The sequence below is a fragment of the Azonexus caeni genome (assembly GCF_048146105.1).
GTDB classification, from domain to species: domain Bacteria; phylum Pseudomonadota; class Gammaproteobacteria; order Burkholderiales; family Rhodocyclaceae; genus Azonexus; species Azonexus aromaticus_B.
The window spans coordinates 53,244-168,586 of sequence record NZ_JBKJAD010000001.1 but is presented as its reverse complement, the minus strand read 5'-3'; the positions used below and the strand labels follow the sequence as shown (position 1 = coordinate 168,586).

Below are 115,343 nucleotides of genomic sequence, written 5' to 3'. Positions count from 1 at the left end.
GGCGTCGGGATGGAAGTCGTCGAGGCGGCCAAAGCGCAGGGTGCCGGCCGGCGCGGCGCGGTCGTCGCTGGCAGTCAGCGTCAGGGTCGGGGCGAAGGCGGCCAGCGTCGCCGCCAGGTTGTCGATGTCCACCATCTGCGGCAAGCGCTGCGCCAGCGGCTGACGCCGGGCCGCTGCACCGGCCAGGTCGGCCAGCACCAGGATGCGGAACGACGGTCGGGGACGTGCCCCCGGCTTCGTTTTGCCGAAACGGAATTCGAATTCCAGTGTGCCACTCACCTTGTTCTCCCGAGGGTTTTGCCAAGGTCGTTACTGTACCCGAGCTTGCCCCGGATATGCTCGCGGAATCGACGGGCTGGCGTCGTCGTCTCAGGGATCGTTGCGCTGGTCGTAGATTTCCTGGATATGGAATTCGAGGTCGGTCAGGGCGCCGTTCTCGTCGGCGTAGATTTCGCGGATGCGCAGGATGTCGGGCAGGGCCTGGCGGAAGGCCTGCATCAACTGCGGGTCGAAGTGGTTGCCGGTCTGCTGTTCCATCAGGCGCAGCGCCTCGTCGAGCGGGAAGGCGGGTTTGTAGGGACGGACCGAGACCAGCGCGTCGAAGACGTCGGCGATGGCGACGATACGCCCTGCGAGCGGGATGTCGGTGCCACGCAAACCGAGCGGGTAGCCGCTGCCGTCCCACTTCTCGTGATGGCTGAGGGCGATGACGCGGGCGGTTTCGAGCAGTTCGTTGTCGTGCTTGCCGATGATCTCGGCGCCCATCACCGGATGCTGGTGCATGATCTTCCATTCCTCGGCGTCGAGCTTGCCGGGCTTCAACAGGATGGCGTCGGGGATGCCGATCTTGCCGATGTCGTGCATCGGCGCCGTCTGGAAGATGATGCCGGCGGCTTCCGCGCCGAGGCCGTGGGCTTCGCCGATCAGGCGGGCGTAGTGGCTCATGCGCAGGACGTGGTTGCCGGTCTCGTTGTCCTTGAATTCGGCGGCGCGGCCGAGGCGGCGGATGATCTGCTGGCGCGTGGTGAGCAGTTCCTGGGTGCGCTGGCGGACCATCCGTTCGAGTTCGCGCGCCTGGTCGTAGAGGGCGAGGTGGGTACGGACGCGCGCCTTGACGATCGGCGGGCTGATCGGCTTGGTGATGTAGTCGACGGCGCCGAGTGCCAGGCCGCGCTCCTCGTCCTCGATGCTGCTCATCGCGGTGACGAAGATCACCGGGATGCGCCGGCGGTCCGGGTTGGCCTTGAGGCGGCGGCAGATTTCCAGGCCGGAGAGGCCGGGCATCATGATGTCGAGCAGGATCAGATCGGGCGGTTCGTCGGAGTAGATGATCTTCAGCGCCTTCTCGCCACTGGTGGCGACCCGCAGCCGATAGTCCGCGGCCAGGACGTTGCGCAGCACGTCAATGTTTTCCGGCGTGTCATCGACGACGAGGATGCTTTGCTTGGGCAGCAGGGGAACCATGGTGGCTGGACTCACTGGCGAAGGGTATCGGCGATCCGGTCGAGGATGTCGATGGCGGTTTCGAAATCGTAGGTGGCGATGGCGCGGGCCAGCGGATCGAAAGCACTGGCGTCGAGGCGCTGCCGCAAGGCGTCTTCGATGTCCTCGAAGACGCGCACGGCGGCGGCATCGTCGTCGGCCAGCAATTGCCGTAGCTGGCTCAGGCTTTCCACTGGCAGCGGCATCTGCCGGCTGACCGGGGCGGCGGCTTCGGCAGCGCCGCCGGTCGCGGCAAGGACCGCGGCCAGCGCGTCGAGCAGGCGGACGACCAGGCTGTCGATGCGGTTGCCGTCTTCCGGCGTCTGGCGCAGGCAATGTTCGAGTTCGGCGGCGAGGCTGACCAGGTGGCTGGCGCCGATGTTGCCGGCAAGGCCGCGCAGGGTATGGACGTGGAGGATCGCCTGGGCATCGTCGTGCTCGGCGCGGGCAGTGTGCAGGCGTTCCGGGAAATCGGCCTGGTCTTCGCCGAAGCGCTTGAGCAGGCGCTGGTAGAGTTGGCGGTTGCCGCCCAGGCGGGCGATGGCCGTTTCCTCGTCAAGTTCGCCGGCAGCGCTCGCTGCGGCGGCGCCGGCGGAGACGATCGGCTGCGCCGGCAGGCCGTTCAGCCAGTGGGCGAGGGTGGCCTGGAGATGGGCGACGTCGATCGGCTTGGCGACGTGGTCGTCCATGCCGGCGGCCAGACAGCGCTCGCGGTCGGGGGCGAGCGCGTTGGCGGTCATGGCGATCACCGGCAGGTCCTCGCGCCCGAGATCCTCGCGGATGCGCCGGGTGGCCTCGTAGCCGTCCATGACCGGCATCTGGCAGTCCATCAGGACCAGGTCGAAAGCGCCGTCGCGCACGCGCTCGACGGCGATCGCGCCGTTTTCGGCGGTACTGACGACCAGTCCGAAGTTGCGCAGCATCTCCTCGGCCAGTTCCCGATTGACTTCGTTGTCCTCGACCAGCAGCACATGACGCCCGCTCGGAATGGTGCTGGCTGCGACGTTGGTCGGCGCTTCGGGGACGCTGGGCGCGCGGTGCAGGGCGAGCATGATGCTGTCGAACAGCGACGACGGCGTCACCGGTTTGCCGAGGATGGCGCTGACACTGTACGGTTCGAGCAGTTCGTGCAATTCGTCCTGGTCGAAGGCGGTGATCATCACCACCGCCGGCGCCTGTGCACCTGGGAAGTCGCGGCGCACGGCGGCGAGCAGTTCGGCGCCGTCCATGCCCGGCATCTTCCAGTCGAGCAGCAGCAACTGGTAGGGCTGGCCGGCATTGTTTGCGCTCTGCAGTTCGACCAGGGCGTCGTTGCCGCTGCCGACGGCGCGGCTTTCGATGCCGAGCCCGGCCAGCATGTGGGCGAAGATCTCGCGGGCGCCGGGGCTGTCGTCGACGACCAGGGTCCGCAGGTGTTCGGGCAGCCCCAGGCGGCGCGGCGTTTCCGCTTCGCGGCTGGCGAGCTCGAAGGGTAGTTCGAAGACGAAGCTGCTGCCGACGCCGGGCTCGCTGCTGGCGCCGATGCGGCCGCCGAGCTGGTCGACGATGCGTTTGCAGATCGACAGGCCGAGGCCGGTGCCGCCGTACTTGCGAGTGGTCGAGCTGTCGGCCTGGGTGAAGGCGGTGAACAGGCTGGCCAGTTGTTCCGGCGTCATGCCGATGCCGGTGTCGCGCACTTCGAAGCGGATGCGCGCCTTGTCGGCGTCGGCTTCGAGCAGGCGGACCTCGACCCGGACCTCGCCTTTTTCGGTGAACTTGATGGCGTTGCCGACCAGGTTGAGCAGCACCTGGCCGAGGCGCAGCGGGTCGCCGAGCAGACGGTCGGGAACGTCGGGAGCGAGGTCGAAGAGCAGTTCCAGCCCGCGCTCGCGGGCGCGCAGCGCGCTCAGGTCGCCGAGGTGCTGCAGCGTCGCGTCGAGGCTGAACGGCGTGCGCTCGAAGCGCATCATGCCGGCCTCGATCTTCGACAGGTCGAGGATGTCATTGATGATGCCGAGCAGGCCCTTGGCGGCGGCGTCGACCTTGTTCAGGTAGTTGCGCTGGCGGACGTCGAGAGGCGTCTGCAGCGCCAGGTGGGTCATGCCGATGATGGCGTTCATCGGGGTGCGGATTTCGTGGCTCATGTTGGCCAGGAAATCGGCCTTGGCGGCGGCTGCGGATTCGGCGGCGGCGCGCGCTTTCTCCGCCTCGCGCTCGGCATCCTTCTGGGCGGTGATGTCGACGATGACGCCGATCAGCCCGCCCGGTGCTCCGTCCGGCGAGCGGAAGCCGCTCACCGCGTAGAGCGTGTCGCGCAGGCTGCCGTCGGCGCGGCGCATGGTGACGACGCGGCTGTGGCGGCTGCATTCGGCGATCACCCGTTCATCCTCTTCCTGGTAGGCGCGGCGCTCGTCTTCCGGCAGGTAGTCGAGGTCAAGGACGCGCTTGCCGATGAAATGGCCGCGGTCGATGCCGAAGAACTCCTCGTAGGCGCGGTTGCAGCCGAGGAAGCGGGTGTGTTCACCCTTGTAGAAGATCGGATTGGGAATGGTGTCAAGGAGGGCGCGCAGGAAGGCGAACTGGCGGATCAGCTCGCGCTCGATCTCGCGGCGGTCGGAAATGTCGAGAACGGTGAGCAGCAGCGAGGTGAGCTTGCCCTGATCGTCGCGCATGGCGCTGACCTGGACGTCGCCCCAGCGACGGTTGCCGTCGGCGTCGATGAACTCCAGTTCGTTGCGCAGGTTCGCCTCGCCATCGGCGACCCGCCTGAGCATCTGCTGCATGCGTTCGTTGTCGGCTTCTGCCAGGCAGAGGCCGTGTTCCTGGCGCAGGCTGTCTTCGCTGCGGGCGATAAAGCTGGCGAAGGCGCGGTTGATCTCTTTCGGCTGGCCGTCGGGTTCCAGGTTGACGATGCCGACCGCTGCGTTGTCGAAGACGGCGCGGAAGAAGGCTTCGCGCTGGCGCAGGGCTTCCTGGCTCTGGCGCAGGGCGCCGGTACGCATGGCCACCGTATGCTCGAGGTCGGCGTTGATGTCCTGCATGGCCTGGCGGCCGCCCTGCAGTTGCTGGCGCATGTTTTCCAGGGCGCCGGCGAGTTCCTGCACCTCCTGCCAGGGCGCGGTGGCGATCACCGGCGTGTCGAGGTCGAGGCGGCCAATGCGGTGGCTTTCCTCGGTCAGTTCGGCGAGCGGTTCGCCGAACTGGCGGGCCATGCGGACGGCGACGGCGACGCCCAGGCCGAGCGCGGCGAGCAGGATGGCGGCAAGCACCAGCAGGTCGTTGCCGGAAACCGGCACGAAATCGCGGTGCGGCGCGAGCAGCGCCAGCCAGATCCCGGTGCGACCGGCGTCAAGTTGGCGGAACAGGCTGTACCAGCGGCCGTCGGGACGGTCGACGCGGTCGATGCCGGTCGCCGGCATGGGGTTGTCCAGCCACTGGCGGCGAGCCTGGGCAAGTTCGCCGAGTTCGAGTTCCTCGGCACTCTTCAGCATCGCCTGCTGGCCCGCTTCCGGGCTGGCGAAACGCGGCAGGCCGGGCGGCGCCAGCAGGCGGCCGTCGTCGAGCAGCAGGCTGGCCTGGCCGTCGCGACCGATGGTCTTGCCGGTGGTCGCCTGGGCGATGTCGCGCAGGCGGACGTCGTGGGCGATCACGTGGTAGCTGCCGTCGCGTCCGCGCCAGCGCATCGCCGCGGTCAGCCCGGGCGCCTTGTTGGTGAAGAAGATGTAGGGCTGCGTCCAGTGGATCTGCCGGTTGTCGGTGAGCGCCATGGCGCCCTTGAACCAGGGGCGCTGGCGCGGGTCGTAGTCGCTTTCGCGGACGCTGACGCCGGTGATGCGGCGCTCGGCGTCCCAGGTGATCCAGTAGCTGACCCGGCCCCATTCGGCCGGGAAGCTGATGCGGTTGGTCCAGCCGCCATCCTTGTCGAGCAGCAGGAAGAACTCGCGTCCCGATTCGTGGGCGTAGATCACCGAGTTGATTTCGGTGTTGTTGGCCAGCACCGGGAAGAAGAATTCGTTGAAGCGCAGCAGGTCGCCGTGGTCGAAACTACCGTTGGCGCCCCAGGCATGGCTGTTGCGCAGGGCAATCTCGACTGAATCAAGGAGGCGGGTGTAGCGCGCTTCCAGCTGCTCGGCGGCGAGGTGCAGTTGTGAGTTGGCCAGCCGGTCGATGGTCGGTTCGCCGATCAGGCGGACGATGCCGACGGTGAAGGCGGCCAGGGCAAGCAGGATGAGCAGCCCGGTGCGTAGCACCAGGCTGTGGGCGAAGCCCGATTTTCGTAAAGAAATCTCGCCCACGGCGTTTTCCCCCGACCTGCTTTTGTTCGATGGCTGGTGCCCGGCCGTTCTGCTTGCGGCAGCTCCCCGCCAGCATAGCCAAGCGGGTCGGGGCGATCAAGGCACAACGCGGATATTTGCGCGGTCGCCGAGATATTCGAGGCGACGGTCGAGGGCGGCGGTGACGGAGATGCGGCCATCGGCGGCGACGCGCAGGACGAGCGGCGTGCCCATCTGGTCGGCCATCGCCCGCCAGTGCTCCGGGCCGGCGATGAAGATCGGCTTCGATGCGGCATCCGACAGCGTGCCGGCTTTCGGCCCGGCCGGGATGAGGACGGTGACCGCCTGCGTGTGGTCGACCGGGGTGGCGGTGCGCGGGTCGATCAGGTGCGAGTAGCGGCGGCCGTCGAGTTCGAAATAGCGCTGGTAGTCGCCGGAAGTGCCGATCGCCTCGCCGTCGTCGAGCTGCACGGTGGCCAGCGGGCCGGGCTGGCGCGGGTGCTGGATGCCGACCCGCCACTTGCGGCCTTCCTTGCTGCCGAGCGCCATGACGTTGCCGCCGATGTTGATCAGCGCGTTGTTGATCCCCTGGCTGCGCAGGATGGCGGCGGCGCGGTCGAGCGCGACGCCCTTCAGGTAGCCGCCGAAATCCAGTGCCAGGGCGCGCTTGCGGCTGGAAACCGTGGTCCCGTCGATGACCAGGTCGGCGATCGATGGCTTTTCCTTGAGCCAGTCGGCGAGCGCCTGCGGCTCGGGCAGGCGGGCGACGAATTCGTCGGCGTGGAAGCCCCAGAGCTTGATCAAGGCGCCGATGCCGGGGTCGAACAGGTGGTCGCCCTGCGCCGAGAGCGCCTGCGCCTCGCCCATGAAAGCGGCCATTTCCGGCGTCACCGTGGCCTTCCGGCCGGCGGCGATGGCTTCGTTCACGGCGGTCAGTTCCGACGGCTGCCAGGCGTGGTAGGTCCGGTGCATGCGGTCGAATTCGCGCAGCACGGCGGCGATCGCCTGGCGGCCGAGATCCGGGTTTTCGCCGACGACGACGACCTCGACCCGGGTCCCGAAGACGTAGGCCTGCTGCTCCTGCAGCGGGGCCTTGCCGCAGGCGGCGACGAGGGTGGCGACAAGGAGGATCAGGAGACGGCGCATGCGTGTTCGATTGCGGTGATGGTCGCACCGGCGGCGTCGAAGCCGCTCTGCTGGCGGATTTCGACCATGCCGGTGGGGCTGGTGACGTTGATCCCGGTGAGCCGCTCGCCGATCAGGTCGAGACCGACCAGCAGCAGGCCGCGCTTGAGCAGCAGCGGGCCGAGGGCTTCGGCGATGTGGCGTTCGCCGGGGGTGAGTTCCTGGACGACGCCGGTGCCGCCGGCGCTCAGGTTGCCGCGCGTCTCGCCGGCTTTGGGAATGCGCGCCAGGCACCAGGGCACCGCCTTGCCGGCGATGAGCAGGATGCGCTTGTCGCCCTGGGCGATGGCTTGCAGGTACTGCTGCGCCATCACGGTATGGCGGCCGTTGCCGGTCAGCGTCTCGAGGATGACGTTGCGGTTGGGGTCGTTGCGGTGCAGGCGGAAGATGCGGCTGCCGCTGTTGCTGTCGAGCGGCTTGACGATCACGTCGCGCTGTTCGTCGATGAATTGCTGCAGGCGGCCGAGGTCGCGGCTGACCTTGGTGGACGGGATGAACTGCGGGAATTCGAGGATCGCCAGCTTGGCAAGATGCTCGCGCAGTGCCCGCGGCCGGTTGAAGACGCGCACGCCGTCGGCTTCGGCGCGTTCGAGCAGGCTGCAGGCGGCGAGGTATTCGCCATCGACCGGTGGGTCCTTGCGCATCAGCACGGCGTCGAAGGCCTTCAGCGGCAGCCATTCGCGCTGCGTCTCGCGGTACCAGTCATGGTCGTCGGGACGCAGATGGAGGTGGATCGCCTCGCCGAAGCTGCCGCCCGGATGGTCGGCCTCCGGCTTGCGCCAGCCGAGCGTCGGCGCCTCGATGGCGAAGACGTCGTGACCATGGCTCTGCGCCGCCCGCATCAGCGCCACCGAGGAGTCCTTCCAGGCCTTCAGGCGATCCAGCGGATCGATGATGAAGGCCAGTCGCAGCGGCCTTTCGCTGCCGCCAAGCAGATGCCGTTCGAAGTGCAGCTGCTGGGTCATCGGCGTCAGGCCGGGAGGTCGACCGGCGGTGCCGTCCGTTCGAGTTCGACGGCAGCGGCGAGACAGGCCAGGCGGGCGACGACGCCGTAGGCGTAGAAGCGGTTGGGCGGCGAGTCGGGGTTGCCGCAGCGGTAGTCGGGCAGGTTGCAGCCGGTTTCGAAGGCCAGCGGCTCGAAATGCATGCCCGGCGCGTTGAGGTTCTCGTCCTTGCCGCGACCGGTGTGCACGCGGTAGAAGCCGCCGACGACATAGCGGTCGATCATGTAGACGACCGGCTCGGCGACCGCGTCCTTGACCGTCTCGAAGGAATGCACGCCTTCCTGGATCAGCACCTCGGACACTTCCAGGCCTTCCTTGACCACGCTCATCTTGTTGCGCTGCTTGCGGTTGAGGGCGATCAGCTCGTCGGCGTCGCGCACCGTCATGACGCCCATGCCGTAGGTACCGGCGTCGGCCTTGACGACCACGTAGGGGGTCTCGGCGATGCCGTATTCGCGGTACTTCTCGCGCACCAGGTCGAGCACTGCGCTGACGTTGGCGACCAGGCATTCCTCGCCCTGACGCTCGTGGAAGTTGATCGAGCGGCAGACCGAGAAGGCCGGGTTGATGCGCCAGGGGTCGATGCCGATGGCGCTGGCGAAATCGTTGGCGACCTGGTCGTAGGCGGCGAAATGGTTGGACTTGCGGCGCACCGCCCAGCCGGCGTGCAGCGGCGGCAGCACGTACTGCTCGTCGAGGTCGCTGAGGATCTCGGGAATGCCGGCCGAGAGGTCGTTGTTGAGCAGGATCGCGCAGGGCTCGAAGCCGGCGACGCCGATCCGGTTGCCGTCGCGGCGCAGCGGTTCGAGCAGCAGTTGCTGACCGTTGGTCAAGTCGACCGGGGTCGGTCCGGCGAGGTCGGGGATCAGCGAGCCGATCCGTACTTCCAGCCCGGTCTGCTTGAGGACGGCGGCGATCTGGGCGACGTTCTGCAGGTAGAACTGGTTGCGCGTGTGGTTTTCCGGGATCAGCAGCAGGCGCTTGGCTTCCGGACAGAACTTCTCGATCGCGCTCATCGCCGCCTGCACGCAGAGCGGCAGGAAGGCCGGGTTGAGGTTGTTGAAGCCGCCCGGGAACAGGTTGGTATCGACCGGCGCCAGCTTGAAGCCGGAGTTGCGCAGGTCGACCGACGAATAGAAGGGCGGCGTCGATTCCTGCCACTGGGCGCGCAGCCACTGTTCGATCTGCGGACTGGCTTCGAGGAAGCGGTGTTCCAGTTCTAGCAGCGGGCCGCTCAGGGCCGTGGTGAGATGGGGGACCATGGGCTGTCTCCTGGGTTCTGGCGCATTATTGTCGGCCGCGATGTTACACCGCGGTGCACAAAATGGGGCCGGCGGCCGCGGCCAGCCGCGCAAAAAGGGTAAAATCCCGCCTTTATTGAAATACTTGCCGGATCGGAACCGTCGTGCTCGTCGCTGCCAACATCACCATGCAATTCGGGGCCAAGCCCCTCTTTGAAAACGTCAACGTCAAGTTCGGCGAAGGCTATCGCTACGGCCTGATCGGCGCCAACGGCGCCGGCAAGTCGACCTTCATGAAGATCCTGTGCGGGGCGCTGGAACCGTCGGCCGGCAACGTCTCCAAGGACGTCAACGAGCGCATGGCCTACCTGCGTCAGGACCAGTTCGCCTACGAAGAGATGCGCGTCCTCGACGTGGTCATGATGGGCCACGAGGAGTTGTGGAGCGCGATCCAGGAACGCGACGCGATCTACGCCAACCCGGAGGCGACCGAGGACGACTACATGCGCGCCGCCGAGCTGGAAGGCAAGGTCGGCGAATACGACGGCTACACCGCCGAATCGCGCGCCGGCGAGCTGTTGCTCGGCGTCGGCATTCCGACCAGCCAGCACAACGGCCCGATGAGCGAAGTTGCCCCCGGCTGGAAGCTGCGCGTGCTGCTCTGCCAGGCGCTGTTTGCCAACCCGGACATCCTGCTGCTCGACGAGCCGACCAACAACCTCGACATCAACACCATCCGCTGGCTGGAGGACGTGCTCAACAACCGCGATTCGACGATGATCATCATCTCGCACGATCGCCACTTCCTGAACCAAGTTTGCACCCACATGGCCGACCTCGATTACGGCAAGATCACCACCTACGCCGGCAACTACGACGACTTCATGGAAGCCGCGCAGCAGGCGCGCGAGCGCCAGTCGAGCGCCAATGCCAAGGCCAAGGAACGGATCGCCGAACTGCAGACCTTCGTCCGCCGTTTCTCGGCCAACGCCTCCAAGGCCAAGCAGGCGACCAGCCGTCTGAAACTGATCGACAAGCTGAAGCCGGAAGACGTCAAGCCGTCGTCGCGCCAGTACCCGTGGATTCGCTTCGACTACGACGAGAAGCAGAAGCTGCACCGCCAGGCGGTCGAAATCGAGAACCTGACGTTTGCCTATGAAGGCAGCGCGCGCAAGATCGTCGACAACCTGACGCTGACCATCAACGGTGGCGAGAAGATTGCCGTGATCGGCGAGAACGGCGTCGGCAAGACAACCTTCCTCAAGCTGCTGATGGGCGAACTGCAGCCGCAGTACGGCACGCTGAAATGGGCGGAAAAGGCCAAACTCGGCTACTACGCGCAGGACCACAGCGCCGAATTCGCCGGCGGCCAGAGCCTGACCGACTGGATCGTCGGCTATGCCCGCGCCTCGATCGACGAAGGCGGCGACCTGGAAACCCTGGTCCGCGGCACCCTCGGCCGCCTGCTCTTCTCCGGCGACGAACAGAAGAAAGCCGTCAACGTCATCTCCGGCGGTGAACAGGGCCGCATGCTGTTCGGCCGCTTGATGCTGCAGAAGCCGAACGTGCTGGTGCTCGACGAACCGACCAACCACCTCGACATGGAGTCGATCGAGGCGCTCAACAGCGGCCTGGAAAAGTTCAACGGCACCCTGGTCTTCGTCTCGCACGACCGTGAATTCGTCTCCTCGCTCGCCACCCGCGTGCTGGAAGTCAAGGGCGACGGCCGGATCGTCGATTACCTCGGCGGCTACGAGGATTACCTAGCTTCGCTCGGCCTTGAATAAGCTGGCCGGCTAGGTGGCGGGGAAGGGCTGGAAAGCTTCCAGGTCCAATCCCTTTTCGCCCAGCCAGCTATGTGCCGGTTGCGGTCGGCCGAACAGGTAACCCTGCAGCAGGCGGCAGCCCATCTGGCGTAGCAGTTCTTTCTGCTCGGGGGTTTCAACGCCTTCGGTGACGACGCTCAGTTCCAGATCGGCTGCCATCGACACGATCGCGCGAACGATCTTCTGGTCCGACGAGCTGTCGATCAGGTTGCGGATGAAGGACTGGTCGATCTTGATGATGTTCACCATGAAGCTGGAGAGGTAGCTCATCGACGAATAGCCGGTGCCGAAATCGTCGATGGCGATACGCAGTCCGAGCGCCCGCAGGCGTCCCAGCACCTGGGCGACGTTGCCGCTGTCGCCGAGTAGCATGTCTTCGGTGACTTCCAGGATCAGCCGTTCGGCCGGCATGCCTTCCTCGGCCAGGATGGCGGCAACGCGTTCGGGAAAGTCCTCGGCATTGATGTCGCTGACCGAGACGTTAACCCCTAGGTAGGGACGGGAAGCCGCTTCCAGATAGGGCATGAAGGCCCGGCTGGCGGCACGCAGCATGCCCAGCGTCAGGTCGCGGATGCAGCCGGTTTCGATGGCGGCGCGAATGAATTCGGGCGGCGGCACCCAGCCCAGCTCGGGGTGCTGCCAGCGCGCCAGGGCCTCGAAGCCGGCGATGCTGCCATTACCGTTTTCGACGATGGGCTGGAAGAAGACCTGGATCTCGCCGTTGGCGACCGCATTCGGCAGCCAGGCCTCAAGGCGGAACTGGCGCAGCGCACGTTCGTGGATGTCGCGGTCGAAGCGTACCACTTGGTTGCCGCGCTCGCGCTTGGCTTCGTGCATCGCCGTGTCCGCCTCGCGCAACAGGCGGTCGCGGTCGATTTCGCCGGGGGCGCCCAGGGTCACGCCGAAGGCCGCCGATACCGAAAGGCGGTGCCCGGCAACGTGAAACGGCTCGCTCAGGATACGCTGGCATTGGGCGCACAGGGTTTCCAGTTGCTGCGCATCGGTGAGTCGGCGCAGGATGACGAAAGCGTCGCCGCTGAAGCGGATGAGCTGGGTCTGACCATCCTGGATGCCGGCCAGGCGCTCGGCGACGCAGGAGACGACCTCGTCGCCGAAGGAGTGCCCGTAAGTGTCGTTGATCAACTGGAAGCGGTTGATGTCCGCCATGACCAGGGCGACGCTGCGCCCGGCCCCCCATTTCCCGTGCAGGAGCTGTTCGTTGAGCCAGGCACGGTTGGGCAGACCGGTCAGGTCGTCGTGGGTGGCCTGGTAGTGCAGGGCGGCATGGCGCGAGGCGAGAATGCGGCCACGGATCAGCACGCCGGCGAGCACCAGGAGCAGCGCGCCGACGATGGCGGTGAAGCCGAGCAGGGCGCTGCGGTATTCCGGGTCGAAGATCGATGGTGGCCGGTGGCGCAGTTGGCTGCCCGGTGGCAGCTCGCTTTCGGTAATACCGAAACGCTGCAGTTCGCGGTAGTCGAAAATCAGGGCTTGCGGCGTTTCATAGACGATCGGGATGTCTTCCGGGCGTTCGCCGGCGAGCACGCGCTGCGCCATCCGTGCCAGCAGGCGACCGTTCTCCAGGCCGCTGTTCATGTAGCCGCCCAGGGCGCCGCGCCCGACGGTGGCGTCGAGGTCGGAATAGACCGGGCGGCTGGTCCGCGAATGGACATGGGCGACCAGGTCCTCGGGGCCCAAGGGGCGTCCGCCGGCAATCTGGGGTTGGGGCCCAAGGGCGAACAACAAGCTATCAGCACCGAGCAGCGGCAGGCGTCCGTCGGCTACGGCCAGATTCTGTGTTATCCAGTGCTCGACGTTGATTTCCGTGCCCAGATTCGCCAGTGCCTCGGCGATATGTTTTCGCATGCCAGCACCGGATTCGTCGGCGGCAGTCAGGAATACCAGCCGTTTGACTTCGGGGTGCAGGCGCTGGGCCAGTTGCAGGGTGCGTGTGAGATCGAAACGTTCGGCGACGCCGGTGACGCCGGCGCGTTCGCCGATGAGTTGGCGCGGGTCGTTGTTGATGCCGGCAAAGACGATAGGTACGCCGGCAAACATCGCGTGCCCGACGGCGAATTCCAGCGCGTTGTCATCGACGGCGACCAGCAGATCGAAGCGCCGCCCGGCATATTTTTCCTTCAGGTAAGCGGCAAATCGTTGGCGTGCTGCCGGGTCCGGATGGCGCTTGGTATCCATCCATTCGATGTACAGCACCGGGCGACCGGCCGCGACGCCACCCCACTCCTCGAAACCGTCGAGGATGCGGTCTTCCCAGGTGTAGCCATGGTGGTAGGAGAGGAGGACGAGAACCCGGGGCGATTCCTGGGCCGCAACCAGCCCGGCAAGCAGCGCGAACTGCAACAGGCAGGCCTTCAGCCAGCGCCGCCAGGCAGCGGATTTTTCTTTTCCCGTCATCTCTCGCTCCCGGTCTCCTTTGTGTCTGACGCCCCAAGTGGGCCAGGCCCCTGCTTGTGATCGCATCTCCGGCTAGCGCGATATGGCGGCTGCAGACTTTTCATCAACGATACCCGCTCGCCCCGTGTTTCGCCATCGGGACGTTGTTGGGGATGCCTTGATGATTCAGTTCGCAGCCTGCTTGCCGGCCTCCAGGCAGCGCAGCAGGAGCAGGTAGAGCTGCTCGGGGTCGACTGGTTTGCCGAGGTGCTCGTTCATGCCGGCGTCCAGGCAGCGCTGGCGGTCTTCGCTGAAGGCGTTGGCGGTCATCGCGAGGATCGGTGTGTTCCGGTTGGGGCCGCCGGCGCGGATCGCCCGGGTGGCGTCGAGGCCGTTCAGTAGCGGCATCTGCATGTCCATCAGGATCAGGTCGTATTGTTGTTCGCCGGCCATGCTGACCGCCATTTCGCCGTTTTCCGCGAGGTCGACGACGAGGGCGACCTGTTCGAGCAGTTCCCGGGTGACTTCCTGATTGATCGGTTCGTCCTCGGCGAGCAGGATGCGGGCACCGGCATGCTGCTGGCGCAGGCGGATTTCGTGGTCGTCGGCCGTGGCTGGCAGTGCTGGCGGTTCATGCGCCGTCCGCCCGAGGCGGAGGGTGAACCAGAAGGTGCTGCCGACGCCGGGCTGGCTGTCGACGCCGATGTCGCCGCCCATCATGGCGACCAGCCGCTTGCAGATGGCGAGGCCGAGACCGGTGCCGCCGTATTTGCGGGTAGTCGAACTGTCGGCCTGTTCGAAGGCGTTGAACAGGCGCCGCTGGTCTTCGGGGGCGATGCCGATGCCGGAGTCGCGGATGGTAAAGCGGAGCAGGGCGTCGTCGGCGCTTTCGGCGACGATGTCGACGGCAAGGTCAATGGAGCCGCGTTCAGTGAATTTGACCGCGTTGCCGACCAGGTTGATGAGGACCTGGCCGAGGCGCAGCGCGTCGCCGACGAAGGTCTGCCCGCCGTTGGCGGGCAGCGGCCGGATTTCGAGACGGAGGCCCTTGTCCGCGGCCTTGTTGGCGAGCAGTGCGGCGACGTTGTCGAGTACCGGCGCCAGCTTGAATTCGACCCGGTCGAGGGTCAGCCGGTCGGCTTCGATCTTGGACAGGTCGAGGATTTCGTTGAGGATCAGCAGCAGCCGGCTGGCGGCTTCCATGGCGCGGTCGAGCTGGTGTTGCAGCTTGGGCTCGCTGACCCGGGCGCGGACCAACGAAACCATGCCCATGATGCCGTGCATCGGGGTGCGCAGTTCGTGGCTCATGTTGGCGAGGAAGGCCGATTTGGCCTTGTTTGCCGAGTCGGCGGCTTCCTTGGCGAGGAGCAGGGTCTGGTTGGCGATCTCGAGGTCGACGTTGAGCGCCTGGATGCGCGCTTCCGATTTCATCCGCTCGGCAACCTCGGCCTGCAGGCGTTCGTTGCCGCTGCGCAGTTCGGCGGCCTGGCGTTCGAGGTGTTCGGTGTGGCGCTGCAACTGACGGGCCATGTCGGCGAGCGCCGAGGACAGCGTGCGGACTTCGCGGATCGGCGTTTCCGGCGCTATTACCGTCTGCCAGTCGCCGGCGGCCATGCGCGAGGCCTTGCGGGCGAGGCGGGCGAGCGGGCGGGAAACCCAGTCGGTGGCGAGCAGCCCGACGACGATGCCGAAGACGCCGATGACCAGGGCGAGGTAGGCGAGGTTGCGCAGCATGCCGGCGGTCAGCACGTCGAAACGCGATTGCGGCAGGATCACGCCGATGCTCAGGGCGGGGCCGTTTTCCAGGGCGATGGTGTGCCATTCGAGCAGATGGCGGGCGCCTTCGTCGGCGAAGAAGCGCGAACCCTCGGCGCCACCGTCGGGCTGCATCAGCGCACCGGCTGCCTGCAACAGGGGGTCGCCACTTTCGGCGAGGCGGAAGCGCTGGCCCGAGTCGAGGATGGCAGCCGGCGTCGAGCTGGCGAGCAAGCGGTTTTCGCTATCGGCGAGGAAGGCAATGCCACCGCTTTCGTCGGTCAATTCACGAAGCAGGGTGGAGAGCTGGGAGAGTGCGACATCGGCGCTGGTGACGCCGATGAAGCGGCCGGCTGGATCGTAGAGCGGTGCCGACATGCCGATGCCCATGGTGTCGTAGGCACCCTGCTGGTCGTTGATGGTGTAGCGGTAGGGTGGGTACCAGGCCATGCGCCCCGAATCGCGGGCGGCGATGTACCAGGGACGGGTGCGGGCGTCGAATTCGTCGTTGCCGTAGCCGACCAGCGAGGTGCGGCGGGCGGCGTCGTCTACGCGATAAATCTGCATGACGCGTTGTTCGGCAAGACGCGCATAAAGCAGGCGCAGGCCCTTGTCGTTGCCGAGCGGTGGCCGGCTGCCGGCGTAGTATTCGCCATCCGGCATGCCGGCGGAGATGAAGGTGAGCAGGGGTTGTTGCCGGATCTGCAGGAGGAAGTCCTGCATCATCCGTGGCCTGTCGTTGGTGTCGAGGAGCCCGGCGCGGGCTCGCTCGACGTTGAAGGCGACGACCCGTCGGGGGACATCGAAGAAGTTGCTGACGCGGTTGTGGGCGCGCTGACTCAGACTTCCCGCAGCGGTCCGGGTGAACTGGTCGGCGGCGTCGCCGGCATTGCGGTAGGCGATCCAGCCGCTGATGCCGATGATCGGCAGGAGGACCAGGAAGAGGGCGCCGAGCAGGAAGCCGCGCAGGCCGATCTGGCGCTTTCCCGGCAGCCGGATGGCGATTCCGGTCAGATTGCCGGCGCCGGCACCGGCGCGGACGGCAAGGAGCAGCGTGAGCAGGGCAATGATGCCGCGTATCGTCCAGTTGCGCAGCGGGCTGGCCTCGTTTGTCGGCACCGCGGCGAGTCGCCACTGGCCGCCTGGCAGGTCGAGGTCGATCGCCACATGTGGCTGCTTGAACAGTGCCGGATCGCCAAAGAAGGGGGCGCCTTGGGCGCCGCTGCCGTCGCGGCCGCGGATGGCGAGGGAGAAGCTCGGCGTGGCGCCGAGCAGGCCGGCATCGGCAAGGACGCCCTCGAAATCGATGGCGCAGGAGACGATGCCCTGGAATACCTGCGCCTTGCCGTCGCCCGCAGCGAAATAGACGGGGGTGCGGCCGACCAGCCCGAGGCGCTGGTTCTGGACCAGTTTGACCGGCCCGGTGAGAACCGTATCGCGGGTCGCCATCGCCCGCTCGACGCCGGTCATGACGTACGGCCGGTTGGCGTAGTTCATGCCGAAAACGGCTTCGTTGCCGGCAAAGGGATGGACGAAGACGACTTCCATCTGGCGCGACAGCGTGATGTTGATCAAGCGTGGGTGGCTGGCAACCAGCCTTTCGGCGAGCGGCCGCAGGCGGGCTTCGTCGATGCTGTAGTCGGCGGGCAGCGCGGCGGCGAAGTCGTAATTGACCTGCAGCATCTGCTTGAGCGTTTTTTCCAGGCGCGACGCGGCGCCCTGCAGGCGCAGTTCGGTGGCGCGCATGGCCGTCCGTTCGCCCTGGCGCTGGTTGAGGTGCTCGATGGCGCCAGCCAGCAGCCAGCCGCCGAGGAGGATGGGCAGTACCCGTAGCCAGGTGGCGCTGTTCAGGGAACGCAGGGAGGGCATGCTTGCTTGCCGCACAGGGATGATTTCATGCGGCCATGTTCCGGGATTCGTCCCCGGCAAGCAACTGGAAGCGGCGGCAGAATGTTCAGGTGCGCTGTCGTGATGACTGCCAGCGCTTTTCCAGTTCCATGCCGAGGAAGATGAAGAGGCCGATCGCCAGCGGGGCGAGCCAGTGGCGCAAGGCGAGCGGTGTGGTGGCGAAGGCGGCGTTCATGAACGGCAGGTAGACGAAAGCCAGTTGCAGCAGCAACAGCACGCCAACCGCCAGCCAGGCAGCGCGATTGGTGAACAGCAGGTCGCGGCGCAGGCTGCAGGTGGTCAGGAAGCGGGCGTTGAACAGGTAGAAGGCCTGGGCGACGACCAGCGTATTGACCGCTACCGTGCGCGCCAGATCGAGCGGCATGCCAAGCGCCAGTTCGCTCTCGAACATGGCGATGGTGGCGCCGCCGATCAGCAGCGAGACCAGGACCAGTCGCCACAGAAAGGCGGCATTGAGGATCGGCGTTCCCGGGCGCCGCGGCGGGCGCCGCATGATGCCCGGTTCGGCCGGTTCGAAGGCGAGCGCCAGCGCCAGTGTGATGGCGATGATCATGTTTACCCACAGGATCTGCACCGGGGTCAGCGGCAGGGTGAGGCCGAAGACTACCGTCGCCAGCATCACGAAACCCTGGCCGCCGTTGGTCGGCAGGATGAACAGGATGGCCTTTTTGAGATTGTCGTAGATGGTGCGGCCTTCCTCGACGGCGCGCTCGATCGACGAGAAGTTGTCGTCGGCGAGGACGATGTCGGCGGCTTCCTTGGTTGCTTCGGTGCCCTTGATGCCCATCGCCACGCCGACGTCGGCGCGCTTCAGCGCCGGCGCGTCGTTGACGCCGTCGCCGGTCATCGCGACGACCTCGCCGTTGGCCTGTAGCGCGGTGACGATGCGCAGCTTGTGTTCGGGGCTGGTGCGGGCAAAGATGTCGCAGTCGCCGACGATGCGCCGCAGTTGTTCGTCATCGGCGGCTTCCAGCTCGGTGCCGCTGACCACCTTGAGCGATTGCGCGCTGCCGATGCCCATTTCGATGCCGATGGCGCGGGCGGTGCCGGCGTGGTCGCCGGTGATCATCTTGACCCGGATGCCGGCGGCGTGACAGGAGGCGATCGCCTGCACGGCTTCCGGGCGCGGCGGGTCGATGATGCCGATCAGGCCGAGGAAGACCATTCCGTGATCGAGGTCGTTTTCGCTCAGGCGGACGTGCGCGTCATCGACGCGGCGGGCGGCGGCGGCGAGCACGCGCAGGCCTTCCTGGCTGAGGCGGTCGATCTCGCGTTCCCACCAGGCCCGGTCGAGCGGCACCGGCTGGCCGTCGGCGCCGAGCTCTTCGCGGCAGCGGTCGAGCAGGCGGTCGGGGGCGCCCTTGAGCAGGATGCGGCGCAGGCCGGTCGGCGTGCTGGCGAGCGTGGCCATGAACTTGTTGGCCGACTCGAAGGGGATTGTCGCGTGCCGGGTATGTTGGCCCGACGAGAATCCCGCCTTGTGCGCCAGGGTGCGTAGTGCGCCTTCGGTCGGTTCGCCGGTGACGCACCATTGACCGGCGTTTTCCGCGACATGGGTATCGTTGGCGACGGCGATGACCTCGATCAACGCGTGCAGATGGGCGTGTTCGGCCAGTTCGACAAACTGCCCGTCGAGCGTGATGTCGCCCTGCGGCGCATAGCCGCTGCCGCTGACCAGGTAGTTGCCGGCGCGGGTGATGACATGGCGGGCGGTCATCTCGTTCTTGGTCAGGGTGCCGGTCTTGTCCGAGCAGATGACGGTGACCGAACCCAGCGTTTCGACGGCGGTCAGCCGGCGGGTGATCGCCTGGCGTTGCGCCATGCGCTGCACGCCGAGCGCCAGCGTGATGGTGAGGATGGCCGGTAGCCCTTCGGGAATGGCGGCGACGGCGAAGCCGATGGCGGCGAGCAGGACTTCGCCGAGCGGGAGGCCGTGGAGACCGATGCCGACCACCAGCATCAACGCGGCAAGGCCGACGATGAGCACCGACAGCTGCCTGCCGAACTGCGCCATCTGCCGGGTCAGCGGTGTCTGCAGGGTTTCCACTTCGGCGATCAGGCGGTTGATGCGACCGATTTCAGTGCTGGCGCCGGTGGCGATGACGATACCGAGTGCCCGGCCGGCGGCGACCAGGGTACCGGAATAGGCCATGCAGGCGCGGTCGCCGATGCCGGCGTCGGCGGCGACCGGGTCAATGCGCTTGTCACTGGGCACCGATTCGCCGGTCAGTGCCGATTCCTCGATGCGCAGGTTGGTCGCTTCCAGCAGGCGGAGGTCGGTCGGGACGCGGTCGCCGGAGCGCAGGCGGACGATGTCGCCGGGTACCAGTTCGGCGGCGTCGATCTGCCGCCATTTCCCCTGGCGCCGGACCTGGGCGCTCGCCGACAACATCTTGCGGATGCCGGCCAGCGCCGCCTCGGCCTTGCCTTCCTGGAGGAAGCCGATGATCGCGTTGATGACGACGACGCCGAGAATGACCCCGGTGTCGATCCAGTGGTGGAGCATGGCGGTGATTACCGCGGCGCCGATCAGGATGAGGATCAGGATGTCCTGGAAGTGCTTGGCAAAGCGCCTGAGGAGGCTGTCGCGGGGTGGTGCGGGCAGGCGGTTGGGGCCATGCGTGGCGAGCCGGCGGGCTGCCTCGTCGTCGTCCAGGCCGGCGCGCGTGGCCCGCAAACCGCTCAGTACCTGGGCGGCGCTCAGGGCATGGAAGTCGGTGGGGGCGGGCGGCGGCACTGGCCTTCCTGTGGCGCCGGCCTACTGGCGGGGGCCGTCGGCGGCCAGGGTGCGGATGATCTGTACGCAGTCGATGTCGGACTGCTGGTAAGCCGATTTGATGTAATCGATGTAGGCCTGGTCTTCGGCGGCGAGCGCGGTGGCGTAGATGAAACGCAGGCAGAGTTGCTCCGGCGCCGGTTCCTCGATGCGGATGGTCAGGCTGCCGCCGGGGTGTTGTTCGCCGGGCTCGATCTCGAAATGCACCCATTCTTCGACCGCCATGGTGACGCGGTCGCAGATGCGGGCGGCGCCGAAATCGAGTTCGCGGCGCAGGAAGGCGTCGTCGCGCTGGAGCAGGGTGCAGGACTCGAGGCCGGGCAGGAAGGGCAGCGGATGGTAAACCCGCTGCAATAGCCCTTCCCAGACCTGGCGGCGGTTCAGCGGAACGATCAGCGGATTGCCGGGATCGTTGATGACGATCAGGTGTTCGAAGTTCATGCCCAGATGGTAGCATCGTCACATGCAACTTGAACGTATCCTGCAAAAGCACGGCTTTGGAACGCGCAAGGCCTGCCGGGCAATGATCCGCGACGAGCGGGTGGCAATTGCCGGCAATCTCCTGGCCGATCCCTTCGCCGATATCCCCACCGCCGGACTGGTGTTCACGGTCGACGATGTCGACTGGCCGTTCTGCGAGTTCGCCAGCGTCCTGCTGCACAAGCCGGCCGGCTACGAGTGCTCGCGCAAGCCGCAGCACCATCCTTCGGTCCTTGAACTGCTGCCCTTGCCGCTGCGCGAGCGCGGCGTCCAGCCGATCGGCCGCCTCGACGAGGACACCACCGGCCTGCTGTTGCTCACCGACGACGGCCAGTTGAACCATCAGCTATCGTCGGGCAAACGCAAGGTGCCCAAGGTTTATCTGGCGACGGTGAAACATCCTCTCGATGCCGGGCAGATCGGGCAACTGCTTGCCGGTGTGCTGCTCCATGACGAGCCGCAACCGGTGGCCGCGGCCGCCGCCGAAATCGTTGATGAACTGCACTTGCGCCTGACGGTGACCGAAGGCAAGTATCACCAGGTCAAGCGCATGGTCGCCGCCGTCGGCAACCGGGTCGAGGCCTTGCACCGCGAGGCGCTGGCCGAGCTGATCCTGCCGCCAGACCTGGCACCCGGACAGTGGCGCTGGCTGACGGCAGAGGATTACCAAAACCTGGGAGTCGCACGATGACCCTGACCGAGATGCGCTACATCGTTGCCTTGGCTCGCGAACGCCATTTCGGCCGGGCCGCCGAGGCCTGTCATGTCAGTCAGCCGACGCTGTCGGTGGCGCTGAAGAAGGTCGAGGGGCAGATCGGCGCCGCGCTGTTCGAGCGTACCGCGACCGATGTCCGCATCACCACGCTGGGCGAGCGCATCGTCGAGCAGGCGACGCGCGTGCTCGCCGAGGCGGTCAAGCTGGAAGAAATCGCCGAGGCTACCGGCGACCCGATGAGTGGCCAGTTGCGCGTCGGCATCATCTACACCATCGCCCCCTATCTGCTGCCGCAACTGATCCCGGCACTCAGCCGGCAGGCGCCGAACATGCCGCTGTTCCTCAAGGAGGACTTCACCGCCAACCTGATTCCGGCGCTGAAATCCGGCGAGCTCGACGTCATCATCATTGCTCTGCCGTTCGCCGAGCCGGGGCTGGTGGCGCAGGCGGTATACGAGGAGCCGTTCCGCGTCGTCGTCCCGGCCAACCATCCCTGGGCCGGGTACGAAGCCATCGACGCCGATGAACTCGACGGTCAGAATCTGCTGCTCCTCGGCCAGGGCAACTGTTTCCGCGATCAGGTCCTGGAATCCTGCCCGCGCCTCAATGGCCAGGATGCGCTTGCCCATTCGCTCGAAGGCAGTTCGCTGGAGACCATCCGCTACATGGTGGCGAGCGGCGCCGGTGTCGCCGTGATGCCAAGTTCGGCCGCCGATCCGCTGCTCGACAAGGAGCCGTTGGTACGCGTCCTGCCCTTCGTCGGCACGCCGCCGTCGCGCACCGTCGGTCTGGTCTGGCGGGTGACCTACCCGCGCTCGCAGGCGATCGACGCGATGCGGGCGGCGGTCCTTTCCTGCCAGTTGCCCGGCGCCACCGCCAGACGCTGAGGTTTCACATGAAACCGCGCCGACTTCTCCTGGCCTTCCTTTTTTGTCTTGCCGGGAGTCAGTCGGCAAGTGCCGCCCCGGAGCGGGTCAGGGTGGTCAGCGACGAGAATTTTCCGCCTTACATCTTCCTCGGTGCCGATGGCACGCCTGAAGGTTACCTGGTCGATCTCTGGAAACTCTGGGAGAAGCAGACCGGCATCCGCGTCGAGTTGACGGCGACAGCCTGGGCCGAGGCGCAAGCGATGATCAGCCGTGGCGAGGCCGATGTCATCGAGGCGATCTACCGGACGCCGGGGCGCGAGGGCAGCTATGAATTTTCCCAGCCTTATTCGACCCAGCACATCTACATCTTCGCCGATCGTTCGATCAGCGGCATCAGCGGACCGAACACGCTGAAGGGCTTCCAGATCGGTGTCGAGCAAGGCGACGCTTGCATCGAGATGCTGGAACGCCAGGGAATCACCAGCCTGCAGCGCTATCGCGACTATTCGCAGATGATCCAGGCGGCGATCGATCAGGAGGTCAAGCTGTTCTGCCTCGACGAGATTCCAGCTAATTTCTATCTCTACCGGATGCACGCGCAGGAGCGTTTCCAGAAGACTTTCCAGTTGTATAGCGGGCAGATGCACCGCGCAGTGCGCAAGGGCGAGGGCGAACTGCTGGCGGTGGTCGAGGCCGGCATGGCGGCAATCAATCCGGCCGATGTCGAGGCTCTGCGCGAGAAATGGATGGGCCAGCCGCTGCGCTTGGCGCCCTACGCGCGTTATTTCACCCTGGCGATCGTTGGTCTGCTGCTGCTCGGCGGTTTGCTGTTGCTCTGGGTCCGCACCCTGCGCCGGCAGGTGCGGCAACGCACTACCGAACTGGACCTGCGGCGCGCCCAACTGGCAACGCTGGTCGATACGATTCCCGATCTGGTCTGGTTGAAGGACGCCAAAGGCGTCTATCTCGCGTGCAACCGGCGCTTCGAAAAGCTGTACGGACATCTCGAATCGGCGATCGTCGATCGTACCGACTACGACTTCGTCGATCGCGAGACTGCCGACTTTTTCCGGGCCCGGGATGAGGCGGCGATTGCCGCCGGTGGCCCGGTGAGCAACGAGGAATGGCTCACTTTCGCCGATGGCGGCGAGCGCCTGCTGTTCGAAACCATCAAGACGCCGATGCTCGACAGCGACGGCCAGCTTATTGGGGTGCTCGGCGTTGCCCGCGAGATCACCGCTCGCCGGCGGGCGGAGGACGCGTTGCGGGCGAGCGAGGAAAAGCTGCGCATTGCCCAGTCGAGCGCTGCGCTCGGCATCTGGGAGGTCAATCTGGCGGTTGGCGTGACCTACTGGTCGCCGGAGGTCGAAGCGATGTACGGCATCGCCATCGGCAGTTTCGATGGCCGTCAGGCAAGCTGGCTGGCGCGCGTGCACCCCGACGATCGTTCCGCGGTGCTGCAGGCGGTGGGGGAGTACATGCAGCGCAACGAGGCATTCGATCTTGCCTTCCGCATCGTCCGGCCGGATGGCGAGGTGCGCTGGATCGCCTCGCGTGGGCAGGTGCATCGTTCCGCGCAGGGGGCGGCGGAGCGCATCATCGGCGTCAATTTCGACATCACCGAGAAGAAACGGACCGAAGAGGAACTGCAACACTATCGGGACCAGCTCGAGGAACTGGTCGACGAGCGGACCCGCCAGCTGGCGCAGGCCCGTGACGCGGCCGAGGCGGCAAATCGCGCGAAAAGCGCTTTCCTGGCCAACATGAGTCACGAAATCCGGACGCCGATGAATGCCATCATCGGCATGTCGCATGTGCTTCGCCAGAGGCTCGATTCCCCGGAACTGCTCGACAAGCTTTCCCGCATTACCTCTTCGGCCGATCACTTGCTCGGCATCATCAACGACCTGCTCGATTTCTCGAAGATCGAGGCCGGTCGCCTGCAGCTTGAGGCCAAGCCCTTGCATCCCCTGCAGGTGCTCGACAGCGTCGTGTCGATGATCACCGAGCAGGCGCAGGTCAAGGGGCTGGAAGTGAACTACCGTTGCGCCGACTTCCCGGAAACCCTGCGTGGCGATGCCGGGCGTCTGATCCAGGCGCTACTCAACCTGGCTGGCAACGCTGTCAAGTTCACCCGCGAGGGCGAGGTCGAATTGCTGGTCGAGCGCGTGGCGGAAGACGTCGATGGCGTCCTGGTTCGGTTTTCGGTCCGCGATACCGGGATCGGCATTCCGCCGGAAGTGATCGAAAAGCTGTTCTCGCCTTTCCAGCAGGCCGACGATTCCACGGCCCGGCGTTACGGTGGCACCGGCCTCGGGCTGGCGATCACCCGGCGGCTGGCCCGGCTGATGGGGGGCGACGCCGGCGTCGACAGTGTACCGGGGGCGGGGAGTCGCTTCTGGTTCACCGCCCATCTGCAACGGGAAGGGCAGAACGGGGGCCATTACCTGCCGGAAAGGGTGCCTGGCGAGCACCCCGAGCGGCTGTTGCAGGAGGCTTTCGCCGCTTCGCGTATCCTGCTGGTCGAGGATGACCCGATCAACCAGGAGGTGGCGGCGGAGTTGCTCGAAAACGTCGGGCTGATCGTCGAACTGGCGGCCGATGGGCAGGTGGCCGTGGACAAGGTCAGCCAGGCGGCGCATCCGTTCGCCTTGATCCTGATGGACCTGCAGATGCCCAGGCTGGGCGGGCTGGAGGCGATGGCGAAACTGCGCGAGTTGCCGGGCTTTGCGACGCCGGTGATCGCCATGACGGCGAACGCCTTCGCCGAGGATCAGGCGCGCTGTCGCGCTGCCGGCATGGTCGATTTCATCGCCAAGCCGGTCGATCCCATTCTGCTCTACGAAACCCTGCTCGAATGGCTGCGCCGCGGGCGCCAGGCCGGCTGATCAGCCGGCGGCCTTCTTCTTCGCAGGTGCCTTGGCCGACGGAGCCTTCTTCTCGAACTCGAAACCGACCTTGCCTTCGTTGACCGCCAGATAGGCCGAGAACTTGCGCTTCGTCCGGTTGGAGACGAATTCCTTCAACAGGTCGGTCTTGCCGGTTTCCAGCATCTTCTTCATCTGCACCGGTTCGACCGGTTGCTGCAGGATGATCTTGCCGGATCGGAAATCGCAGGTCTTGTCAGGGCCGACCGATTTCTCGCAGACATAGCTGCTGCCGTGATCGAACACGTTGGCGGCGCACTTCGGGCATTTCCCCAGGCTTTCCTGGCCCGAAAAATCGACTGGCTCGGCGCTGGCTTCGTCGGCCTTGTCCTGGCCGAAATCGAACTCCGGCAGGTGTTCGGCGTTGAGCTTGATCGCTGCCGCGAAGCTGCGGCCCATCTTGTTGCGGAAACCGGTCAGCGGGCCGACCTGGCCTTCGGTGAGCAGGGTTTCGACTTCGGCCAGTTCGTACTGACGGCCGGCGACGATCTTCCACAGCGAATAGTCGCAGCCGCTGCACTGGAATTTCTTGTAAGTCTCGCGGATGACGCCGCCGCATTTCGGGCAGGGCGCCTTCAGAACGCCAAAGTCGCCGGGGATGGTGTCGCTGTCGTAAGACTTGGCACGCTCGACGATGTGACGGGTCATTTCGGCGATCTCGCGCATGAACTCGTCGCGCGTGAATTCACCCTTTTCGATGCGGCCGAGCTTCCATTCCCAGTCGCCGGTGAGTTCCGGCTGGGTCAGTTCCTCGACACCGAGACCGTTCAACAGCGTCATCAGGTTGAAGGCCTTGGCGGTCGGGATCAGTTCGCGGCCTTCGCGCAGCATGTACTGTTCGCCGATCAGGTTCTCGATGATCTGGGCGCGCGTCGCCGGCGTGCCGAGGCCGCGGCCGGCCATTGCCGCCTTCAGTTCCTCGTCGTCGACCATCTTGCCGGCACCTTCCATGGCCGACAGCAGGGTGGCTTCCGAATAGCGCGGCGGCGGCTTGGTGGCGCTGGCCTTGACCGTGACTTCCTCGGTCTTGACCTTTTCGTCCTTGTCGACCGCGACCAGGTTGCCTTCGTCACCAGTCTGGCCTTCCTTGCCATGGACGGCGAGCCAGCCCGGGTTGACCAGGACCTTGCCCTCGGTCTTGAACGGGTGGCCTTCGACCCGGGTGATGCGGGTGGTGACCAGGTATTCGGCGGCCGGGAAGAACACTGACAGGAAGCGGCGGACGACGAAGTCGTAGAGCTTCTGCTCGGCTTCGTTGAGGTTTTTCGGCGCCTGCGGCGTGGGGATGATGGCGAAGTGATCGCTCACCTTCGCGTTGTTGAAGATGCGCTTGTTCGGCAGCACCCAGTTGCGTGCAAGGATCTGGTGCGCGAACGGCGCGTAACGGGCGAGCAGCACTTCATCGTGACCCTTGCCGGCGCCTTCGCCGGTGAGCACGCGCATCGTTTCCTTGACCGTGGCCAGGTAGTCCTCGGGCAGGCAGCGCGAGTCGGTCCGCGGGTAGGTCAGGACCTTGTGCTTTTCGTAGAGCGCCTGGGCCAGGCCGAGCGTGGTCTTGGCCGAGAAGCCGAAACGGCTGTTGGCCTCGCGCTGCAGGCTGGTCAGGTCGAACAGCAGCGGCGACAGGCGGGTTTCCGGCTTGGCTTCCTCGCTGACGACGCCGGGCTTGCCCGAGGTCGCCGCCTTGATCGCTTCGGCGCGGGCGACTTCCCAGAGTCGGTCGGCACGGGCGTGCTCGTCGTCCTGCTTGCCCTTGAAACCCTCGTCGAACCACTTGCCGGTGTAGCCGCCAGCCTTGGCGGCGAATTCGGCCTCGACTTCCCAGTAATCGCGCGGCACGAAGTCGCGGATCTTGCGCTCGCGCTCGACGACGATCGCCAGCGTCGGCGTCTGCACGCGGCCGACCGTGGTCAGGTGGAAGCCGCCGGTCTTCGAGTTGAAGGCGGTCATCGCCCGGGTGCCGTTGATGCCGACCAGCCAGTCGGATTCGGAACGGCAGACGGCGGCGTCGGCCAGGCCCTGCATTTCGCTGCCCGGGCGGAGCCGGGCAAAGCCATCGCGGATCGCCTGCGGCGTCATCGACTGCAGCCACAGCCGCTGCACCGGCTTGCCGGCCTTGGCGTGCTGGACGATGTAATTGAAGATCAGCTCGCCTTCGCGCCCCGCGTCACAGGCGTTGATCAGACCGGTCACATCCTTGCGCTTGATCAGCTTGTTGAGCACGCGCAGGCGCGGTGCGCTCTTCTCGATCGGGTTCAGCGCGAAATGCGGCGGGATCACCGGCAGGTGGGCGAAGGACCACTTGCCGCGCTTGACCTCGAATTCTTCCGGACAGGCCAGTTCGAGCAAATGGCCGACGGCCGACGAGACGACGTATTCGTCGTTTTCGAAGTATTCGTCGTGCTTGGTGAAACCACCGAGCGCCTTGGCGATGTCGCTGGCGACGGAGGGTTTCTCGGCGATGATCAGTTTTTTGCTCATGGGGTCTGCCTGTCAGGTGCCGGGCATGATAAGTGGGCGCCGGACGGATTGGCAAGGGCGGTTACGATTCAGCGCCGGATCAGTCAATACGCTGGTAACGGTTACCCGGCAGGATGCCGATGCGCCCCGCCAGCTCCAGCGTCAGCAGTTCGCCGTGCAGAACGTCGGCAGGCATGCCGCTGCGCTCGACCAGTTCATCGAAGTTGCAGGGGTCGTGGCCGATCACGGCCAGCAATGCCGGTTCGCGTTCGTCGGTGGGTGGCGTTGCGCTTTGGCCTGGCGGGTTACCAAGTTCCTCGAGAATGTCATTTGCCGTCTCGACCAGTTTGGCGCCTTCGCGGATCAGGCGATGGCAGCCGCGTGACTGCGGCGCATGGATGGAGCCGGGGATGGCGAAGACTTCACGTCCCTGTTCGCCGGCCTGGCGGGCGGTGATCAGGGAACCGCTCTCGACGGCGGCTTCGACGACCAGGACGCCGAGCGAGAGGCCGGCGATGATGCGGTTGCGGCGCGGGAAGTTGGCAGCGATTGGTGGGGTTCCGAGCGGGAACTCGGAAACGATTGCGCCGCGTTCGACGATGCTCAGCGCCAGGTCACGGTTGCGTGCCGGGTAGACCCGGTCGGCACCGGTGCCGATGACGGCGATGGTGGCGCCTCCGGCGGTCAGTGCGCCGTGGTGCGCGGCGGTGTCGATGCCCAGCGCCAGGCCGCTGACGATGCTCAGTCCTCTTTCGGCCAGCGCGGCGGAAAACTGCCTTGCGTTGCGCAGTCCCTGGGGCGTTGCGTTACGGCTGCCGACGATGCCCAGGGCCGGGCGCTGGAGTAGCGAGGGATCGCCGCGCACGAAGAGCAGCGTTGGCGGGTCGGCAATGTTGAGTAGCTGGCCGGGATAGGCAGGGTCGGCCAGAGTCAGGATGTGTTGATTCGGCTGTCCGGCCCAGTCGAGGTGGCGTTCGATGGCGTCGCCAAGCGGGAAATCCAGAAGCAGTTCGAGCTTGCTGCCGATGACGCTGCGCAGCTTGCTCGGGCTGGCGGCGAAAACGGCCTCGGGTAAACCGAAAGCAGCGAGAAGCTTGCGTTGCGTCTCGCTGCCGATGCCAGGAATCAGGGCTAGCCGCAACCAGGCGGTCAGTCCCTGAGTGTCGATCACGGATTGCGGGCTGCGTCGCCGACGATTACCGACTTCGAGGATTCGATGACCAGTGCGTAGGCGACATGATCGAAGGTGCGGAAAACGAAGGCCAGACCGTAACGTTCTTCCGGAATCGTGGTTTCCTCCCGCTTGATATCGGCGTCCAGGTGCAAGGCAGTGCGTTTGCGATACAGAGCCACGACATGACCGTGCTCGATACCGTCGGCTTCACCGCGGTTGATCGTGACCACCGAGCCGGCACCGCCTTCGTTGATGGCACCATAGATCGACATGATCTGGGCGCGCACTTCGACTTCCGGCGGATGTGGCACGTAGGCGACGATATTCTGCTCGGGGGCCGGCTTCAGCCAGTCGCCGCGGGTGACCTCTTCCTTGGCCATGGTGATGCGCACCGTTGCCGGCTCACCCGGACGAGTCAGGCGGGCGTTGCCGAGGAAGAAGGCTTCGTGGGCGACGACCTTGCCGGTTTCCGGATCGGTCAGCGGCTTGCCCGGGCGGAAGACATGCCATTTTTCGATGCTGGCATCCGGGATGCCACTGACGTAGGCGGTGTCGCCATTGCCGAGGACGACGCGGTCTTCTTCGGTGGCGACGATGCGGGCAGCGGCCTTTTCGTCCTCTTCCGAGATGATCAGCGGTTGCGAGATGAAGGGCTCGATGGCGTTTGCCGGGATGCTGGAAATGTTGCCGCTGGCTGCGCTTTCATAAACCTTGGGCTGAAGCCGGCCGGAAAGCGGTTTGCCCAGGCGCAGACGGGGATTGCCATCGGAGAGGTCGAGCCAGACAACGTCGCCGGGATAAATCAGGTGCGGATTCTTGATCTGGTCCTTGTTGAGACGCCAGATTTCCGGCCAGCGCCAGGGTTTTTTCAGGAATTTCCCGGAAATGGCCCACAATGTGTCGCCTTTGACTACGACATGGCGGTCCGGCGGGTTGGCAACCAGTTCCAGCGGCTCGGCGGCCGTTGCACAGATAGCTGTCACAGCCAGGATCAGCGCGGATATAATGCGAAGCATGGGTAATCCCTCACGTACCGGTGGAACGCACTGCAGATTCGTTGGTCCAAATAGCCTCTGCAAGTCACGTTCATATCTCGAGAATTGCTTTAGATTCTGCATGTAATCCTCTAAGCAAGCAAGCATTTTCACCCTGTTTTCCATGGCACTATTACCCATTTTGCGTTTTCCCGATTCCCGCTTGCGTAAAGTCGCGGCACCGGTCACGAAAATTGACGATCGCATTCGCCGACTTGCTGCCGACATGGCGGAGACCATGTATGAGGCACCGGGCATCGGCCTTGCTGCGACGCAGGTCGATGTGCACAAGCGGCTGGTGGTGATCGACGTTTCCGAAGACAAGAGCCAGCTACGCGTATTCGTCAATCCCGAGGTCGAGAGCGCGGAAGGTCTTGCGCTGGGCGAGGAGGGCTGTCTTTCGGTTCCCGGAATTTACGACAAGGTCGAACGGGCCGAGCGGGTGCGTGTCCGCTACCTGGACCTTGACGGCAACGCCCAGGTGCTGACCGCGGAAGGACTGCTCGCGGTGTGCATCCAGCACGAGATCGATCATCTCGACGGCAAGGTTTTTGTCGATCATCTTTCCCAACTCAAGCAGACGCGGATCAAGAGCAAGCTTGCCAAACAGGCGCGTGTCACCGCATGAAGCTGATTTTCGCGGGAACGCCGGAGTTCGCGGCACAGGCGCTGCAGGCAATCGTTGGCGCCGGGCACGAGGTGGTGCTGGTCCTGACCCAGCCCGACCGGCCTGCCGGACGCGGCATGGCCTTGCAGCCGTCGGCGGTGAAGCGGGTGGCGCTGGCGCATGGCATCGAGGTTTTCCAGCCTGCGACGCTGAAGGATGCTGACGCTCAGGCACGGCTGGCGGCGTGCGGAGCGGAGGCGATGGTCGTCGCGGCCTACGGGCTGATTCTGCCGCAGGCGGTGCTCGACCTGCCGCGCCGCGGCTGCCTCAACATCCATGCCTCGCTGCTGCCACGCTGGCGCGGCGCGGCGCCGATCCAGCGCGCCTTGCTGGCGGGCGATGCGCAGACCGGCGTCTGCATCATGCAGATGGAGGCCGGCCTGGATACCGGCCCGGTCCTGCTGCGTGAAGCCTTGCCGATCGCCGGCGATGACACGACGGCAAGCCTGCACGACAAGCTGGCCGACTGTGGCGCCCGGCTGATCGTCGAGGCGCTGGCCCGGCTGCCCCTGCCGGCGATGCCGCAGCCGGCAGAAGGCGTCACCTACGCGCACAAGATCGAAAAGGCGGAGGCCGCGATCGACTGGACGAAGCCGGCGGTCGAACTGGATCGCCACCTGCGCGCCTTCAATCCCTTCCCCGGGGCCCAGGCCCAGCTCGCCGGGCAGACCGTCAAGCTGTGGGCGGCCAGCCCTTGCGCCGGCAGCGGCCGTCCCGGCGAAATCCTGGCGATCGATCGCCAGACCCTGGTCGTCGCCTGTGGCGAGGGCGCATTGGCGATCCGGGAGCTGCAGAAGGCCGGCGGCAAGCGTCTGCCGGTACAGCAATTCCTGGCCGGCAATGCGCTGCGCGTGGGCGACTTGTTCACTGCTGCCGCCTGAATTCCCGCGGCGTTTCATGTGAAACCCGCTGGCGGCAGATGGTGTCGAGCAGGCCGCCAAGTCGCCAGCCGGCTTCGCTGATCCGTCGGTCGGCAATCTCTCGGGCCCGCGCCTGATAGGTGGCATCGATCAGCTGTGCCACGCTGCCAGCGTTTTCCGGGTAGAGCGAAGGTAGCAGGGCGCGGCTTTCGCGTAACCAAAGCGCCTCGTTGCCCTGTCGCGGCGGCGACTGCCCGGCGAGCAGGGCACCGGCTTTTTGCCGCAGGCGTTTGCCGCGCAGTCCCGACTTGCCCGGCAGGTCATCCCACCAGGTGTGCAGGCTGACGAAGGGCCGGCGCACGTCAGCAGGGTCTTCCACCAGCAAGCTGTTGCCGCCGTGGTCTACGGGGTAGCCGGCATGGAAGGGTTGGTGCAGGTCGGCCACCAGATGCGCCAGCCAGGGCAGGGCCCAGGCGATTCTTGCAATGTCAGGCGTCGTTCTCACGGTTTCGGTCAGGGCGACGATCTGGCGATCGAGTTGTCCGCGGCCACGTTTGCCCAGGTGATCGAAATCGACGTAATGCCAGTCGCTGTGCCGCTGTATGTCGGGAAAGCCCGGTAGCGGGGAGGTGGCCGCCTCCTCGGCAAAGCGTGGATCGTGGCGGATGCTGTCGGGCCAGGTGCTGGCCTCGGCAAAGATCAGCGCGCTGTCGTCGGCGCCGGCCTTTTCCCGCCAGCGGCCGTGGTCGGGGTGGTGACGCAGCGCTGCGTCGACGCAGGCGCGGGTTTCCGGCGCCATCCCTTGCCAGGCGATGATGGCGCTCAGACGGTGGCCGGCGGCGTTCCAGGCGAGCACATCGGTGCTGGCGAGGACGGTGAGCAGGAAGATTAACAAAGGACGCATGCCGGAATTATGCCCCGTGCGATAATCCGGGCCATGTCACGTTTGCCTTCCAATTCACTGGCCTACGCCTTGCGCCAGGCGGCTCGCATCGATGCGGCGGTTTTTGCCGGCCAGAGCCTGGCCGACAATCTGCTCGCGCGGGTCGAGGCGGTGGCGCGCCCGGCGGTGCAGGACCTGGTTTATGGCAGCCTGCGCGCTTACGGTCGGGGCGACTTCTTCCTCGCCCGCCTGCTTGAGCGTCCGCTGGCGGTGGACGAAGTGCGGGCCTTGCTGCTGGTTGCCCTGTACCGGCTCGAAACCCGGCCGGAGGCGGTGCATACCGTCGTCGATCAGGCGGTTTCGGCTGCCGGCGAAATCGCCCATGGCAAGTTCCGCGCCCTGGTCAATGGCGTGTTGCGCAGCTTTCTGCGTCAGCGGACGGCGCTGGAAGCGGCCTTGCAAGCCGATCCGGTGGCCCCGAACCAGCACCCGGCGTGGTGGTTGCAGGAACTGCAGGCGGCCTGGCCGGAACAATGGTCGGCCATTGTCGCGGCCGGCAACCAGGCGCCGCCGATGGCGCTGCGGGTCAATCGCCGGCGTTGCAGCCGTGCCGACTACCAAGCGCAACTGGCGGCGGCGGGAATTGCCGCCAGTCCGCTCGGCGACGATGGACTGACGCTGGCACAGCCCGTGCCGGTTGATCGCCTACCCGGCTTCTTTGATGGCCTGGTGTCGGTCCAGGATCCTGGTGCGCAGCGTGCCGCCGAACTGCTGGCGCCGGCGCCGGGCAGCCGGGTGCTCGATGCCTGTGCCGCACCCGGCGGCAAGACGGCGCACCTGCTGGAGCGGGCCGATCTCGACCTGCTGGCGCTTGATCTCAAACCCGCCCGCTGTCGCCGCATCGAGGATGGTCTCGGTCGTCTGTACCTGGCGGCGAAGGTGGTCGCGGCCGATTGCACGCAGCTAGATCAATGGTGGGACGGCCTTCCCTTCGATGCCGTGCTGGCCGACGTGCCCTGTACCGCCAGCGGCGTCGTGCGGCGTAATCCGGACGCCAAATGGCTGCGGCGTCCGGAGGACATCGCCAGCTTTGCCCTGACCCAGTCGCGCATCCTCGATGCCCTGTGGCAGGTGCTCAGGCCGGGCGGTAAACTGCTCTATGCGACCTGCTCGGTCTTCCCCCGGGAAAACCAGCGGCAGATCAGGGGTTTCCTCGCTCGCCAGCCGGCAGCGGGGATCATTCACGAAGAACAGATACTTCCCGATGCGGAGCGCGATGGCTTTTTCTACTGCCTGCTCGAAAAGCGTTCTTGAACGTTGCCGTGCCTGGCTGCTACTGCTGATTTTCCTGCCGGTGTTCGGCTGGGCGGCGGATATCGAGGTGCGCGACCAGCGCCTGACTGCGGGCGACGACGCCTACGTGCTGGCGGCCGATTTCCGTTTCGAGCTCAGCCCTCGCCTGGAAGAAGCGGTCAATCGTGGCGTCGTGCTTTATTTCGTCGCCGAGTTCGAACTTGCCCGCGAGCGCTGGTACTGGTTCGACCAGAAGCTGGTCAGCAAGCAACTGACCTACCGTCTCTCCTATCACGCGCTGACCCGGCAATATCGCTTGAGCACCGGTGGCTTGCACCAGTCCTTCGCAACCCTGGGCGAGGCCCTGGTCATGCTGCGTCGTTTGCGCAACTGGCAGGTGATCGAGCGCAACGACCCGGTGGCAGTTCCCGGCAGCACCTACCAGGCGGCCTTGCGCCTGCGGCTGGACATTGCCCAGTTACCGCGTCCCTTCCAGATCAGCGCGCTCGGCAGCAAGGACTGGAATCTCGAGTCGGACTGGAAAATCTGGTCGGCGACCCTGCCGCCCCCGCCTACCCCTGCTCCCGTGCCGGAGGATAAGTGAAGCGACTCCTCGCTGCCGCCGGGGCGCTGGCTGCCGCCATCGGCGGCATTCTCTGGTTCCTGCTGCTGATGGCGACGGAAGCCGACACCGTCGTCTTCTCGCGCAACTACCCGCTGCTGGTCGGGCTCAACGTCGTCCTGGCGCTGGCCATGCTGGCACTGGTCGGCTGGCAGCTGAGCACCTTGTGGCGCGATTATCGGGCGCAGGTCTTCGGTGCCCGTCTCAAGCTGCGTCTGATGCTGATGTTCGGCGTCATCGCGGTGTTGCCGGGGGCGCTGGTGTATGGCGTTTCGGTGCAGTTCGTGACGCGCTCGATCGAAAGCTGGTTCGACGTGCGGGTCGAAAAGGCGCTGGAGTCCGGCCTGCAACTGGGGCGCTCCTCGCTCGATTCGCTGCTCGAGAACCTCTCCCAGCGGGCGCGCGACATGGCCGACGAATTGTCGGTAGTGCCGGAAACCGCCCAGCGTTCGGCACTGTTCCGTCTGCGCGAGGAGCGCGGCGTCCATACGGCGGCGCTTTTTTCCCTCAGCGGCCAGTTGTTGTCCAGCGCCACCGGCGACCTCGGCAACCAGCTACCCAATGCGCCGAGCCAGGCCCAGTTGCGCCAGGCTCGTGCGGCGCAGGGCCTGAGCGGGGTCGAAGGCGAGAACGAACGGATGTTCATGCGCGTGCTGGTGCCGGTGACTTCGCTCGAGCTTTTCGCCGAACCGCGCATCCTGCAAGTGACCCAACGGGTGCCGGCCACGCTGGCGCTCGATGCGGAAGCGGTCCAGGATGTCTACCGTGACTATCAGGAACTGCAACTGGCGCGTCAGGGCCTGACCGGGATTTATGCGCTGACGCTGACGTTGACCGTGCTCGTCGCACTGTTCAGCGCTTTCGCGCTGGCCTTCTGGATGGCTCGCCGGTTGGTGGCGCCGATGTACATCCTGGCCGAGGGTACACAGGCCGTGGCGCAAGGAGATTTCTCGCAGCGCCAGGCGATCTACAGCGGCGACGAACTCGGCGTGCTGACCCAGTCCTTCAACCGGATGACCCGCCAACTGGCCGACGTCCGGCGCGAGAACGACCGCCACCGGGCCTACCTGGAATCGATCCTGGCCAACCTCTCGGCCGGGGTGCTTGTTTTCGACCGTGACTTCCTGTTGCGTACGGTCAATGGCGGCGCGAGCAGCATCCTTGATGACGATTTTGCCGGCCTGATCGGCCTGGCACCGGCGGACTGGCCGCGCCAGCAGGTTCTCGCCGCCTTCATCGACCAGCATTTTGCCGGCACCGACGAACCGGAGTGGCGGGCGCAACTGGAAATCGAGCGGCCGAACAGTGCGCCGCAGGTGCTTTTGCTGCGCGCCTCGCGCCTGCCGGAAAGCAGTGGTGGCGGTGACGTCGTCGTCTTCGACGACGTCACCAACCTGATCGCCGCCCAGCGCACCGCCGCCTGGGGCGAAGTGGCGCGGCGTCTGGCGCACGAGATCAAGAACCCGCTGACGCCGATCCAGCTTTCCGCCGAGCGCCTGCAGTTCAAGCTGGCCGAGCGCCTGAGCAACGGCGATGCCGAGATGCTTTCGCGCGGTACGCAGACGATCATCGCCCAGGTGCAGGCGATGAAGCGGATGGTCGACGATTTCCGCGATTACGCCCGCAAGCCGGTGCTGGAAGTCGCGCCACTCGACCTCAACGGCCTGCTGCGCGAAGTGCTCGGGCTGTATGAAAGCTCGTCGGTGCATTTCGACAGCCGCCTGGGTGAGGGTTTGCCGCAGGTATGCGGCGACGCGACCCAGCTACGGCAGATCATCCACAATCTGTTGCGCAACGCCGAGGATGCCCTCGAAGGACGCGCCGACGGGCGGGTCGAGATCGTCACCGAAGTGGCCGGGCGTTGCGTCCGCCTGCGCATCACCGATAACGGTCCGGGTTTCCCGGTCGAGTTGCTGCCGCGCATCTTTGAACCGTATGTGACGACCAAGGCCCGGGGTACCGGGCTCGGTCTGCCCATCGTCAGGAAGATCGTCGATGAGCATCAGGGTAGTATAGAAATCAGCAATGCGCCGGCCGGCGGTGCGCGGATCGACATCCGCCTGCCGCTGGTGCGGGACAAGGAGGCCAAGCATGGCAATCATTCTGGTCGTTGATGACGAAGTCGGCATCCGCGAACTGCTTTCAGAAATCCTGATCGACGAGGGCTACGACGTGCGCCTTGCCGAGAACGCCACGGCGGCGCGCCGCGTGCGTAGCGAGCTACGCCCGGACCTGGTGCTGCTCGACATCTGGATGCCGGATACCGACGGCATTTCGCTGCTCAAGGAGTGGCATGCCGGCGGGCACCTCAACATGCCGGTGGTGATGATGTCCGGTCACGGGACGATCGATACCGCGGTCGAGGCGACGCGCTTCGGTGCCTTCGACTTCCTGGAAAAGCCGATTGCCCTGCAGAAACTGCTCGGCAGCGTGCAGAAGGCGCTCAAGCACGACGCGCCGCCGACGCGCCCGCCGCTGACGCTGGAAGCTTTTTCCCGCCTGCCCTTCGTCAAGGAATTCCGCCGCCGGCTGGAGCAGGCGGCGGCCAAGGCCTCGGTGGTGCTGATCAAGGGCGCCACCGCCGGCATGGCGGAGATCGCCGCGCGTACGCTGCTGGCGCCACGCGCGCCCTGGCTCGACCTGTCGACGACGAGCAGTGCGCTGAGCCAGGAAGTGCTGGAAAAGACCAGCGGCGGCATCCTTTTCGTTCCCGATCTTGCCGCGTTGGGCAAGATGCAGCAGATGAACCTGGCCTTTGCCGTCGACCGCGCCGACAAGCTCAACCTGCAACTGATCGCCGCCAGTACCACGCCGCTTTCCGTGCTTGCCGAGCATGGCTGGGACAGCAAGCTGATCGCCCGCCTCGGCGAGATCTGGGTGGCCTTGCCGGCGCTCGCTGGTCATGTCGACGATCTGCCGGAAATCGCCAGCCTGCTGCTCGGCAATTTCGTCGAGCGTGGTGAAGTACCGCATCGGCGTTTCTCGACGGCGGCGCTCAACGCCTTGCGCACGTTGCCCTGGAAACGCCATGCCGATGCCAGCTGGAACGTTCTCTACGGGTTGGTGCGCAATCTGGCGCTGACCGCGCTCGACGACGAGATCGACGCTGACGACGTGGCCCGGGTGATGCCCGAGCAGGAGGAGGAGAGCGGCGCCGCGCTTTCCTTCCTGCCGCTCTTCGAGCAGCCGCTGCGCGAGGCGCGCGATGCCTTCGAGAAACTCTACTTCGAACATCACCTGCGCCAGGAAGGCGGCAACATGACCCGGCTGGCGGAGCGTTCCGGGCTCGAACGCACCCACCTCTACCGCAAGCTGAAGCAGCTCGACATCCGGCTCGGCAAACGCAACGACGAATGAGGATGGGGGAGGGGGCATGAAGATCGTCATTCTCGGCGCCGGCCAGGTCGGCGCCAGCGTTGCCGAAGGCCTGGTCTCGGAAGAGAACGATATCACCATCGTCGACCAGGACCCGCAGCGTCTCGCCCAGTTGCAGGACCGCCTCGACCTGCGCACCGTCGTCGGTGACGCAGCGACACCGTCGGTGCTGCGCAGTGCCGGGGCCGAGGACGCCGACATGGTGATCGCCGTGACCCAGAGCGACCAGTCCAACCTGGTCGCCTGCAAGCTGGCGCATTCCGTCTTCAACATCCCGACCCGTATCGCCCGCCTGCGTTCGCGCGACTTTCTCGAAGACGAGGTGCTGCTCTCGGACGACAACTTCGCAGTCGATTTCGCGCTCTGCCCGGAACAGGTGATCACCGACTACATTCGTCGCCTGATCGAATTTCCGCGCGCCCTGCAGGTGCTCAACTTTGCCCGCGGCCGGGTCTGTCTGGTCGGCGTCCGCGCCTACGACGGCGGGCTGATCGTCGGCAAGCCGATCAAGGCCATGCGCGACCTGCTGCCGCCGGAAATCGATGCCCGCATCGCCGCCATCTTCCGCGACAACCAGCCGGTTTTCCCTGAGGGCGACACCATCGTCAAGAGTGGCGACGAGGTCTTCCTGCTCGCTGCCACCGAGAACATCCATCCGGTCCTCAACCAGCTGCGGCGCGAAGTCAGCCGGGTCGAGCGGATCATGATCGCCGGTGGCGGCAACATCGGCCTGCGCCTGGCCAAGTCGCTGGAAGGGCATTACGAGGTCAAGCTGATCGAAGGCCGGCGGCCGCGCGCCGAACTGCTCGCCAACGAACTCAACGACACGCTGGTGCTGTGCGGCGACGCCACCGACGAGGAATTGCTGGAGCAGGAAAACATCGGCGAGATGGACCTCTTCCTCGCCATGACCAACGACGACGAAGACAACATCATGGCCGGCAGCCTGGCCAAGCGCCTTGGCTGCAAGCGCGTCGTCGCCCTGATCAACCGCCGTGCCTACGCCGAGATGATCGAGGGCGGACCGATCGACATCGGCATCTCGCCGGCCCAGGTCTCGATCGGCACGCTGCTCGCTTACGTCCGCCAGGGCGACGTCGCCGAAGTTCATTCGCTGCGTCGTGGCGCCGCCGAAGCGCTGGAGATCGTTGCCCACGGCGACCGCAATACCTCCAAGGTGGTCGGCCGCCGCATCGATGAAGTCGAGTGGCCACGCGGCGTCACCGTTGCCGCCATGGTGCGCAATTTCGAAGAACCGATGGTTGTCGGCCAGACCGACGACTGGACGGCGATCACCCGCTACGGCGAGGTGGTGATCGCCCACCACGACACGGTGATCGAGCCGGACGACCATGTGATCATATTCTGCACGCGCAAGAAGCTGGTGAAGAAGGTCGAGAAGCTGTTCCAGGTCGGTTTCCATTTCCTGTGAGCCCGCAGGTCATGACCCGTTTCGCTTCCGTTCATCGCGCCCTCGGCATGATCCTGATGCTGTTCGGTCTGGCCCTGCTGGCGCCGCTGGTCGTTTCGCACAGCGCCGACGATGGCGCGCAGCGCGCCTACGATCTGGTCTTCCTGCTCACCGAGTTGTGCGGCACCTTCCTCTGGTACCGCTACCGCCACAGCTCCCGCGATCTCAGCGTGCGCGACGGCTTCCTGCTGGTGGTCCTGGTGTGGACGGTGTTGCCGGCGTTTTCCGCGCTGCCGTTCATGATCCAGCTCGGCATGAGCCACACCGACGCCTACTTCGAAGCGGTTTCGGCGCTGACCGCGAGCGGCGGCACCGTGATGTCCGGGCTCGACAGCCTGCCGCATTCGATCAACCTCTGGCGTCACCTGATGCAGTGGCTGGGCGGCATGGGGCTGATCGTCCTGGTCGTCGCCATCCTGCCGATGCTCGGCATCGGCGGCCGGCAGATGCTCGCCGCCGAGATCCCGGGGCCGATGAAGGACAACCGCCTGACGCCGCGCGTCACCCAGACGGCGAAAGGCCTGTGGCTGATCTATGTGGCGATGACGATCGCCTGCATCCTCGCCTATGCCTGGGCCGGCATGAGCTGGTTCGATGCCTTCTGCCACGCCTTCTCGACCGTCTCGCTCGGTGGTTTCTCCACCCATGATGCCAGTCTGGGCTATTTCGCGTCGCCGACCATCGAATGGATCTGCCTCGCTTTCATGTTTTTCTCCGGGGTCAATTACGCCACGCATTTCCTGGCGCTGACCGGGCGCTCGCTGTTCGTTTACGGTCGCGATCCGGAGGCCGGCTGGTTTGTCGGCATCCTGTTCGCCAGCGGTTTCGTCCTCGCCAATTACCTGTGGAAGGAGGGCAGCATCGCCGACATGGACGAAGCCTTCCGGCTCGCCCTGTTCAACGTCGTTTCGGTGGCGACCACCACCGGCTATTCGACCATCGATTACGGCCAGTGGCCGATGTTCGCCGGCCTCTGGATGCTGTTCCTGTGCAGTTTCTCGACCAGCGCCGGATCGACCGGCGGCGGCATCAAGATGATGCGCGCCCTGCTGCTCTACAAGCAGGTCTATCGCGAACTGGTCCGCGCCATGCACCCGGCGGCGGTCTACAACGTCCGCCTCGGCGGCGCCACCGCGCCACAATCGGTGCTGTTCGCAGTACTGGCGTTTGCTTTCGTCTACATGGTCAGCATCGTCTCGATGACGCTGATCCTGGCTTTCACCGGCCTCGACATCGTCACCGCGTTCAGCGCCGTCGTCGCCAGCATCAACAACACCGGCCCCGGGCTGGGCCTCGTCGGACCGCATTCGAACTTTTCAGTCCTTGGCGATTTCCAGACCTGGGTGTGTACGTTTGCGATGCTGTTGGGACGGCTGGAGATCTTTACCTTACTGGTGGTTTTGACGCCGGCGTTCTGGAGGAAGTAGAGAGGCTGGGTTTCAGCGCCTGGCTTGCGGGCGTGTTAGGTCGTTTAACCACTGGGTTCCGCCGTTGACCGGCGGGCGTACTTTCTTCTTGTTTCGCCAAGCAGAAAGTAGCCAAAGAAGAAGGCGACCCTAGGTCGGCGCCTCGCTGCGCGGGGTACCCTGCGCTACTCGGCCCTGGCGGGGGCTGCGCAACTCGCCGCTACGCGGCTCAGACAGTGCTCGCCCTTTATCCGCCAGGCCCTGCGTTGCTCGGCGCCTCCCAAGGGGCCCGGCAAACCGATCGCTGCTGAAATAGCTGTGTTTTAAACCTTGGCCGTACAGCAGAGACGTTTTTTGGGGTCCCCATGTGGAGCGCCGAGCAACGGAGAAGGGCCGGGGGAAGTCGGCGAGCACTGTCTGAGGCCCGCAGGGCCGAGTTGCGCAGCCGCCCGGCCCTTCGAGTAGCGCAGGGGAGTCGGCGTAGCCGACCGCGTAACCTGGGGTCGCCTTTTCTTTGGCTGGCCGGTCAACGGCGGAACCCAGCGGGTAACAATACCCAACCACGCCTGCCAGTCAGTCGCGGCACCCCGCACAGCCGGAATCAAAAGCATCAAATCCCTCCCGTGCCGTGACCTTCCCCCCGGAAACCGGGATAATTCCCCCTTTCCAGATTTCAGGCGGAGTACACCGTGAGCCGACCCAAGAACGACACCTTCCTGCGCGCCCTGCTGAAGGAGCCCACCGAATACACGCCGCTCTGGCTGATGCGTCAGGCCGGTCGTTATCTCCCCGAGTACTGCGAGACGCGCAAGCGCGCCGGTAATTTCCTGAATCTGTGCAAGACGCCGTCGCTGGCCTGCGAGGTGACGTTGCAGCCGCTCGCCCGCTACGACCTCGATGCGGCCATCCTGTTTTCCGACATCCTCACCGTGCCCGATGCGATGGGTCTCGGCCTTTATTTCGCCGAGGGCGAGGGGCCGAAGTTCGAGCGGCCGTTGCGCGAAGAATGGGCGATCAACGATCTGAGCGCGCCCGATCCCTACGATCACCTCGGCTACGTGATGGACGCGGTAGCGGAAATCCGTCGCGCGCTCGACAACTCGGTGCCGCTGATCGGCTTCTCCGGCAGTCCGTACACGCTCGCCTGCTACATGGTCGAAGGGCAGGGCTCGTCGGACTTCCGTCACATCAAGGGGATGATGTACAGCCGGCCGGACCTGCTGCACAAGATCCTGGCGGTGACTGCCGACGCGGTGACCCAGTACCTGAACGCACAGATCGATTGCGGCGCTCAGGCGGTGATGATCTTCGACACCTGGGGCGGTTCGCTGTCGGCGGCGGCTTACCAGGAGTTTTCGCTGGCCTACATGCAGCGCATCGTTGCCGGCCTGAAGAAGGAAAAGGACGGCCAGCGCATTCCGAGCATCGTGTTCACCAAGAACGGCGGCCTGTGGCTGGAGAAGATCGCTGCCATCGGCTGCGATGCGGTCGGTCTCGACTGGACGATCGATATCGGCGAAGCCCGTCGCCGCGTCGGCGACCAGGTGACGCTGCAAGGCAACATCGACCCCAACGTGTTGTTCGGCACGCCGGAAACGATCGCCGCCGAGACGAAGAAGGTGCTCGACAGCTTCGGTCCGGGCAATACCGGTCACGTTTTCAACCTCGGCCACGGCATCTCGCAGTACACGCCGCCCGAGAACGTCTCGGTGCTGGTCGAGACGGTCCATGCGCACAGCCGTACGCTGCGTAAGTGAGGACTCATCTCCCCGGGGCGGCTTGACTTATGCACAGAATTCCGCTCCCCGGGGAGCGGTTGCCCGGGAAATTGGCTTGACATCCCGGAAATAACGCAAGTTATTGAAAAATAAGGATTTGCTATTTTGCACAATATTTCGGCAAGATAACAAAAGCCTTACAAATCGCTGACTTAGCATTTATTTACGCCAGCCATCCACAAAGTTATCCACAGCTTTTGTGGACAAGCTTCCGCCAGGGTTCTCCACCGAGTCTGCTGCATGCCCGTTCTGCGCGTTGCCCTCGATCTGCCGCTGCACCGCCTGTTCGAATACCGGGCCGAGCAGGCGTCGGTGGCCGATATCGGTCGCCGGGTGCGGGTGCCCTTCGGGCGTGGCGAGAAGATCGGCATCGTCGTCGCCGTCGTCGAGCAGGGGGAGTGGCCGCTAGAGCAGCTAAAGGCGGCGACGGCGATCCTCGACGACCTGCCGCCCTTGCCGGACGATTTCTTCGCCCTCTGCGAGTTCGCCAGCAATTATTACCAGGCGCCCTTCGGCGAAGTGCTGATGCAAGCGCTGCCGGTCGGCCTCAAGCGCCTGGCGGCGCCGCAGCGGCGGGCCGGGAGGGCGGTCAAGGCGGTGGCGCCGCTGGCACCGCCGGCATTGACTGCCGAGCAGGCGACGGCGATCAACGCAGTGGCGATCGCTGGCGGCTTTTCCGCCCACCTGCTGTTCGGCGTCACTGGCAGCGGCAAGACCGAGGTCTATCTGCGCCTGATCGAACGTACGCTGGCGCTCGGCGAGCAGGTGCTGCTGCTGGTGCCGGAAATCAACCTGACACCGCAGCTCGAGGCGCGGGTGCGCAGTCGTTTTCCCGAGCACAACGTGGTCGCGCTGCACAGCGAGCTGGCCGAAGCGGCGCGCGAGCGCAACTGGCGCGCTGCCTTCAGCGGCGCCGCGGCGATCGTTCTCGGCACCCGCCTCGCGGTATTCACGCCGCTGCCGCGCCTCGGCCTGATCCTGATCGACGAGGAGCACGATCCCTCGTTCAAGCAGCAGGACGGCATGCGCTATTCGGCGCGCGACCTGGCGGTGGTGCGCGCCCGCCAGCAGGCGGTGCCGATCCTCCTCGGTTCGGCGACGCCGTCGCTGGAAACCTGGGCCAACGCGCAAGGCAGCCGTTATGCGCTGCTGACCCTGCGCGAGCGCGCCAATCCGCAGGCCCGGCTGCCGGCGGTGCGGCTGGTCGATACGCGCCGCATGGTGCTGCGCGAAGGCGTCAGTGAGGCGCTGGTCAGCGCCATCCGGCAGCGTCTGGAGCGCGGCGAACAGAGCCTGGTCTTCCTCAACCGGCGCGGCTACGCGCCGGTGCTGGCGTGCCCGGCCTGCGGTTGGGTGTCGCGCTGCCACCGCTGCGCCGCCAACCTGGTCCTGCATCTGGCCGACCGCCGCCTGCGCTGTCACCACTGCGGCCTGGAAGAGCGCGTTCCACGCGCCTGCCCAACCTGCGGCAACCAGGACATTCACCCCTTCGGTCGCGGCACGCAGCGGGTCGAGGAATGGCTGCAGGGCGAGTTTCCGGACGCCCGCATCCTGCGCGTCGACCGCGATTCGGTGAAGAGCCGCAAGCAGTGGGAAGCGATGCTCGACCGCATCCATGGCGGCGAGGCCGACATCCTGGTCGGCACGCAGATGCTGGCCAAAGGGCACGATTTTCCGAAGCTGACGCTGGTCGGCGTGCTCGGCGCCGACTCGGCGCTCTACGCCGCCGACTGGCGCGCGCCGGAGCGCCTGTTCGCGCAGTTGATGCAGGTTGCCGGGCGGGCCGGGCGCGCTGAACTGGAAGGCGAGGTGCTGATCCAGACCCAGTATCCCGAACATCCCTTGTTTGCCGCGCTGGTCGCCCAGGACTACCCGGGTTTCGCCGCTGGCCAGCTCAAGGAAAGGGAACAGGCGGGTTTCCCGCCCTACGCCTTCCAGGCGGTGCTGCGTGCCGAGGCGCCGGCAATGGCCGACGCGATGGCTTTCCTGGCGCAGGCGGTGGTGCTGCCGCCGGTCGCCGAGCACGAGCAGGTCATGCTTTACGATCCGGTGCCGATGCGCATGGCCCGCCTGGCTAACCTGGAGCGCGCCCAGTTGCTGGTCGAAGCCGGTTCGCGTCCGGCGCTGCAGGCCTTCCTGCCGCGCTGGCGGGCGGCGATCGAGCAGCTGAAACAGCCGGCGCGCCTGCGCTGGCATCTCGAAGTCGATCCGCTGGAACTCTGAGGGTCGTTCAGCCGCAGCGCCGCGGCAGCCACTTGCGCAACAGGCGGTAGAGCAGTTCGGGGTCGATCGGCTTGCTCGCGAAATCGTTCATGCCGGCCTCGAAACAATGTGCCTTGTCCTCGGCGAAGGCGTTCGCCGTCATCGCCACGATCGGCAGTTTTTCCCGGCCGGGCAGGCGGCGGATGCGGCGGGTTGCCTCGAGGCCGTCCATGCGCGGCATCTGCATGTCCATCAGGACTAGCTGGTATTCGTTGGCGGCAACCATGGCGACGGCCTCTTCGCCGTCTTCGGCGGAGTCGGCGCTGAGGCCGGTTTCGGCCAGCAGTTCGAGGGCGATCTCGCGGTTGACCGGCTCGTCCTCAACGAGCAGGACGCGGCAGTTCAGGCAATGCTGCCGGATGTCTTCTTCTGGCTCGGCAGGCGCTTCGTGGGGCGCTGCGCCGAGATCGGGCGCCTTGCGCAGGCGGGCGGTGAACCAGAAGCTGCTGCCCCTGGCGGGGGCGCTGTCCAGGCCCACCGCGCCGCCCATCGCTTCGGCGATCTTGGCGGTGATCGCCAGGCCCAGGCCGGTGCCGCCGAAGCGCCGAGTGGTCGATGTGTCGGCCTGCTCGAAGGCGGAGAACAGCCGGCTCTGGGCTTCGACCGGAATGCCGATGCCGGTGTCGCTGACCGCGAAGCGCAGCAACACGCGGCTCTCGGTCTGGTCGATGACGTCGGCGCGCAGAGCGATGCTGCCCCGTTCAGTGAATTTGATCGCGTTGCTGGCGTAATTGAGCAGGCACTGCTGCAGCCGGGTCGGGTCGCCAAGCAGGCGTTCCGGCAGCGGGGTGCGTTCGATGGTGAAGGCCAGATTTTTGCTCTCTGCCTTTTCCAGCAGCATCGAGCGGACGTTTTCGAGCAGGCTGACCGGATTGAAAGCGATTTCCTCGAGCATCAACTTGCCGGCCTCGATCTTCGACAGGTCGAGCACCGTGTTGATGGTTTCCAGCAGATGCCGGCTCGCGGCGTCAAGCTTGTCGAGCCGTTCGAGCTGTTCCGGCGGCAGGCCGCCACGGCGCATCAGGTGGGCCATGCCGCCGATGGCGTTGAGCGGGGTACGGATTTCGTGGCTCATGTTGGCGAGGAAGGCGCTTTTCGCCTGGTTGGCCTGTTCGGCGGCGGCCTTGGCCTCGCCCAGCTCGCGGGTGCGCCGGGCAACCAGCTCTTCGAGGTGATGACGATGCTTGTCCAGTTCGGCGGCCAGGCGCTTCTTTTCGGTGATGTCTTCCTGCACCGCTACGTAATGGCTGACCTTTCCGTCGGGTTCGCGTAGCGGGGTGATGATCGCCGCCTGGATGAATTCGCTGCCGTCCCGGCGCCGGTTGTGGAACTCGCCCGCCCAGGTTTCGCCGTAGGCCAGCGCCCGCCGCAGGCTGGCGTAGGTTTCCAGGGCGGTCTTGCCGGAGTGCAGCAGGCGCGGGTTTTCGCCCAAGACTTCGTCGCGGCGGAAGCCGGTGGTGCGGACAAAAGCCGCGTTCACGTACTCGATGCGCGAGTTGGTGTCGGTGATCAGGATGCTGGCCGGACTCTGCTCGACCGCCAGCGAGAACATGCGCAGGCCTTCCTCGGCCTGGCGGCGCTCGGCGATTTCCTGGTCGAGCATGGCGTGGTGGTTCTGCAGTTCGCGGCGCATCCGCTCGAAACTTTCGATCAGCCGGCCGAGGTCGTCGTCGCCGCCCGGCGGCAGCGCCGTGTCGTAATTGCGCCGGGCAAGTTCCGAGGCGGCCTGCGACAGGTGGCGCAGTGGCCGGTGCACGACCCGTTCGACCAGGATCCACAGGAGCAGCACGTTGCCGGCCAGGACACCGAGCAGGATCAGGCTCATCGACCGGTGTTCGCGACGCTGCAGGTTCATCTGCGGCGCCAGATCGTAAAGGGCCTCGATGCGGGCCAGATTGCGACCGGCGAAGTCCAGCGGCAGCGAGATGCGGCGCAGGTCGGGGCTGTTGCCGAGCCGGGTTTCCTCGGACTCGATCAGCAGCGGGTAGAGTTGTCGTCCGTCGGCATCGATCAGGGTGATCGCCACCCATTCCGGGTTTTTCTCGAGCAAGCGGTCGAGATTCTCGTTGATGATGTCGAGCTGCTGTCCCATGATCAGCGGCAACAGGCTTTCGCCGACGCTGTCGAGATGGCGCTGCGCCGATTGCAGTTGCGCCTGCTCGATGTTGGCCAGGCTGCGCTGCAGCCAGAAGCGGTCCATCAGCAGGGCAACCAGCAGCGCCGCCAGCAGCAGCGGCAGGAGCAGCTTCCAGCGCAGCGAGAGCCTGCCGATCACGGTTGTTCCAGGTAGTTTTCCAGCTTCAGCGACTTCAGTACGTCGTAGTCGCCGATCTGTGCCGCCACCGGCGACAGCATCGGTACCTTTTCAAGCAGGGCACGCCCTTCCGCGGTGCTGGCCAGTTCGATGAAGGCCTGGCGCAGCTTTTCCCTGACCTCGACCGGCACCCGCCGGTGCGCGGCAAGCGGATGCGAGGGGACGGCCGCGGTCCGGTGCAGTACGCGCAGGGCGCCCTGAATCCGCGGGTCCTGTTCGCCCAGCGTCTTCTGCACCGAGCCGCCGGCGTCGGCGAAGCCGTTGATCACATGCAGGAAGACCGAACTGTGCGTCTTGGCGACGATGACCTTGGTCCTGACGCCGAATTGCCGGTCGAGTTCGGCGCGCAGCAGGAGGCTGGCGCCAAGCGCGGTCATCGACGGCACGGCCAGCGTCTTGCCCTGCAATTCGCTGACCTTCTGCAGCGGGCTGTCCTTGCGTACGACCAGGATGCCGTGGATCGGCCTGGCATCGCGCACCAGCGGAATGTAGCCGGGCGTCTCGGCGACCACCGGCATCATGTAGGGGTTGAGGTAGATGAAGTCGTACTGACCTTTCTGCACGTCGCTTTCGTAATCGCTGACCGACAGCGAGGTGACCAGATGCAGGTGCAGGCCGGTGCGTCTTTCCAACTGGTCGACGATGGGTTGCCAGATGCTGAACAACATGCGCCGCTCGAACTGCGGCACGACCGAGAAGCTATAGCTTTCCTTGGCGGAGGCGGGAAGGGTGGTGCCGAGCAGCACGCAGGCTGCCAGGAAAAATTGCCGGACGATCCGGCGGCTGAGGGACTTCATGGCTGCTGCCTTGTGGTGTTACCGGTTTACTGCCGATTCTCCGTCTCTCGGCGAGGGCTGTCCATCGGACTTTGGGCGCTGCCCGGCACGTCCCTTGCAGGTGTGGTGACCCGAACACAGCCCGGAGGGTGATCATGAAAATCGAAACATCCGCCGTCAACCTGACGGCAAGCCATGAAGCCAGTTACGATCGTCGGCTCGAAGTCGCCTCCCAGAGCGGCTTCCGGCAGATATTCGAAAGCATGGCGGGGACTGGCGACGAAAGCGCCGCGGAACTCAGGGAGCGGGTCCAGCGCATGCTCGACGCGCTGGTCGGGGCGATCATTGCGGCAATGGATGGCCGGCAATGCCGGCAGGACGATGCCGCCTGGGAGCCCTTGCCGGCCCAGGCGGAAGAAAACCGGAACGGCCGCGAATTCGCCTGGCAGAGCACGATCAGCGAGCGCATCGAGGAAAGCGAGAGCACCCGCGTCTGCGCCAGCGGCAAGGTCAATACCTGCGACGGCCGCGAGCTGGCCTTCGACCTCTCGCTCGACATGTCGCGTCATTACGAGAAAACCAGCGTGCTCTCGGAAAGCGGCAGCGTCCGCCTGCGCGACCCGCTGGTGTTGAGCTTTCCCGGCCAGGCCTGCGAGTTGTCGGAAAAACGTTTCAGTTTCGACATCGACTGCGACGGCAAGGTCGAATGCCTGCCCGAACTGGGTGGCGGTAGCTGCTTCCTGGTCTTCGACCGCAACGGCAACGGCCGAGCCGACGACGGCAGCGAGCTGTTCGGCGCCAGCAGCGGCGACGGCTTCGCCGACCTGGCGGCCTACGACCTCGACGGCAACGGCTGGATCGACGAGGGCGATGCCGCGTTCGACAAGCTCGCCCTGTGGTCGGGTGAGCGTTTCGAATCGCTCACCACGGCTGGTGTCGGCGCCTTGTATAGCGGGGCGGTAGAGGCGCCGTTCTCGCTCAAGTCGCCGGACAACGCCCTGCTCGGGCAGATCCGCGCGGCCGGCGTTTACCTGATGGAAAGCGGCCGGGCGGGGATCATGCAGCAGGTCGATCTGGCGACCTCAGCGCCGCCGGCCGAGCCAGAGGAAACTCCCCAGCGACAGGGCCTGCAGGCCTAGCAGGCCGAAGAAGGCGGCGCGGTAGGCGCTGAGGGCAGGCATGCCGCCCGCCTGCAGCGCGTCGACCAGGCCGCCGATGCCCCACTGCAGGCCGAAGGCGCCGGCGAAGACGAGCAGGTTCAGCGCCGTGTTGGCGCGTCCCGAAAGCCGGGTCGGGAAGGCCTGGGCGACCAGCGAGTAGGCGATATTGGAGAGCGAGAAGCAGGCCCCGAGCAGCGGCCAGAGCAAGCCGCCGCCCGCTTGCGGAAAACTGCAGATCAGCGCGAAGGCGGCGAAGGCGGCGAGCATCGCGGCGCGGAACAGGCTGGCCAGCGGCAAGCCGCGGCGCACCAGGGTGCTGGCGAAGAAACCCATGAACAGGAAGCCGCCGAGCATCGCCAGGCTCATCCAGGTCAGCCGGTCGGCGACGGCGCCGGCGGCGAGTCCTTCGGTGACGTTCATCCAGCGCGACGCCCACAGACCTTGCACCGCCATGAAGCCGCCGGTGAAAAAGAAGCCCATTGGTGCGTAGCGCCAGAAATGCCGGCTGGCGAAGATTTCCCGGACTCCGGCCAGTTGCTCGGCGAAGCCGCTGCCGCCGCCTTCCGCCGGGCGATCCGGAACGCTGCGCCAGATCAGGGCGGCGACCGCCAGCGTCAGCGCGGCGAGGGCGAGAACGATTTCGCGCCAGCCGGTGAAACCGAGCGCCAGTTCGAGCGGTTTGCTCGCCGCCAGCGCGCCCATGCCGCCGGACGCCATGATCCAGCCGGTCAGCGAAGCCTGGCGCTCGGGCGGGAACCATTGCGTGAAGGCCTTGAACGAAGCCATCAGGCAGGCCGAGACACCGAGGCCGATCAGCGCCCGGCCGAGGGTCAGCCCGCCCAGGCCGTCGGCGCTGGCGAACAGCGCGGCGCCAGCGGCGGCGGCGACGAGCAGCACGGCTTCGACACGGCGCGGCCCGAAACGGTCGAGGAGCATGCCGAGCGGCAACTGGGCGGCGCCGAAGGCGAAGAAGTAGGTGCTGGTGAGCAGGCCGAGCGCGTTGTCGGGCAAGGCCAGTTCGCCGGCGATCACCGGGCCGAGCACGGCGTTCACCGTGCGGTAGAGGTAGGACAGGAAGTAGCCGGCGGCAAAGGGCAGGAAGAGGCGCCGCATCAGGTTTTGCGGGGAGGCTTGATTCATGGCTGTTGCGGTTTCACATGAAACCCGGTGGGGGCTGGGGCCGGCCGATCGGGATTGCGCCGCAGCCAGTCGGCGCGTTGCACGATTTTCTGCCGCCAGTGGTTGGCGATGCCCGGCGTCGCCGCCAGGCGGTCGAGTTCGGCGAGTGGCGGGCGATGGCTCTGCCAGAGCAGCATCGCTTCGGCCAGCGTCATCGCCGCGGCGGCCTCTTCGAGCAACAGCGGCTCGCCGGGGGCGACCGTTCCCGGCGTCAGGACCCGCCAGTACCAACCGGTCAGCCGCTGTTCGGCAATGAATTGCGCCATGCCGTCGCAGGCGAAGCGTTCATCGATCTTCCAGCAGGGACTGCGCGGCTGGCAGACCTGCAGGCGGGCGCTGCCCAGGCGCCAGATGTCGCCGACGCGTACGCCGCTTTCATCGAGGTCCGCTGTCGACAGGTTCTCGCCGAGGCTGCCGGGGACCAGTTGATCGGCGATCTCGGGAAAACGCGCGGCGAGTCGCGCGTAGTGCGCCGCCGGGTAGAGATGGACGGCCTTCTCCGGGCCGCCGTGTACGCGCAGGTCGGCCTGCTGGTCAGTGGTGAAGCCATTGATGCCGAGTTCGAGCGGGGCGCTGGCCGGCTGCTTGTAGATGCCGGTCGGGCGGCCGGATTCGGGCAGCGGCCGGATGCCGCCGACGAAGAGGGAGATCTGTGCCATGGATTGCGCTGTCAGTCCCACAGCCAGGCCGCACCGCGCACGCCGGACGAGTCGCCATGGACGGCCGGCAGGAAGCGGGTCCGGCAAGCGTCGGAAAAGACGTGTGGCAGGCAGGCTTCGGGCAGGTGTTGGGGGAGTTGCCGGATGTTGGAGAGGCCGCCGCCGAGGACGACGACGTCCGGGTCGAGCAGGTTGATGACGCCGGCCAGGGCGCGACCAAGGCGGGCGAGGTGGCGCGCCAGCGTCGCCGCGCAGGCGGTGTCGCCAGCGGCGGCACGCTCGGCGATCTCCAGCGCGCTCAGGTCGTTGCCGGTGGCTCGCCGGTGGTCGGCGGCCATGCCGGGGCCGGACAGCCAGGTTTCGACGCAGCCCTGACGGCCGCAATAGCAGGGCTGGGCGGGCAGGGGGTCGGCCGCCGCTGGCGGCAGCGGGTTGTGCTCCCACTCGCCGGCGATCGCATTGGCGCCGACCAGCACCTTGCCGTCGATGACGATGCCGCCGCCGACGCCGGTGCCGAGGATGACGCCAAAGACGCAACGGGCGCCGCGACCGGCGCCGTCGACCGCTTCCGAGAGGGCGAAGCAGTTGGCGTCGTTGGCCAGGCGGACTTCCCGCTGCAGCAGCGTCCGCAGGTCGGCGCGCAGCGGCTGGCCGTTGAGGCAGGTCGAATTGGCGTTCTTGATCCGCCCGTCGAGCAGCGATTCGGCGCCGGGAATGCCGATGCCGACGCTGCCGAGTTCGCCGGTTTCGTTCTCGGCGCTGGCGACCAGGCCGGCGATCGCCTGCAGGGTTGCCCGGTAGTCGCCCTGCGGCGTCGCGATGCGGCGACGCAGGCGCTCGCTGCCATCGCTGGCGAGGGCGACGATTTCGATCTTGCTGCCGCCGAGGTCGATCCCCAGCCGCATCAGACGCGCACGGCGACGCCCTTGACGTTGCCCCAGGTGGTGGTCAGCGTGCGCAGCACGCTGGCGCCGGATTCGAGCAGCAGCAGGAAGAGGTCGCGCTCGGAATAGAGGCAGACTTCGTCGCGGACGTCGTACTTGCGCGCCATCGCCGGCGAAAGCTTGCCCCAGCGTTCGTAGATCGACTGTTCGTGGCCGGCGTAGCCTTCGCCCAGTTCGGAATGCAGGCCGATAATGGAAAGGTAGAGCTTGCCGCCGATCTTCAGTTGCTGCATCAGTTGCTGGATCAACTGCTTGCCGCGGGCGTAGGGCAGTTTGCACAGGCCGTGGCGGAAAACGATGATGTCGTAGGGCGCGGCCGGGTCTTGCGCTGGCGGCGAGGGCAGCTCGGTGGCGGCGAAGCGGATGTGGTCCGGATAGCCGGCGGCAAGGACGCGGCCTTCGATTTCCTGCTTGCGCTCGGCCCGGTCGGCCAGGGTGACCCGCGCGCCGAGCGCGGCGAAGCGGCTTGCCAGTTTGGCGCCACCGGCCGGCAGGACGAGTACCGAGACCGCGTTGTCGAAGCGCTGACGCTTGACACACTCTTCCAGCGCCAACTGCTGGATCGGGTCGTTCTCCTCCGCCCAGGGACTGGGTTGGATATTCTTCTGCATGATCTCTCTCCCCCTTTCCGGGCATTGTGCATGAGGCGCCCGATCCCTGACAACTCGCGACTCTCCAGAGGCGAGCCGGGGTTGGCGACGCTTCGTGGGCGGCGTGGCGATCCCGGTATCGGAAATCCGATGGCGTACTTTCCCGAAATATCGGGTTTCCGTTGGCGCTGAACCCCGGTCTTCGATCCGTTTTCATAGAAATCAATGGTTTGCCGATTGTCGGCGTAGCGACGGCGGCTGGCACGTGGCTTGCGATGTATTCTCCGCCGAAGCCCGTTCGCGGCTTCCTCACTTTCAGGAGAAGACATGAAACGTATCGCCCTCGCCGCCGCCCTGGCCACCGTGTTTTCCGCTGCCGCCGTGACGCCGGCGCTTGCCCAGGAAGCCTCGACGCTGAAGAAGATCAAGGACACGGGCAGCATCACGCTCGGTCATCGCGAATCCTCGATCCCGTTTTCTTACTACGACGACAAGCAGCAAGTCATCGGCTACTCACATGAACTGATGCTCAAGGTGGTCGACGCGGTGAAAGCCGATTTGAAGCTGGCCAAGCTCGACACCAAGCTGATGCCGGTCACTTCCGCCAACCGCATCACGCTGCTCCAGAACGGCACCGTCGATATCGAATGCGGCTCGACCACCAACAACCTGGAGCGCCAGAAGCAGGTCGGTTTCTCGACCACTATCTTCGTCATCGGCACCAAGCTGCTGACCAAGAAGACCTCGGGCATCAACGACTTCGCCGACCTCGCCGGCAAGAACGTCGTCACCACCGCCGGCACGACGTCCGAGCGCTTGATCCGCAAGATGAACGAAGAGAAGAAGTTGGGCATGAACGTGATTTCGGCCAAGGATCACGGCGAAAGCTTCCTGACCCTGGAAACCGGCCGTGCCGTCGCCTTCATGATGGACGACGCGCTGCTCTACGGCGAAATGGCCAAGGCCAAGCGGCCGGGTGACTGGGTCGTGGTCGGCACGGCGCAGTCGAAGGAAGCCTACGGCTGCATGCTGCGCAAGGATGACGCCGAGTTCAAGAAGGTGGTCGATGCGGCGCTGACCAAGGCGATGACTTCCGGCGACGCCGAGAAGATCTACAACAAGTGGTTCATGAACCCGATCCCGCCCAAGGGGCTGAACCTCAACATGCCGCTGTCGGCTGAAATGAAGGCCTTGTACAAGGCGCCGAACGACAAAGCCTTCGAATAATTTCCCGAGAAATCCGCCGTGATCGAGGCACTCCCGGAACGGGGTGCCAGGCCCGGCTCATCCCCAAAAAAAGAGGAGTTCATCATGTTCAAGCGTATTTTCACCCGTTGCGCCGTCTTCGCGATCGGCTGTGCCGCCTCGCTGGCGGTCATGGCCGCCCAGCCCAACGTCGTCATCCTCGCCACCGGCGGCACCATCGCCGGTGCCGGCGCCGAAGCCACCAACAGTGCCACCTACCAGGCGGCGAAAGTGCCGGTCGACAAGCTGATCGCAGGCGTCCCGGAACTCGCCAAGGTTGCCGCCGTGCGCGGCGAGCAGGTGTTCCAGATCGCTTCCGAAAGCTTCACCAACGACCACCTGCTGACCCTCGGCAAGCGCGTCTCGGCGCTGGCCAAGCAGGCCGACGTCGACGGCATCGTCATCACCCACGGCACCGACACGCTGGAAGAGACCGCCTACTTCCTCAACCTCGTCGTCCATACCGACAAGCCGATCGTCATCGTCGGTTCGATGCGCCCGGGTACCGCAATGTCGGCCGACGGCATGCTCAACCTGTACAACGCCGTTGCCGCCGCTGCCGCCAAGGATGCTCGCGGCAAGGGCGTGCTCGTGGCGATGAACGACGAACTGAACAGCGGCCGCGACGTGTCCAAGATGATCAACATCCAGACCAGCGCCTTCAAGAGCCCCTGGGGTCCGCTCGGCATGATCGTCGAAGGCAGGAACTACTGGTTCCGCCTGCCGGCGAAGCGCCATACCGTGAACTCCGAGTTCGACATCGACAAGATCGACAGTCTGCCGCTGGTCGGCATCGCCTACGGTCACGGCAACGTCGCCGATACCGCCTACAAGGCGCTCGCCGCCAGCGGTGCCAAGGCGATCATCCATGCCGGTACCGGCAACGGCTCGGTGGCCAAGAACGTCGTTCCGGCGCTGCGCGAACTGCGCGGCCAGGGCGTCCAGGTCATCCGTTCGTCGCATGTCAATGCCGGCGGCTTCGTGCTGCGCAACGCCGAACAGCCGGACGACCAGTACGACTGGGTCGTCGCTCACGACCTCAACCCGCAGAAGGCCCGCATCCTGGCCAGCGTCGCTCTGACCAAGACCAGCGACAGCAAGGAACTGCAGCGCATCTTCTGGGAATACTGATCCCGTCCGCCGGGCGCGCGGGGTGCGCCCGGTTTCCCTGTTTCGACGAGGAAAAGTCATGAACTACCAATGGAACTGGCACGTCTTCCTGCAGCCGACGGCGGCGGGCGACGACATTTACCTGGGCTGGATGCTGTCCGGCCTGCAGATGACCCTGATGCTCTCGCTGAGCGCCTGGCTCATCGCCCTCCTGCTCGGCGCCGTCATGGGTGTCCTGCGCACGGTGCCGAACAAGGCGCTGAGCGGCCTGGCCACCGCCTACGTCGAGCTGTTCCGCAACATCCCGCTGCTCGTGCAACTGTTCATCTGGTACTTCGTGCTGCCGGAACTGTTGCCGACCAGCATCGGTGACGCCTACAAGCAGTCGCACCCGGTGTTCCAGCAATTCCTGGCGGCGATGGTCTGCCTCGGGCTGTTCACCAGCGCGCGGGTGGCCGAGCAAGTGCGTTCCGGCATCAACGCGCTGCCGCGCGGCCAGAGGAACGCGGGCCTGGCGCTCGGACTCACCCTCGGCCAGACCTACCGCTTCGTCATGTTGCCGATGGCCTTCCGGCTGATCGTGCCGCCGCTGACCTCGGAATTCCTCAACATCTTCAAGAACTCCGCCGTCTGCTCGACCATCGGTCTCCTCGAACTCGCCGCGCAAGGCCGTCAATTGGTCGATTACACGGCGCAGCCCTACGAATCCTTCATTGCCGTCACCGTCGCTTATGTCGCGATCAACATCATCGTCATGACGCTGATGAAGAAGCTCGAAGACAAGGTCCGCGTGCCGGGCTACATGGGAGGCAAGTAACATGGTCTACGAATTCGACTGGTCGTCGATCCCCGGGGCGCTGCCCTTCCTCTGGGACGGCATGAAGATCTCGCTGGAAATCACGCTGACGGCGATCGTCGTCGGCATCGTCTGGGGCACGCTGCTGGCGATGATGCGGCTGTCGTCGGTGAAGCCCTTGTCGCTGTTCGCCGCCGGCTACGTGAACCTGTTCCGCGCCGTGCCGCTGGTCATGGTCCTGCTCTGGTTCTTCCTGATCGTCCCCAAGTTCATCGAGCAGCTGTTCAACCTGCCGCCGGGCGCCGACCTGCGCCTGACCTCGGCGATGATCGGCTTCGCGCTGTTCGAGTCGGCCTACTACTCGGAGATCATCCGCGCCGGCATCCAGTCGGTGCCGAAGGGCCAGATGGCGGCCTGTCAGGCGCTGGGCATGACCTACGGCCAGGCGATGCGCCTGGTGATCCTGCCGCAGGCCTTCCGCAACATGATTCCGCTGCTGCTGACCCAGGCCATCATCCTGTTCCAGGACACCTCGCTGGTTTACGTGTCCGCGCTGGCCGACTTCTTCGGCGCCGCCTACAAGGTCGGTGACCGCGACGGCCGCCTGGTCGAACTGCTGCTGTTCGCCGGTCTCGTCTATTTCGTCCTCTGCTTTGCCGCGTCGATGCTGGTCAAGCACCTGCAGAAAAAATACCACCCGGCCTGAGGCCGTGCTCCAAGGAGATAGTCATGATCCAGATTTCCCATGTCAGCAAGAGCTACGGTTCGTTCGACGTGCTCAAGGACTGCAGCACCACCGTGAACAAGGGCGAGGTGATCGTCGTCTGCGGCCCGTCGGGTTCCGGCAAATCGACGCTGATCAAGTGTGTCAATGGCCTCGAACCCTTCCAGTCGGGCGAGATCATCGTCAACGGCACCTCGGTCGGCGACCCGAAGACCAACCTGTCGAAGCTGCGCGCCCACGTCGGGATGGTGTTCCAGAACTTCGAGCTGTTCCCGCACATGAGCATCACCCAGAACCTGGCGATCGCCCAGGTCAAGGTGCTCGGCCGCGCGCAGGACGAGGCCATCGACAAGGGTCTCAAGCTGCTCGACCGGGTCGGCCTGAAGGCACACGCCCACAAGTTCCCCGGCCAGTTGTCCGGTGGCCAGCAGCAGCGGGTGGCGATCGCCCGGGCGCTGGCGATGGACCCGATCTGCATGCTGTTCGACGAGCCGACCTCGGCGCTCGACCCGGAAATGGTCAATGAAGTGCTCGACGTGATGACCGAGCTGGCCAGGGAAGGCATGACCATGATGTGCGTGACGCACGAAATGGGCTTCGCCCGCCGCGTCGCCAACCGCGTCATCTTCATGGACCACGGCCAGATCGTCGAAGACGACGAGAAGGAAGCCTTCTTCGCCAATCCGCGTTCGGAACGGGCGCAACAGTTCCTGGCCAAGATCCTGCACCACTGATTACCTGCCTGACACACCAAAAACGGAGACAGACATGAGCAGCACAGCACATCTCGGCGAGCGCGCGAGCGGACTTTCCTTCCTCAATCCGGCGGCGCCCGAGCCCTGGGCCAGCTTCCTCGAGCAGATCGACCGTGTCGCCCCGCACATGGGCGGCCTGGCCAAGTGGGTGGAAACCCTGAAGCACCCGAAGCGCATCATGATCGTCGATGTGCCGATCCACCGCGACGACGGCACCGTGGCCCACTACGAGGGCTATCGTGTCCAGCACAACCTGTCGCGGGGGCCGGGCAAAGGCGGCGTGCGCTTCCACCCGGCGGTGACGCTCAACGAAGTGATGGCGCTGTCGGGCTGGATGACGATCAAGAACGCCGCCCTCAACCTGCCCTACGGCGGCGCCAAGGGCGGCATCCGGCTCGATCCGCGGGCGCATTCGCGTGACGAGCTGGAGCGCATCACCCGCCGTTACACCTCGGAAATCGGTGTCGTCATCGGCCCGGGCAAGGACATTCCGGCGCCCGATGTCGGCACTAACGAGCAGACCATGGCCTGGATGATGGACACCTACTCGATGAACGTCGGTTCGACGTCCACTGGCGTGGTCACCGGCAAGCCGATTTCGCTCGGTGGCTCGCTCGGCCGTCACGAGGCGACCGGGCGCGGTGTCTTCATCGCTGCCCGCGAAGCCGGCCGGCGCAGCAATGTCCCGATCGCGGGCGCGCGCGTCGTCGTTCAGGGCTTCGGCAACGTCGGCGGCATTGCCGCCCGCATGTTCCATGAGGCCGGCGCCAGGGTCGTCGCCCTGCAGGATCACTCGGCGACCGTTGCCAACGAAGCCGGCATCGACATCCCCGCCGCGCTGGCGCATGCGGCGGCCAACGGCGGATTGCAGGGCTTTGCTGGCGCCGCGCCGGTTTCTGGCGACGATTTCTGGCTGATTCCCTCCGACTACCTGGTGCCGGCGGCGCTCGAAGGGCAGATCCTGCCCGAACGGGCACAGACGATCAAAACCCGCATCGTCGTCGAAGGCGCCAACGGTCCGACCACCCCGGCCGCCGACGACATCCTGCGTGAGCGCGGCATTCTGGTCGTGCCCGACGTGCTGGCCAATGCCGGCGGCGTCACCGTCTCGTACTTCGAATGGGTGCAGGATTTCTCCAGCTTCTTCTGGAGCGAGGATGAAATCAACCAGCGCCTGGAACGCATCATGATCGGCGCCTTCGAGGCGATCTGGACGCTGGCTGCCGAGCGCAAGGTCTCGCTGCGCACGGCTACCTTCATCATCGCCTGCCAGCGGGTCCTGGCGGCGCGCGAGCAACGCGGCCTTTACCCCTGAGCGCAGGGGAGTTTGCCATGAAAGCCTTGTTCCGTCTGGGGATCGGCCCGCAACTGGCGATGGCGTTTACCGTCATCGTCGGGCTGTTCGTCATTGTTGCCAGCTGGACGACCTTCAGTCTGGGGCGTGTCGATGCGGCGGCCGAGCGCATCGCCTCCGTGTCGCTGACCAAGGACAGCCAGATTGCCGAGTTGGGCTATGCCTATGCCGGTATGCGTGAAAGCGTGCGCAACAACATCATTTTCACCGATGCCGAGGTGATGAAGGCGGAAGCCGCACGCTACGAGCGCGAGAAGGCGCGCTTCTTCGCCGCCCTCGGGGCGCTGGAGAAGATTGCGGTCGACCATGCCGTCGTCGGTGAAGCTGCGTTGCTGCAACGGGTCAGGCAACAGGCGACGGCGGCCATCGATATCCAGGACAAGGCGATGGCCGAGGCCATGCAGTTCCTGTCGACGGTGGCCATGGGCATCCTGCAGCAGGAAGCCGAGCCGCGCATGCAGGTGCTCGAAGCCAGCATCGCCGAAGCGCGCCAGCTGGTGCAGGCGCAAAGCCGCGAACGGGCCGGCGACATCGTGGCCGAGTCGGCAAACACCCGTCGGCTGACGCTGATTCTGGTGGTCGTTGCCGTCCTGATCGCCGCCGTTCTCGGTTATCTGCTGACCGGGGGCGTGCGTCGTCCGCTGGAAACGACGGCTCGCCTGATGGAAAGCATTGCTGCCGGCGACCTGACGCAGCGCATCGAGCCGAACGGCTTTGCCGAAATCCGCCGTGTCCAGGCGGCGGCGATGAAGACCACCCAGTCGCTGGCGGGGATACTTGGCGCCATCCGCCTGGAAGCCGGGCAACTCAAGCATGCCGTCACTGCGCTTTCCGGTTCGGCCGACGAAATGCGCGGCGGTTCGGAAGCGCAGGCAGCGGCCAGCGCCGCCATGGCCGAAACGCTGCAGACCATGTCGGTCTGCATCACGCACATCGCCAACCTCGGTCAGGAGGCCCAGGATCTGTCCGGCAAGGCCGGGCAGCAGGCAGCCGGTGGTTGCCAGACGATCCAGACCATGGTCGACGAGATTCGTCAGATTGCCGGGCTGGTCACCGATTCGGCAGCGACGGCAACGACGCTGGGGCAGGAGTCGGAGCGCATCTCGGCGATCACCTCGGTGATTCACGATCTGGCTGACCAGACCAACCTGCTGGCGCTGAATGCCGCGATCGAGGCGGCGCGGGCCGGCGACAGCGGTCGGGGCTTTGCCGTGGTCGCCGACGAGGTGCGCAAGCTGGCCGAAAAGACGACCGCTTCGGCCAGCCAGATCGCCGCCATGGTCAGCGCCATCCAGAACGGCGCCCGCTCGATGGCCGAGCACATGCAGCGCTCGGTCAGCCGCGTCGACGAAGGTCTGCGCATGGCCTGCGCGGCCGGCGAATCGATGAGCGCCATCGAAAGCAGCAACCGCCACGTCGCCCGGGTCATCGACGACGTCTCGGCCAGCCTGCGCCAGCAATCGTCCGGCGGCGAGGAGATTGCTGCCCGAGTCGAGCACATCGTCCAGATGATCCATGAAAACAATCGGGCCACCGCCAGCATGGCGACTACGGCGCGACAACTGGACAATCTGGCGGGCAGTCTCGAATCCGGCATCGCCCGTTTCCGGACGGCCTGAAAATGAGCATCGACGAGCACCTGCTCAGACTGCTGGTCAGTTTCTTTCTGGGCGGTTTGATCAGTCTGGCAACGATCACCAATCCCTTGTCGAAGATTCCGCTCTTTCTTTCCCTGGCGGCCGGCCGAGCGGCGCCGGAGGCTACGCTGGAAGCCCGGCGCGCGTGCTTCTACGGCTTCCTGCTGCTGGCCGGTGGATTGTTCGCCGGCGTGATGATCCTCGAAGCCTTCGGCATTTCCTTCGGTGCCCTGCGCATCGCCGGTGGCCTGACCGTGTCCATCATCGGCTACCGCATGCTGTTCGGCACCAGCGATACGACGCTGACCGGTAGCGGCGGCAGCTTTGCCTTTTTCCCGCTGGCGATGCCGGGTATCGCCGGGCCGGGGGCACTGGCGACGGTGATCGGCATTTCCTCGGAGATCGCCGAACTGGATGGCGGCATCAGCCGTTTGCTGGCCTATTCGGCGACGGTGGCGAGCATCGCCGCCACCTGCCTGCTGATCTGGCTGGTCCTGCGCTCGGCACGCTGGGTTTCCCGGCGCCTGGGCAGCGAGGGCATCAACGTCGTCGCCCGCCTGAACGGCTTTCTGCTCGTCTGCATCGGCGTCCAGTTCGTCGGTTCCGGCATCCGTAGTTTTGTCGCCGGCACCTGAGCCGGCGATGCATCACCCACAAGCATAAATGGAGACCACATGAGCACACGACTCGAACACGACCTTCTCGGCGACGCCGAGGTGCCGGCCGGCGCCTACTGGGGCGTGCATACCCTGCGGGCGATCGAGAACTACCCGATCACCGGCAAGACCATCGGCAGCTACGGCGAGCTGGTGCGCGCCCTGGCGCTGACCAAGCAGGCGGCGGCGATGGCCAATGCCGAACTCGGCCAGCTCGACCGCACGCGCGCCGACGCGATCATCGCCGCCTGCCAGGAAATCGCCGGCGGCAAACTGCACGGCGAGTTCGTCGTCGACGTCATCCAGGGCGGCGCCGGCACCTCGACCAACATGAACGCCAACGAGGTGATCGCCAACCGGGCGCTGGAAATCCTCGGCCACCGGAAGGGCGACTACGCCCACCTGCACCCGCTCAACCACGTCAACATGTCGCAGAGCACCAACGACGTCTATCCGACGGCGCTGCGCGTCGCCGCCTGCTTCGCCATCCGCGGCTTGCTGTCGGCGATGGCCGGCCTGCGCGAGGCTTTCGCCGCCAAGGCCGAGGAGTTCAAGGACGTGCTGAAGATCGGCCGCACCCAGTTGCAGGATGCGGTGCCGATGACGCTCGGCCAGGAGTTCTCGACCTACGCGGTGATGTTGCAGGAAGACGAGTTGCGCCTGGGCGAGGCGATCGCCCTGATCCGCGAGATCAACCTCGGCGCGACGGCGATCGGTACCGGCATCAACACCGACATGCGCTATTCCAGGCTGGCCATCGACCACCTGTCGCAGCTCTCCGGTTTCGCGCTGGAAGCGGCGCCCAATCTGATCGAGGCGACCCAGGACTGCGGCGCCTTCGTCCAGCTATCCGGCGTTCTCAAGCGCGTCGCCGCCAAGCTCTCGAAGACCTGCAACGACCTGCGCCTGCTCTCTTCCGGGCCGCAGGCCGGGCTCAACGAGATCCGCCTGCCGCCGCGCGCCGCCGGTTCGTCGATCATGCCGGGCAAGGTCAATCCGGTGATCCCGGAAGTGGTCAACCAGATTGCCTTCGAAGTGATCGGCAACGACGTCACCATCACCATGGCGGCGGAGGGCGGCCAACTGCAGTTGAACGCTTTCGAACCGATCATCGCCCACAGCCTGTTCAAGAGCATCGAACACCTGGCCGCCGGCTGCCGCACGCTGACCGCCCATTGCGTGCGCGGCATCACCGCCAACCGCGAGCTGCTGGCCGAGCGAGTACGCACTTCGGCCGGTCTGGCCACCGCGCTGAACCCGCACATCGGCTACGAGAACGCCACCCGGGTCGCCCAGGAGGCGCTGCGCAGCGGCCGCGGCGTCGCCGAGCTGGTCGAGGAGATGGGTCTGATGGACCGCGCACAACTGGCCGCCGTCCTGGCGCCCGAAGTGCTGACCGCGCCGCGCCGGCCGGGCTGAGGTCGATGCCGGCAACCGGATGTGCTACTGCCCGTCACGCCGCCCGCCGCGGCGGGCGGGTGTTCAGCCGTACAATGCCCATTCCCTGAGCCCGTCCCGTCATGCCGGATTCCGCCGCCCAACTGCCCACGCCCTTGCCCCGCCCGCACCGTCTGCTCGGACTGGCGGCGCTGCTGGTCGCCTTCCTGGCGCTGGCCCTGTTTTCCTACCGGCTTTCCGAGCATTACGGGATTGCCGAAATGCGCGAGGCGGCCTCGCACCAGCTCGACATCCTCGGCGCCGCGATCGACAGCGAGGTCACCCGCCACGCCTCGATTCCCAGCGCCGTCGAACTCAACGCCGACATCGTCGCCCTGCTGCGCGGCCCGAGCGAGGGGCAGGATATCCTGCAGGCCGAGGCCAACAGCTTCCTGCAGAAGCTCAACGATCATCTCGGCGGGCCGGCGATCTTCGTCCTCGACACCAGCGGTACCGTCGTCGCCTCCAGCGACTGGATCTTCTCCGACAACCTGCTCGGCTCGGACCTCTCCTACATGCCCTTCTTCCGCGATGCGGTGCGCGGTACGCCGGCTCGCCACTACGCGGTTGACCACATCCGGCACGAGCCGGGCTACTACTTCGCGCTGCCGATCCGCGACGAAGCGCAGGAATGGAAGGTGATCGGCGTCGCTGTCGTCAAATCCGGCATCCGCGAGGTCGAGCGGCGCTGGCTGGCGCAGGAGGCGCCGGCGCTGATCGTCGACCGCAACGACGTCGTGCTGCTCGCTTCGCCGCCGGAATGGCGCTACGCGACCTTGCGCCCGCAGGCGCGCGACGCCCTTGATCGTCTCGGCCGGCAGCAGTTCGCCGGCCAGCCGCTGGGAGAAATCAGCCTCGACATTGATCTTGACGGCGCCGACGAAGGGCGCATCGTCCGCCTGCCCAAGCACCTGCCCAAGCACCTGCGCGACGACGTCGCGCCGGCGCAGGGCGCGCGCCCCTACCTGGCGATGTCGCGCCACCTCTCCGGCACCGCCTGGCGCATCGTCGTCTTTTCCGACCTGCGGCCGGTCGGCGTCCAGGCGGCGACGCATGCCGCGCTCAGCGTCGCTGCCCTCGGCTGCCTGCTGCTCGGCGTCCTGTACACCCGCCAGCGCCGCCGCCTGGCGCGCGGCCGCGAGGAGGCGCGGGCGATGCTCGAACGCGCCAACCAGGAACTCGAACGCAAGGTCGAGGAGCGCACCGCCGACCTGTCGGAGGCGGTCGCCGGGTTGCAGCGCGAAGTGCAGGAGCGCCAGCGCGCCGAGCAGACGCTGCGCGCCGCTCAGGATGAACTGGTGCAGGCGGCCAAGCTGGCCGTCCTCGGCCAGATGGCGACCGGCGTCACCCATGAACTGAGCCAGCCGCTTGGCGCCATCCGCACCCTGTCGGCCAACGCCGCCGAATTCATGCGCCGCGGCGACCAGGCGACGGCCGAGCGCAACCTCGCCATCGTCGAGCAGTTGACCGAGCAGATGGGCAACATCATCGGGCCGCTCAAAACCTTTGCCCGCAAGTCGCCGGCGGTGTCGAGCGCGGTCGACGTGGCGCAGGCGGTGGACAGCGCGTTGTTCCTCTTCGAGTCGCGGCTGAAGAAGGAGAACGTCAGCGTCACGCGCGGCATCGAAGCCGGTCGCAGCATCGCCTGGTGCGACCGCAACCGCCTGCAGCAGGTGCTGGTCAACCTGATCGGCAACGCCCTCGACGCGATGCGCGAAGAGCCGGTGCGCCGCTTGAGCTTCAGCGTCGATGTCGCCAGCTCGGGCATGCTGGCGCTGGCCGTCAGCGACAGCGGCTACGGTTTTTCGGAAGAGGCGCTGGCCCACCTGTTCGAACCCTTCTTCACGACCAAGCAACCGGGCGAAGGCCTTGGCCTGGGGCTGACCATTTCGCGCGATATACTGCGCGACTTCGGCGGCGACCTGATGGCCGGCCCGGCGCCGGGCGGTGGCGCCCGCTTCGTCGTCATGCTGCCGCCGCTGCCGTCGCTCAACCGGGGAACGCCATGAAGACGACCTTGTCCGTCCTGCTCGTCGAAGACGATCCGCATGTCCGCCTGGGCTGCGAACAGGCCATGCAACTGGCCGGCATCCCGGTGCTTGCCGCCGCCTCCGCCGAAGCGGCGGAAATGTACCTGAGCGCCGAGTTCCCCGGCATCATCGTCACCGACATGCGGCTGCCCGGCGCCAGCGGCATGGACCTGCTGCGCAAGGTGCGCGGCCTCGACCCCGACCTGCCGGTGATCATCATCACCGGCCACGGCGACGTCACGCTGGCGGTTGAGGCGATGCGCAACGGCGCCTACGATTTCATGCAGAAGCCGTTCTCGACCGACGATCTGGTCGATGTCGTGCGCCGCGCGCTGGAAAAGCGGGCGCTGGTGCTGGAAGTCGAAGCGCTGCGCCGCCGCCTCGACCAGCGCGACGACCTTGAAGCCCGGCTGATCGGCCGCTCGCCGCAGATGCAGAAGGTGCGCCGGCTGATCCTCGACGTTGCCGACGCCGGCGTCGACGTGCTGATCTACGGCGAAACCGGCACCGGCAAGGAAATGGTCGCCCGCTGCCTGCACGACCTGTCGCGTGCCGGCCAGGAGAACTACGTCGCGCTCAACTGCGGCGGCATGGCCGACAACCTGCTCGACAGCGAGCTCTTCGGCCACGAGCCGGGCGCCTTCACCGGCGCCCAGAAGCGGCGCATCGGCAAGATCGAATACGCCAGCGGCGGCACGCTCTTCCTCGACGAGGTCGAGAGCATGCCGATGAGCATGCAGATCAAGCTGCTGCGCGTGCTGCAGGAGCGCGTCATCGAGCGTCTCGGTTCGAACCAGCAACTGCCGGTCAATTGCCGCGTCGTCGCGGCGAGCAAGGAAGACCTCAAAGTCTGGTCGGAGCAGGGAAAGTTCCGCGCCGACCTCTACTACCGGCTCAACGTCGTGCGCATCGAACTGCCGCCGCTGCGCGAGCGGCGCGAGGACATCCCGGCGCTCTACGACGCCTTCCTGCTGCAGGCCGCCAAACGCTACAACCGGCCACCGCCGCCGCTCACCACCGACACCCTGCACCGGCTGATGGCGCAGGACTGGCCGGGCAACATCCGCGAACTGAAGAACGCCGCCGAATGCCACGTCCTCGGCATCGGTGCCGCCGCGGGCAGTGGCGCACCGGCCGCCGCACCGTCGTTGACCGAGGCGGTGGAGAACTACGAGCGCCTGCTCATCGCCGACGAATTCACGCGCCAGGGCGGCAACATCCAGCGCACCGCCGACGCGCTGAAGACGGCGCGCACCACATTGCACGACAAGCTGAAGAAGTACGGTCTGCTATAGTGCTTCTCCCTCCAGACGACACGGACGAATGCGATGATCGTGACCTTCGAATCGAGCGAAACCGGCGAAGTGCTGATGTACGCAGAAACGGCGAAGACCCTGCTGGACATCGTCGGCAAGGCGACCACCGCGCGCGGCGTGTTCACGCCGCCGGAAATGCTGCCGGCGGCGGCGAAGCTGCAGGCGGCGGTGGCCGAGGCGCGGCGTCAGGCCGCCGCTTTGCCGGAAGAGGAAGACGAGGAAGACAAGAGCAAGCCTTTGCCGGTCAGCCTGCCGCAACGCGCCTGGCCGCTGATCGACATGCTTGAGCGCACCGCCAAGGCCGGGCCGCAGGCCCACATCATGTGGACGGCGGCGGCCGATTTCTGAGCCTCAGAACAGCTCGATATCGTCGTTCTTGTCCTTCATCTCGGCCATGAAGCGTTCGATCGCTTCCTGGACCGGGACGCCGTTCATCACCGCGTCGAACATGGCGACTTCCTCGCGCGTCGAGTACTTGCCCTTGATCCGGTTCTGCAGCGCCACCCATTCGCCCGGGTTGTAGAGACGGGCCGGTTCGCCGACCAGGTCGCTCAGTTCGCCCAGGCTGAGGCCGACGTGGGCGAGGCGCTGGACCAGCTTGTCGTAGAACTGGAAGGCGATGATCGCCTGATGCATCATGCCGGACACGTTGCTGGCGGCAGCCAGCAGCTCGTTGCGAGTTTCACCGGGCTGCCCGGTTTCCGGCAGGCCTTCGACCTTGCCGGCAATTTCCTGCATGCAGCCGGCCATCGCCGTGAATGAGCGGGTCAGCACGTCGACCGAGGCATTGCTGTCCTTCATCGCGTGCTCGATCTGCACCGCGGCAAGTTCGAGCATGAGGACGGTTTCGCGGACCTGGCTCCAGTTCAGGTCGGGATTGTGGGCGGAGGTACCGCGCGGCGGGAGGGTCTTCTCGGTCATTGTTCTTTCCTGTCGGCCTGGCGCCGACTATAGCGCAATTCAGTCAGCCCGTTCCAGCACCACGTAGTGCTTGCGCACGGCTTCGAGGACGGTGAAGCTGCCGGTGAATCCGGCCGGAATGACGCCCGCCTCGCCGGGACCGAATTCGGCGCTGTTGCCGTCGTTGTCGGCGATCCGGATACGCCCTTCGATGATGCAGAAGAACTCGTCCTTGTTCTCGCCGAAGGCGATGCGCCAGGCGCCCGGTTCGCAGGCCCAGACGCCGGCGGTCAGGTCGCCCCGCGGCGCCGCGAAATGCTCGTGCGTGGTGCGCAGCGGGTTGCCTTCGAGCAAGCGCTCGGGGCGTGGCCGGTCGTATTCCGGGGCGGGCGACTGGCGGGAGAAGACGGTCAGTTGGGGCATGGCGATGCGGGTTGGGGGCGGGGTGGGCATTTTAAGCCTAGGGTGTCGTCGCGGGCTGGGCCGGCGGGCGATTTGCCGCGATAATCGGCGCATGCGCCTGCCGATTCTCTGCTTGTTCCTGTTGTCCACCGCAAACGTCTTTGCCGCTGCGATCGCCGTCGATGTCGGCCACGGCGTGCGCGATACCGGCGCCATCTCGGCGCGCGGCCGCGCCGAATTCGACTTCAACCGCGATTTCGCCGGCGTCCTCGCCGAACGCCTCGAAGCCGGCGGCCAGCAGGTACGCCGGGTCAATTTCGACGGCGCCATCGGCAGCCTGGCGGCGCGTCCCGAGGCGGCCGCCGGCAGCGACTTCTTCATCTCCATCCACCACGATTCGATCGGCGAGGCCTGGCTGCTGCCGTGGACCTGGGAAGGCGTCGAGCGCACCCACACCGAGGCCAAGCGCGGCTACGGCCTGTTCATCTCGGCGGCCAATCCGGATCTGCCGACCAGCCTGCTCTGCGCCTCGACGATGGGGGCGATGCTGCGCCGCGCCGGCTTCGTGCCGAGCGACTGGCACGGCCGCCGGCACGTCGCGGCCGACGCGCGGAACGGCGTCTGGTTCTACGACAACCTGGTCGTCCTCTACCGCACGACGCTGCCGGCCGTGCTGTTCGAGGCCGGCGTCATCAAGCACAAGGACGAGGAGCTGGAACTGCTCGATCCGGCGCGTCAGGCGCGCATGGCCGACGCCTTGGCGACCGGGTTGGCCGCCTGCCTGCAAGTCAAAGAAATACCGGCTCCGGACTGAGTTCGATAGCGAATTTCTCGCGCACCGCAGCCTGCACCGCGGCCATCGTCCGCTGCACGTCGGCGCCGGTCGCGCCGCCGCGATTGACCAGGACCAGCGCCTGTTTCTCGTACATGCCGACCGGACCGAGCGCTTTGCCCTTCCAGCCAGCCTGCTCGATCAGCCAACCGGCGGCCAGCTTGACCCGGCCGTCCGGCTGCGCGTAACAGGGCAGCGCCGGATGCTGTGCTTTCAGCGCGTCGGCGGTCTGCCGGTCGACCACCGGATTGTGAAAGAAGCTGCCGGCGTTCGGCGTCAGCGCCGGGTCGGGCAGCTTGCGCTGGCGCACGGCGATCACCGCGTCGGCGATGTCGCTGGCGTCCGGTTCGGCGATGCCGCGGGCGGCCAGTTCCTGGCGCAGGTCGGCGTAGCCGATATTCGGTTGCCAGGCCTTGGGCAGGCGGAAGACGGCCGCAACGATGGCGATCCGGCCGTCGAGGTGCCAGCCTCGTTGCTTGAACAGGCTGTCGCGGTAGGCAAAGCGGCAGGCCTCGCGGTCGAGCGTGAACATCGCCTGTTTCTCGAAATCCCAGGCCGTCACCGAATCCAGGTGCTCGCCGACTTCCAGCCCGTAGGCGCCAATGTTCTGCACCGGCGCGGCGCCGACCGTGCCCGGGATCAGCGACAGGTTTTCCAGCCCCGGCCAGCCCTGCGCCAGCGTCCATTGCACGAAGTCGTGCCAGTTCTCGCCGGCGCCGGCCTCGATGTAGAAGGCCTCGTCATCCTCGCGCAGCAGACGTTTGCCGGCGATCGCCATGTGCAGCAAGAGCCCCGGAAAATCGCCGGTGAGCACCAGGTTGCTGCCGCCGCCGAGGACGAAACGACGCTCGCCCGGCGGCACCGCCGCCAGTCGGGCCGGATCGGTCACCTTCAGGTAATGCGCCGCGCGGCCGGGCAGGGCAAGGGTGTTGAAGGGGGTGAGGTCGATCTGGGTATGCGGCGACATTGAATGAATTCGGATTTAGGGGGGATTTCACTAACTATGGAAACGACTATTCGCATCGATGAGTCACCTCATCAAATAGTGTGCGTTTTCTATCTATATGTTTTTAAAGTATTAAAATGACGATCTCCGGGCAGAGGGGCGCATCTGTCAAATACCCGTCAAGTAACATCAGCCTGTCGTGCTTGAGTAGCCCAGAACGGCAGGTAGCGCATCAGCTTGGGGGCTGCCTCCGCGTCGTAGGGAAGGATTACGCCAACCGCGACTGCTTCCTTTATCAGACGTGAAGCTGTCGCGCTATTCCTGGCTTCTATGCCAAAACGTTCTCTTATCGAGGTGTTGTTCATCTCCTGCCGATTCACGTAGCGAAGACAGGCGTGCAGATAGACAGCACGGACGCGGTCTTCCTTGTCCATCCGGGTCAGCGGGCGATGGGCGAAGAGGATGACCCGGGTGTGGTCATCAGTGGCTTCTGCCAGGGGGGCAGGGAGTTGATAGGCTTCACTCTGCGACACAACCTTGTCCCAGCCGCTGCCGCGCTCTTCGCAAATGCCGATGCGACGCATCAGGGAGGCTAGTGCTTCATTGCGTGATTTCGGAGGTGTATCGACAAAGCGGTCGGTAGCCATCAGAGGGCTGCCCGGGTTGGAAATTTCGATCCGATCAGCAAAAATCTCCACCATAGGCCCCGCGCCGCTTATGAAAAAGTCTTGATGGATCAGTGCGTTGGCAACCAATTCGCGGACTGCCAGTTCGGGATACATCCGTACATCCTTGCGCAAGGCCTGGCCCATGATTTCGTTGCTTAGCAACAAGCCGTTTACGTAGCCGATCAAGCCCTCAAAACCGCAGGCATAGCCCTTGTTTCCGACCTGTTCCTTGCCGCCTTCGGTGCGTGTCGATCCACGGTACTGGATGACACGCATGGCTTTACGTTTCAGCAGGGGAAAATCCTCGAAACGTTTGGCAAACAGGATCGCGCCGAGATTGGTAATGTTCCAGCCACCGGCTGGGCACGGGCTGATCAGCTTGTCCTCCTGGAGCGCCGCTATGATTCCGTCCCTGTTTTCCGGCAGCGGTCGTTCAAGCAAGTCAAAGTAGGCGGGATAGTCGAGCAGCTTCAATACGGCATCGTCGCTTTGCTTCTCACCAGCCAGGCCACTTTCAAATGGTGTCTTGTCGAACAGCCGCCACAGGGCGCGTTCTTTTTCCGGAAAATCCTTGAGCGGCTTCTTGTACGTGCCAACGCGGACAAATTCTCGTCCCTGGAATTGCACGGGTTGGCGAAACGCTCGTTCGACCTCCAGGATCACCAAGGAGAAGCCATCAATTTCGACGCTGAAAAAGCGGAAATGGATTTTCGGGAGAAGGACGCGCAGCAGCCAGTTTTCGAGTTCCTCGTTGCCCACTTTTCTCGCCAGGGGGGAGAAACGGGTTCCCACGATGGCATGGTCACTGTCGCGAACGCCCCAGATCAGGTAGGCAAAGGCCTTGCCCGCCAGTGCGGCCGAATTGGCAAGGGCAGACAAATACTCACCGATGGTTTCCGGTTCTGCATCATTTTCCTTGAACTCGGCCCATTCGGTTTCACGTGGCAGTTTGCACAACTCCCTTATCAGGCCGGTCAAATAATCTGTTGAACGGTTGGTGCTCATCGTGCCATCTCATCCAGGAAGCGATGATGGTAGCAGAGCAGATGACATCTGTTAGGACGTGTTCCAGCAATCTGCCGCTCGCTTGTGCAGATCACGGCACGGCGCGACCGGTGCCTTGCACTGCCTCCCCGCCAACCCCTTGCGCTGCCCGCTGCTTACTGTGAACACGCCCTAGTCAGTGCGCCCGAAAGTTTTCCGCGCTGATGCCGTGGCGGGTGAGTTTGTCGTAGAGCGTTTTCTTCGGCACCTGCAGGGCTTCGGCTGCCTGGGCGACGTTGCCGGCGTTGGCCTGCAGCGCGGCTTCGATGGCGCGTCGCTCGGCGGCGTCGACCTGGGCGCTCAGCGAACTGGCCGCCGGAACGCTAACGGGACTGGCGAGGCCGTCGGGCAGGCCGAGCGCCCAGCGGTTGGCGACGTTCTTCAGTTCGCGCACGTTGCCCGGCCAGTCGTGCGCCTGCCAGCGCGCCAGGTCGGCCGGCGTCCAGCTCGCTGGCGGGCGCTGGTAGCGCTGGGCGGCTTCCTGCAGGAAGGCGGCAATGAGCAGCGGAATGTCGTCGCGCCGTTCGCGCAGCGGCGGCAGGTCGATGCTGACGACGTTGAGGCGGTAGTAGATGTCGGCGCGGAACTGGCCGGCGTCGGCCAGCGCCTTGAGGTCGGCCTTGCTGGCGGCGACGACGCGGCAATCGACGGCGATGCTCTGGTTGCTGCCCAGGCGTTCGACGCTGCGTTCCTGCAGCACGCGCAGCAGCTTGACCTGGAGGGCGAGCGGCATCGACTCGATCTCGTCGAGAAAGAGCGTGCCGCCGTCGGCGTGTTCGATGCGGCCGACGCGCCGCTTGCCGGCGCCGGTAAAGGCACCGGCTTCGTGGCCGAAGAGTTCGCTCTCGAAGACGCTTTCCGGCAGCGCCGAGCAATTGACCGCGACGAAGGGCCCGCGCCGGCCGCTGGCGTCGTGGATGGCGCGGGCGACGACTTCCTTGCCGCTGCCCGTTTCGCCGTTGATCAGGATGTCGACGCCGGTCGGCGCCAAGGTCGCGATCAACTGGCGGATGGCCTGGATGGCCGGCGTCTCGCCGATCAGCGCGCTGAGGCCGGCGGCGTGCAGTTGTGCCTTGAGCTGGCGGTTTTCGAGCAGCAGGGCGCGTTTCTCAAGAGCGCTCCGGACCGCCGCGATCAGCCGCTCGGACGGGAAGGGTTTCTCGATGAAGTCGTGCGCGCCGTCGCGCATCGCTTCGACTGCCATGGCGACGTCGCCGTGGCCGGTGACGAGCAGAACCGGCAGCTCGCGGTCGAACTGCCGCAGTTCGCGCAGCAGCGTCAGGCCGTCGCGGCCGGGCAGGCGGATGTCGCTGACGACGGCCGCCGGGCGCGTCGTGGCCAGCGCGGCGAGCATGCTTTCGGCGTCGGCGAAGCCGCGCACCGGGATGTCGGCAATTGCCAGCGCCTGCTCGCAGCCCTTGCGCACGGCGGCGTCGTCTTCGATCAGGAAGACCGGCGCCTCAGCCACGGACGACCGCCTTGGCGTAGCTGGCGCGGTCGAGGTCCACGGTCTCGACGCTCAGTTGCAGTTCGTGGCCGGGCGGCGCCTGCAGCGTTGCGCTCAGGGCGGTGAGCACGGCGTCGGCCAGGGCCTTGCGTTCTTCCGGCGAGCGCCCGCCAAGCAAGGCGATGCGGACATGCGCGAAGGCGCGGGCGAGCGGCTGGATGCCGATGCGGAAATCGTCGACGCAGTACGCCCGGCTCTTGATGTCGGCCTCGCCGAACAGCCCCGTGTCGAAGGCTGCCGCGTTGATCGCGCCCAGCGCGGCAGCCGGGGCGAGGGCGAGGTTGGCGGTATATTCAAGCGTCAGGTGCGGCATGGTCGTCTCCGGCGGCGGGCAGCGTCAGCACGAACACGGCGCCGCCGTCGGCCGCGTTCTCGGTGCGTAGTGTGCCACCGTAGCTCTCGACGATGGCGAGCGAGATGGCCAGCCCGAGGCCGAGGCCTTCGCCGGCCGGCTTGGTGGTGTAGAAGGGCTCGAACAGGTGGTTGCGCACGTCGTCGGCGATGCCCGGTCCATGGTCGCGTACCGCCAGGCGGACGTTGGCGCCGCGCCGGGAGACGTCGATTTCGAGCCGCGGTGCCGGTTGTCCGTGCATGGCGTCGAGGCCGTTGAGCATCAGGTTGACCAGCACCTGCTCGAAGCGCCCGGCTTCGGCCACCACGCACAGCGCCGGATCGTCCTGGCTGACGGCGATGGTGGCGGCGCTGTCGCGGCGGCGCGGTTCGACCAGCAGCAGCGCGTGTTCGATCGCACTGGTCACGGTGACCGCCTGTGCCGTCGCCGCCTCCTTGCGCGCGAAGCTTTTCAACTGGCGGACGATGCGCCCGGTGCGGCCGACCAGCTCGCCGATCATCTGCAGGTTTTCGGCTACCTCGTCGTAGCGGCCGCGGGCGAGCAGGGCGCTGGCGTTGTCGGCGAAGGTGCGTAGCGCCGCCAGCGGCTGGTTCAGTTCGTGGCTGATGCCAGCCGACAACTGGCCGAGGACGGCGAGCTTGCCGGCCTGCACCGCGGCGTCGCGCGTTTCGTGCAGGATCGCCTCGGTGCGTTGCAGCTCGGCGACTTTCCCGGTCAGGTCGGCGGTGCGTTCGGCGATACGCTGTTCCAGTTCGCCGTGGATGCGGCGCAGTTCCTCGCGCCGCCGCCGCCGGTGGCGCAGGTGGGCGGCGACGCCGAGGCCGAAAGCGGCAGCCAGCGCCGCCGCCATCGCCCCGGAAAAGGCGGCGCCGCGGGCCTCGTCGGGGCGGCCGAGCTGGACGACGCGCCAGCCGAGATTGCCGACCGGGCGACTCAGCGTCAGCAGGTCGCGGCTGGCTTCGCCGGCCAGGGCCAGACGCTGCGGTGCCGAACTGTCGAGCGTCAGCGGGCGGTCGGCCAGCGGCTGGATCGTCTGGTTGCCGTATTGCCGGGTTTCCGCCAGGCGGGCGCTGACCGCGGCCGGCAGCGGGGCCAGCGTGCGATAGCGCAGGCGCCGTTGCGAGGAGAGAAAGACGATGCCGTCGGCGTCGGCCAGCAGCAGCGTGTCGCCGGACTCGGCCATGGCCTGCTCCATCGCCTCCAGGCCGACCTTGAGGACGACGACGCCGAGCACGCGGCCGCCACTGCGCACCGGTGCGGCGAGGAAATAGCCCGGTTCGCCGGTGGTCACGCCGACGCCGTAGAAACGGCCGAGGCCGTGGGCAAGCGCGTCGCTGAAATAGGGCCGGAAGGCGTAGTTGTGGCCGACGAAACTGCGCGGCTGGCGCCAGTTGCTGGCGGCCAGCGTCAGGCCGTTGGCGTCGATCAGGTAGGTGGCGGCAACCGCCGCGCCCTGCTGGGCGGCTTCCAGATAGGCGTTGGCGGCGGCGATCCGTTGCGCGTTGTCCGGCTCGCGCAGCAGCGCGGCGAGCGACGGTTCGAGGGCGAGCAGGCCGGGCAGCGATTCATGGCGGTTGAGCGTGGCTTCCAGCGACAACGCGAAAGCGTCGAGGCGCTGGCTGGCCACCTGCTGTTCGTGCGCCAGATAACTGCCGAGCAGCAGGCGATAGGCGATCAGGCCGACCAGCAGGCAGCTTGCCGCCGCCGCCGCGGTGAGCAGCCAGACGCGGGAGAGGGACGGCGACGATCCGGGCATGGCCGCATCGTAACCAGTTTTATCGCCGGCCGGCAGGCTCAGGGCTGAGGCGGGCATGGCTGCAGGTCGACCGTCGTGTCGCCGGGCAGGCCGGGCAGCCAGGCCGGCAGCGGCCGGCAGTCGGCGCCGACGCAGACCGTATACGGGGCAACGTAGGGCGAATGGCGCAGCGTGACCTTGGGCAGCGCCGGCAGCGCCGGGGTGTAGTGCCAGGCGCCGTCACGGTAGACGGCGTCGGGCGGCGGTTCCATGCCGGCGCCGGTGCCGAGGACGCGGGCAGAGGTCAGGCGGAGCGCGTCGCCCTGCAGGCGGTAGTCTTCCGCCCACAGGGTTTTCTGGATCGAATGCGTCCATTGCAGCGTCACCGCCTCGCCGAGCGGCGCCACGAGGAGGCCGGCGACGAGGCAGATCGCGTTCATGCCGCCTGCAGGCGACGGCTGTGCAGCAGGTGCCAGCCGATGAAGGCGGCGCAGGCGGCAAAGCCGATCTCGTCGGTGAGCGGCAGCGCCGCCACCAGCAGGAAGGCGGCAGCCGCCGCCCAGATCCGTTCCCAGGCGGCCAGCGGGGCGCGCAGGTAGCCGATGCTGGCAGCGCCCCACAGCGTGATCGCCAGCAAGGCCTTGCCGACGATATAGACGACGGCGATCACCGACGGGTCGCCCTGCAGCATCAGCGCATTGTCGTAGACCGCCATGAACGGCACGACGAAGCCGGCGATGGCAATCTGCACCGCCTTGACGCCGATCTTCATCGCCGGCTCCTTGGCCACCGAACTGGCGGCGAAGGCGGCGAGCGCCACCGGCGGCGTCAGGTCGGCCATGATGCCGAAGTAGAAGACGAACATGTGGCTGACGATCAGCGGCACGCCGAGGTCGAGTAGCGCCGGGGCGGCGATCGAGCTGGTGATGATGTAGTTGGGGATGGTCGGGATGCCCATGCCGAGCACCAGGCAGATCAGCATGGTCAGGAGCAGCGACAGGAACAGGTGGTCGGCGCCGACCTTGAGGATGAAACCGGCGAAGTTGGTCGCCGCGCCGGTCAGCGTCAGGACGCCGATGATGACGCCGACGATGGCGCAGGCGACGCCGACCGGCAGCGCCTGGCGGGCGCCGTCGACCAGGCTGTTGCGCATCACGCGCAGCGTCTCGCGGCCGCCCTGGACGAACAGGCAGAGGACGATCAGCACGGCGATCACGGTCAACACCGGATAAACGCCGAATTTCACCAGCAGCGAAGCGCCCAGCCCAACGGCGAGCCAGAAGACGAAGCGGAAGGCGGTGCTGGAGAGGCGCGCGGCGACGGCGGCACCAAGGATCAGGATGGCGCACAGGGCGAGACCGACCATGCCCGAGTACATCGGCGTGAAACCGTTGAACAGCATGCCGACCAGGCCGACCAGCGGCAGCACCAGGTACCACTGGCTGCGGATCGCCTGCCAGGGGTTCGGGCAGTCTTCCTTGGCCAACCCGCCGAGCTTGCGTCGGCCGGCTTCCAGGTGAACCATCCAGAACACGGTGAGGTAGTAGAGGATGGCCGGAATCAGCGCCGCCTTGACGATCTCGACGTAAGGCACGTTGAGGTTTTCGGCCATGATGAAGGCGACGGCGCCCATCACCGGCGGCATGATCTGGCCGCCCATCGAGGCAGTGGCTTCGACCGCGCCGGCAAAGACGCCGGAGTAGCCGAAGCGTTTCATCAGCGGGATGGTGAACTGGCCGGTGGTCAGCACGTTGGCGACGCCGGAACCGGAAATCGACCCCATCAGCCCGGACGAAACCACCGCCACCTTGGCGGCACCGCCCTTGGCGTGGCCGACGAAGCCGAGCGCCACCGAGTTGAACAGGTTGATCATGCCGGCGTGTTCGAGAAAGGCGCCGAACAGCACGAAGAGGAAGATGTAATTGGTCGACACCAGGGTCGGGATGCCGAAGATGCCTTCGGTACCGAAGCCGAGCTGGTCGACGATCTGCGCGAAATCATAGCCGCGGTGGGCGAGGTCGCCCGGCAGGTGCTGGCCGAACAGGCCGTAGAGCAGGAACAGCGCGCAGATGGTCGGCAGCGCCAGGCCGAGGATGCGGCGGGCAGCCTCGAAGACGAGGGCGATCATCGCCGTGCCGACGACGAGGTCGAGCGTGTTCGGGTCGCCGGCGCGCTGGATCAGGTCGACCTCGAAGATCCATTGGTAGCAGGCAAGCGCGAAGGCGCCGCTGGCGAGCAGCCAGTCGAGCGGGGCGACGCGGTCGAGGCGGCCGCTCTTGCGGATCGGGAAGAGCAGGAAGGTCAGGGTGAGCAGGAAGCCGACGTGCAGCGCCCGCATGACCAGGCTGGACAGCGGATGGAAGGCGGCGATGCCGAGCTGGTAGAGCGAGAACGCCAGCGCGGTGCCGGTCAGGACAAGGAGCGCGACGCCCCCGAGCCGGCGCTGGGCGCCGTGCTCGGAGAACGTCTCCTGCTCGATGTTCGGCGGGGAGACGTGGGCCGACATGATGAATTACTTGAGCAGGCCGGCTTCGCGGTAGTACTTCTCGGCGCCCGGGTGCAGCGGCACCGGCGAACCGTTGGCCATCCTTTCCTTCTTGATCGCCTTGGCGGCGGCGTGCGCGGTGGCCATGGTGTCGAGGTTTTCGGCCATCGACTTGGTCATCTTGTAGACCATGTCTTCGGAAACGCCGGCGTGGGTGACCAGGTAGTTCGGGACGAGCACGGTATTCACGTCGGTGGTCTGGCCGTTGTAGGTGTTGGCCGGGATGGTGCCGGACTGGTAGGCGGCGTCGCCGATCTTCGCCACGACCTCGGCCGGGATCGGGATGACGACGATCTTCAGCGCCGTCGCCAGGTCGCGCACGGCGGCCACGCCGAGGCCGGAGGAGAGCAGGGTGGCGTCGAGCTGGCGATTCTTCATCAGCTCGACCGACTCCGAGTAACCAAGGTACTCGACCTTGGCGAAATCCTGGTAGCCCATGCCGACGGCCTTGAGGATGTCGCGGCTGTTCAGTTCGGTGCCGCTCTTCGGGGCGCCGACCGAAACCCGCTTGCCCTTGAGGTCGGCCAGCGACTTGATGCCGGAATCGGCGGAGGCGAGGAAGTGGATGTAGTTCGGGTAGATCGCGGCGACCGTGCGCAGCTTGTTGAGCGGCGCCTTGAAGCCGACTTCCGGATTGCCCTTCCAGGCTTCGGACAGCGTGTCACCCAGGGTGAAGGCGATTTCGCCCTTGCCGGCCTGCAGCAGGTTGAGGTTTTCGGCCGAGGCCTTGGTCGCCTGCACCGACATCTTGGCATCGGGCAGCACCTTGCCGTAGATCTGGGTCAGCGAGACGCCGAGCGGGTAATAGACGCCGCTCGTGCCGCCGGTCAGGACGTTGATGAATTCGGCCGCCTGGCCGGCGCTGGCGCCGATGGCCAGCGTGCTGGCGACGATCAGGGAACGCAGTTGCTTGCGCAGTTTCATGGTTTCTCCTCCGTAAATTGGAATGCGCCGCTGAGCGGCTGCGGAGAAACGTTTGCAGAAGCTGTGCCAGTTGCCGGCTTGCGCAGCCAAGCGACTGATTTAACGGGGTTAAGCGCTGGCCGCCGGGTGGCCGGTGACGGCCGCCAGTGCGGATTTCCGGAATCGCCGCCGCGCCCGATGCGGAATTCCGCACCGTCGGCGCTGCGCTTTCAGTCGGCGAGCAGCAGTGCCGCCAGGGCGGCCGGTTGCGCTGCCGCCTGCCAGCCCGGTCGCATCTCGTCGGCGTTCAGGCTGCCGTAGCCCCAGGTCACGGCAACGAAGGGCAGGCCGTTGGCGTCGGCCGATTCGCCGTCCTCGCTGCGGTCGCCGATATAGACGGCGTCTTCCCTGGCGATGTCCTGGTCGGCGAGCAGGCGGGCGATCATCGCCGCCTTGTTGGGCAGGCGAGGGGTGAACAGGTCGAGCGCGTAGACCTGCGCGAAATAGCCGCCCCAGCCGAGGTGATCGAGGATCAGCCGGGTCGGGTGGAGGCGCTTGTTGGTGGCGATCGACAGCGTCAGCCCGGCACCGGCCAGTGTGGCGAGGAGTTCGCCGACGCCGGGATAGGCGGCGGTCGCCTTGTAACCCTCGCTGTCGTAGCTGGCCTTGAAAGCCTCGGCCAAGCGGGCGATCAGCGCCGGATCGTCGCTGCCGGCGAGCAGTTGCAGGGTCTCGTTGAGCGGCGGCCCGATCACGCTGTCGTCAATCGTTCGTGCTGGCGCGATGCCGGTCTGCGCGAAAGCGTCGCGGAAGCTGGCGAGGATCGCTGGCGCCGAATCGATCAGGGTGCCGTCGAGGTCGAAGAGGATGTGCGGGTAGCGGGGCATTTGGGGCTCAAGGGCGTGTTGCGGCGGGCGGTTTCAATAGCTGGCGCAGGTCGAGCAGCGATTTCTGGTCGGCCGGGTTGCCGACCAGGATTTCCCGCTCGCGGAAGGCCGGGTTGATCAGGCTCTTGTCCGGCTCGTAGCCGGCAAAGCGCAGCCCGGTGAGGTCGGCCCAGGTGTGGATGAAATGCGAGAGCTGGTAGGGGCGACTGCGGGCGGCCGCCAGGTCGACCGGCGTCGCGGCGCGCCACTGCGGCGAAGTCCACAGGAAGAAGGGAACGGTGTACATCGGTGGCGTCGGTTTTGCCTCGTTGCGGCCGATGAAGTCGTGCGGCGGCGTGTCGTAGACGTCCTCGCCGTGGTCGGAAAAATAGACCAGCAGCGACGCCTTGTCGGCGGCGGCGAGGCTGCCGATCACCGACGAGACGACGTGGTCGTTGTAGCGGACCGCGTTGTCGTACTCGTCGATCATTTCTGCGCGCTCGCCGCTTGCCCACTCGGGCAGGCCGCTACCGTCGCGGAAGACGGCGAACTCGGGCGGGAAGCGGTACTTGTAGCGCATGTGCGTGCCGAGCAGGTGGACGACAATGAAGCGTCGCTCGGCGCCGTCCTTGAGGATGTTCTGCAGCGGTTCGAGGACGTTGCTGTCGAAGCTGTAGGAATTCTGCGAGCGCTGGTGGTTGAGGTAGACCTGTTCGTCCATCTGCTCGGAGAAATTGGTCAGCATCGTGTTGCGCTTGGTCAGCGTCTGCTGGTTGGTGATCCAGTAGGTGCGGTAGCCGGCCTGCTTCATGATGCTCATCAGCGACGGCCGGGTCAGGTAGAGGTCCGGGTTCTGCTGGTCGGCGAAGGTCAGGATCTGCTGCAGCGCCTCGATGGTGTAGGGGCGGGCGGCGTAGACCTGATCGAAGATCGTTAGCTGGTCGCGCAGCGCTTCCAGTTTCGGCGTCGTCGGCCGGCCGTAGCCGTAGAGACTCATGTGCTGGCGGGTGGTCGATTCGCCGATCAGCAGCACGATGGTTCCCGGCTGGCCGGCGCGCTGATCGACGAGATTTTCGATCGGCGGGATGCGTTCCGTGTTTTTGCGCAGTGCCTCCATGCCGGCCAGTTGCTCGCGGTAACGCGCGTAGCCGATGACGAACTGCCAGGGCACCGCCGGTTCCATGCGGTTGCCGATCGCTTCCACATATTTCGCCGGGTCCAGGCCACGTTTGCGCAAAACCTTGTACGTCGGCTGTAGAAACAGGCCGGCGAGAATCACGGCGATCGTCAGGTAGCGTCCGGCCGGCGCCATCGCCAGCGGCCGGATGCCGCGCCAGAGGCCATAGGCGCCGGCACAGAAGGCGATCAACCCGGGGAACATCCACCACTTCAGGTACTGGTCGATGTACTCGCTGGCTTCCGCCGGATTGGATTCGAAGACGATGAAGAGGACGCTCTGCGAGAACTCCTGGCCGTAGATCGAGAAATAGCCGAGGTTGATCAGCGCGCCCAGCCCCAGGACGACGCCGATGGCGGCGCTGACCGGCCGCGCGCGGTGGGGAAAGAGGAGCAGCGGGACCAGCCAGAGCAGGCTGAAGACGAAGCCCTGGCGCAGCGGAAGGAAGCCGGTGGCGCCGCTGAAGAAGAGCAGCGCGTGGGTGACGGCCGAGAAATACCAGAAAAAGACAAAGGCGCGGGCGAGGCCGCGCCAATCTATTGAGCGCATGGACGAGTGCTTTTTTCTTTTCGAAGGACGTGATTCTAGTTCGATTTGGTCGCAATCCGCCCGGCCAGGGGTTTGGGGCAACACCAACAAGGCGTTGGCCTTCCGCGAGGCCTGATCCGGATCAGCCAGTGGAAGGTCTGAAGCGCCACCAGCCCCCGCTCGACAGCTACCGCAAGGCGCACGCGGCAAGGGGGAGGGCGGTGCGGGTTTAGAGCAATCGGCGTCAGGATTTCCGCCTCGACTTCACGCATAGTGGCGCCGTGGATAGAGGAAGAACGATGAGTGAACTCAGGGCGAAGGCCTATGCGGCCCGATTGGGCAAAGTGCTCGATTACATCGAGGGACACCTCGATGAAAACCTGAGCCTGGAGCAACTGAGCCAGGTCGCCAACTTTTCCAAATTCCATTTCCACCGGCAATTCGCCGACTTTGTCGGCGCCAGCGTCGGTCGTTACGTTCTCCTGCTGCGTTTGCGGCGGGCCAGCTACCAACTGGCCTTCAATCGCAAGGTGAAGGTGATCGACATCGCGCTGGAGGCCGGTTTTGAAAACCCGGAATCGTTTTCCCGCGCCTTTCGGAATGTCTTCGGCAAATCGCCTTCCGCATTCCGAAAAGCGCCGGACTGGGTCTCGTGGCACGAGCGTTATCGATTCCGTATCCCGGAAAGGACCAGAAACATGCAGGTCGAAATCGTCAATTTCATCCCCACGTCGGTTGCCGTGTATGAGCACCGCGGCCCGGCCGAACGCGTCAATGAGTCGGTCGGCCAGTTCATCGCCTGGCGGCAGCAAAGCGGGTTGTCGCCCAAGGAGCGCAGCCGCACCTTCGGCATCGCCTACGACAACCCCGACACGACGCCGCCGGAACAATTCCGCTTCGACATTGCCGGCGAAGTGCAGGCCGAGGTGCCGCCCAATGCGCAGGGCGTCGTCACCAGGCAGATTCCCGGCGGCCGCTGCGCACGGGTGCGCCATGTCGGTCCGCATACCCGCATCGGCGAAAGCATCTACCCGCTGTATCGCGAGTGGCTACCGGCAAGCGGCGAGGAACTGCGCGACTTTCCGCTGTATTTTCAATATCTGAATCTGCTGCCGGAAACGGCGGAAGCCGATCTCCTGACCGACATCTATCTGCCGTTGAAGTAGCCGATTGCACTGCCCGCTAGCCACCGGGGGGGGCAGCGGCACGGCTTACCCCAGCCGGGCGATGCGCCGTGCCGCTTCGTCGATGTGCCGGTCCAGCGCGGCGATGCAGGGCAGGAAGCGCGGCGAGAAGGCGGCGGTGTCGCTGAGCCGGGCGAAGAAATTCTCGGCCAGTTGCAGCGCCTGCCGCCAGGTATCGGCATCGACGGTGGCGATCAGGGCAGCCGGTGCCAGTGTATCGACGAGCGCGCCGCCAGCGCGCGGGGCAAAGCCCATGGGCAGCACGTCGTAGGCCGGCGCCAGCCGGTACGGGCGGCCGTGGCGGCTGACGAAGGACAGGTTGCCGGCGTGCATGTCGGTATTGCCGATCAGCGTGCCGAAGGCCCAGAGCAAGGCGGCACCGGCGACGGCCCCAGCCTCGACCTGACCGCCGGCGGCCAGGCGGGCGACCAGCGACGGCCAAGGCGCGGCGGCGTCGCCGACGAATTCGGCGTCGAGCGCGCGCAGCGAAAAGACGCCGACGCGCCCCAATTGCCCGACGCGGTCGAAGCGCGGCACTTCCAGGAAGCGCTGGCCGGCGAAATCGAACACTTCGCTGGCGACACCGAGTACCGCCAGCGCCAGATGCTCGGCCAGCAGCAGGTCGCGCCAGCGTTCGCTGACCGGGTTGTCGTCCGCCGCCGAAAACTTCACCAGCACATGGCCGCGCTCGCTATAGGTGCAGAACTTCGGCTGCTCGCCGCCGGCCGACGAGCCGGCCAGTTCGCCGGCACTGGCAGCGCGCGCCAGCGCCGGATAGCTCGTCGCCCGGTCGACCGACTGCGGCGCCGGCATGGCCAGAAAGCGCTCGCGCGCCGCTTCGCCGATGAGCAGGTTGCCGATGGCGTCGTGGCCCTGCGCCAGCAGCGCCTGCTGTTGACAGCGGACCTTCGCAATCACCCCGACCGATTCGACATGAGCAGGTGGCCCAGTTTGCCGTGAGCAGCTAGCCCGAATGTCATGAGCAGCATTCATGATCCGGCACTGCGCACACTCAACAAAGAAATGATGCTCACGAGCGCTTCCGCACGTGAGCATCCCGCCAAGAGAATTACTCCCCTGCCATCTTCTCCTGCGCCCGAATTTTCCGCATCGACTCCCCCTTGAGTTGAAGCTGATGCGATTGATGGACGATACGATCCAATACCGCATCGGCAAGCGTCGGATCAGGGAACAGTCCGTGCCATTGCGCCCGCGGATACTGGCTGGTGATCAACAGCGAACCGCAGCGCATGCGCCGGTCGACGATATCGAGCAGCACGTGCCCAACGGCCAGATTCATCTCCCCGTTGCCAAAATCGTCGATCAGCAGCAACGCCGGTTTGACCAGCCGGGATTTCAAGGTCGAGACCGAGCCATCGGCCAACGCCATCGCGATATCTGAGAATAGTTGCGAACACCGATAGTAAACAACGGAGATTCCCTGCCGGCAGGCCTGGGTACCCAATGCGCAAGCCAGCCAGGTTTTTCCGACCCCCGTCGGCCCCAGGATGTTCAGATTTTGGTGGCGCAGAATCCACTGACACCCGGCCAAAGTTGCCAATAGAGCTTTATCCAGTCCTCGACCGGCCCGATCATCCAAGTCTTCCAATACCGCCGACTCCGGAAACCCGGTTCCTTTCAACAGCCGTTGAATGCGACGTGTATCGCGATTCGAGATTTCCCGATCCACCAGCATGGCCAACCGTTCGTCAAAGGACGACGCATTGAGCTTCGGCTGATCCAGTTGCAGCTGGTAGGCATCGGCCATGCCTCCCAATTTTAGTTGGCGTAGCCCGCTCAGGGTCTGTTGCACTGTGCTCATGCTTCCCCTCCGAAATAAGCGGCGCCCCGATTGTTTTCGTGGGCTTCGCGTACGCCAGAGTGAGGGGAGGCATCCGCCTGCTGTGCCATCAGATCTGCTTTTTTCTTCAGGATAGACTCGATGCTCCGGATCGCAGTGATATTACAGGCCTGTGCATAACGGCAGGCGGCCAGGAAACGCACATCACCGTACTCAAGCGCCCACGTCCGCAACTTCCGTGCCGCTTTGAGGCCGTTGGTCAGATCATGGCGTTCCATGAGATGGTGCGTGAAAAGCTGCTCGATGACTGGATCTTGCACTTTGGCCCAATTCAGCAATGCATGAGGTTCGCCTTCCTGGACGCGGCGATGCGCAACCGGCATGTGCTCTTCGTGCCGGGACATCTCTCCAGGTTCCGTGAGAAGCGCATGGGTCGCCAGCCGCTTGTTGCGCCGAAAGATTTCCAGCGAAGTGCCGGTGATGCGCAAATCAACCACATCCCCCCGATGTTGCCAGGGAACCGAGTAATAGCATTTGCCATGCTCGATCAAATAGTCGTCTCCGACCCGGACGCTGTGACGCCACTCCGACAATTCGTACCGAGTAGAGGGCAGCGGACGCAAGGCCGGCGCATCCAGTGCAAGAAACCTGCTGCGCCGAGTATCTTCGCTTTTAGTCAACTTCCGGTCATTCAACAATTCGTTGAGCCGGCGAATCTCGACGTTCGCCTCATCCAGGCTGAAAAACACCCGGTCACGCAAGCGGAAGAGAACCCAGCGCTGGGCCAGTTTCACTCCGGCCTCCGCCTTGGCGTTTTGCCGAGGCGAGCGTTGCTTGGTCGGCATGGGGGCCGTACCGTAGTGCTTCAGACATTCCAGATATTGTGGATTTAGGACAATACGATCTTTTTCACGGCGCAGCACAGCCGCCTTCAGGTTGTCGCTGACAACCCAGTTTGGCACGCCGCCAAAATACTCGAAGGCATTTGCCTGTGCTTCCAGCCAGCAGGCCGTCGTCTGTTGCCATACCAGTTCCAGATAGGTGCGGCTTGAACAGCCCATGACGGCGACGAAAAGATTGGCCTCACGCGGTGACTCGCCGGTACTGCTCTGGATGATTACCCTACGCCCAGCGAAATCGGTAAACATCCGATCTCCCGGACGGTAAATCTGGCGCATCACCACCCGCTGCTGTCCCAGCCACTTTCGGTAGCCTTCGTTGAACTGAGACTGACCAATACCATCAGGATGCTCTTCCCGCCACTCCTGCCAAATCTGTTCCCGAGTGGCATCCTCCAACTGCATTTGCTCATGGACCCATGTCCAATCCGGCGATACCTTGCGCTTGGCAACTGAGCGATTCTTGGTGCCTAGAGCCAGTTCCCACTGGTCGTCGTCGAGGTCTACTATATCCTGCCAGTTCTTGCCACTTGCTTGGATTCGTTTGCGCAACTCGCCAACCGAGTTTGCACAGATGCCTGTGATCCGACTGATCGAACGGGCTGATTGAGGTTGATGAAAATGCAGGCGTGCAATATCTCGCTGCTGTGCTACAGGTATCCGCATGGATCTCTCCGTATCCGGCGACTCGCGCCGAAGGGTTGAATGTTCGTTCTCGCGAAACGAACGGATGAGAAAGCCCACCGTCTCCGGACTTGACTTATCCTGAGACGTTGCTGATACTGCATACTCCAAGTCGCAAACTTGAATCTGCAGTACGCAACCCGAGGTCACCGCCTCGGGTTTTGCGCTTTATGGGCCGGAATTTTTGTTCGGTTCTTATTTCATGCTTGCTCCTTGTCACTAAGCTAGGCAACGCCAGCTGCCTAGGTTGTTTTCGTGAATGCGCTTCATCGATAGACAGCTGTTCTCGATCACATCTGGAACCGCCAATGTATTCGCACGTTGGTCGTTCTCAATTCCATGCCAATGAACTCATGGCAGGCAACTGATATCGCTGATCTATTTGTGTTATTCAAAGCGGTTGGCGTAACGCATGTGAAGACACGAAATTGGTTTGATATGCGTCAGCTAACCATCGAGCCACATCCAAGCCCAGTGCAAAGACCCCCCGACGGTTAGGCAAGGTGAATAGGGCAACTTCAACCTGACCGCGCCTGCGAGCCTGACGGAATGCAGCCAAGGAGCGATATCCCATCGCTTGAGCCAAATCGGCTCCACCGAGGATCGGGCCATAGCGCGCCAGAAGATCTTCATACAACTGCTCGATAAGCAGCCTCGACTGCAGCATTTGCTGTGTATCGAGCGCCCTTAAGGGGCTTTGGGTTTTGGGCGATGGCGAAAGTGTCATGGCAGTCAGTGTCATCATTGGTCACGCAGTGTTCGCCAGATCACACGTTCAATCCACCCGAACAGAAATCCGGAATTTCTGTACTCTATGTAAATGCCGAAATTCCTTACCTCCAAAAAGCCGGGCCGGCCACCACGAAACCTGATCGATGTCTTGAGGACTCAGCTTTGGTTCCATGTACTCAAGCTGCATTCCGGTTTACCCAGCGCCTATGCCATCGAGAAAGCCTTGGAGCCCCACCTTGTCCGCATTACTGCAGATGGGGTGAATCGTCCTAGGAAGTGGGACAGTTATGAACATGGCACCCGAGTTCCCAAGCGCAGCCATGATCGGAGCGATGCAGTTGAGCTAGCCGAGCGGCACTTCCCAGGAACGGCGAGTTGGTTTGACAACCCCCTTTGGGAGATTTTGAAAGGGGCCAAGCCGGATCGTTGGGCATTGCAGCGCCTGCTGCAGACACTTTCCCCCGCTGTCATCGACGTTTTGATCACAACAGAAGGGGCTATCAAGGGGCAAGCGGAGCTCGTCCAATTGACCCATGAACACTTTGATTGCCTTGTGGCGCTGGGGACTTTTGATGCGCTGGCAGCGGTTGCCATCCTGACCAAACTTTCAGAGGAGACCGCGTCTCACGAGCTACGCGATATGGCGCTCGACTGCTACGCTAGGCTGCAGCCCATCCTGGCGGATGCACCAGAAACTTCTGTGCACTACCCCGAGCTTTTCACCTACATCGATAAGGTGTGCCAGTATTGGGTGATGGTTTCGCCGGGAAAGCGTATGAACGTGCACGTGTTCTGGCATGGTCAGGAGTGGGCAAGGGATCGAATCTCCCACTTTGGCCCTAAATTAGCCCTTCTATATCGTGCTCACGAATGGGGAAATGGTTGGGAGGAGTGGGGGAACACAACTTAACGCCGCCAACGGCCGAGCTTTCTTGCGTCGCGCAAATTCATGGGCTCAGATTTCTTCCGTCGATGCGCAAACCAGTCCGTGCAAGATGAGAGACAGTCGTTCCGCAATCAGGGGACGTTCAGGCAAAGGCAGCTTACTGAGTGTTGCGTACATCCAGAGCGTTTGCTGAACGCGAACTCCTCGGCCTTTGCGGTCCTTGGTCTATCACCCGGTGTCGGGCAGTAATGTGACGGAAAGCTGCCCTTCAGACTCTGGTTGCCTTGAACGGCCGCTTCTTTATCTGGTGAATACGTGCTCCCGACCCTCAACGGACTTTCGCATCTCGGGCGGGGCAAGGGCGGCTTTCTGATTGCTGCGGCCGTTCAGCGCGCTGATTGAACGCGAGCTCCTCGGCCTTTGCCGCCGTTGGCTGATGGCTCACTGTCGGTCAGCAGTCTGGCGGTAAGCTGCCGTTGGGGGAGATTTTCCGGCGACCGGCAGCTTTCTACTCCGGCGAATACGTGCTCCCGACCCTGAGCGGTCAGTCTATGCTTTGGTGACGCAACGACCGGTCTGGAGTAGCGTCGCGGTGTAGCGTTAGCTACCTCGGCGGCTGGCTTGCTCCTTGGTGGCCAGTAATCCTGCCAAAGCAAAATGCTTGAGATGGCTTTTGAGTTCATCTGCGGGCCGCGTCATCAATGCGCGAAATGGAGTAGGCGTATCGCGGTCCACTACCAGCATCATCAGCATCGGTGCGATGACGCTCAGAACGCACCGCAACAACGCCGGGTCCTGTGCGCTGAATCCAGTAACTTCCGAAAGGATGTCGCTCATGAGCTTGAAGCGCGGCATCACCCCTTCTCGAACGAGGGCTGCTAGGTGGGTAGAAGGTGCAACCAACTCCCGGGCGAATACACGTCCATGCCAGCCCCCTTCGTCGTAAAGCCGGTCGACAATCATGTCGATGGCTGCGGATAGTTTGTTCTCCGCAGAATCCTGCCGAGCGTGAATTTCCTTGAGCTTCTGAAGGTTAATCAGCTGCTCATATCCTTCGAAGAGCACTGCTTGATACAACCCGTCGCGGCCGCCAAAGTGGTAATTGATGGCGGCAAGGTCTGTTCCGGCCGCTTCGCAAATCGCTTTGTTTGCGGCCCCTGCATAGCCAAGTCGTGCAAATAGCTGCCCGGCAACTTCCAGGAGGCGGGCTCGAGTTGCATCTCCATCGGCACGCGCTGCTCTCTTACGTCCAGCCATAGTTTTCAACCCAATCTTGATGCCCGAATGCTACCATAGTTGCAATTCAAATTGAATTTGAATATAGTGCGTCTATCGAGAACGTCAAGCGCAGGAGCATCGAATATGAACCGGAAAATTCTCGCCGGAGTTGCGATAGCAGTTGTTGGAGTCGTTGGTGTCAGCGCTTGGCTGTGGAGCGGAAACTCCTCGCAGAAGAACGACATCACGCTGCTTGGCAACGTCGACATCCGTCAGGTTTCACTGGCCTTCCAGGACAGCGAGCGCATTGTTGAAATGCGGGTTGAGGAAGGGGCGAAGGTCACAGCTGGCCAAGTTCTGGCGGTGCTCGACACTCGCACGCTCGAGCTTCAGGCGGCTCAGACCGAGGCTCAAATCGAGGTAAACAAGAAGGCTTTGCTGCGCTTACGCAACGGTTCGCGCCCGGAAGAAATAGGTCAGGCGCAGGCCCGGGTGGATGCTGCTACTACCGATGCAAAGTTGGCCGAGCTGGATTTCCAGCGGATGCAATCCATCGCAGAGGAAACTCATGGTCGAGGCGTTAGCCGCCAGGAATTGGACCGGGCCGCAGCGACATTAAAGGCGGCTCGTGCAAAAGTTGAAGACCAATCAATGGCCCTACGCCTCGCCAAATTAGGTCCGCGCTCTGAAGACATCGAGCAGGCGGCAGCCCAGCTCAAGGCATCGGAAGAGTCGTTGGCTTTACTCCGGCATCGCATTTCACTGGCTGAATTGAAAGCTCCGACCAATGCCGTCGTGCGTTCCAGATTAGCCGAGCCGGGCGACATGGCGTCGCCACAAAAACCGGTCTACGCCTTGGCCATCGTGCAACCCAAATGGATACGCGCTTACGTGAATGGGGCGCAGCTTGCCCGTGTCCGGCCAGGGATGTCGGCTGAGGTCAAAATAGACGGACTTCCTGACGCATCCATCGCCGGGGAGGTTGGATATATCTCCTCGGTAGCGGAATTCACGCCCAAACCCGTCCAAACGGAAGAGCTACGAACGAGCCTTGTCTATGAGGTCCGCGTACTGGTCAAGGACCCTGACGACCAGCTACGGCTGGGCATGCCAGCCACTGTCCGCTTGGTGCCCTAATCACCCCGAGGCACTCGGCAAATCATGACCACAACTGCTCTCACCGTTGATGCAAAGGATGTCGTCAAACGCTTCAAAGGAGCGGTTGGCGGGCCGGCATTGAACGGCATCACCCTCTCGATTCCCAAAGGGCAGCTCACCGCCCTCGTGGGGCCTGATGGCGCGGGCAAGACCACACTCATACGGTTAATCGCTGGTCTGATGAAGCCGGATTCAGGGAGCCTCTACACACTGGGCATTGATGTGGCCGCCAAGCCCCAGGAGGTACAAGACCTCATCAGCTACATGCCTCAACGCTTTGGCCTCTATGAAGACCTGAGCGTCATGGAGAACCTTAATCTCTATGCCGACCTGCACGGCGTACCAATGGATGAGCGTCGAGAACGCTTTGACCGCATGCTGTCCATGACAGACATGGCCGCATTCACCAATCGCCTGGCAGGAAATCTATCGGGCGGCATGAAGCAAAAGCTTGGGTTGGCCTGCACGCTGGTACGTTCCCCCCGGCTACTTCTTCTCGACGAACCGACCGTCGGCGTTGACCCGCTCTCCCGCCGTGAGTTGTGGCGCATCGTGCAGCAGCTAGTCGAGGAAGAAGGTCTTCCGGTGATTGTGAGCACGGCTTACATGGACGAAGCAGAGCGTTGTAAGCACGTCATCGTAATGACTGAAGGGCAAGTGCTAGCCCAGGGCACACCGGATGAACTGTGCCGGCCGGCCAAGGGCCGTTGCTTTGTTGCCTATCCGCGGGAAGGTGAGTTGGCCAGGACGCTACAGGCGAGACTTATCGACGATAAGAGGCATGTTCTCGATGCTGTGCCGGAAAGCGGCGCGGTGCGCTTTATCCAGGCTGGGGGCACGGAGCCTCGTGACCTTGAAGGAATACTTCTGGGAGCTCGATGCGAGGCCACTCCCTCCCGCCTCGAAGATGGAGTGATGACCCTCCTGCGCGAGCGTGCGACCCAGGACGGCCACGAGGATGCGGTTGAGACCAAGAATTCGTCTGTACAGCTCGACACGAAGGACCCAATCGAGTTAATCAAGGTCCGCGACCTGGTTCGCCAATTTGGCAGCTTTACAGCGGTTGCCAGTACCTCGTTCAGCGTTCGCCGAGGCGAAATCTTCGGTCTACTCGGGCCCAATGGCGCGGGGAAGACGACCACATTCCGCATGCTTTGCGGCCTGCTCCCGGCGACCAGTGGCTTCCTCGAGGTGGCGGGTTTCAACCTGAGAACCGCCCGAGCACCTGCTCGCGCTCGCATCGGCTATGTCTCCCAGAAGTTTGCCCTGTATGGAAATCTGTCCGTCACCGAAAACCTCACGTTCTTCGGAGGCGCCTATGGCTTGGGCAGACAGGAGCTGTATGCCCAGGTAGAGCGAGCGCTAGACGAATTTCAGCTGCGGGAAAAGAAAGACGAACGAAGCGGTGAGCTTCCCGGCGGTTTCAAACAGCGGCTGGCCATGGCCACGGCCCTGATACATCGCCCCGAGATTCTCTTTCTCGACGAGCCTACAAGTGGCATCGACCCACTCGCTCGTCGCGCTTTCTGGCGGCGCATCACGACGCTTGCTGCCGAAGGCACCACCATCATCGTGACGACGCACTTCATGGAGGAAGCTGAGTATTGCGACCGCATCGTCATCCAGGATGCCGGGCGCTTGCTGGCGATTGGAACACCTCACGAAGTTCGCAGCCAGGCTTCTGGTGCGGCGAACATGAATGAGGCGTTCCTGGAGATTATCAAGAAGGCGCGCGAAAGCAGGCAGACCGGCTTCAATGCGGTGGAGGCCTGATGATGCAAACCCAATCGACTTGGCTCCCACGAAACTTGAGTCATTTTTGGCGACGGCTCAGGGCGCTCACCATCAAGGAGTTTCGCCAGCTGATACGCGACAAGAGCAACCTGGCGATAGGTATCTTCCTGCCCATCGCACTGATACTGCTCTTCGGGTACGGTCTCTCGCTCGATATTCGGAATGCGCCAGTCGCCATCGTCCTAGAAGATGGCGCGCCCATGGCGCGCGATGTTGTGGCGGGATTGCGTGGCTCGGACTACATCGCCCCTCGTTACGTCACGACGATGGCCGAGGCGGAAGCCCTGATGCGTGGCCGCCAGGTCGACGGCATTGTCCGCATCCCCTCCGACTTTTCTCGGCAACTGGCTCAGGGCCGAGGAACGGTACAGCTTGTCGTCCATGGAACGGATGCAGCGACGGCCGCCAGTCTTCGTGGTTATGTGTCCGCAGCCATTGATGGATGGAACAAGCGCCGCGCCGATAGCGCCGGCAGGGTCAGTGCTGCTCCAGGCGTGGAGCTTGTTGACCGTCTCTGGTTCAACTCGGCCAATTCGAGCACCTGGTATCTGGTTCCTGGGCTGATAGTCCTCATCATGACCCTGGTTGGCGGATTCCTAACCTCGATGGTCATCGCCCGGGAATGGGAGCGCGGAACGATGGAGGCCCTTTTCGTCACCCCGGTGCGTTCCCTCGAAATACTGCTCGCCAAAATCATCCCGTACTTCGCGGTGGGTATGGGAGGGCTGACGCTCTGCCTGGTCGCCGCCCGGGGGTTGTTCCATGTGCCGCTTCACGGTTCGCTCTGGGTGCTGATGGTCAGTTCAATGCTTTATCTGATGGTCGCACTGAGTCTGGGGTTGTTGATTTCAGCGGCCGCCCGCAATCAGTTTCTTGCAAGCCAGGTCGCCGTCATCATTACCTTCCTGCCGGCCCTGATGCTCTCCGGCTTCCTGTTTGACCTGCACAACGTACCGACCGGCATCCAGAAGGTCGCGTCCATCCTGCCTGCAACCTACTACGTTGAACTGGCGCGCATGAGCTTCCTGGCCGGCGACAACCTCAACCTAATCGTGCGCGACTGGACAATCCTTGTCGTGCAGTTTGCCGTGCTCATCACGGGCGCGCGTCTACGAACCAAGAAGACATTGGACCGATGATGACTCTGCTCGAATCCATTACTGGTTCTCTTCGCCGAATCTCCTTCCTGTTCCGCAAGGAAGTCTTGGCGATTTTGAAGGACCCCGCCATCCGGGTAATTCTCATCGTCCCGATTGTTATCCAGTCGCTGGTCTTCGGTTACGCGGCCACCTACGACCTCAATCATGTGCGATACGCCGTTCTAAATGAGAGTCATGGCGCAGCCTCGACAAATCTGCTGGCTCGTCTGGAGGGCTCAAAGGTCTTTGTACGGGCGGCGACGCTGCGCAATTCAAGCGATATTGCTCGTGCTATCGACAATGGCGAGGCGCTGCTGGTTCTCCACTTCGCGCCCGACTTCGACGCGAAACTAGCATCAACGGGTAGCGCACCTGTTCAGCTCATTCTCGATGGGCGTAACTCGACCACTGCCAATATGGCGGCTGGCCACCTGAGCACCCTGATTGGCCAATTCAACGCTTCACTACCCAACGCGGTACGTCCACCCGTCAACATTGAAATCCGAGCCTGGTTCAATCCCAACCTGGAATCTCGGTGGAACATCGTTCCCGCCCTGATTGCTTCCCTGAGCATGATTCAAACTTTGCTGTTGGCCGCATTGTCGGTGGCCCGTGAGCGTGAACAGGGCACGTTCGACCAACTGCTCGTGACGCCACTGCGACCCATGGAGATTTTGATTGGCAAGGCGTCGCCGGCCATCACTATCGGACTGGTGCAGGCAAGCCTGGTTTTCTGCGTGGCGCTGTTCTGGTTCCGGATTCCGTTCCAGGGGTCCTTGGTTGTGCTCTATGTGGGGCTTGTCGCCTTTACAACGGCCTGCGTTGGTATTGGTCTCTCCATCTCGGCGCTGTCCCTGAATATGCACCAGGCAATGGTTTACGCCTTCGTACTCATCATGCCGCTCATCCTGTTGTCCGGGCTCGTCACGCCCGTTGGCAACATGCCTACCGCACTACAGATTCTGACTTACGCCGACCCGTTGCGATTCGCCATCGACCTGGTTCGCCGGGTCTATCTGGAGGGTGCTGGTTGGCAGGACGTAGGAATGGATTTTGTCCCGATGCTGGTGATAGCCGCGATAACGCTTCCCGTTGCCGCATGGCTTTTCCGAAATCGGCTGACCTAAGGGGAATGCAATGAAGAACACCTTAACCTTGCGTGTGCATCGGTCGCTGTGGCTCCTGAGCACGAGCATTCTATTGTCGGCATGTGCAGCCGTTGGCCCTGACTATAAGGCACCTGAGCTTTTGTCTCCGGCCACTTGGTCTTTATGGTCGAGCTCGAGCAAAGAATTGCCCAGGAACGAGGGGATGCAGGGAGCCCCCGAGCATAAGTGGTGGGCTGCATTTCAGGATTCCGTGCTGGACCAGTTGGAAACCCGCGTGCTTGAGTCCAGCCCAGACTTGAAGACTGCAATGCTTCACTATGAACAGGCACGCTCTCAGAGGAGTGTCACTGCTAGCCAGCAAGTCCCCGAAGTCAAACTCCAGGGTGGCGCAATTCGCCAGCGGCAGAGCGAATACGCGGCGGGGGACCGGGTGCTGGACGTAATGGCGCCGAATAATCGGGATGCGGTTGCCAAATCACTATCCGAGCCTTACACCTCCTACCAAGGCGGATTCGATGCGTCTTGGGAAATTGACCTGTGGGGACGTGTGCGCCGAGCGGTTGAGGCTGCTGATGCAGACATCGCCAATTCGTTGGCATTACTTGACCAGACCAGACTCGTCATCTCCAGCGACTTGGCGATGGCCTATATCGACCTGCGCACAACGCAACGCCTGTTGAAATTGACGCGGGACGACATCACGGCCCTGCGCGAGCGGACATCTATGATGGAGTCCAGGAGCAAGCATGGACTCGCCAACGATTTGGACCTTGAGCGCCAGCGGCTGCAACTGGCTGACCTTGAGGCACAGATGCCCCCGCTACTTGAACAGGAGGCACAGTCCAAGAACCGTATTTGCCTGCTTCTCGGGCTGCGCCCCGGTGATTTGGCCAAAGAGCTGGCCGCCGAGAGTGCTCCTGCCGCGGCAATGGTGTTGCCTCAATACAAGCTCGGCGTGCCATCTGAGTTGGCCGGTCGACGCCCTGACATTCGTGCGGCCGAAGCGCGCTTACATCAGGCAACTGCGGCGATAGGCGAAGCCCAGGCCCAGCTTTATCCTAGTGTTCGCCTTGGTCTTCGCTTCGGTTTGGATTCCTACGAAGCTGGCAAGTTTGGTGATTGGGGTAGCCGCTTCTGGTCTATCGGTCCGAGTTTGGATTTGCCGATTTTCGATGGTGGCCGCCGTCGTGCCACCGTGACGCTTCGAGAACTGCGCCAGCAGGAAGCTGCTATCGAATTTCAACGGACGGTATTGAGGGCTTGGCAGGAAGTTGACGATGCATTGACGTCCTATGCAGCAGAACAGGAACGGCAACAGCGCCTTCTTGTTAAGGCTCAAAGCAGTGCTGATGTCTATCAGTTGGCACAAGCTCGGGAGCGTGCCGGGTTGGTCGATTACCTCAATGTTATCGACGCTCAGCGTACCGACATTCAAGCAAGGCGTGACGTTGTTGCAAGCCAGGGGCGCACGCAGCTTCGCTTCATTGCAATATACCGAGCACTGGGTGGTGGAGTGGCTGAAACTGCTGACTGATGCTCCGCTTGGGTGGAGGCAGAAACTAAGAAAGCAGCCGTTCAAATGACAGCTTTAGGGCGAAGCCTACTGGCCGCTTGTGGCCGGGAAGAGCCTGATGAAGTTCCTTCTCCAAACCTGCCATACAGAAAACGCAACGGCAGCTATCGGGCAGAGGGGTGGAATACGTGCTGTCGGCCACGAACAGCCGGTCGCCCGCTTTCCGAAGCAGTCACTCGAAGGTCTAGATAAGTCTGAAAGCTGCCGGATGGCCAATACGTGCTCGTCGGCCAGTCCGGTCATTGAGGTCGGCCAGGCTGTAGGGCCGGTGTTGCGCGGGTTGCTGTCATTGGCGACTCAGCAGGGCTGAACGGCAGCTTCCTTCTCTGGCGAACTGGCGCTCCCGCCTCAAAGCAGCAGTAGAGAATGCTGAAGTCGAAACGACAATAGAGTCTTTATTTACACCTCGCGCCGTGCCAACCATCTCAAAAGTGTCGCGTACATTACGTCTGGGTTGACGGGCTTGGCGATGAAGTCATTCATACCCGCTTCTTGGCACTGTCGGCGATCATCCGCAAATGCATTGGCGGTCATGGCAATAATGGGTAATGCTTCGGCAGTGTGTGATTTGCGAATTGCTTGCGTAGCTTCAATGCCACCCATACGAGGCATCAGCATGTCCATTAGCACGAGGGAGTAACTGCGGGTCACTACAAGATCCACCGCCTCGATACCATCCGTAGCCAGATCGACTTGTAATCCAACCTCTTCGAGCAAACCAAGGCTGACTTCCTGGTTGATTGGCTCATCTTCGACCAGCAGCACTTTGTGTCCAGCGTAACGGGCCTTAATTTCATTCTCGGCCACGATGCCTGTAGCCTTGTGCAGATCCTCAGGGGGTAATGCGCTTTTATCCAATCGGACCGTGAACCAGAACGTACTGCCTTGCCCCGGTGTGCTATCGATGCCGATGTCCCCCTTCATCTCCTTTATGAGGCGCTTGCAGATTGCCAGGCCGAGCCCCGTACCCCCGTGCTTGCGGGTCGTGGTCATATCCGCTTGCTCAAAGGCATTGAATATTCTTTGCTGATCCTCTTTGGGAATGCCGATCCCCTGATCGGTGACGATGAACCGTAGCGTGACGGTTGCTGCATTGTTGTCCTCAACCGTGGCGGCCAGATTAATCCTCCCATGTGCAGTGAATTTCACTGCATTGCTGAGCAGATTCAATAAGACTTGGCCCAGTCGCATCGGATCGCCCTGCACATGAAGCGAGGCCAGGTCGGCAGGAAGGATCACTTTCAGATCAAGCTGCTTTTCGAGTGCCTTGGGTAGGATCAGGCTATGGACGTTTTCGACAACTTCCCCCAACGGAAAGTCAATGTGCTCCAGTGTGAGTCGGTCTGCCTCAATTTTGGAGAGGTCCAGCACGTCATTGATGATGGCCATTAGATTCTGCGATGCCTTATCAGCCTTGCGTAGCCGCTCCTTCAGGGCAGGATCCTCAATCTTGCGCTGGACCAGGCCAACCATTCCCATTATGCCGTTCAGAGGGGTACGCAGTTCATGGCTCATCGTGGCCAGAAATGCCGACTTGGCACGGTTGGCAGTCTCTGCCTCTTCCTTGGCAATGGAGAGGGCTTGTGTTCTTGCCTGAACCATGTCTTCTAGACCGTCACGCTGCACCTCGACGGCATGGCGCAATCGCTCGATCAATCGGTTGCGACGCCAGAGTGCTATCAACAGCATACTGACCAGTGCAAAGGCAGCAAACAACACTTGAACGGTCAGGCGATGCTGCTTCCAGATATCACTTAAGGTGATAGGCCCCACTTTATCGAATGGCGGCGAACGCAGGCTGCGCATGATGTTCTCCACCGGCAAATAGTCTTGAGGAGGCTCAAATCCGCCAATCCCTGCGGCCAAGATCACTGGGTGACTGGCTTCAAGCGTCAGTAGCGCAGCGCCGATTTTTCGGATTCGATCCCGGCCGATCTTGGGAAGCGCAACGAATGCCCACTCAGGATAAAGACGGGTTGACACCAGGTAGGGAAAGTCTGGGTAATGCTGCTGATTGATGATCTTCAAGCGCGCCGGATCCAATTTGCCTTCTTGCGTTAGCTGCTCAATTAAGCCAGTACGCACAAAACCCGCGTCGCCTTCATCGGAGAGAATCGTTTCGATGACTTTGTCGTGGCTTCCAACGTTCTTCAGGTCTGCGTCTTGTGGCAAATCGATGCCTGCTTCTAGCAATTCAAAGGCCTGGGTTTGGTAGCCGCCCAAATACTTGGTACCTGGCAGAATCAGCGTTTTGCCCTTGAGATCTTCAAGGCTTTTTATTTGGTTATTGCCGGCGCGTGTCACGATCACGCCACCGAGATGACTGGTCTGCTTTCCGCTTTCATTTCTGATGAGGGTGGCCAACGCCCCCGTCAGTTTGAATTCATTGCGAACGACAATGTAGTGGCTTGGGTTGGTGAAGATGAGATCGAGCTCACCTGCTGCCATGGCAGCTTCGATTTCATCTTGATTAAGAACACGTAATTCAACTTTGGTATCACCAAGTTGCTCGCCCAGGTGGTTTGCGAGTGGCTGGTAGCGTTCCTGAAGAATTTCCTTGGGGCGATAGGCAAACACACCCAGAACAAGGGTGTCGCTGGCCCATACTGGCAATACGAACCAGATCAGGAAAAGTGGCCAAAAACGCATCCCCAACAACATGCTTTGCATTCTACGGTCTTAGGAGGCTTATGGTACATACTTGCGAAGGTCAACTTCAGGTTCAATTCTGCCCGACGATTCCTGACAGGCAACGGCAGCAGTTGGCCGGCAGCACGCCTGCAAAATGATGCCAGAAAGCGGCCACACGGCAAAGCCCGTGCAGCCGCAAGGCGCCGGGAGGCTAGATTTCGGTCTGCTCCGAGATTTCCAAAGCATCATCGACCTCGATGCCAAGGTATCGGACGGTGCTTTCCAGCTTGGAATGGCCAAGCAACAGCTGAACGGCCCTCAGGTTCTTCGTGCGCTTGTAGATCAGGGTTGCCTTGGTTCGCCGCATGGAGTGGGTTCCATAGGCTGAGGAATCAAGCCCGGCGGCCTTGACCCAGTGATGAACAATCCGAGCATACTGGCGCGTCGAGACATGTGGCGAACTCGCAACACGGCTCGGGAAGAGGTACTGATCGCCACGCAGGTGAGACTTCTCCAGCCAGGCTGATACCGCCGACCTGGTCGGTTCCGTCAGTTCAAACTGCACTGGCCGCTGTGTCTTCCTCTGGATAATCATGGCTCGGGGTAGAACCTGATTCCCGTGGATAACGTCGCGCACGTGCAGGCTGACAAGATCGCAGCCACGCAGTTTGCTGTCGATAGCCAGGTTGAACATCGCCAAATCCCTCACCGCATGGGCGTTCTGTAAGTAAATGCGGATGGCCCAGATGTCCTTGGGCTTGAGGGGTGGCTTTTGACCGACGAGCTTGCCCTTGTTCCATGCTTCGCGTTTCTGAGAGGTTTCCATCACAGACTCCTTGTTGTTGATCGGAGTCTGATTGTTCGGCGAGAGCAGGTATGGCAGGTTACGGGTAAGATGAACTATGGGTGCTGCCGGCCACAAGCGGCCGGTCGCCAGAGGGGAATAGCCGCCGTTCAAGCGGCGGCTTAACTCCGAAAGCTGCTCTAACCACACTCATTGATTTGAATTTTGTTGTTCTAATAAACAATTAGTGGAGCTGAAATGTTTGAAAAACTGAGCCTAAAAAGCCGATTGTTGCTGATCTCTACTGTGCCGATTACGGTCATGTTGATCCTTGGCATAAGTCGTGCTTGGGAGAAATACTCGGATTATCAGTCTCGTGTCCAAGCCGAAACTCTGGTCGGCCTCGTGGTCGATTTGGGCGAAACGGCGCATGAATTGCAGAAGGAGCGGGGCATGAGCTCCGGCTTTCTCAATAGCAAGGGCAGCAAATTTGCCGAGAACCTGATGGCGCAACGCAAAACTTCTGATGCGGCCATCACTCGTCTGACGGATAGCATTCGCCGCATTGACCGAACAACGGTCGGACCGCGTTATATCAAGCTTCTGGACGCGGCGAATGAACCTTTTTCCGAACTCGTAAAAAAGCGCGAGCAAATATCACGTCTTTCGCTCGAGCCTGGAGAGTCATTCCGCTTCTACAGCGAGACGATTTCGCAACTGCTGGAAATCGCGTTGCGTACCGGGAACCAGATGCCGTCGTCGAAACTGTCACGCCTGTCGAATGCCAAGCAGGCTCTGTTGTTCCTGAAGGAACGCAACGGGCAGGAGCGAGCGCTGGTGGCCGGCGGCTTCAGCGCCGGGCGCCTGACTTCAGCACAATTCAGCACGTTCCAGAGTTTGATCAACGAACAGGCGACCTATTTGCGCTTGGCCATCGGTTACGCCACGCCGGATCAGGAAAAGCTGCTGCGTGCCAAACTGGCCGAGCCGGTTGTCAAGGAAGTGGGCACCATCGAACAGATGGTCAGTGACAAGGGAGCGAACGCCGAGCTTGCCTATTCCTCTGAGGAATGGTTCGACAAAATCACGGCCAAGATTGACCTGCTGAGGACGGTGGAGGAAAGCTACACCAAGGACATCCAGCAGGAAATCAGCGCCAATCTGGATGCAGATCGTGATGCATTTGTGTCGTACGCCAGTCTGCTTCTGGTAGCTGTCGGTCTGACCCTGTGGATTTGCTTTGCGATTGTACGCAATCTGCTAAAAACCTTGGGCGGGGAGCCCGAGTACGCCGCCAAGGTTGCCCAGAGAATAGCCAAAGGTGATCTGTCAACAGCCATCAACCTCCAGCCCAACGACACGGCAAGCCTGCTGGCTTCCATGAAATCGATGCAGGACGGGCTGCGTGAGATGGTCGAACAAATCGTCGTAGCAACGGTTCAGTTGGCCGGATTCGCTAAGCAGTTGTCGGCCTCATCGCATCAGGTGCAGGATGCAACCAACCAGCAGACAGACGCAGCAGCGACTGTCGCGGCGACTGTTGAAGAGATGACCGTTAGCATCAGCCACATATCGGACAACACTGCAGACGTAAACAAGAGCGCCATTGATTCAAAGCATATGGCAGAGGAAGGGGAGCATTTTGCCCAAAAAACCATAGCTGAAATGAACAAAATCGTCGAAAACGTCAATCAGTCATCTATCTTCATGCAAACGCTTGACGACCAATCCCACAAAATTGCCGATATTGTCAATGTCATCAAGGAAATTGCCGATCAAACCAATCTTCTGGCGCTCAATGCAGCCATAGAAGCCGCAAGAGCGGGAGAGCAAGGGCGCGGCTTCGCCGTGGTTGCCGACGAGGTGCGAAAGCTGGCAGAACGCACGAAACTGTCCACCCAGGATATCGCCGCGATGATCGAAGCGATTCGTACCGGTACGATGCAGGCGGTGGAAAGCATGGCGCAGGGAACAGTCATGGTCAATGTGGGCATGGAACTTGTCGGCAATACCGGGAACTCGATGGCGACCATTCATGGCAGTACCGACAGTGTTCTGGCGGCAATCGATAGCATTTCTACCTCGCTACGCGAGCAAAGCTATGCAAATAATGAGATCGCCAAGAGTGTCGAAAACATCGCCCAGATGTCGGAGCGAAACTATGCCGCGATATGTGATGTTGTGTCCTCCGCTGATCAGCTTCAGATGCTCTCCGAAGCCTTGCGCCAATCAGCTTCCCGGTTTCAGATCAGATAACCGACTGTAGTGCGGCGCAGGCTTTCAGTGCTGACATTGCTTCAATGTTAGCATTGGCCGGCGCACCTCATTTAGGCGTTCGTCAGTCCTGTGTGGGTCGGGAGGGCTTGACGGACGCCCGTTCAAACTCTACGACTGCTACCGCAGCATTACCGACGACAATGGGAAAAACATGAACAACTATTCTGGCGCGATAGTGTGAGTTCGACATGTGAGAAATCGGTCGCCAGTACTTTTGGGCCCAGTCTTTTTCCTCGAAAGTTATCCTACGGCTGCAATACGCATTACTGCTGCCGCTTAGGACGCAGACCTCCAATGACCTTCAGGCCGAGCACTTGTTGTCAAGCAGTCGTTACGAGGGTTCGTTTCGCTCAGTGACCGGTCGTAGAGCATGGGACGTTGCGTAAGACCGCTCAGGGTCGGGAGCACGTATTCACCGGATGTGGAAGCAGACGTTCGAGGTCATCAGGCACTGAACGGCAGGTCTGCGCCTGATTGCTGCCTGACACCGGCCGAAGGGCCAATGGCCGTTTTGGCCGAGGAGCACGAATTGGCGATCCGGCAGCTTTCAGAGTGGAGCTGCCCGTTAAATTACTGCAATCAGAAAAGGTGGAAAGTCCGGTTGTGGCCGACATGAGCCAGTTGCTCAGCCTGATACCAGCTATTCCTTGGCTACGGCTGCTTCCTGAACATCAACATGGCCGGAGCGTGACTTAGGGATCTGCTGATCTAAACGCGCTGGCAATAATCACACAATACGACTGGTATTTTACGAGTCTGGACGAGGCTCGTATCCTGATCGCTGTCTGGCGCCGGGACTACAACCAGCATCGGCCACACAGTGCGCTGGGTTACCAAACTCCGGCGGAATTTGCGGCCAAGCATCGGACAACACGTTCCGACCAACCGGCCGTCGAGGAGTGTCTTTAGCAGTGCAGCCTCAAGAGCCGGAAATTTCCAGTTAAGACTGGTACGAAAACCGGTGCAGCCTCACTATCCGGCTGCATTCAGAGTTGAGCGGTCCCTTGAACATCCCGGTTAGAAGCTTGGGGTTTGACCGGTTCTGGTTGGGACGAGTCCCTAATTTCCCGCTTCCTTCGACTACTGCCGCGCTTCGCTTGGCGCCTGGCTCGTTCGGCTTCGCCGATCCGAGACCACGGAGAGTTCATTTTATAAGTGCGCAAATAAAAATATTTTAAAATTCAGAAGCATTGGTGGGGTTGCTCTGTGCATTAGCAACGCTCATGAGCAACGGACTACGTGCTCATTACGCCGGGAGGCTTGCTCATATTCACTGGCATACACACCTGCAGGATGTCGGTGTCGTTCCACTGCTCCGGGTTATTCGGCAGGCCGAGGCCGGCCGCGTGGGCCGCCGCGTAGGCGCGGCCGAGATAGCCCTGCGGCCGCATGTCGAACAGCCACCAGGGCAGGCCGTCGCTGTGCAGTGTGACGCCATCGGCCTGCAGCATGACGAACCCAGACGGCCGCACCGGCTGCAGCCGGCCCAGCTCACGAATCTGCCCCTCGTCGCTGACCCGGAACACCGGCGCAGCGACTGCCGCCCGGCCGGCATCGCGCAGCGCGTACTGAATAGCCGGCCCGGCACCAATACGAACCACCTCGTCAGCCAGCACCGCCAGCGCCCGCGACACCGTCGGCTGGCTGATCCCCGTCTTTTCAACGAGTTGCCGCGCGCTCAAGGGTCCTTGAGCGAGCAGCAGGCGAATGGCGTCGGCGTGCCGCGACATGATTTGAATAGATCAATGAATAAATAAACGAATAGCTATTCTAGACAGCCAATGGCCAGGCGTCACGAAATCCTGGCTGGCAAAGCCATCTTCTTCCGACAAACCGCCGTGATTGGGATGTTCTGAAAATGCGGTTGGTATATTCTGCGCGATGCTGAATCATGGGCAGGCCAGTCCTGCAACTTCTGACAGGAGGAAGTGCAATGAGCCAGGAACAAGCACGCGAGCCCGTGCAAGCGCTGATCGATAGCCGGATTTTTGTCTTGCGGGGGCAGCGGGTGATGCTCGATAGCGATCTCGCAGAACTCTATGGTGTCGAAACCCGGGTGCTGGTTCAGGCGGTAAAGCGCAACCGGGAGCGCTTTCCCGAAGACTTCATGTTTAATCTGGAAAATCATGAGCTTACGGCTTTGAGATCACAAATTGTGATCTCAAACGGCAGGCGGGGCGGTCGCCGAACGGCACCATATGCCTTTACCGAACAAGGCGTCGCCATGCTCTCGTCGGTGCTGAACAGCCCGCGTGCCATAGCGATCAACATCGAGATCATGCGCACCTTCGTGCGTGTCCGCGAATTGGCCAATACCCACGGCGAACTGGCCGAGCGCCTCAATGAACTGGAGGAAAAAGCCGAAGCCCTGGCCCTCCAGCAGGACAACTTCGCACACACCACCCGCGCTCAGCTCAAGCAGGTGTTTGAGGCGATTCGTCAGTTGATGACCCCGCCGGAACCCAGCAAGCGGCCCATCGGCTTCGTGCAGCCAGCAGACGAAGCCGGAAAGCCGAAAGCGGTCAAAGAAAGGCGTGGATGATCGCTGGCGATCAATTTCGCCAGGAACGATTCCCGCCTCGGGTCGGTTGTTGCTCGCGGCTCGTTTTGCTTCCAACTCTTGTGTCGGTCTCCTTCTGGCAGCGATTGGAACAAACCGGCGATTGGCTCGCTAGAATCTGAATTCGCCGTCGGCGTTAAAGAGGTCTCGGATTCCAAAACGCATCCGTTTAAAGATGCCTGTATCGAGGGCATCGTAGAAGAGCTGCATGTAAGCGCTCCGTAGCCCTTCCTGCCCCTCGCAGTAGGTGCAGAGCTGAATGAGCTCTCCGTATCCAATCCCAAGACACGGTAGGTTGATTTTTTGGTGCAACGCCATAAGCCGGGTGCTGTAGTCCTTAAAGTCGTAGTCAAATCGTTCTCGAACGATAACCAGGCTCAAAATGTCTCTGTGCCCCATGTCAATTTCCAGCTCGCTGTCGTCAATGGTGAAACGAAGAGGGCGAACTCTGCGGAAGTAGCCAATAGCGCCTGCGACTTGGTTGCATCCTTCATGTAGCTGACTTTTTGCCTTTGCGCGCTTTCGCTTCAAGGATTTGGCCAGCATTACTTCGGTGTTGGGATAATCCTTGGCTTGAACGATGAGACAGAAGTCATCTGTTATTACCAAGACATCGCAGATTTCTTCGCCATCGTTTACGCGTCGGGGTGAGTGATAAATTTGCTCGGGACTGAATATGCGTTGCAGCAGGAGGATGATGTCTACCTCTTGGAACTGGCCTGGCTCAAGCTTTACAAGTGATACCTCTGTAAAGCCAGTAGAGCCATGGAATCTGAATAGTTCCGGGCGTTCGTCTTTGAACTTTCGGTCTTCGGCATAAATGGGGGCGTCGAATCTTACAGAGATTGCTTGTTGGTCATCTTCGGTAATGCGCGTACTGAACCAGGTTGCCCCAAATTCAGCCATCGCGTGTTCCAAATCATGAGTGGCCTTATAGAACTTGGCTACGTCCATCCGGACGCGCGATTCAAGTGGGACTTTGACCGTTGCTTGGTAAGCAAGAATTTCACGGTCGTGCTCGTCAATCATTCTGACGTTGATATAGCCGGACCTAAATGCTCGCAACAGCGCTTGACTGTCCAGGCCAGGGTCGAGCGAGGTCCAAACGGTCAAAGGGCAGTCATCGTCGTCCATGAAAGCGGATACCAATCCGATTGTGGAAATTTCACCAAGCTGGATTGGGCTCACATAGACTTTGAACCCTCGGTTCATTCGTGCCGTCAGCAGGAATTGATGGGGAAGCTTGACCAGTAGGGTATGACGGATTTCACCTGGGACGGTCAACGCCGAAAGTCCGGCCGGATAGCGGACCGCTGTAGCCCACAGTTCTGGGTGCTTTGCGCGGAGAAGTTGGTCGCTCATTGGTTGAATGCTGTTTTGTGTATCGCCGATACAGGTCATTGACGAATCAGTTCACCCCAACAGAAGACTACCTTGAATCTGCCAAGGAGAATGACGGGGTGGTGAGTATGGACGCTTGTGTCGTAATTTTGCGGACATCATGCTATCGGACCGCGCCAGCTTGTTCAGCTTCATTGCCTTCCCCCCGCCCCCTGGCTACCATCGCCCGGCGTTGTCCGTTTTGGCGCGCCTGACTTGATAGAGGTTTGGATGTTGGAGCTTGCCGTCATCCGGTAACCCCTTTCCCTGCTGCCGCAGGGGATTGAGGTTATCGGGATCGAAAGACCGGGCAGACCACCCGCAGGTGGTTTGCCGTTTCTGTTCGTTCAGATGACGCCAATGGAAGACCAACATGAGCATTTCCAAACCGATGGCCGCGCCTTTGTCCGCGCCGGCCGACCAATCCACTTTTTCTGCCACCGACTGCCGGGAGACCGCTACGCCGCCCGCCGTGCCTTGCGGCCCGGACGAGGCGATTGCCCGGGTGACGGCGGTCGACCGCGACCAGTATCTGATCCGTGTCGCTACCGGCGAAATCCCGGCCCGGCTCAGCGGCCGGGCGGTCTATACCAGTGTTTCCGCCATCGACCTGCCCTGTGTGGGCGACTGGCTGCGGGTCAGGATGCAGGATGACGGGGCCCACGCCAGCATCCTGGCGGTGCTGCCGCGCCGCTCCTTCCTGCGCCGCAAGCGGCCGGGCAGCGCGGTCGAGTTCCAGATGATCGCTGCCAATATCGACCTGGCCTTCATCGTCCAGTCCTGCCACTTCGATTTCAATGTGCGCCGGCTGGAGCGTTACCTGGTGCTGACCAGCGAGGGAGGGATCGAGCCCGTCGTCGTGCTGACCAAGACTGACCTGATCGCCACGGCGGAGCTGGAGCAGCTCATCGCGCAGATCCGCCAGGCCGGTATAGTCACCCGCATCGTCGCGCTGAGCAACGTCAGCGGCGAGGGCATAGCGGCGATCCGCGAGCTGATCCAGCCCGGCCAGACCTGCTGCCTGCTCGGTTCGTCCGGGGTCGGCAAGACGACGCTGGTCAATCGTCTGCTGGGCGATGAAGGTTTGGCAACCGGCGCGGTCAGCCAGTCCGGCGAAGGCCGGCACACGACGACGCGCCGCCAGCTCATCCCGTTGCCGGGCGGTGCCAGCCTGATCGACATGCCGGGCATGCGCGAACTGGGCATGCTCGATGTCAGCGAGGGCATCGCCGACAGCTTTGCCGACATCCGGGCGCTGGCGCGCGATTGCCGCTTCGCCGACTGCACGCACGAGCGCGAGCCGGGTTGTGCCATCCAGCGCGCCATCGCCGAGGGCGAAGTGGACGCCGAGCACTTCCGCAACTACCAGAAGCTGCTGCGGGAATCGGCGTTTCACGAGATGTCCCTGCACGAGAAACGCGACAAGGATCGGGCCTTCGGCAAGCTGGTGCGCGCCGCCGGCAAGGCCAGGGGGCGGCGGCACGAGTATTGAGGTCTGATGGGAGCAAAGGCGGACTACTTGTCCGCCTTGTCCTCAGCAGCCGTCAGCGGCCTTGCCGCCGCTGACGGATCGTTTTCGTCCGGCTCGATGCCCCAGTCGCCCCAGGTGTACCAGTCGTCGCCGAGCATTTCGGCGGGGTGCATGGTGCGGCCGGAGCCGTTGCCGCATTGCAGGTCGCGGGCCGCACAGTATTTGTCGCAGCCCCAGCAGATGCGCTCGGGGTGCTTGGGGTGGAGCGGGAAGCGCTTGGCCATCGCTCCCCCTCATTACAGCAGCGGCGCCAGCCAGCGTTCGGCTTCCTTGACGTCCATGCCCTTGCGCGTCGCCCAGTCTTCCAGTTGATCGCGGCCGATCTTCGGGATGGCGAAGTACTTGGCGCCCGGGTGGCCGATGTAGAAACCGGAGACGGCGGCGGCTGGGGTCATGGCGCAGGATTCGGTCAGGCCCATGCCGATCGCCGGCGCGTCGAGCAGGGCGAACAGTTCGCGCTTGGCGGTGTGGTCCGGGCAGGCTGGGTAGCCGGGGGCGGGGCGGATGCCGGTATAGGCTTCGGCGATCAGCGCGTCGTTGTCCAGCTTTTCGTCCTTGGCGTAGCCCCAGTAGTGAGTGCGTACTTGCGCGTGCAGCCATTCGGCAGCGGCCTCGGCGAAGCGGTCGGCCAGGGCCTTGAGCATGATCGCCGAGTAGTCGTCGTGGGCGGCTTCGAAGGCGGCGACGCGCTCGGCTATGCCGAGGCCGGCGGTGACGGCGAAGGCGCCGGCGTAATCCTGCTCACCGACGAAATCGGCCAGTGCGGTGTTGAAACGCCCGGCCGGTTGCTTGATCTGCTGGCGCAGGCCGACCCAGCGGGCGGCCTCGACTCGGCGCGAGTCGTCGGTGTAGAGAACGATGTCCTCGTTCTCGCCGCGGGCCGGGTAAAGGCCGAACACGGCTCTGGCGGTCAGCCATTTTTCGGCGACGATTTTCGCCAGCATCGCCTGCGCGTCGTGGAACAGATGGCGGGCGGTTTCGCCGACCACGTCGTTGTTGAGGATGGCCGGGTAGCGGCCGGCCAGGTCCCAGCTCTGGAAGAACGGCGACCAGTCGATATAGGGGACGAGGTCGGCAAGCGGGATGTCCAGCGTCTGGCGGCCGAGTTGCGCCGGTTTGACCGGCGTGTGCTGCTCGTTCCATGTGAAACGGTTGGCGCGGGCTTCTTCCAGGCTGACCAGCGTGGCGCCCTTGCGGCCAGCGTGTTCGGCGCGCACGGTTTCGTATTCGGCGGCGATTTCGGCGACGTAGCCGGCCTTCTGGTCGGTCGACAGCAGCTTGGTGGCGACGCCGACGGCGCGCGAGGCGTCCGGTACGTAGACCACCGGGCTGTCGGTATTGGTGGCGATCTTGATCGCCGTGTGGGCGCGGCTGGTCGTCGCGCCGCCGATCAGCAGCGGCTGGTTCATGCCGAGGCGCTTCATCTCGCCGGCGACGTGCGCCATTTCTTCCAGCGACGGAGTGATTAGGCCGGACAGGCCGATGATGTCCACCTTGTGTTCGAGCGCCGCCTTGAGGATGTTGTCGCAAGGCACCATGACGCCGAGGTCGATGACGTCGTAGCCGTTGCAGCCGAGCACCACGCCGACGATGTTCTTGCCGATGTCGTGCACGTCACCCTTGACCGTGGCCATGAGGATCTTGCCCTTGGAGCCGAGGCCGGTGCGGGCCTTTTCGGCTTCGATGTAGGGCAGCAGGTGGGCGACCGCCTGCTTCATGACGCGCGCCGATTTGACCACCTGCGGCAGGAACATCTTGCCGGCGCCGAACAGGTCGCCGACGACGTTCATGCCGCTCATCAGCGGGCCTTCGATGACCGCCAGCGGCGGCTTGCCTTCGCTTTCCAGCTTGACGCGGACTTCCTCGGTATCGGCCACGACGAAATCGGTGATGCCCTTGATCAGCGCATGTTCGAGGCGTTTTTCGACCGACTGCTCGCGCCAGGAGAGGTCCGGGCCGGCGTCCTTGGCCTTGCCTTCCTTGACCGTTTGCGCGAAATCGACCAGCGCCTCGCCGGCACCGGGGTTCTTGTTCAAAACCACGTCCTCGACCTTGGCCCGCAGTTCCGGCGCCAGGTCGTCGTACACGCCGAGCATGCCGGCGTTGACGATGCCCATGGTCATGCCGTTTTTAATGGCGTGATAGAGGAAGACGGTGTGGATCGCCTCGCGCACCGGGTCGTTGCCGCGGAAGCTGAAGGAAACGTTGGAAACGCCGCCGGAAATGTGCGCGTGCGGCAGGTTTTCCTTGATCCAGCGCACCGACTCGATGAAATCGACAGCGTAGTTGTCGTGTTCCGGGATGCCGGTGGCGATGGCGAAGATGTTCGGGTCGAAGATGATGTCTTCGGCCGGGAAACCCATGCCGGTGAGCAGTTCGTAGGCCTTGCCGCAAATCTCGATCTTGCGTTCGTAGGTGTCGGCCTGACCTTTTTCGTCGAAGGCCATGACGATCACCGCGGCGCCGTAGCGGCGGGCGAGCTTGGCCTGTTCCAGGAACCTGGCTTCGCCTTCCTTCATCGAGATCGAATTGACGATGCCCTTGCCCTGGATGCATTTGAGGCCGGCTTCGATCACTTCCCACTTCGACGAGTCGATCATGATCGGCACGCGCGAAATGTCCGGTTCCGAGGCGATCAGCTTGAGGAACTTGTCCATCGCGGCGAGCGAATCGAGCATCGCCTCGTCCATGTTGATGTCGATCACCTGGGCGCCGTTCTCGACCTGCTGGCGGGCGACGGCCAGCGCATCGTCGAAGCGGCCTTCGAGGATCATCCGCGCGAAGGCGCGCGAGCCGGTGACGTTGGTGCGTTCGCCGACGTTGACGTAGAGCGAGTCGGCGGTGACGTTGAAGGCTTCCAGCCCGGACAGGCGCAGCGCCGGTGCGATCACCGGTTTCTGGCGCGGGGTGAGCGTAGCCACCCTTTGCGCGATGGCGCGGATGTGATCGGGCGAGGTGCCGCAGCAGCCGCCGACGATGTTCACGATGCCGCGCTCGGCCCAGCCGGCGATCTCGTCGGCCAGTTGTTCCGGGGTTTCGTCGTAGCCGCCGAAGGCATTGGGCAGCCCGGCGTTCGGGTGGGCCGAGACGTAGCAGTCGCAGACGCGCGACAGTTCCTCGACGTACTGGCGCAGTTCGCTGGCGCCGAGCGCGCAGTTGAGGCCGAAGGAAAGCGGCTGGACGTGGCGCAGCGAATTCCAGAAAGCCTCGGCGGTCTGCCCGGACAACGTGCGCCCGGAAGCGTCGGTGATCGTGCCCGAGATCATCACCGGCCAGCGGCGGCCGGCGATGTCGAAGTACTTCTCGATGGCGAACAGCGCGGCCTTGGCATTGAGCGTGTCGAAGACGGTTTCGACGAGCAGGATGTCGGCGCCGCCCTCGATCAGGCCGGTGGTCGCTTCGACGTAGTTGGCGACCAGTTCGTCGAAAGTGACGTTGCGGTAGCCGGGGTCGTTGACGTCGGGCGAGATCGACGCGGTGCGCGAAGTCGGGCCGAGGACGCCGGCGACGAAGCGCGGCTTGGCCGGGTTGTGGGCGGTGAATTCGTCGCACAGGCGGCGGGCCAGTGCGGCGCCTTCGAAGTTCAGCTCGTAGACCAGTTCGGTCAGGTTGTAGTCGGCCTGCGAGACGGCGGTCGAATTGAAGGTGCAGGTTTCCAGGATGTCGGCGCCGGCTTCCAGGTACTCGCGGTGGATGCCGCCGATGATGTCCGGGCGGGTCAGCACCAGCAGGTCGTTGTTGCCCTTGAGGTCGTGCGGGTGATCCTTGAAGCGCTCACCGCGGTAGTCCTTTTCCTGCAGGCCGTGGCGCTGGATCATCGTGCCCATGGCGCCGTCGAGGACGAGTAGGCGTTGTTCGAGCAGGGCGTGGAGTTCGTTGGAGCGGTCGGGCTGGATCATGGATTACCTCGGCAAAGCACCGGTGACGCCGCCAAAAGCGAACGGCGCAGCAAACCGGCGAGTGGAACAGGGTTTGCGAGCGCCGTTGATCGTTGCCGAGCCTGGCCCTCGTCAGATAGGTCGCAGCGCTCCTCGGCAGGAGGCGAAGTGTAGCGGTCGACGGCCCGAAAGCCAAGTTTTCCCTGCAAAAACAGTCGCTCAGCCCAGCGGCTCGCAGCGCAGCCAGACGGTGAACACGGCGCCGCCGCTGTCCGGGCAATCGACGGTGATGCGGCCGTCGTAGCGTTCGACCAGCGACTTGCTGACCCACAGGCCGAGACCGTGGCCGCCCGGCTTGTGGGCGGTGAAGAAGGGCTCGAACAGGTGTTCGCGCTCGGCTTCCGGGATGCCCGGGCCGGAGTCGGCGACGCTCAGGCGCAGGCCGATCGGCATGTCGGCTTCGTCCCATTCCTCGGCGCGCAGGCGCAGGCGGCCGCCGTCGGGCATGACCTGGATCGCGTTGGCGAGCAGGTTGATCATCACCTGCTGCAACTCGTTCTTGTTGCAGGTGACCAGCCGGTTGGTGCCGATTTCCTGTTCGATCGAGATGTTGCCCTTGCGCAGCAGGTGGCCGACCAGCAGCAGGCAGTCGTGGATCAACTGACTGGCATTAACCGGTTCGAGGTAGCCGACGTATTCCTGCGGACGGGCGAACTGCAGCAGCTTGGTGACGATCAGGCGGATGCGGTGCACCTGGTCGAGGATCAGCCGGAATTCGGGTTCGACCGGTTTGGCTTGCGCGCCGAGCAGTTCGCGGGCGAGTTCGAGGTTGCCCTGGATGACGGCGATCGGATTGTTGATTTCGTGGGCGACGCCGGCGGTCAACTGGCCGATGGCGGCCATTTTCTCGTTGGTGATCAGCTTGCCCTGGGTCGAGCGCAGGTTGGCCAGTGCTTCTTCCAGTTCGGTGGTGCGTTGCGCCACCTTGCCGTCGAGCGACTCGCCCCAGCGTTGCAGGGCCAGCGCCTGGGCCTGCTGGCGTTCCAGCAGGCGGTCGAAATGGCGGGCCAGTTCGCCGATTTCGTCTGCGTTGTCGATCGGGCCGACGCGGGCCTCGGTGTGGCCGGCCTCGATCGCGTTCATCGTCGTGTGCATCCGCTCGATCGGCCGGAAGATGCGGCGCGCCCAGAGTACCGCGAAGATCGCGGCGATCAGCATGGCCAGCGCGAAGAGGGCGACGATGCCGACGAAGGCGGATTTCTTGGCGGCGACGAAAGGCGTTTCGAGGAAGCCGACGTAGAGCATGCCGACCCGCTCGCCGCGGCTGTCGAGCAGCGGCCGGTAGCCCGAGTAGTACCAGTCCTGGACGACGAAGGCGCGGGCTAGCCAGGTTTCGCCGCGGCCGAGCACGCTATCGCGCACCGCCTGCGAGACGCGCGTGCCGATCGCCCGCTCGCCCTCGAACAGGCGGACGTTGGTGGCGATGCGCACGTCGCCGAGGAACAGCGTCGCGGTGCCGACGCTGTCGAGCAGCTTGTCGTCGGGATAGACGATTTCGTTGAGGTGGTCGATGAATTCGAGGTTACCGTTGAGCAGCACGCCACCCGCCAGCACGCCGAGCAGGCGGCCTTCGGCGTCATGGATCGGGGCGGCGCTGTGCACGACGAGGCCGCGCTCTTCGACGGCGGCCTGGCTGGGTTGGGCGTTGCGGGTCGGCAGCAGCGGTAGGCGCGCACGTTGGGCGAGCGCCGGGTCGATCGTCGCCAGTTGCTCGGCGCTGAAGACGTCGTTGACGGTGCCCGCCTTGTCCTTGAGGGCGTTGGCGACGACCGGCCAGTCGCCCAGGCAGGGGGCTTTCGGGCGGCCGTGGGCGCAAGCGTTGCGGTCGAGCAGGAGCAGGAAATCGAGCCGCAGGCGCTGGCGTTCGCTGTTCAACCAGTGGTCCAGCTGCGATTGCGGCAGGTCGAGCCGGGCGGCCAGCCGCGCCGAGCCGGCCAGGCCCTCGACGGCGGTGCCGATGCCGGCGCTGACCCGTTCGTAGTAGCTGTTGGCGCTGACCAGGTCGGCGCCGACCTTGGCCACCAGCAGGCGGTCGAGAAAGCTGCTGCCCCAATTGACCAGCGTCACCAGCAGCAGCGGCAGGACGACGCCGAGCGGCAGCAGCGCCAGGCCGATCAGCCGTCTGCGGATCGACTGGCGCGGCGCGCCGGCGTTCACTCGCAGCCCCAGGCGCTGCACTTGCGGTCGAGCGTCTTGCGCGAGATGCCGAGCCGGCGCGCGGCTTCCGATTTGTTGCCCTGGCAGGCGCCTAGCATGGCCAGGATGTGGCGCTTCTCGACCGCTTCCAGCGATTCGCCGGAGGCCTGGCTGGCGTCGTCGGCGCTGCCTTCGTCTTCGTCCGGGCCGAGGTCGAACCAGCCGAGGATCAGCGAGCGCTCGATGAAATTGCGCAGTTCGCGGACGTTGCCCGGCCAGTCGTAGGCCGCCATGCGGGCGAGCACGCGCGGGCTCGGTTCGAGCGGCGGCACGTTCAGCGCCTGGGCCATGCCGGCGATGAAATGCCGGGCGAGCAGGGCGATGTCGTCGGGGCGTTCGCGCAGCGGCGGCAGGCTGACTTCGACGACCTGCAGCCGGTAGTAGAGGTCCTGGCGGAAACGGCCGTTGGCGACGTCCTGCTTGAGGTCGCGGTTGGTGGCGGCGATGACGCGCACGTCGACCGGGATTTCCTGTTCCGAGCCGACCGGGCGGATGCGCCGCTCCTCGAGCACGCGCAGCAGCTTGGCCTGGGCGGCAGCGGGCATTTCGGCGATTTCGTCGAGGAACAGCGTGCCGCCCTGGGCGTAGTAGAAGAGACCTTCGCGGGTGCTCTGGGCGCCGGTGAAGGCGCCCTTGATGTGGCCGAACAGTTCGGACTCGATCAGTTCGGCGGCGATCGCGGCGCAATTGATCGGCACGAAGGGGCCGGCGTGGCGGGCGCTCATCCGGTGCAGGGCGCGCGCGGCGACCTCCTTGCCGGTACCGGATTCGCCGGTGACGAGGACGGTCGCGTTGGTCGGCGCGATGCGCTTGAGGCGCTCGCAGACGGTCTGCATGGCGTCGGACTCGCAGATGACGCCGTCGATCGCCGTCGATCTTTCCTCGATCTCGCGGCGCAGCACGAAATTCTCCCGGCGCAGGCGCGAACGCTCGAAGCAGCGGGCGACGCCGTTGAGCATCTGGGCGACCGAGAAGGGCTTGAGCAGGAAATCCGAAGCACCGGCGCGCAGCGCGTCGATGGCGGTGTCGAGGTCGGCGTAGGCGGTGATCAGGATGACGTCGCCGACGAAGCCGTCGTCGCGCAGTTCGTGCAGCCATTCGATGCCGGAGCGGCCGGGCAGCGAGATGTCGAGGACGATCAGGTCGTAGAGCCGGCGGCGCAATTGGGGAATCGCCTGCTCGACGCTGCCGGCGGTGTCCACCTGGCCGTAGCGCTGGGCCAGCGCGCGCTGCAGGAAGCTGATCATTCCCGGTTCGTCGTCGACGACGAGGATGGTGAAGGGTTGCTGGGGGGCGGCCGCGGGGGCGTCGGCCGGGGATTTGTCGTCCATGTTTTTCTCCGCGTAGCGCGCATGATCGCAAAGCAGCGGCCGGTGACGCAAACGCAGGCGACCGCCGGCCGTCGTTGCCGCTCGCCGGTTCTGGCGGAGGCCGCCGGTCGACCGGGTAAAATCGCGCTTTTCCACCGGGACAAGCCGCCATGAGCTTCGCCAAACTCGGCCTCCTGCCGCCGCTCACGCAAACCCTCGCCGATCTCGGCTACGCCGCGCCGACGGCGATCCAGCAACAGGCGGTGCCAGCGGTGCTGGCCGGGCGCGACGTGCTGGCCGCGGCGCAGACCGGTACCGGCAAGACCGCCGCCTTCCTCCTGCCGCTGCTGCAGATGCTCGCCGCCACGCCGGCCGCCGGCCCGGCGCCGCGCGCCGTCGTCCTGGTGCCGACGCGCGAACTCGCCGAGCAGGTGCTGGCCAGTTGCCAGCGCTACGGCGCCGGCCTGCCGCTGCGCTGCTACGCGCTTTACGGCGGCGTCAGCCACGGGCCGCAACTGACCGCGCTGCGCGAGGGCGTCGACCTGCTGGTGGCGACGCCGGGACGGCTGATCGACCTGTTCGGCAAGGGCGAGTTGCGCCTGCGCGAGGTCCGCCATGTCGTCCTAGACGAGGCCGACCGCATGCTCGACCTCGGCTTTGCCGACGATCTGGCGACCGTCTTCCAGGCGCTGCCGCGCGAGCGCCAGGTGCTGCTGTTCTCGGCCACCTTCGCCGACGCGGTGCGGGCGCTGGCCCAAGCGCGCCTGCGCAAGCCGCTGAGCATCGAGGCGACGCCGCGCAACACGGCGGCGCGGACGATCCGCCAGTGGGTGGTGCCGGTCGACAAGAAGCGCAAGCCCGAGCTATTCCTGTTCATGTGGCGCGACCGCGGCTGGCAGCAGGTGTTGGTCTTCGTCAAGACCAAGCTGGGCGCCGACGAACTGGCCGAGCGCCTGCGCGGCAAGGGCATCGCCGCCGAGGCGATCCACGGCGACCGGCCGCAGGCCAGCCGTCAGGCAGCGCTGGCGGCGTTCAAGGCGGGTACGGTGGCGGTCCTTGTCGCCACCGACGTCGCCGCGCGCGGCCTGGACATCGACGGGCTGCCGCAGGTGGTCAATTTCGACCTGCCGCTGCAGGCCGAGGATTACGTGCACCGCATCGGCCGCACCGGGCGCGCCGGTGCCGCCGGCGAGGCGATCTCCTTCGTCTGCGCCGACGAGGCACCGCAACTGGCGGCCATCGAAGCCCTGCTGAAGAAGAAGCTCAGCCGCGACGAGGAACCGGGTTTCGAGCCGCGCCACCAGGTGCCGGCGACGCTCGGGGCGGCGCCGCCGCGCCGCCCGCCGCCGCTGGCCAAGGCCGGCGCCGGGCGGGGCAGGACGCCGGGCAACTGGGTCGGCTTCGACGAACGTCCCGCCCGCGGCGCCGGCCGGGGCCGGCCGGGTGGCGCCAAGGGCAGTCGCGGCGGACGCTAGGGCGCGTTCGCAGTAAGCAGCGTCCCGCAGAGTGCTGTGATGCCCTAGGTTGTCCCATTTTGTCCCGCGCGCGCTTTGCCGTTGGGACATTATGTCCATTCCGCCAAAGGGGATTTGTTTCACCGTATGGCGTCGATTTCATTTAGTTCAATGACTTGCCTGTCTTGGCACGGTCGTTGCCATGGTTTTTCCCCGTGGCCGCCAGGGCCGACCAGGAGGGAAGGACAAAATGAACATCAATCGACGGCAGTTTTTCAAGATTTCGGCGGCCAGCCTGAGCAGTTCCGGCCTCGTCGCGCTCGGCATGACGCCGACCGCCGCCCAGGCGGAAGTCCGCCAGTACAAGTTGTTCCGCGCCACCGAGACGCGCAACAACTGCACCTATTGCTCGGTCGGCTGCGGCATTCTGATGTACAGCCTGGGCGACGGCGCCAAGAACGCGAAGAAGAAGATCTTCCACGTCGAGGGCGACCCGGATCACCCGGTCAGCCGCGGCTCGCTGTGCCCGAAGGGGGCCGGCGTGCTCGACTTCATCCACAGCGAGCAGCGCCTCAAGTATCCGGAAGTGCGCGAGGCCGGCAGCAACGCATGGAAGCGCATCTCCTGGGATGAGGCGATCGAGCGCATCGCCCGCCTGATGAAGGACGACCGCGACGCCAACTTCATCGAGAAGAACGAGAAGGGACAACTGGTCAACCGCTGGACGACCACCGGCTTCCTCGGTTCGTCGGCGGCGAGCAACGAAACCGGCATCCTCGACGTCAAGTTCGCCCGCGCGCTGGGCATGGTGCACCTGGAGAACCAGGCCCGCCTCTGCCACGGCCCGTCGGTGGCCGGCCTGGCGCCGTCCTTCGGGCGCGGCGCGATGACCAACAACTGGGTCGATATCAAGAACGCCAACGTCATCCTGGTGATGGGCGGCAACCCGGCCGAGGCCCACCCGGTCGGCTTCAAGTGGGCGGTCGAGGCCAAGGTGCGCAACAAGGCCTACATGATGGTCGTCGATCCGCGCTTCAACCGCACCGCCGCCGTCGCCGACTTCTATTCGCCGATCCGTGCCGGTGCCGATTCGGCCTTCCTGCTCGGCGTCGCCAACTACCTGCTGGGCAAGGACAAGATCCAGCACGAGTACGTCAAGGCCTACACCAACGCGCCGCTCATCGTGCGCGAGGACTACAAGTTCGAAGATGGCTTGTTCAGCGGCTATGACGCCGAGAAACGCAGCTACGACCGCTCCTCCTGGGCCTACGAGCTGGGCGCCGACGGCTACGCGCTGCGCGACGAGACGCTGCAGCATCCGCGCTGCGTCTTCAACCTGCTCAAGAAGCACGTCGAGCGCTACACGCCGGAAATGGTCAGCAGCATCTGCGGCACGCCCAAGGAAGACTTCCTGCACGTCTGCGAGAAACTCGCTTCGACCTGCGTCCCGGACAAGACCACCAGCATCCTCTACGCGCTCGGCTGGACCCACCACGTCGGCGGCTCGCAGATGATCCGCGCCTCGGCCATCGTCCAGTTGCTGCTCGGCAACATCGGCATGCCCGGCGGCGGCATCAACGCGCTGCGCGGTCACTCCAACGTCCAGGGTTTCACCGACCTGGGCGTGCTCACGACGGCGCTGCCCGGCTACCTGGCGCTGCCCAACGAAAACCAGGAAACGCTGCAGGCCTATCTCGAACAGCGCACGCCGAAGACCCTGGTCGACAAGCAGGTGAACTTCTGGAAGAACACGCCCAAGTTCATGGTCAGCTTCCTCAAGGGGATGTACGGCGACAAGGCCACGCCCGAGAACAACTTCGGCTACGACTGGCTGCCCAAGTGGGACCGCAGCTACGACGTGATGGCCTTCGTCGAGCAGATGCACAAGGGCAAGGCCAACGGTTACATCGTCCAGGGC

General features: G+C 64.2%; 86 protein-coding genes, 1 pseudogene and 1 riboswitch (2 of these 88 cut by a window edge). Of the genes and pseudogenes, 42 read left to right on the top strand and 45 right to left on the bottom strand.

What is annotated here, in order from left to right; translation table 11 throughout:
* The 6 genes from ACLIIZ_RS00720 to gshA form a co-directional block, all read right to left on the bottom strand.
* Nucleotides 1–279 carry the 5' portion of a type VI secretion system contractile sheath domain-containing protein gene (locus tag ACLIIZ_RS00720; protein WP_416690240.1) on the bottom strand. 1,170 nt of this gene lie to the left of the window's left edge, so 279 of the gene's 1,449 nt are visible here — the first part of the coding sequence; it begins with the start codon at nt 277–279; the stop codon falls past the left edge of the window.
* A gap of 90 nt (nt 280–369) precedes the next feature.
* Nucleotides 370–1,464, bottom strand: a complete 1,095-nt coding sequence (locus tag ACLIIZ_RS00715; RefSeq protein ID WP_416690239.1) for an HD domain-containing phosphohydrolase — start codon at nt 1,462–1,464, stop codon at nt 370–372.
* A gap of 11 nt (nt 1,465–1,475) precedes the next feature.
* On the bottom strand, nt 1,476–5,756 hold the full coding sequence (locus ACLIIZ_RS00710; protein ID WP_416690238.1) for a response regulator: 4,281 nt from the start codon (nt 5,754–5,756) through the stop codon (nt 1,476–1,478).
* 96 nt (nt 5,757–5,852) lie between these two features.
* The gene (locus tag ACLIIZ_RS00705; protein ID WP_416690237.1) at nt 5,853–6,881 is read right to left on the bottom strand and encodes an FAD:protein FMN transferase; all 1,029 of its coding nucleotides are present in this window, start codon (nt 6,879–6,881) and stop codon (nt 5,853–5,855) included.
* Nucleotides 6,866–7,885, bottom strand: a complete 1,020-nt coding sequence (gshB, locus tag ACLIIZ_RS00700; protein ID WP_416690235.1) for a glutathione synthase — start codon at nt 7,883–7,885, stop codon at nt 6,866–6,868. Before gshB ends, ACLIIZ_RS00705 begins: the two co-directional genes overlap by 16 nt.
* A 5-nt stretch (nt 7,886–7,890) precedes the next feature.
* Nucleotides 7,891–9,186: a glutamate--cysteine ligase gene (gene gshA / locus ACLIIZ_RS00695; protein WP_416690233.1), complete on the bottom strand. Its 1,296-nt coding sequence runs from the start codon at nt 9,184–9,186 to the stop codon at nt 7,891–7,893.
* Nucleotides 9,187–9,329: 143 nt separating this feature from the next.
* Here gshA and ACLIIZ_RS00690 point away from each other — a divergent pair, with 143 nt between their 5' ends.
* Nucleotides 9,330–10,952 carry an ABC-F family ATPase gene (locus ACLIIZ_RS00690; protein ID WP_416690232.1) on the top strand — a complete coding sequence of 541 codons (1,623 nt, stop codon included), beginning with the start codon at nt 9,330–9,332 and terminating at the stop codon, nt 10,950–10,952.
* A 9-nt stretch (nt 10,953–10,961) separates the two neighbouring features.
* Here the strand turns inward: ACLIIZ_RS00690 and ACLIIZ_RS00685 are convergent, their stop codons facing one another.
* The 4 genes from ACLIIZ_RS00685 to ACLIIZ_RS00670 all read right to left on the bottom strand — a co-directional run bounded on the left by ACLIIZ_RS00685 (nt 10,962) and on the right by ACLIIZ_RS00670 (nt 20,265).
* Nucleotides 10,962–13,406: a putative bifunctional diguanylate cyclase/phosphodiesterase gene (locus tag ACLIIZ_RS00685; RefSeq protein ID WP_416690231.1), complete on the bottom strand. Its 2,445-nt coding sequence runs from the start codon at nt 13,404–13,406 to the stop codon at nt 10,962–10,964.
* Nucleotides 13,407–13,571: 165 nt separating this feature from the next.
* Complete coding sequence (locus ACLIIZ_RS00680; RefSeq protein ID WP_416690230.1) at nt 13,572–17,009, bottom strand: ATP-binding protein; 3,438 nt, start codon at nt 17,007–17,009, stop codon at nt 13,572–13,574.
* Nucleotides 17,010–17,094: 85 nt separating this feature from the next.
* Nucleotides 17,095–19,785: a cation-transporting P-type ATPase gene (locus tag ACLIIZ_RS00675; protein WP_416690228.1), complete on the bottom strand. Its 2,691-nt coding sequence runs from the start codon at nt 19,783–19,785 to the stop codon at nt 17,095–17,097.
* A 21-nt stretch (nt 19,786–19,806) separates the two neighbouring features.
* Nucleotides 19,807–20,265 carry an SRPBCC family protein gene (locus ACLIIZ_RS00670; protein WP_416690226.1) on the bottom strand — a complete coding sequence of 153 codons (459 nt, stop codon included), beginning with the start codon at nt 20,263–20,265 and terminating at the stop codon, nt 19,807–19,809.
* A gap of 22 nt (nt 20,266–20,287) precedes the next feature.
* Here ACLIIZ_RS00670 and ACLIIZ_RS00665 point away from each other — a divergent pair, with 22 nt between their 5' ends.
* From ACLIIZ_RS00665 to ACLIIZ_RS00655, 3 genes are read left to right on the top strand one after another with little or no spacing between them, the layout of a single operon-like run.
* A complete protein-coding gene (locus tag ACLIIZ_RS00665) occupies nt 20,288–20,995 on the top strand; it encodes a 16S rRNA pseudouridine(516) synthase (RefSeq protein ID WP_416690224.1) in 708 nt (235 codons plus the stop codon).
* A complete protein-coding gene (locus ACLIIZ_RS00660; protein WP_416690223.1) occupies nt 20,992–21,906 on the top strand; it encodes a hydrogen peroxide-inducible genes activator in 915 nt (304 codons plus the stop codon). Before ACLIIZ_RS00665 ends, ACLIIZ_RS00660 begins: the two co-directional genes overlap by 4 nt.
* Nucleotides 21,907–21,914: 8 nt before the next feature.
* A complete protein-coding gene (locus tag ACLIIZ_RS00655) occupies nt 21,915–24,776 on the top strand; it encodes a PAS domain S-box protein (RefSeq protein ID WP_416690221.1) in 2,862 nt (953 codons plus the stop codon).
* Here ACLIIZ_RS00655 and ACLIIZ_RS00650 read toward each other — a convergent pair whose 3' ends face one another.
* The 3 genes from ACLIIZ_RS00650 to ACLIIZ_RS00640 form a co-directional block, all read right to left on the bottom strand.
* Nucleotides 24,777–27,296, bottom strand: a complete 2,520-nt coding sequence (locus tag ACLIIZ_RS00650) for a DNA topoisomerase III (protein ID WP_416690219.1) — start codon at nt 27,294–27,296, stop codon at nt 24,777–24,779.
* Nucleotides 27,297–27,375: 79 nt separating this feature from the next.
* Nucleotides 27,376–28,446 (bottom strand): DNA-processing protein DprA, encoded by a 1,071-nt coding sequence (dprA, locus tag ACLIIZ_RS00645; protein WP_416690217.1) that lies wholly within the window; start codon nt 28,444–28,446, stop codon nt 27,376–27,378.
* Nucleotides 28,443–29,465, bottom strand: a complete 1,023-nt coding sequence (locus ACLIIZ_RS00640) for a LysM peptidoglycan-binding domain-containing protein (protein ID WP_416690216.1) — start codon at nt 29,463–29,465, stop codon at nt 28,443–28,445. The genes dprA and ACLIIZ_RS00640 overlap by 4 nt, the downstream gene beginning before the upstream one ends.
* A gap of 142 nt (nt 29,466–29,607) precedes the next feature.
* Here ACLIIZ_RS00640 and def point away from each other — a divergent pair, with 142 nt between their 5' ends.
* Together def and fmt are read left to right on the top strand one after the other, a co-directional pair.
* Nucleotides 29,608–30,111 carry a peptide deformylase gene (gene def / locus ACLIIZ_RS00635; protein ID WP_416690214.1) on the top strand — a complete coding sequence of 168 codons (504 nt, stop codon included), beginning with the start codon at nt 29,608–29,610 and terminating at the stop codon, nt 30,109–30,111.
* Nucleotides 30,108–31,031, top strand: coding sequence for a methionyl-tRNA formyltransferase (fmt, locus tag ACLIIZ_RS00630; RefSeq protein WP_416690212.1), 924 nt, complete (start codon nt 30,108–30,110; stop codon nt 31,029–31,031). The genes def and fmt overlap by 4 nt, the downstream gene beginning before the upstream one ends.
* Here the strand turns inward: fmt and ACLIIZ_RS00625 are convergent.
* Nucleotides 31,015–31,914 carry a S1/P1 nuclease gene (locus ACLIIZ_RS00625; RefSeq protein ID WP_416690210.1) on the bottom strand — a complete coding sequence of 300 codons (900 nt, stop codon included), beginning with the start codon at nt 31,912–31,914 and terminating at the stop codon, nt 31,015–31,017. The genes fmt and ACLIIZ_RS00625 overlap by 17 nt on opposite strands.
* Before the next feature lie 33 nt (nt 31,915–31,947).
* Here ACLIIZ_RS00625 and rsmB point away from each other — a divergent pair, with 33 nt between their 5' ends.
* From rsmB to ACLIIZ_RS00585, 8 genes are all read left to right on the top strand, one after another.
* Nucleotides 31,948–33,207 (top strand): 16S rRNA (cytosine(967)-C(5))-methyltransferase RsmB, encoded by a 1,260-nt coding sequence (gene rsmB, locus ACLIIZ_RS00620; protein WP_416690208.1) that lies wholly within the window; start codon nt 31,948–31,950, stop codon nt 33,205–33,207.
* Nucleotides 33,170–33,790 (top strand): DUF4390 domain-containing protein, encoded by a 621-nt coding sequence (locus ACLIIZ_RS00615; RefSeq protein WP_416690207.1) that lies wholly within the window; start codon nt 33,170–33,172, stop codon nt 33,788–33,790. Before rsmB ends, ACLIIZ_RS00615 begins: the two co-directional genes overlap by 38 nt.
* On the top strand, nt 33,787–35,922 hold the full coding sequence (locus ACLIIZ_RS00610; RefSeq protein WP_416690206.1) for a sensor histidine kinase: 2,136 nt from the start codon (nt 33,787–33,789) through the stop codon (nt 35,920–35,922). Before ACLIIZ_RS00615 ends, ACLIIZ_RS00610 begins: the two co-directional genes overlap by 4 nt.
* A complete protein-coding gene (locus ACLIIZ_RS00605) occupies nt 35,900–37,165 on the top strand; it encodes a sigma-54-dependent transcriptional regulator (RefSeq protein WP_416690205.1) in 1,266 nt (421 codons plus the stop codon). The genes ACLIIZ_RS00610 and ACLIIZ_RS00605 overlap by 23 nt, the downstream gene beginning before the upstream one ends.
* Nucleotides 37,166–37,181: 16 nt before the next feature.
* Nucleotides 37,182–38,615 carry a Trk system potassium transporter TrkA gene (trkA, locus tag ACLIIZ_RS00600; RefSeq protein WP_416690203.1) on the top strand — a complete coding sequence of 478 codons (1,434 nt, stop codon included), beginning with the start codon at nt 37,182–37,184 and terminating at the stop codon, nt 38,613–38,615.
* A gap of 11 nt (nt 38,616–38,626) precedes the next feature.
* Nucleotides 38,627–40,081, top strand: coding sequence for a TrkH family potassium uptake protein (locus ACLIIZ_RS00595; RefSeq protein WP_416690201.1), 1,455 nt, complete (start codon nt 38,627–38,629; stop codon nt 40,079–40,081).
* Nucleotides 40,082–40,749: 668 nt separating this feature from the next.
* Nucleotides 40,750–41,817 (top strand): uroporphyrinogen decarboxylase, encoded by a 1,068-nt coding sequence (hemE, locus tag ACLIIZ_RS00590; RefSeq protein WP_416690199.1) that lies wholly within the window; start codon nt 40,750–40,752, stop codon nt 41,815–41,817.
* Between the two features lie 261 nt (nt 41,818–42,078).
* Nucleotides 42,079–44,061 carry a primosomal protein N' gene (locus tag ACLIIZ_RS00585; RefSeq protein WP_416690198.1) on the top strand — a complete coding sequence of 661 codons (1,983 nt, stop codon included), beginning with the start codon at nt 42,079–42,081 and terminating at the stop codon, nt 44,059–44,061.
* Nucleotides 44,062–44,068: 7 nt separating this feature from the next.
* Here the strand turns inward: ACLIIZ_RS00585 and ACLIIZ_RS00580 are convergent, their stop codons facing one another.
* The gene (locus ACLIIZ_RS00580) at nt 44,069–46,375 is read right to left on the bottom strand and encodes a response regulator (RefSeq protein WP_416690196.1); all 2,307 of its coding nucleotides are present in this window, start codon (nt 46,373–46,375) and stop codon (nt 44,069–44,071) included.
* Nucleotides 46,372–47,211, bottom strand: coding sequence for a phosphate/phosphite/phosphonate ABC transporter substrate-binding protein (locus ACLIIZ_RS00575; RefSeq protein ID WP_416690195.1), 840 nt, complete (start codon nt 47,209–47,211; stop codon nt 46,372–46,374). Before ACLIIZ_RS00575 ends, ACLIIZ_RS00580 begins: the two co-directional genes overlap by 4 nt.
* Before the next feature lie 134 nt (nt 47,212–47,345).
* Between ACLIIZ_RS00575 and ACLIIZ_RS00570 the strand changes: the two genes are divergently transcribed.
* Nucleotides 47,346–48,329 (top strand): hypothetical protein, encoded by a 984-nt coding sequence (locus ACLIIZ_RS00570; RefSeq protein ID WP_416690193.1) that lies wholly within the window; start codon nt 47,346–47,348, stop codon nt 48,327–48,329.
* Here ACLIIZ_RS00570 and ACLIIZ_RS00565 read toward each other — a convergent pair.
* Genes ACLIIZ_RS00565 through ACLIIZ_RS00550 form a run of 4 tightly spaced genes read right to left on the bottom strand, consistent with a single transcriptional unit; the run spans nt 48,273 to nt 51,743 of the window.
* The gene (locus tag ACLIIZ_RS00565; protein ID WP_416690192.1) at nt 48,273–49,490 is read right to left on the bottom strand and encodes an MFS transporter; all 1,218 of its coding nucleotides are present in this window, start codon (nt 49,488–49,490) and stop codon (nt 48,273–48,275) included. The two genes, ACLIIZ_RS00570 and ACLIIZ_RS00565, sit on opposite strands and share 57 nt — an antisense overlap.
* Nucleotides 49,487–50,188, bottom strand: coding sequence for an MOSC domain-containing protein (locus tag ACLIIZ_RS00560; protein WP_416690190.1), 702 nt, complete (start codon nt 50,186–50,188; stop codon nt 49,487–49,489). The genes ACLIIZ_RS00565 and ACLIIZ_RS00560 overlap by 4 nt, the downstream gene beginning before the upstream one ends.
* A gap of 11 nt (nt 50,189–50,199) precedes the next feature.
* The gene (locus tag ACLIIZ_RS00555) at nt 50,200–51,093 is read right to left on the bottom strand and encodes an ROK family protein (protein ID WP_416690188.1); all 894 of its coding nucleotides are present in this window, start codon (nt 51,091–51,093) and stop codon (nt 50,200–50,202) included.
* Nucleotides 51,093–51,743 (bottom strand): Rossmann-fold NAD(P)-binding domain-containing protein, encoded by a 651-nt coding sequence (locus ACLIIZ_RS00550; protein WP_416690186.1) that lies wholly within the window; start codon nt 51,741–51,743, stop codon nt 51,093–51,095. The genes ACLIIZ_RS00555 and ACLIIZ_RS00550 overlap by 1 nt, the downstream gene beginning before the upstream one ends.
* 306 nt (nt 51,744–52,049) lie before the next feature.
* Between ACLIIZ_RS00550 and ACLIIZ_RS00545 the strand changes: the two genes are divergently transcribed.
* The 12 genes from ACLIIZ_RS00545 (at nt 52,050) to ACLIIZ_RS00490 (ending at nt 65,130) form a co-directional block, all read left to right on the top strand.
* The gene (locus ACLIIZ_RS00545) at nt 52,050–52,949 is read left to right on the top strand and encodes a glutamate/aspartate ABC transporter substrate-binding protein (RefSeq protein WP_416690185.1); all 900 of its coding nucleotides are present in this window, start codon (nt 52,050–52,052) and stop codon (nt 52,947–52,949) included.
* Nucleotides 52,950–53,033: 84 nt separating this feature from the next.
* The gene (locus ACLIIZ_RS00540; protein WP_416690183.1) at nt 53,034–54,098 is read left to right on the top strand and encodes an asparaginase; all 1,065 of its coding nucleotides are present in this window, start codon (nt 53,034–53,036) and stop codon (nt 54,096–54,098) included.
* Nucleotides 54,099–54,156: 58 nt separating this feature from the next.
* The gene (locus tag ACLIIZ_RS00535; RefSeq protein ID WP_416690182.1) at nt 54,157–54,894 is read left to right on the top strand and encodes an amino acid ABC transporter permease; all 738 of its coding nucleotides are present in this window, start codon (nt 54,157–54,159) and stop codon (nt 54,892–54,894) included.
* A gap of 1 nt (nt 54,895) precedes the next feature.
* Nucleotides 54,896–55,579 (top strand): glutamate/aspartate ABC transporter permease GltK, encoded by a 684-nt coding sequence (gene gltK / locus ACLIIZ_RS00530; RefSeq protein WP_416690180.1) that lies wholly within the window; start codon nt 54,896–54,898, stop codon nt 55,577–55,579.
* Between the two features lie 23 nt (nt 55,580–55,602).
* On the top strand, nt 55,603–56,331 hold the full coding sequence (locus ACLIIZ_RS00525) for an amino acid ABC transporter ATP-binding protein (protein ID WP_416690178.1): 729 nt from the start codon (nt 55,603–55,605) through the stop codon (nt 56,329–56,331).
* A 34-nt stretch (nt 56,332–56,365) separates the two neighbouring features.
* Nucleotides 56,366–57,667, top strand: coding sequence for a Glu/Leu/Phe/Val family dehydrogenase (locus ACLIIZ_RS00520; protein WP_416690176.1), 1,302 nt, complete (start codon nt 56,366–56,368; stop codon nt 57,665–57,667).
* Between the two features lie 17 nt (nt 57,668–57,684).
* Entirely contained in the window at nt 57,685–59,325 is a 1,641-nt protein-coding gene (locus ACLIIZ_RS00515; RefSeq protein WP_416690174.1) for a methyl-accepting chemotaxis protein, read from the top strand.
* Nucleotides 59,326–59,327: 2 nt separating this feature from the next.
* Entirely contained in the window at nt 59,328–59,978 is a 651-nt protein-coding gene (locus tag ACLIIZ_RS00510) for a MarC family NAAT transporter (protein ID WP_416690172.1), read from the top strand.
* A 39-nt stretch (nt 59,979–60,017) separates the two neighbouring features.
* Nucleotides 60,018–61,418: an aspartate ammonia-lyase gene (locus ACLIIZ_RS00505; RefSeq protein WP_416690170.1), complete on the top strand. Its 1,401-nt coding sequence runs from the start codon at nt 60,018–60,020 to the stop codon at nt 61,416–61,418.
* Between the two features lie 101 nt (nt 61,419–61,519).
* Nucleotides 61,520–63,445, top strand: coding sequence for a sensor histidine kinase (locus ACLIIZ_RS00500; RefSeq protein WP_416690168.1), 1,926 nt, complete (start codon nt 61,520–61,522; stop codon nt 63,443–63,445).
* On the top strand, nt 63,442–64,761 hold the full coding sequence (locus tag ACLIIZ_RS00495; RefSeq protein WP_416690166.1) for a sigma-54-dependent transcriptional regulator: 1,320 nt from the start codon (nt 63,442–63,444) through the stop codon (nt 64,759–64,761). Before ACLIIZ_RS00500 ends, ACLIIZ_RS00495 begins: the two co-directional genes overlap by 4 nt.
* Before the next feature lie 33 nt (nt 64,762–64,794).
* Nucleotides 64,795–65,130 carry a DUF1840 family protein gene (locus ACLIIZ_RS00490; RefSeq protein ID WP_416690164.1) on the top strand — a complete coding sequence of 112 codons (336 nt, stop codon included), beginning with the start codon at nt 64,795–64,797 and terminating at the stop codon, nt 65,128–65,130.
* A gap of 3 nt (nt 65,131–65,133) precedes the next feature.
* On the opposite strand, the gene ACLIIZ_RS00485 is transcribed toward ACLIIZ_RS00490, so the two are convergent.
* Both ACLIIZ_RS00485 and ACLIIZ_RS00480 read right to left on the bottom strand, forming a co-directional pair.
* Entirely contained in the window at nt 65,134–65,703 is a 570-nt protein-coding gene (locus ACLIIZ_RS00485; protein WP_416690162.1) for a hypothetical protein, read from the bottom strand.
* 39 nt (nt 65,704–65,742) lie between these two features.
* Nucleotides 65,743–66,135 carry a cupin domain-containing protein gene (locus ACLIIZ_RS00480; RefSeq protein WP_416690160.1) on the bottom strand — a complete coding sequence of 131 codons (393 nt, stop codon included), beginning with the start codon at nt 66,133–66,135 and terminating at the stop codon, nt 65,743–65,745.
* Between the two features lie 61 nt (nt 66,136–66,196).
* Here ACLIIZ_RS00480 and ACLIIZ_RS00475 point away from each other — a divergent pair, with 61 nt between their 5' ends.
* Nucleotides 66,197–66,898, top strand: a complete 702-nt coding sequence (locus tag ACLIIZ_RS00475) for an N-acetylmuramoyl-L-alanine amidase family protein (protein ID WP_416690158.1) — start codon at nt 66,197–66,199, stop codon at nt 66,896–66,898.
* Here ACLIIZ_RS00475 and murB read toward each other — a convergent pair.
* From murB to cptA, 10 genes are all read right to left on the bottom strand, one after another.
* Nucleotides 66,873–67,883, bottom strand: a complete 1,011-nt coding sequence (gene murB, locus ACLIIZ_RS00470) for a UDP-N-acetylmuramate dehydrogenase (protein WP_416690156.1) — start codon at nt 67,881–67,883, stop codon at nt 66,873–66,875. The two genes, ACLIIZ_RS00475 and murB, sit on opposite strands and share 26 nt — an antisense overlap.
* A 158-nt stretch (nt 67,884–68,041) precedes the next feature.
* A complete protein-coding gene (locus ACLIIZ_RS00465; RefSeq protein WP_416690154.1) occupies nt 68,042–69,535 on the bottom strand; it encodes an ATP-binding protein in 1,494 nt (497 codons plus the stop codon).
* A 175-nt stretch (nt 69,536–69,710) separates the two neighbouring features.
* Nucleotides 69,711–71,042: a sigma-54-dependent transcriptional regulator gene (locus ACLIIZ_RS00460; RefSeq protein ID WP_416690152.1), complete on the bottom strand. Its 1,332-nt coding sequence runs from the start codon at nt 71,040–71,042 to the stop codon at nt 69,711–69,713.
* The gene (locus ACLIIZ_RS00455; RefSeq protein ID WP_416690150.1) at nt 71,035–71,394 is read right to left on the bottom strand and encodes a 5-carboxymethyl-2-hydroxymuconate Delta-isomerase; all 360 of its coding nucleotides are present in this window, start codon (nt 71,392–71,394) and stop codon (nt 71,035–71,037) included. Before ACLIIZ_RS00455 ends, ACLIIZ_RS00460 begins: the two co-directional genes overlap by 8 nt.
* A complete protein-coding gene (locus ACLIIZ_RS00450) occupies nt 71,375–73,189 on the bottom strand; it encodes a sensor histidine kinase (protein ID WP_416690148.1) in 1,815 nt (604 codons plus the stop codon). The genes ACLIIZ_RS00455 and ACLIIZ_RS00450 overlap by 20 nt, the downstream gene beginning before the upstream one ends.
* Nucleotides 73,190–73,227: 38 nt before the next feature.
* The gene (locus ACLIIZ_RS00445) at nt 73,228–73,608 is read right to left on the bottom strand and encodes a DUF1850 domain-containing protein (protein WP_416690146.1); all 381 of its coding nucleotides are present in this window, start codon (nt 73,606–73,608) and stop codon (nt 73,228–73,230) included.
* Entirely contained in the window at nt 73,605–75,674 is a 2,070-nt protein-coding gene (locus tag ACLIIZ_RS00440; protein WP_416690145.1) for a TRAP transporter permease, read from the bottom strand. Before ACLIIZ_RS00440 ends, ACLIIZ_RS00445 begins: the two co-directional genes overlap by 4 nt.
* Before the next feature lie 6 nt (nt 75,675–75,680).
* The gene (locus ACLIIZ_RS00435; RefSeq protein ID WP_416690143.1) at nt 75,681–76,637 is read right to left on the bottom strand and encodes a TAXI family TRAP transporter solute-binding subunit; all 957 of its coding nucleotides are present in this window, start codon (nt 76,635–76,637) and stop codon (nt 75,681–75,683) included.
* A gap of 209 nt (nt 76,638–76,846) precedes the next feature.
* On the bottom strand, nt 76,847–77,503 hold the full coding sequence (locus tag ACLIIZ_RS00430) for an HAD family hydrolase (RefSeq protein ID WP_416690141.1): 657 nt from the start codon (nt 77,501–77,503) through the stop codon (nt 76,847–76,849).
* Nucleotides 77,504–77,510: 7 nt separating this feature from the next.
* The gene (cptA, locus tag ACLIIZ_RS00425) at nt 77,511–79,292 is read right to left on the bottom strand and encodes a phosphoethanolamine transferase CptA (RefSeq protein ID WP_416690687.1); all 1,782 of its coding nucleotides are present in this window, start codon (nt 79,290–79,292) and stop codon (nt 77,511–77,513) included.
* Nucleotides 79,293–79,486: 194 nt separating this feature from the next.
* Here cptA and ACLIIZ_RS00420 point away from each other — a divergent pair, with 194 nt between their 5' ends.
* Nucleotides 79,487–80,353 (top strand): AraC family transcriptional regulator, encoded by an 867-nt coding sequence (locus ACLIIZ_RS00420; RefSeq protein WP_416690140.1) that lies wholly within the window; start codon nt 79,487–79,489, stop codon nt 80,351–80,353.
* Between the two features lie 45 nt (nt 80,354–80,398).
* On the opposite strand, the gene ACLIIZ_RS00415 is transcribed toward ACLIIZ_RS00420, so the two are convergent.
* The 4 genes from ACLIIZ_RS00415 to ACLIIZ_RS00400 form a co-directional block, all read right to left on the bottom strand.
* On the bottom strand, nt 80,399–81,289 hold the full coding sequence (locus tag ACLIIZ_RS00415; protein ID WP_416690139.1) for a HipA domain-containing protein: 891 nt from the start codon (nt 81,287–81,289) through the stop codon (nt 80,399–80,401).
* Between the two features lie 151 nt (nt 81,290–81,440).
* Entirely contained in the window at nt 81,441–82,193 is a 753-nt protein-coding gene (gene istB, locus ACLIIZ_RS00410) for an IS21-like element helper ATPase IstB (protein WP_416690138.1), read from the bottom strand.
* Complete coding sequence (istA, locus tag ACLIIZ_RS00405) at nt 82,190–83,737, bottom strand: IS21 family transposase (RefSeq protein WP_416690137.1); 1,548 nt, start codon at nt 83,735–83,737, stop codon at nt 82,190–82,192. The genes istB and istA overlap by 4 nt, the downstream gene beginning before the upstream one ends.
* A 409-nt stretch (nt 83,738–84,146) precedes the next feature.
* On the bottom strand, nt 84,147–84,500 hold the full coding sequence (locus tag ACLIIZ_RS00400; RefSeq protein WP_416690136.1) for a hypothetical protein: 354 nt from the start codon (nt 84,498–84,500) through the stop codon (nt 84,147–84,149).
* Nucleotides 84,501–84,575: 75 nt separating this feature from the next.
* Here ACLIIZ_RS00400 and ACLIIZ_RS00395 point away from each other — a divergent pair, with 75 nt between their 5' ends.
* On the top strand, nt 84,576–85,397 hold the full coding sequence (locus ACLIIZ_RS00395; protein WP_416690134.1) for a hypothetical protein: 822 nt from the start codon (nt 84,576–84,578) through the stop codon (nt 85,395–85,397).
* 576 nt (nt 85,398–85,973) lie between these two features.
* Here the strand turns inward: ACLIIZ_RS00395 and ACLIIZ_RS00390 are convergent.
* The gene (locus ACLIIZ_RS00390; RefSeq protein ID WP_021250123.1) at nt 85,974–86,630 is read right to left on the bottom strand and encodes a TetR/AcrR family transcriptional regulator; all 657 of its coding nucleotides are present in this window, start codon (nt 86,628–86,630) and stop codon (nt 85,974–85,976) included.
* Nucleotides 86,631–86,735: 105 nt separating this feature from the next.
* On the opposite strand from ACLIIZ_RS00390, the gene ACLIIZ_RS00385 reads away from it, so the two are divergent.
* From ACLIIZ_RS00385 to ACLIIZ_RS00360, 6 genes are all read left to right on the top strand, one after another.
* Complete coding sequence (locus ACLIIZ_RS00385) at nt 86,736–87,728, top strand: HlyD family secretion protein (protein WP_416690132.1); 993 nt, start codon at nt 86,736–86,738, stop codon at nt 87,726–87,728.
* Nucleotides 87,729–87,752: 24 nt separating this feature from the next.
* The gene (locus ACLIIZ_RS00380) at nt 87,753–89,522 is read left to right on the top strand and encodes an ATP-binding cassette domain-containing protein (protein WP_031347191.1); all 1,770 of its coding nucleotides are present in this window, start codon (nt 87,753–87,755) and stop codon (nt 89,520–89,522) included.
* Nucleotides 89,522–90,682: an ABC transporter permease gene (locus tag ACLIIZ_RS00375; RefSeq protein ID WP_074246031.1), complete on the top strand. Its 1,161-nt coding sequence runs from the start codon at nt 89,522–89,524 to the stop codon at nt 90,680–90,682. The genes ACLIIZ_RS00380 and ACLIIZ_RS00375 overlap by 1 nt, the downstream gene beginning before the upstream one ends.
* Complete coding sequence (locus ACLIIZ_RS00370; RefSeq protein WP_240189486.1) at nt 90,679–91,809, top strand: ABC transporter permease; 1,131 nt, start codon at nt 90,679–90,681, stop codon at nt 91,807–91,809. Before ACLIIZ_RS00375 ends, ACLIIZ_RS00370 begins: the two co-directional genes overlap by 4 nt.
* A 10-nt stretch (nt 91,810–91,819) precedes the next feature.
* Nucleotides 91,820–93,325, top strand: coding sequence for an efflux transporter outer membrane subunit (locus tag ACLIIZ_RS00365; protein WP_022675481.1), 1,506 nt, complete (start codon nt 91,820–91,822; stop codon nt 93,323–93,325).
* A 97-nt stretch (nt 93,326–93,422) separates the two neighbouring features.
* On the top strand, nt 93,423–93,674 hold the full coding sequence (locus ACLIIZ_RS00360; protein ID WP_416690130.1) for a hypothetical protein: 252 nt from the start codon (nt 93,423–93,425) through the stop codon (nt 93,672–93,674).
* Between the two features lie 89 nt (nt 93,675–93,763).
* On the opposite strand, the gene ACLIIZ_RS00355 is transcribed toward ACLIIZ_RS00360, so the two are convergent.
* Together ACLIIZ_RS00355 and ACLIIZ_RS00350 are read right to left on the bottom strand one after the other, a co-directional pair.
* Entirely contained in the window at nt 93,764–96,034 is a 2,271-nt protein-coding gene (locus tag ACLIIZ_RS00355; RefSeq protein ID WP_416690128.1) for a PhnD/SsuA/transferrin family substrate-binding protein, read from the bottom strand.
* 172 nt (nt 96,035–96,206) lie between these two features.
* Complete coding sequence (locus ACLIIZ_RS00350; protein WP_416690127.1) at nt 96,207–96,821, bottom strand: tyrosine-type recombinase/integrase; 615 nt, start codon at nt 96,819–96,821, stop codon at nt 96,207–96,209.
* 216 nt (nt 96,822–97,037) lie between these two features.
* On the opposite strand from ACLIIZ_RS00350, the gene ACLIIZ_RS00345 reads away from it, so the two are divergent.
* Both ACLIIZ_RS00345 and ACLIIZ_RS00340 read left to right on the top strand, forming a co-directional pair.
* On the top strand, nt 97,038–99,035 hold the full coding sequence (locus tag ACLIIZ_RS00345; RefSeq protein ID WP_416690125.1) for a methyl-accepting chemotaxis protein: 1,998 nt from the start codon (nt 97,038–97,040) through the stop codon (nt 99,033–99,035).
* A 765-nt stretch (nt 99,036–99,800) separates the two neighbouring features.
* Nucleotides 99,801–99,965: pseudogene (locus ACLIIZ_RS00340) on the top strand (integrase core domain-containing protein); the annotation flags it as partial.
* Nucleotides 99,966–100,291: 326 nt separating this feature from the next.
* Here ACLIIZ_RS00340 and ACLIIZ_RS00335 read toward each other — a convergent pair.
* Entirely contained in the window at nt 100,292–100,786 is a 495-nt protein-coding gene (locus ACLIIZ_RS00335; protein ID WP_416690123.1) for a MarR family transcriptional regulator, read from the bottom strand.
* Nucleotides 100,787–100,989: 203 nt separating this feature from the next.
* On the opposite strand from ACLIIZ_RS00335, the gene ACLIIZ_RS00330 reads away from it, so the two are divergent.
* The gene (locus tag ACLIIZ_RS00330; RefSeq protein WP_416690122.1) at nt 100,990–101,598 is read left to right on the top strand and encodes an ORF6N domain-containing protein; all 609 of its coding nucleotides are present in this window, start codon (nt 100,990–100,992) and stop codon (nt 101,596–101,598) included.
* A 129-nt stretch (nt 101,599–101,727) separates the two neighbouring features.
* Here ACLIIZ_RS00330 and ACLIIZ_RS00325 read toward each other — a convergent pair whose 3' ends face one another.
* On the bottom strand, nt 101,728–102,978 hold the full coding sequence (locus ACLIIZ_RS00325) for a hypothetical protein (RefSeq protein WP_416690120.1): 1,251 nt from the start codon (nt 102,976–102,978) through the stop codon (nt 101,728–101,730).
* A gap of 391 nt (nt 102,979–103,369) precedes the next feature.
* Here ACLIIZ_RS00325 and rsgA point away from each other — a divergent pair, with 391 nt between their 5' ends.
* Entirely contained in the window at nt 103,370–104,488 is a 1,119-nt protein-coding gene (gene rsgA, locus ACLIIZ_RS00320) for a ribosome small subunit-dependent GTPase A (RefSeq protein ID WP_416690119.1), read from the top strand.
* A 23-nt stretch (nt 104,489–104,511) separates the two neighbouring features.
* On the opposite strand, the gene ACLIIZ_RS00315 is transcribed toward rsgA, so the two are convergent.
* The 4 genes from ACLIIZ_RS00315 to ACLIIZ_RS00300 form a co-directional block, all read right to left on the bottom strand.
* Nucleotides 104,512–104,751, bottom strand: coding sequence for a DUF3079 domain-containing protein (locus ACLIIZ_RS00315; protein ID WP_416690117.1), 240 nt, complete (start codon nt 104,749–104,751; stop codon nt 104,512–104,514).
* Between the two features lie 12 nt (nt 104,752–104,763).
* The gene (gene metH / locus ACLIIZ_RS00310; protein WP_416690686.1) at nt 104,764–108,423 is read right to left on the bottom strand and encodes a methionine synthase; all 3,660 of its coding nucleotides are present in this window, start codon (nt 108,421–108,423) and stop codon (nt 104,764–104,766) included.
* Between the two features lie 73 nt (nt 108,424–108,496).
* Nucleotides 108,497–108,566, bottom strand: a riboswitch (S-adenosyl-L-homocysteine riboswitch).
* A gap of 58 nt (nt 108,567–108,624) precedes the next feature.
* The gene (locus tag ACLIIZ_RS00305) at nt 108,625–110,622 is read right to left on the bottom strand and encodes a sensor histidine kinase (RefSeq protein WP_416690115.1); all 1,998 of its coding nucleotides are present in this window, start codon (nt 110,620–110,622) and stop codon (nt 108,625–108,627) included.
* Nucleotides 110,619–111,992, bottom strand: a complete 1,374-nt coding sequence (locus ACLIIZ_RS00300; RefSeq protein WP_416690113.1) for a sigma-54-dependent transcriptional regulator — start codon at nt 111,990–111,992, stop codon at nt 110,619–110,621. The genes ACLIIZ_RS00305 and ACLIIZ_RS00300 overlap by 4 nt, the downstream gene beginning before the upstream one ends.
* 149 nt (nt 111,993–112,141) lie before the next feature.
* Between ACLIIZ_RS00300 and ACLIIZ_RS00295 the strand changes: the two genes are divergently transcribed.
* Both ACLIIZ_RS00295 and fdnG read left to right on the top strand, forming a co-directional pair.
* On the top strand, nt 112,142–113,446 hold the full coding sequence (locus ACLIIZ_RS00295) for a DEAD/DEAH box helicase (protein WP_416690111.1): 1,305 nt from the start codon (nt 112,142–112,144) through the stop codon (nt 113,444–113,446).
* A 229-nt stretch (nt 113,447–113,675) separates the two neighbouring features.
* Nucleotides 113,676–115,343 carry the 5' portion of a formate dehydrogenase-N subunit alpha gene (fdnG, locus tag ACLIIZ_RS00290; RefSeq protein ID WP_416690110.1) on the top strand. It continues 1,380 nt past the right edge of the window, so the window shows 1,668 of its 3,048 coding nt (coding positions 1–1,668); it begins with the start codon at nt 113,676–113,678; its stop codon lies off the right edge, out of view.

What these genes read in the sequence shown, in the direction of transcription:
- ACLIIZ_RS00350 (WP_416690127.1), bottom strand. Translation starts at nt 96,821, where the DNA reads ATGGAAACCTCTCAGAAACGCGAAGCATGGAACAAGGGCAAGCTCGTC.
- rsmB (WP_416690208.1), top strand. Translation starts at nt 31,948, where the DNA reads ATGTCACGTTTGCCTTCCAATTCACTGGCCTACGCCTTGCGCCAGGCG.
- ACLIIZ_RS00540 (WP_416690183.1), top strand. Translation starts at nt 53,034, where the DNA reads ATGTTCAAGCGTATTTTCACCCGTTGCGCCGTCTTCGCGATCGGCTGT.
- ACLIIZ_RS00355 (WP_416690128.1), bottom strand. Translation starts at nt 96,034, where the DNA reads ATGCAAAGCATGTTGTTGGGGATGCGTTTTTGGCCACTTTTCCTGATC.
- gltK (WP_416690180.1), top strand. Translation starts at nt 54,896, where the DNA reads ATGGTCTACGAATTCGACTGGTCGTCGATCCCCGGGGCGCTGCCCTTC.
- ACLIIZ_RS00685 (WP_416690231.1), bottom strand. Translation starts at nt 13,406, where the DNA reads ATGACGGGAAAAGAAAAATCCGCTGCCTGGCGGCGCTGGCTGAAGGCC.
- ACLIIZ_RS00715 (WP_416690239.1), bottom strand. Translation starts at nt 1,464, where the DNA reads ATGGTTCCCCTGCTGCCCAAGCAAAGCATCCTCGTCGTCGATGACACG.
- ACLIIZ_RS00380 (WP_031347191.1), top strand. Translation starts at nt 87,753, where the DNA reads ATGACCACAACTGCTCTCACCGTTGATGCAAAGGATGTCGTCAAACGC.
- ACLIIZ_RS00665 (WP_416690224.1), top strand. Translation starts at nt 20,288, where the DNA reads ATGCAACTTGAACGTATCCTGCAAAAGCACGGCTTTGGAACGCGCAAG.
- ACLIIZ_RS00295 (WP_416690111.1), top strand. Translation starts at nt 112,142, where the DNA reads ATGAGCTTCGCCAAACTCGGCCTCCTGCCGCCGCTCACGCAAACCCTC.
- istA (WP_416690137.1), bottom strand. Translation starts at nt 83,737, where the DNA reads ATGCGGATACCTGTAGCACAGCAGCGAGATATTGCACGCCTGCATTTT.
- ACLIIZ_RS00575 (WP_416690195.1), bottom strand. Translation starts at nt 47,211, where the DNA reads ATGAAGTCCCTCAGCCGCCGGATCGTCCGGCAATTTTTCCTGGCAGCC.
- murB (WP_416690156.1), bottom strand. Translation starts at nt 67,883, where the DNA reads ATGTCGCCGCATACCCAGATCGACCTCACCCCCTTCAACACCCTTGCC.
- ACLIIZ_RS00680 (WP_416690230.1), bottom strand. Translation starts at nt 17,009, where the DNA reads ATGCCCTCCCTGCGTTCCCTGAACAGCGCCACCTGGCTACGGGTACTG.
- fmt (WP_416690212.1), top strand. Translation starts at nt 30,108, where the DNA reads ATGAAGCTGATTTTCGCGGGAACGCCGGAGTTCGCGGCACAGGCGCTG.
- ACLIIZ_RS00375 (WP_074246031.1), top strand. Translation starts at nt 89,522, where the DNA reads ATGATGCAAACCCAATCGACTTGGCTCCCACGAAACTTGAGTCATTTT.
- ACLIIZ_RS00705 (WP_416690237.1), bottom strand. Translation starts at nt 6,881, where the DNA reads ATGCGCCGTCTCCTGATCCTCCTTGTCGCCACCCTCGTCGCCGCCTGC.
- ACLIIZ_RS00345 (WP_416690125.1), top strand. Translation starts at nt 97,038, where the DNA reads ATGTTTGAAAAACTGAGCCTAAAAAGCCGATTGTTGCTGATCTCTACT.
- ACLIIZ_RS00385 (WP_416690132.1), top strand. Translation starts at nt 86,736, where the DNA reads ATGAACCGGAAAATTCTCGCCGGAGTTGCGATAGCAGTTGTTGGAGTC.
- ACLIIZ_RS00420 (WP_416690140.1), top strand. Translation starts at nt 79,487, where the DNA reads ATGAGTGAACTCAGGGCGAAGGCCTATGCGGCCCGATTGGGCAAAGTG.
- ACLIIZ_RS00370 (WP_240189486.1), top strand. Translation starts at nt 90,679, where the DNA reads ATGATGACTCTGCTCGAATCCATTACTGGTTCTCTTCGCCGAATCTCC.
- ACLIIZ_RS00570 (WP_416690193.1), top strand. Translation starts at nt 47,346, where the DNA reads ATGAAAATCGAAACATCCGCCGTCAACCTGACGGCAAGCCATGAAGCC.
- ACLIIZ_RS00550 (WP_416690186.1), bottom strand. Translation starts at nt 51,743, where the DNA reads ATGCAGAAGAATATCCAACCCAGTCCCTGGGCGGAGGAGAACGACCCG.
- ACLIIZ_RS00485 (WP_416690162.1), bottom strand. Translation starts at nt 65,703, where the DNA reads ATGACCGAGAAGACCCTCCCGCCGCGCGGTACCTCCGCCCACAATCCC.
- ACLIIZ_RS00585 (WP_416690198.1), top strand. Translation starts at nt 42,079, where the DNA reads ATGCCCGTTCTGCGCGTTGCCCTCGATCTGCCGCTGCACCGCCTGTTC.
- ACLIIZ_RS00655 (WP_416690221.1), top strand. Translation starts at nt 21,915, where the DNA reads ATGAAACCGCGCCGACTTCTCCTGGCCTTCCTTTTTTGTCTTGCCGGG.
- ACLIIZ_RS00330 (WP_416690122.1), top strand. Translation starts at nt 100,990, where the DNA reads ATGAGCCAGGAACAAGCACGCGAGCCCGTGCAAGCGCTGATCGATAGC.
- ACLIIZ_RS00430 (WP_416690141.1), bottom strand. Translation starts at nt 77,503, where the DNA reads ATGCCCCGCTACCCGCACATCCTCTTCGACCTCGACGGCACCCTGATC.
- ACLIIZ_RS00365 (WP_022675481.1), top strand. Translation starts at nt 91,820, where the DNA reads ATGAAGAACACCTTAACCTTGCGTGTGCATCGGTCGCTGTGGCTCCTG.
- ACLIIZ_RS00360 (WP_416690130.1), top strand. Translation starts at nt 93,423, where the DNA reads ATGAAGTTCCTTCTCCAAACCTGCCATACAGAAAACGCAACGGCAGCT.
- ACLIIZ_RS00395 (WP_416690134.1), top strand. Translation starts at nt 84,576, where the DNA reads ATGCCGAAATTCCTTACCTCCAAAAAGCCGGGCCGGCCACCACGAAAC.
- trkA (WP_416690203.1), top strand. Translation starts at nt 37,182, where the DNA reads ATGAAGATCGTCATTCTCGGCGCCGGCCAGGTCGGCGCCAGCGTTGCC.
- ACLIIZ_RS00435 (WP_416690143.1), bottom strand. Translation starts at nt 76,637, where the DNA reads ATGAAACTGCGCAAGCAACTGCGTTCCCTGATCGTCGCCAGCACGCTG.
- ACLIIZ_RS00660 (WP_416690223.1), top strand. Translation starts at nt 20,992, where the DNA reads ATGACCCTGACCGAGATGCGCTACATCGTTGCCTTGGCTCGCGAACGC.
- ACLIIZ_RS00545 (WP_416690185.1), top strand. Translation starts at nt 52,050, where the DNA reads ATGAAACGTATCGCCCTCGCCGCCGCCCTGGCCACCGTGTTTTCCGCT.
- ACLIIZ_RS00325 (WP_416690120.1), bottom strand. Translation starts at nt 102,978, where the DNA reads ATGAGCGACCAACTTCTCCGCGCAAAGCACCCAGAACTGTGGGCTACA.
- ACLIIZ_RS00465 (WP_416690154.1), bottom strand. Translation starts at nt 69,535, where the DNA reads ATGAGCACCAACCGTTCAACAGATTATTTGACCGGCCTGATAAGGGAG.
- ACLIIZ_RS00495 (WP_416690166.1), top strand. Translation starts at nt 63,442, where the DNA reads ATGAAGACGACCTTGTCCGTCCTGCTCGTCGAAGACGATCCGCATGTC.
- ACLIIZ_RS00565 (WP_416690192.1), bottom strand. Translation starts at nt 49,490, where the DNA reads ATGAATCAAGCCTCCCCGCAAAACCTGATGCGGCGCCTCTTCCTGCCC.
- ACLIIZ_RS00650 (WP_416690219.1), bottom strand. Translation starts at nt 27,296, where the DNA reads ATGAGCAAAAAACTGATCATCGCCGAGAAACCCTCCGTCGCCAGCGAC.
- ACLIIZ_RS00640 (WP_416690216.1), bottom strand. Translation starts at nt 29,465, where the DNA reads ATGCTTCGCATTATATCCGCGCTGATCCTGGCTGTGACAGCTATCTGT.
- gshB (WP_416690235.1), bottom strand. Translation starts at nt 7,885, where the DNA reads ATGACCCAGCAGCTGCACTTCGAACGGCATCTGCTTGGCGGCAGCGAA.
- ACLIIZ_RS00445 (WP_416690146.1), bottom strand. Translation starts at nt 73,608, where the DNA reads ATGAACGCGATCTGCCTCGTCGCCGGCCTCCTCGTGGCGCCGCTCGGC.
- ACLIIZ_RS00475 (WP_416690158.1), top strand. Translation starts at nt 66,197, where the DNA reads ATGCGCCTGCCGATTCTCTGCTTGTTCCTGTTGTCCACCGCAAACGTC.
- ACLIIZ_RS00300 (WP_416690113.1), bottom strand. Translation starts at nt 111,992, where the DNA reads ATGGACGACAAATCCCCGGCCGACGCCCCCGCGGCCGCCCCCCAGCAA.
- istB (WP_416690138.1), bottom strand. Translation starts at nt 82,193, where the DNA reads ATGAGCACAGTGCAACAGACCCTGAGCGGGCTACGCCAACTAAAATTG.
- ACLIIZ_RS00595 (WP_416690201.1), top strand. Translation starts at nt 38,627, where the DNA reads ATGACCCGTTTCGCTTCCGTTCATCGCGCCCTCGGCATGATCCTGATG.
- ACLIIZ_RS00450 (WP_416690148.1), bottom strand. Translation starts at nt 73,189, where the DNA reads ATGCCCGGATCGTCGCCGTCCCTCTCCCGCGTCTGGCTGCTCACCGCG.
- ACLIIZ_RS00555 (WP_416690188.1), bottom strand. Translation starts at nt 51,093, where the DNA reads ATGCGGCTGGGGATCGACCTCGGCGGCAGCAAGATCGAAATCGTCGCC.
- ACLIIZ_RS00525 (WP_416690178.1), top strand. Translation starts at nt 55,603, where the DNA reads ATGATCCAGATTTCCCATGTCAGCAAGAGCTACGGTTCGTTCGACGTG.
- ACLIIZ_RS00625 (WP_416690210.1), bottom strand. Translation starts at nt 31,914, where the DNA reads ATGCGTCCTTTGTTAATCTTCCTGCTCACCGTCCTCGCCAGCACCGAT.
- ACLIIZ_RS00510 (WP_416690172.1), top strand. Translation starts at nt 59,328, where the DNA reads ATGAGCATCGACGAGCACCTGCTCAGACTGCTGGTCAGTTTCTTTCTG.
- ACLIIZ_RS00615 (WP_416690207.1), top strand. Translation starts at nt 33,170, where the DNA reads ATGGCTTTTTCTACTGCCTGCTCGAAAAGCGTTCTTGAACGTTGCCGT.
- ACLIIZ_RS00505 (WP_416690170.1), top strand. Translation starts at nt 60,018, where the DNA reads ATGAGCACACGACTCGAACACGACCTTCTCGGCGACGCCGAGGTGCCG.
- ACLIIZ_RS00515 (WP_416690174.1), top strand. Translation starts at nt 57,685, where the DNA reads ATGAAAGCCTTGTTCCGTCTGGGGATCGGCCCGCAACTGGCGATGGCG.
- ACLIIZ_RS00520 (WP_416690176.1), top strand. Translation starts at nt 56,366, where the DNA reads ATGAGCAGCACAGCACATCTCGGCGAGCGCGCGAGCGGACTTTCCTTC.
- ACLIIZ_RS00560 (WP_416690190.1), bottom strand. Translation starts at nt 50,188, where the DNA reads ATGGCACAGATCTCCCTCTTCGTCGGCGGCATCCGGCCGCTGCCCGAA.
- ACLIIZ_RS00490 (WP_416690164.1), top strand. Translation starts at nt 64,795, where the DNA reads ATGATCGTGACCTTCGAATCGAGCGAAACCGGCGAAGTGCTGATGTAC.
- ACLIIZ_RS00535 (WP_416690182.1), top strand. Translation starts at nt 54,157, where the DNA reads ATGAACTACCAATGGAACTGGCACGTCTTCCTGCAGCCGACGGCGGCG.
- ACLIIZ_RS00455 (WP_416690150.1), bottom strand. Translation starts at nt 71,394, where the DNA reads ATGCCGCACCTGACGCTTGAATATACCGCCAACCTCGCCCTCGCCCCG.
- ACLIIZ_RS00400 (WP_416690136.1), bottom strand. Translation starts at nt 84,500, where the DNA reads ATGATGACACTGACTGCCATGACACTTTCGCCATCGCCCAAAACCCAA.
- ACLIIZ_RS00390 (WP_021250123.1), bottom strand. Translation starts at nt 86,630, where the DNA reads ATGGCTGGACGTAAGAGAGCAGCGCGTGCCGATGGAGATGCAACTCGA.
- ACLIIZ_RS00315 (WP_416690117.1), bottom strand. Translation starts at nt 104,751, where the DNA reads ATGGCCAAGCGCTTCCCGCTCCACCCCAAGCACCCCGAGCGCATCTGC.
- ACLIIZ_RS00480 (WP_416690160.1), bottom strand. Translation starts at nt 66,135, where the DNA reads ATGCCCACCCCGCCCCCAACCCGCATCGCCATGCCCCAACTGACCGTC.
- def (WP_416690214.1), top strand. Translation starts at nt 29,608, where the DNA reads ATGGCACTATTACCCATTTTGCGTTTTCCCGATTCCCGCTTGCGTAAA.
- ACLIIZ_RS00500 (WP_416690168.1), top strand. Translation starts at nt 61,520, where the DNA reads ATGCCGGATTCCGCCGCCCAACTGCCCACGCCCTTGCCCCGCCCGCAC.
- ACLIIZ_RS00605 (WP_416690205.1), top strand. Translation starts at nt 35,900, where the DNA reads ATGGCAATCATTCTGGTCGTTGATGACGAAGTCGGCATCCGCGAACTG.
- gshA (WP_416690233.1), bottom strand. Translation starts at nt 9,186, where the DNA reads ATGGTCCCCCATCTCACCACGGCCCTGAGCGGCCCGCTGCTAGAACTG.
- ACLIIZ_RS00440 (WP_416690145.1), bottom strand. Translation starts at nt 75,674, where the DNA reads ATGTCGGCCCACGTCTCCCCGCCGAACATCGAGCAGGAGACGTTCTCC.
- ACLIIZ_RS00335 (WP_416690123.1), bottom strand. Translation starts at nt 100,786, where the DNA reads ATGTCGCGGCACGCCGACGCCATTCGCCTGCTGCTCGCTCAAGGACCC.
- ACLIIZ_RS00670 (WP_416690226.1), bottom strand. Translation starts at nt 20,265, where the DNA reads ATGAACTTCGAACACCTGATCGTCATCAACGATCCCGGCAATCCGCTG.
- rsgA (WP_416690119.1), top strand. Translation starts at nt 103,370, where the DNA reads ATGAGCATTTCCAAACCGATGGCCGCGCCTTTGTCCGCGCCGGCCGAC.